The sequence below is a fragment of the Maribacter sp. 4G9 genome (assembly GCF_002742265.1).
GTDB lineage: Bacteria > Bacteroidota > Bacteroidia > Flavobacteriales > Flavobacteriaceae > Maribacter.
Genome location: NZ_MDGL01000149.1, coordinates 57,672 through 173,014 on the forward strand (window position 1 = coordinate 57,672; position 115,343 = coordinate 173,014).

97 protein-coding genes and 1 tRNA gene (2 of these 98 cut by a window edge) are annotated in these 115,343 nt (G+C 41.8%); 55 read left to right on the forward strand and 43 right to left on the reverse strand.

The features are described from left to right. Window positions 1-538, forward strand: partial view of a hypothetical protein gene (locus tag BFP75_RS14400; protein WP_099546064.1) — the 3' end only. The gene continues 890 nt to the left of window position 1, outside the view; the window shows 538 of its 1,428 coding nt (coding positions 891-1,428); the start codon falls outside the window, past its left edge; the stop codon is at window positions 536-538. Between the two features lie 28 nt (window positions 539-566). Continuing rightward, a complete protein-coding gene (locus BFP75_RS14405) occupies window positions 567-1,469 on the forward strand; it encodes a hypothetical protein (protein WP_099546065.1) in 903 nt (300 codons plus the stop codon). 372 nt (window positions 1,470-1,841) lie between these two features. On the opposite strand, the gene BFP75_RS14410 is transcribed toward BFP75_RS14405, so the two are convergent. Both BFP75_RS14410 and rseP read right to left on the reverse strand, forming a co-directional pair. Then, window positions 1,842-1,915, reverse strand: a tRNA-Asn gene (locus BFP75_RS14410). Between the two features lie 79 nt (window positions 1,916-1,994). Next, on the reverse strand, window positions 1,995-3,347 hold the full coding sequence (gene rseP, locus BFP75_RS14415) for an RIP metalloprotease RseP (RefSeq protein WP_099546066.1): 1,353 nt from the start codon (window positions 3,345-3,347) through the stop codon (window positions 1,995-1,997). 161 nt (window positions 3,348-3,508) lie between these two features. On the opposite strand from rseP, the gene BFP75_RS14420 reads away from it, so the two are divergent. The 5 genes from BFP75_RS14420 (at window position 3,509) to BFP75_RS14435 (ending at window position 8,630) form a co-directional block, all read left to right on the forward strand. Beyond that, window positions 3,509-4,177 carry an SCO family protein gene (locus BFP75_RS14420; protein WP_099546183.1) on the forward strand — a complete coding sequence of 223 codons (669 nt, stop codon included), beginning with the start codon at window positions 3,509-3,511 and terminating at the stop codon, window positions 4,175-4,177. Between the two features lie 105 nt (window positions 4,178-4,282). Beyond that, entirely contained in the window at window positions 4,283-4,528 is a 246-nt protein-coding gene (locus BFP75_RS14425) for a ferrous iron transport protein A (protein WP_099546067.1), read from the forward strand. Next, complete coding sequence (gene feoB, locus BFP75_RS14430) at window positions 4,525-6,744, forward strand: ferrous iron transport protein B (RefSeq protein WP_099546068.1); 2,220 nt, start codon at window positions 4,525-4,527, stop codon at window positions 6,742-6,744. Before BFP75_RS14425 ends, feoB begins: the two co-directional genes overlap by 4 nt. Next, entirely contained in the window at window positions 6,745-6,894 is a 150-nt protein-coding gene (locus tag BFP75_RS21910) for a hypothetical protein (RefSeq protein WP_165776610.1), read from the forward strand. A gap of 218 nt (window positions 6,895-7,112) precedes the next feature. Beyond that, the gene (locus BFP75_RS14435; RefSeq protein WP_099546069.1) at window positions 7,113-8,630 is read left to right on the forward strand and encodes a carboxypeptidase-like regulatory domain-containing protein; all 1,518 of its coding nucleotides are present in this window, start codon (window positions 7,113-7,115) and stop codon (window positions 8,628-8,630) included. A gap of 15 nt (window positions 8,631-8,645) precedes the next feature. Here the strand turns inward: BFP75_RS14435 and BFP75_RS14440 are convergent, their stop codons facing one another. The 5 genes from BFP75_RS14440 to BFP75_RS14460 form a co-directional block, all read right to left on the reverse strand. Beyond that, entirely contained in the window at window positions 8,646-9,032 is a 387-nt protein-coding gene (locus BFP75_RS14440; RefSeq protein ID WP_099546070.1) for a DUF423 domain-containing protein, read from the reverse strand. Between the two features lie 36 nt (window positions 9,033-9,068). Then, window positions 9,069-9,431: a nuclear transport factor 2 family protein gene (locus BFP75_RS14445; protein ID WP_099546071.1), complete on the reverse strand. Its 363-nt coding sequence runs from the start codon at window positions 9,429-9,431 to the stop codon at window positions 9,069-9,071. A 174-nt stretch (window positions 9,432-9,605) separates the two neighbouring features. Then, window positions 9,606-10,049 carry a hypothetical protein gene (locus tag BFP75_RS14450; RefSeq protein WP_099546072.1) on the reverse strand — a complete coding sequence of 148 codons (444 nt, stop codon included), beginning with the start codon at window positions 10,047-10,049 and terminating at the stop codon, window positions 9,606-9,608. 109 nt (window positions 10,050-10,158) lie between these two features. Then, a complete protein-coding gene (locus BFP75_RS14455; protein WP_099546073.1) occupies window positions 10,159-10,980 on the reverse strand; it encodes a ZIP family metal transporter in 822 nt (273 codons plus the stop codon). Between the two features lie 6 nt (window positions 10,981-10,986). Further along, on the reverse strand, window positions 10,987-11,649 hold the full coding sequence (locus BFP75_RS14460; protein WP_099546074.1) for a metal-dependent transcriptional regulator: 663 nt from the start codon (window positions 11,647-11,649) through the stop codon (window positions 10,987-10,989). Between the two features lie 102 nt (window positions 11,650-11,751). On the opposite strand from BFP75_RS14460, the gene BFP75_RS14465 reads away from it, so the two are divergent. Together BFP75_RS14465 and BFP75_RS14470 are read left to right on the forward strand one after the other, a co-directional pair. Next, window positions 11,752-14,031 carry a TonB-dependent receptor gene (locus tag BFP75_RS14465; protein ID WP_099546075.1) on the forward strand — a complete coding sequence of 760 codons (2,280 nt, stop codon included), beginning with the start codon at window positions 11,752-11,754 and terminating at the stop codon, window positions 14,029-14,031. 74 nt (window positions 14,032-14,105) lie between these two features. Next, a complete protein-coding gene (locus tag BFP75_RS14470) occupies window positions 14,106-15,248 on the forward strand; it encodes a lycopene cyclase family protein (RefSeq protein ID WP_099546076.1) in 1,143 nt (380 codons plus the stop codon). Here BFP75_RS14470 and BFP75_RS14475 read toward each other — a convergent pair. Then, entirely contained in the window at window positions 15,245-16,219 is a 975-nt protein-coding gene (locus BFP75_RS14475; RefSeq protein ID WP_099546077.1) for a polyprenyl synthetase family protein, read from the reverse strand. The genes BFP75_RS14470 and BFP75_RS14475 overlap by 4 nt on opposite strands. Before the next feature lie 259 nt (window positions 16,220-16,478). Between BFP75_RS14475 and BFP75_RS14480 the strand changes: the two genes are divergently transcribed. The 11 genes from BFP75_RS14480 (at window position 16,479) to BFP75_RS14530 (ending at window position 35,976) form a co-directional block, all read left to right on the forward strand. Next, window positions 16,479-19,694, forward strand: a complete 3,216-nt coding sequence (locus BFP75_RS14480; RefSeq protein ID WP_240531802.1) for a SusC/RagA family TonB-linked outer membrane protein — start codon at window positions 16,479-16,481, stop codon at window positions 19,692-19,694. Window positions 19,695-19,703: 9 nt separating this feature from the next. Further along, window positions 19,704-21,581, forward strand: coding sequence for a RagB/SusD family nutrient uptake outer membrane protein (locus BFP75_RS14485; RefSeq protein WP_099546078.1), 1,878 nt, complete (start codon window positions 19,704-19,706; stop codon window positions 21,579-21,581). A 69-nt stretch (window positions 21,582-21,650) separates the two neighbouring features. After that, window positions 21,651-24,992, forward strand: coding sequence for a VCBS repeat-containing protein (locus BFP75_RS14490; RefSeq protein WP_099546079.1), 3,342 nt, complete (start codon window positions 21,651-21,653; stop codon window positions 24,990-24,992). A gap of 138 nt (window positions 24,993-25,130) precedes the next feature. Then, window positions 25,131-26,351 (forward strand): phosphatase PAP2 family protein, encoded by a 1,221-nt coding sequence (locus tag BFP75_RS14495; protein WP_240531803.1) that lies wholly within the window; start codon window positions 25,131-25,133, stop codon window positions 26,349-26,351. A 52-nt stretch (window positions 26,352-26,403) separates the two neighbouring features. Beyond that, window positions 26,404-28,059, forward strand: a complete 1,656-nt coding sequence (locus tag BFP75_RS14500) for a CRTAC1 family protein (RefSeq protein WP_240531804.1) — start codon at window positions 26,404-26,406, stop codon at window positions 28,057-28,059. A gap of 254 nt (window positions 28,060-28,313) precedes the next feature. Continuing rightward, entirely contained in the window at window positions 28,314-28,772 is a 459-nt protein-coding gene (locus tag BFP75_RS14505) for an RNA polymerase sigma factor (RefSeq protein ID WP_240531805.1), read from the forward strand. An 11-nt stretch (window positions 28,773-28,783) separates the two neighbouring features. Beyond that, complete coding sequence (locus BFP75_RS14510) at window positions 28,784-29,194, forward strand: hypothetical protein (RefSeq protein WP_099546082.1); 411 nt, start codon at window positions 28,784-28,786, stop codon at window positions 29,192-29,194. A 171-nt stretch (window positions 29,195-29,365) separates the two neighbouring features. Beyond that, on the forward strand, window positions 29,366-29,971 hold the full coding sequence (locus BFP75_RS14515) for a TetR/AcrR family transcriptional regulator (protein WP_099546083.1): 606 nt from the start codon (window positions 29,366-29,368) through the stop codon (window positions 29,969-29,971). Next, complete coding sequence (locus BFP75_RS14520) at window positions 29,972-31,312, forward strand: TolC family protein (RefSeq protein ID WP_099546084.1); 1,341 nt, start codon at window positions 29,972-29,974, stop codon at window positions 31,310-31,312. A 26-nt stretch (window positions 31,313-31,338) separates the two neighbouring features. After that, window positions 31,339-32,502, forward strand: coding sequence for an efflux RND transporter periplasmic adaptor subunit (locus tag BFP75_RS14525; RefSeq protein ID WP_099546085.1), 1,164 nt, complete (start codon window positions 31,339-31,341; stop codon window positions 32,500-32,502). A 6-nt stretch (window positions 32,503-32,508) separates the two neighbouring features. Further along, window positions 32,509-35,976 carry an efflux RND transporter permease subunit gene (locus BFP75_RS14530; protein ID WP_099546086.1) on the forward strand — a complete coding sequence of 1,156 codons (3,468 nt, stop codon included), beginning with the start codon at window positions 32,509-32,511 and terminating at the stop codon, window positions 35,974-35,976. A gap of 34 nt (window positions 35,977-36,010) precedes the next feature. Here BFP75_RS14530 and BFP75_RS14535 read toward each other — a convergent pair whose 3' ends face one another. Together BFP75_RS14535 and BFP75_RS14540 are read right to left on the reverse strand one after the other, a co-directional pair. After that, window positions 36,011-36,766 (reverse strand): DUF4184 family protein, encoded by a 756-nt coding sequence (locus BFP75_RS14535; RefSeq protein WP_099546087.1) that lies wholly within the window; start codon window positions 36,764-36,766, stop codon window positions 36,011-36,013. 126 nt (window positions 36,767-36,892) lie between these two features. Further along, complete coding sequence (locus tag BFP75_RS14540) at window positions 36,893-37,240, reverse strand: toxin-antitoxin system YwqK family antitoxin (RefSeq protein ID WP_099546088.1); 348 nt, start codon at window positions 37,238-37,240, stop codon at window positions 36,893-36,895. 265 nt (window positions 37,241-37,505) lie between these two features. Between BFP75_RS14540 and aspS the strand changes: the two genes are divergently transcribed. From aspS to BFP75_RS14575, 6 genes are all read left to right on the forward strand, one after another. After that, entirely contained in the window at window positions 37,506-39,254 is a 1,749-nt protein-coding gene (aspS, locus tag BFP75_RS14550) for an aspartate--tRNA ligase (RefSeq protein ID WP_099546090.1), read from the forward strand. 406 nt (window positions 39,255-39,660) lie between these two features. Next, complete coding sequence (locus BFP75_RS14555) at window positions 39,661-41,448, forward strand: chloride channel protein (protein ID WP_099546091.1); 1,788 nt, start codon at window positions 39,661-39,663, stop codon at window positions 41,446-41,448. A gap of 111 nt (window positions 41,449-41,559) precedes the next feature. Continuing rightward, window positions 41,560-41,817, forward strand: a complete 258-nt coding sequence (locus tag BFP75_RS14560) for a hypothetical protein (RefSeq protein WP_099546092.1) — start codon at window positions 41,560-41,562, stop codon at window positions 41,815-41,817. A 115-nt stretch (window positions 41,818-41,932) separates the two neighbouring features. Then, complete coding sequence (locus tag BFP75_RS14565; protein WP_099546093.1) at window positions 41,933-43,357, forward strand: M20 family peptidase; 1,425 nt, start codon at window positions 41,933-41,935, stop codon at window positions 43,355-43,357. Window positions 43,358-43,479: 122 nt separating this feature from the next. Then, window positions 43,480-43,755, forward strand: a complete 276-nt coding sequence (locus tag BFP75_RS14570) for a hypothetical protein (RefSeq protein ID WP_099546094.1) — start codon at window positions 43,480-43,482, stop codon at window positions 43,753-43,755. Between the two features lie 62 nt (window positions 43,756-43,817). Next, window positions 43,818-44,009 (forward strand): cold-shock protein, encoded by a 192-nt coding sequence (locus tag BFP75_RS14575; protein ID WP_099546095.1) that lies wholly within the window; start codon window positions 43,818-43,820, stop codon window positions 44,007-44,009. Window positions 44,010-44,077: 68 nt separating this feature from the next. Here the strand turns inward: BFP75_RS14575 and BFP75_RS14580 are convergent, their stop codons facing one another. Then, entirely contained in the window at window positions 44,078-44,521 is a 444-nt protein-coding gene (locus BFP75_RS14580) for a nucleoside deaminase (RefSeq protein ID WP_099546096.1), read from the reverse strand. A gap of 96 nt (window positions 44,522-44,617) precedes the next feature. Here BFP75_RS14580 and BFP75_RS14585 point away from each other — a divergent pair, with 96 nt between their 5' ends. Together BFP75_RS14585 and BFP75_RS14590 are read left to right on the forward strand one after the other, a co-directional pair. Beyond that, window positions 44,618-46,384 carry a 1-deoxy-D-xylulose-5-phosphate synthase gene (locus BFP75_RS14585; protein WP_099546185.1) on the forward strand — a complete coding sequence of 589 codons (1,767 nt, stop codon included), beginning with the start codon at window positions 44,618-44,620 and terminating at the stop codon, window positions 46,382-46,384. Window positions 46,385-46,468: 84 nt separating this feature from the next. Beyond that, on the forward strand, window positions 46,469-47,596 hold the full coding sequence (locus BFP75_RS14590) for a DUF3078 domain-containing protein (RefSeq protein ID WP_099546097.1): 1,128 nt from the start codon (window positions 46,469-46,471) through the stop codon (window positions 47,594-47,596). Here BFP75_RS14590 and dgt read toward each other — a convergent pair. Continuing rightward, window positions 47,593-48,936, reverse strand: coding sequence for a dGTP triphosphohydrolase (gene dgt / locus BFP75_RS14595; RefSeq protein ID WP_099546098.1), 1,344 nt, complete (start codon window positions 48,934-48,936; stop codon window positions 47,593-47,595). The two genes, BFP75_RS14590 and dgt, sit on opposite strands and share 4 nt — an antisense overlap. Before the next feature lie 176 nt (window positions 48,937-49,112). Here dgt and BFP75_RS14600 point away from each other — a divergent pair, with 176 nt between their 5' ends. The 3 genes from BFP75_RS14600 (at window position 49,113) to BFP75_RS14610 (ending at window position 52,633) form a co-directional block, all read left to right on the forward strand. Then, complete coding sequence (locus BFP75_RS14600; protein ID WP_099546099.1) at window positions 49,113-49,496, forward strand: carboxypeptidase-like regulatory domain-containing protein; 384 nt, start codon at window positions 49,113-49,115, stop codon at window positions 49,494-49,496. Window positions 49,497-49,674: 178 nt separating this feature from the next. Beyond that, the gene (locus tag BFP75_RS14605; protein ID WP_099546100.1) at window positions 49,675-51,945 is read left to right on the forward strand and encodes an inorganic phosphate transporter; all 2,271 of its coding nucleotides are present in this window, start codon (window positions 49,675-49,677) and stop codon (window positions 51,943-51,945) included. Beyond that, the gene (locus BFP75_RS14610; protein ID WP_240531806.1) at window positions 51,896-52,633 is read left to right on the forward strand and encodes a DUF6503 family protein; all 738 of its coding nucleotides are present in this window, start codon (window positions 51,896-51,898) and stop codon (window positions 52,631-52,633) included. The genes BFP75_RS14605 and BFP75_RS14610 overlap by 50 nt, the downstream gene beginning before the upstream one ends. A gap of 1 nt (window position 52,634) precedes the next feature. On the opposite strand, the gene nadD is transcribed toward BFP75_RS14610, so the two are convergent. Genes nadD through BFP75_RS14640 form a run of 6 tightly spaced genes read right to left on the reverse strand, consistent with a single transcriptional unit; the run spans window position 52,635 to window position 57,424 of the window. Beyond that, window positions 52,635-53,219, reverse strand: a complete 585-nt coding sequence (gene nadD / locus BFP75_RS14615) for a nicotinate (nicotinamide) nucleotide adenylyltransferase (RefSeq protein ID WP_099546101.1) — start codon at window positions 53,217-53,219, stop codon at window positions 52,635-52,637. 52 nt (window positions 53,220-53,271) lie between these two features. Further along, a complete protein-coding gene (gmk, locus tag BFP75_RS14620; RefSeq protein ID WP_099546102.1) occupies window positions 53,272-53,856 on the reverse strand; it encodes a guanylate kinase in 585 nt (194 codons plus the stop codon). Further along, a complete protein-coding gene (locus BFP75_RS14625) occupies window positions 53,856-54,713 on the reverse strand; it encodes a YicC/YloC family endoribonuclease (RefSeq protein ID WP_099546103.1) in 858 nt (285 codons plus the stop codon). Before BFP75_RS14625 ends, gmk begins: the two co-directional genes overlap by 1 nt. Before the next feature lie 54 nt (window positions 54,714-54,767). After that, entirely contained in the window at window positions 54,768-55,589 is an 822-nt protein-coding gene (locus BFP75_RS14630; RefSeq protein WP_099546104.1) for a DUF1080 domain-containing protein, read from the reverse strand. A 17-nt stretch (window positions 55,590-55,606) separates the two neighbouring features. After that, a complete protein-coding gene (locus tag BFP75_RS14635; RefSeq protein ID WP_099546105.1) occupies window positions 55,607-56,356 on the reverse strand; it encodes a DUF1080 domain-containing protein in 750 nt (249 codons plus the stop codon). Window positions 56,357-56,371: 15 nt separating this feature from the next. Next, window positions 56,372-57,424 (reverse strand): sugar phosphate isomerase/epimerase family protein, encoded by a 1,053-nt coding sequence (locus BFP75_RS14640; RefSeq protein ID WP_099546106.1) that lies wholly within the window; start codon window positions 57,422-57,424, stop codon window positions 56,372-56,374. 243 nt (window positions 57,425-57,667) lie between these two features. Here BFP75_RS14640 and BFP75_RS14645 point away from each other — a divergent pair, with 243 nt between their 5' ends. Further along, a complete protein-coding gene (locus tag BFP75_RS14645) occupies window positions 57,668-59,371 on the forward strand; it encodes a GMC oxidoreductase (protein ID WP_099546107.1) in 1,704 nt (567 codons plus the stop codon). Window positions 59,372-59,480: 109 nt separating this feature from the next. Then, window positions 59,481-59,939, forward strand: coding sequence for an ASCH domain-containing protein (locus BFP75_RS14650; RefSeq protein WP_099546108.1), 459 nt, complete (start codon window positions 59,481-59,483; stop codon window positions 59,937-59,939). Between the two features lie 49 nt (window positions 59,940-59,988). On the opposite strand, the gene BFP75_RS14655 is transcribed toward BFP75_RS14650, so the two are convergent. From BFP75_RS14655 to BFP75_RS14670, 4 genes are read right to left on the reverse strand one after another with little or no spacing between them, the layout of a single operon-like run. Next, window positions 59,989-61,128 carry a Gfo/Idh/MocA family protein gene (locus BFP75_RS14655; RefSeq protein WP_099546109.1) on the reverse strand — a complete coding sequence of 380 codons (1,140 nt, stop codon included), beginning with the start codon at window positions 61,126-61,128 and terminating at the stop codon, window positions 59,989-59,991. A gap of 48 nt (window positions 61,129-61,176) precedes the next feature. After that, window positions 61,177-62,409 (reverse strand): nucleoside permease, encoded by a 1,233-nt coding sequence (locus BFP75_RS14660; protein WP_099546110.1) that lies wholly within the window; start codon window positions 62,407-62,409, stop codon window positions 61,177-61,179. Between the two features lie 6 nt (window positions 62,410-62,415). Beyond that, on the reverse strand, window positions 62,416-62,859 hold the full coding sequence (locus BFP75_RS14665; protein ID WP_099546111.1) for a DinB family protein: 444 nt from the start codon (window positions 62,857-62,859) through the stop codon (window positions 62,416-62,418). Window positions 62,860-62,876: 17 nt separating this feature from the next. Then, window positions 62,877-63,866, reverse strand: coding sequence for a sugar phosphate isomerase/epimerase family protein (locus BFP75_RS14670; protein WP_099546112.1), 990 nt, complete (start codon window positions 63,864-63,866; stop codon window positions 62,877-62,879). A gap of 173 nt (window positions 63,867-64,039) precedes the next feature. Here BFP75_RS14670 and BFP75_RS14675 point away from each other — a divergent pair, with 173 nt between their 5' ends. The 3 genes from BFP75_RS14675 (at window position 64,040) to BFP75_RS14685 (ending at window position 67,413) form a co-directional block, all read left to right on the forward strand. Beyond that, a complete protein-coding gene (locus BFP75_RS14675) occupies window positions 64,040-65,758 on the forward strand; it encodes a GMC oxidoreductase (protein WP_099546113.1) in 1,719 nt (572 codons plus the stop codon). Continuing rightward, the gene (locus BFP75_RS14680) at window positions 65,758-66,405 is read left to right on the forward strand and encodes a gluconate 2-dehydrogenase subunit 3 family protein (protein ID WP_099546114.1); all 648 of its coding nucleotides are present in this window, start codon (window positions 65,758-65,760) and stop codon (window positions 66,403-66,405) included. The genes BFP75_RS14675 and BFP75_RS14680 overlap by 1 nt, the downstream gene beginning before the upstream one ends. Before the next feature lie 90 nt (window positions 66,406-66,495). Continuing rightward, on the forward strand, window positions 66,496-67,413 hold the full coding sequence (locus BFP75_RS14685; RefSeq protein WP_099546115.1) for a hydroxypyruvate isomerase family protein: 918 nt from the start codon (window positions 66,496-66,498) through the stop codon (window positions 67,411-67,413). Between the two features lie 490 nt (window positions 67,414-67,903). Here BFP75_RS14685 and BFP75_RS14690 read toward each other — a convergent pair whose 3' ends face one another. Further along, on the reverse strand, window positions 67,904-68,407 hold the full coding sequence (locus tag BFP75_RS14690) for a hypothetical protein (RefSeq protein WP_099546116.1): 504 nt from the start codon (window positions 68,405-68,407) through the stop codon (window positions 67,904-67,906). Window positions 68,408-68,419: 12 nt separating this feature from the next. After that, the gene (locus BFP75_RS21915; protein ID WP_165776611.1) at window positions 68,420-68,569 is read right to left on the reverse strand and encodes a hypothetical protein; all 150 of its coding nucleotides are present in this window, start codon (window positions 68,567-68,569) and stop codon (window positions 68,420-68,422) included. A 307-nt stretch (window positions 68,570-68,876) separates the two neighbouring features. On the opposite strand from BFP75_RS21915, the gene BFP75_RS14695 reads away from it, so the two are divergent. Beyond that, on the forward strand, window positions 68,877-69,611 hold the full coding sequence (locus BFP75_RS14695) for a LytR/AlgR family response regulator transcription factor (protein ID WP_099546117.1): 735 nt from the start codon (window positions 68,877-68,879) through the stop codon (window positions 69,609-69,611). Window positions 69,612-69,617: 6 nt separating this feature from the next. Continuing rightward, the gene (locus BFP75_RS14700) at window positions 69,618-71,606 is read left to right on the forward strand and encodes a tetratricopeptide repeat protein (protein ID WP_099546118.1); all 1,989 of its coding nucleotides are present in this window, start codon (window positions 69,618-69,620) and stop codon (window positions 71,604-71,606) included. Here the strand turns inward: BFP75_RS14700 and BFP75_RS14705 are convergent. Next, window positions 71,599-72,168 (reverse strand): DUF3109 family protein, encoded by a 570-nt coding sequence (locus BFP75_RS14705; RefSeq protein ID WP_099546119.1) that lies wholly within the window; start codon window positions 72,166-72,168, stop codon window positions 71,599-71,601. The genes BFP75_RS14700 and BFP75_RS14705 overlap by 8 nt on opposite strands. A gap of 110 nt (window positions 72,169-72,278) precedes the next feature. Between BFP75_RS14705 and BFP75_RS14710 the strand changes: the two genes are divergently transcribed. Together BFP75_RS14710 and BFP75_RS14715 are read left to right on the forward strand one after the other, a co-directional pair. Continuing rightward, the gene (locus tag BFP75_RS14710) at window positions 72,279-72,863 is read left to right on the forward strand and encodes a MarC family protein (protein ID WP_099546120.1); all 585 of its coding nucleotides are present in this window, start codon (window positions 72,279-72,281) and stop codon (window positions 72,861-72,863) included. 35 nt (window positions 72,864-72,898) lie between these two features. Further along, on the forward strand, window positions 72,899-73,102 hold the full coding sequence (locus BFP75_RS14715) for a hypothetical protein (RefSeq protein WP_099546121.1): 204 nt from the start codon (window positions 72,899-72,901) through the stop codon (window positions 73,100-73,102). Here the strand turns inward: BFP75_RS14715 and BFP75_RS14720 are convergent. From BFP75_RS14720 to BFP75_RS14735, 4 genes are all read right to left on the reverse strand, one after another. Beyond that, window positions 73,099-74,724, reverse strand: coding sequence for a S41 family peptidase (locus BFP75_RS14720; RefSeq protein ID WP_099546122.1), 1,626 nt, complete (start codon window positions 74,722-74,724; stop codon window positions 73,099-73,101). The genes BFP75_RS14715 and BFP75_RS14720 overlap by 4 nt on opposite strands. Window positions 74,725-74,729: 5 nt before the next feature. Next, window positions 74,730-75,161, reverse strand: coding sequence for a deoxycytidylate deaminase (locus tag BFP75_RS14725; protein WP_099546123.1), 432 nt, complete (start codon window positions 75,159-75,161; stop codon window positions 74,730-74,732). A 91-nt stretch (window positions 75,162-75,252) separates the two neighbouring features. Next, a complete protein-coding gene (locus tag BFP75_RS14730; RefSeq protein WP_099546124.1) occupies window positions 75,253-75,837 on the reverse strand; it encodes a HupE/UreJ family protein in 585 nt (194 codons plus the stop codon). Between the two features lie 14 nt (window positions 75,838-75,851). Continuing rightward, the gene (locus BFP75_RS14735; RefSeq protein ID WP_099546125.1) at window positions 75,852-76,592 is read right to left on the reverse strand and encodes a TerB family tellurite resistance protein; all 741 of its coding nucleotides are present in this window, start codon (window positions 76,590-76,592) and stop codon (window positions 75,852-75,854) included. Window positions 76,593-76,726: 134 nt separating this feature from the next. Here BFP75_RS14735 and BFP75_RS14740 point away from each other — a divergent pair, with 134 nt between their 5' ends. The 3 genes from BFP75_RS14740 (at window position 76,727) to BFP75_RS14750 (ending at window position 78,623) form a co-directional block, all read left to right on the forward strand. After that, window positions 76,727-77,137: a BrxA/BrxB family bacilliredoxin gene (locus tag BFP75_RS14740; RefSeq protein ID WP_099546126.1), complete on the forward strand. Its 411-nt coding sequence runs from the start codon at window positions 76,727-76,729 to the stop codon at window positions 77,135-77,137. 74 nt (window positions 77,138-77,211) lie between these two features. Next, window positions 77,212-77,949, forward strand: a complete 738-nt coding sequence (locus BFP75_RS14745) for a lysophospholipid acyltransferase family protein (RefSeq protein ID WP_099546127.1) — start codon at window positions 77,212-77,214, stop codon at window positions 77,947-77,949. Further along, entirely contained in the window at window positions 77,946-78,623 is a 678-nt protein-coding gene (locus BFP75_RS14750) for an HD domain-containing protein (RefSeq protein ID WP_099546128.1), read from the forward strand. Before BFP75_RS14745 ends, BFP75_RS14750 begins: the two co-directional genes overlap by 4 nt. A 60-nt stretch (window positions 78,624-78,683) precedes the next feature. On the opposite strand, the gene BFP75_RS14755 is transcribed toward BFP75_RS14750, so the two are convergent. After that, window positions 78,684-80,096, reverse strand: a complete 1,413-nt coding sequence (locus BFP75_RS14755; protein WP_099546129.1) for a glycosyltransferase — start codon at window positions 80,094-80,096, stop codon at window positions 78,684-78,686. A 295-nt stretch (window positions 80,097-80,391) separates the two neighbouring features. Between BFP75_RS14755 and BFP75_RS14760 the strand changes: the two genes are divergently transcribed. Both BFP75_RS14760 and BFP75_RS14765 read left to right on the forward strand, forming a co-directional pair. After that, window positions 80,392-81,816 carry a Gfo/Idh/MocA family protein gene (locus BFP75_RS14760; RefSeq protein WP_099546130.1) on the forward strand — a complete coding sequence of 475 codons (1,425 nt, stop codon included), beginning with the start codon at window positions 80,392-80,394 and terminating at the stop codon, window positions 81,814-81,816. Between the two features lie 113 nt (window positions 81,817-81,929). Next, a complete protein-coding gene (locus BFP75_RS14765; RefSeq protein WP_099546187.1) occupies window positions 81,930-83,666 on the forward strand; it encodes an amidohydrolase in 1,737 nt (578 codons plus the stop codon). A 282-nt stretch (window positions 83,667-83,948) separates the two neighbouring features. On the opposite strand, the gene BFP75_RS14770 is transcribed toward BFP75_RS14765, so the two are convergent. From BFP75_RS14770 to hemH, 11 genes are all read right to left on the reverse strand, one after another. Then, window positions 83,949-85,019, reverse strand: a complete 1,071-nt coding sequence (locus tag BFP75_RS14770; RefSeq protein ID WP_099546131.1) for a PA0069 family radical SAM protein — start codon at window positions 85,017-85,019, stop codon at window positions 83,949-83,951. Between the two features lie 46 nt (window positions 85,020-85,065). Then, window positions 85,066-86,616 carry a hypothetical protein gene (locus BFP75_RS14775; protein ID WP_099546132.1) on the reverse strand — a complete coding sequence of 517 codons (1,551 nt, stop codon included), beginning with the start codon at window positions 86,614-86,616 and terminating at the stop codon, window positions 85,066-85,068. A 16-nt stretch (window positions 86,617-86,632) separates the two neighbouring features. Next, window positions 86,633-87,415, reverse strand: a complete 783-nt coding sequence (locus BFP75_RS14780; protein ID WP_099546133.1) for an enoyl-CoA hydratase/isomerase family protein — start codon at window positions 87,413-87,415, stop codon at window positions 86,633-86,635. Window positions 87,416-87,427: 12 nt separating this feature from the next. Continuing rightward, complete coding sequence (locus BFP75_RS14785) at window positions 87,428-88,858, reverse strand: sensor histidine kinase (RefSeq protein WP_099546134.1); 1,431 nt, start codon at window positions 88,856-88,858, stop codon at window positions 87,428-87,430. A gap of 222 nt (window positions 88,859-89,080) precedes the next feature. Further along, the gene (locus BFP75_RS14790; protein ID WP_099546135.1) at window positions 89,081-89,632 is read right to left on the reverse strand and encodes a CopD family protein; all 552 of its coding nucleotides are present in this window, start codon (window positions 89,630-89,632) and stop codon (window positions 89,081-89,083) included. Between the two features lie 162 nt (window positions 89,633-89,794). Further along, window positions 89,795-92,923 carry a WD40/YVTN/BNR-like repeat-containing protein gene (locus BFP75_RS14795; protein WP_099546136.1) on the reverse strand — a complete coding sequence of 1,043 codons (3,129 nt, stop codon included), beginning with the start codon at window positions 92,921-92,923 and terminating at the stop codon, window positions 89,795-89,797. 113 nt (window positions 92,924-93,036) lie between these two features. Continuing rightward, window positions 93,037-93,348: a GIY-YIG nuclease family protein gene (locus tag BFP75_RS14800; protein WP_165776612.1), complete on the reverse strand. Its 312-nt coding sequence runs from the start codon at window positions 93,346-93,348 to the stop codon at window positions 93,037-93,039. Window positions 93,349-93,446: 98 nt separating this feature from the next. Next, the gene (locus BFP75_RS14805; protein ID WP_410504089.1) at window positions 93,447-96,554 is read right to left on the reverse strand and encodes a WD40/YVTN/BNR-like repeat-containing protein; all 3,108 of its coding nucleotides are present in this window, start codon (window positions 96,552-96,554) and stop codon (window positions 93,447-93,449) included. A gap of 156 nt (window positions 96,555-96,710) precedes the next feature. After that, window positions 96,711-97,814 (reverse strand): lactonase family protein, encoded by a 1,104-nt coding sequence (locus BFP75_RS14810; protein WP_099546138.1) that lies wholly within the window; start codon window positions 97,812-97,814, stop codon window positions 96,711-96,713. Window positions 97,815-98,119: 305 nt separating this feature from the next. Further along, window positions 98,120-99,496: an MATE family efflux transporter gene (locus BFP75_RS14815; RefSeq protein ID WP_099546139.1), complete on the reverse strand. Its 1,377-nt coding sequence runs from the start codon at window positions 99,494-99,496 to the stop codon at window positions 98,120-98,122. 40 nt (window positions 99,497-99,536) lie between these two features. Then, the gene (gene hemH, locus BFP75_RS14820) at window positions 99,537-100,571 is read right to left on the reverse strand and encodes a ferrochelatase (protein ID WP_099546140.1); all 1,035 of its coding nucleotides are present in this window, start codon (window positions 100,569-100,571) and stop codon (window positions 99,537-99,539) included. Between the two features lie 161 nt (window positions 100,572-100,732). On the opposite strand from hemH, the gene BFP75_RS14825 reads away from it, so the two are divergent. Together BFP75_RS14825 and BFP75_RS14830 are read left to right on the forward strand one after the other, a co-directional pair. Further along, a complete protein-coding gene (locus BFP75_RS14825) occupies window positions 100,733-101,815 on the forward strand; it encodes a mechanosensitive ion channel family protein (protein WP_099546141.1) in 1,083 nt (360 codons plus the stop codon). Beyond that, on the forward strand, window positions 101,812-102,651 hold the full coding sequence (locus tag BFP75_RS14830; RefSeq protein ID WP_099546142.1) for an N-acetylmuramoyl-L-alanine amidase-like domain-containing protein: 840 nt from the start codon (window positions 101,812-101,814) through the stop codon (window positions 102,649-102,651). The genes BFP75_RS14825 and BFP75_RS14830 overlap by 4 nt, the downstream gene beginning before the upstream one ends. Before the next feature lie 164 nt (window positions 102,652-102,815). On the opposite strand, the gene BFP75_RS14835 is transcribed toward BFP75_RS14830, so the two are convergent. Next, window positions 102,816-103,709, reverse strand: a complete 894-nt coding sequence (locus BFP75_RS14835) for a helix-turn-helix transcriptional regulator (RefSeq protein WP_099546143.1) — start codon at window positions 103,707-103,709, stop codon at window positions 102,816-102,818. A 196-nt stretch (window positions 103,710-103,905) separates the two neighbouring features. Between BFP75_RS14835 and hemA the strand changes: the two genes are divergently transcribed. From hemA to BFP75_RS14865, 6 genes are all read left to right on the forward strand, one after another. Continuing rightward, entirely contained in the window at window positions 103,906-105,162 is a 1,257-nt protein-coding gene (gene hemA / locus BFP75_RS14840; protein WP_099546144.1) for a glutamyl-tRNA reductase, read from the forward strand. Further along, window positions 105,159-106,739, forward strand: coding sequence for a hydroxymethylbilane synthase (gene hemC / locus BFP75_RS14845; protein WP_099546145.1), 1,581 nt, complete (start codon window positions 105,159-105,161; stop codon window positions 106,737-106,739). Before hemA ends, hemC begins: the two co-directional genes overlap by 4 nt. 130 nt (window positions 106,740-106,869) lie before the next feature. Next, the gene (gene hemE / locus BFP75_RS14850) at window positions 106,870-107,892 is read left to right on the forward strand and encodes a uroporphyrinogen decarboxylase (RefSeq protein WP_099546189.1); all 1,023 of its coding nucleotides are present in this window, start codon (window positions 106,870-106,872) and stop codon (window positions 107,890-107,892) included. Window positions 107,893-107,968: 76 nt separating this feature from the next. Continuing rightward, the gene (locus BFP75_RS14855; protein ID WP_099546146.1) at window positions 107,969-108,511 is read left to right on the forward strand and encodes a GNAT family N-acetyltransferase; all 543 of its coding nucleotides are present in this window, start codon (window positions 107,969-107,971) and stop codon (window positions 108,509-108,511) included. After that, window positions 108,501-109,403, forward strand: a complete 903-nt coding sequence (gene hemF, locus BFP75_RS14860; protein WP_099546147.1) for an oxygen-dependent coproporphyrinogen oxidase — start codon at window positions 108,501-108,503, stop codon at window positions 109,401-109,403. Before BFP75_RS14855 ends, hemF begins: the two co-directional genes overlap by 11 nt. Before the next feature lie 3 nt (window positions 109,404-109,406). After that, window positions 109,407-110,195: a PhzF family phenazine biosynthesis protein gene (locus tag BFP75_RS14865; RefSeq protein ID WP_099546148.1), complete on the forward strand. Its 789-nt coding sequence runs from the start codon at window positions 109,407-109,409 to the stop codon at window positions 110,193-110,195. Here BFP75_RS14865 and BFP75_RS14870 read toward each other — a convergent pair whose 3' ends face one another. Then, complete coding sequence (locus BFP75_RS14870; protein ID WP_099546190.1) at window positions 110,196-112,826, reverse strand: DEAD/DEAH box helicase family protein; 2,631 nt, start codon at window positions 112,824-112,826, stop codon at window positions 110,196-110,198. It abuts the gene before it with no gap. 126 nt (window positions 112,827-112,952) lie between these two features. Between BFP75_RS14870 and hemB the strand changes: the two genes are divergently transcribed. Together hemB and BFP75_RS14880 are read left to right on the forward strand one after the other, a co-directional pair. Beyond that, entirely contained in the window at window positions 112,953-113,945 is a 993-nt protein-coding gene (hemB, locus tag BFP75_RS14875; protein ID WP_099546149.1) for a porphobilinogen synthase, read from the forward strand. 82 nt (window positions 113,946-114,027) lie between these two features. After that, window positions 114,028-115,343 carry the 5' portion of a serine hydrolase domain-containing protein gene (locus BFP75_RS14880; RefSeq protein WP_099546150.1) on the forward strand. Its footprint extends 265 nt past the window's final position, so 1,316 of the gene's 1,581 nt are visible here — the first part of the coding sequence; the start codon lies at window positions 114,028-114,030; the stop codon falls past the right edge of the window.

The window sequence follows — 115,343 nt, forward strand, 5'->3', positions numbered from 1 at the left end:
CTTTGGAAGTTGGCAAGCATCCGGTTCCGGCAATGATATCACCATGGTGATCGATATCCCAGGCTTGAATGATTTTAACGACTCCTGGACCGTACATGAAATACAAGGGACTACTACGGAAGGAAAGTTGGATTTAAGAAAAGGAGATGACAGGTTACGTTTTGAAAGCTCATGCTCCGGAGAAGGTTCAAGCGGTGGTGATATCCTTAGCGCTGTGCTTACGGCATCGTCAAGTATATGGCTGATAGATACTTATTTGGATGACGGTGTCGATTTTTCCTCAAATTATAATGCGTATGAATTCACGTTTAATACCAACGGAACAGTTTTGGCAATCAACGGGTCCTCAACGAATTCCGGAACTTGGTCTTCCCAAAACAACGCGACGGAGCTAATGTTGGATTTTAATTCCATTGTTACTCTGGACGAACTTAACGATAGCTGGGACGTAATTTCTGTAGTGGACAATAGAATAGAACTTTCGGATACCAGCGGAGGTGACGGAAGTACGGATACCTTGATTTTTATAAAAAAATAATAACCCTAATAACTTAAATACAATTACTATGAAAAAGAACATTTTTAATTTAGGCATGCTAACCGCATTATTACTTTTTATCGCTTCTTGCACAAAAGAGGACAGTGACCAGGAAATGCCAAACCTAGCTCAATTACAGGCCGATGCCGAAGAATTGAACAACACCGCATCGTCCAATGGTGTTTGGAGCATTACAAAGTTTATTGATTCTGGAAAAAATGAAACCAACGACTTCATAAACTATGGTTTTACCTTTAACCCAGACGGAAGTTTGGTTGCCAACAATGGCAGTACTACCGTAACGGGAACCTGGTCCGTCACCATAGACGACGACTCCAATGACGATAGTTCCAGCAGCGACGATAATTCCAGCAGTGATGACAACGTTGATGATTGCAACAACTGTACGGTAGATCAACTGACCCAAGTTATTACGTCGTGCTCGGATTGGTTTGTGGACAAACTGGAGTTGAACGATGACGACTTTGAAGACTCTTATTCCGGTTATAGATTCAATTTTACGGCAGACGGAGGCATTACCGTTACTGCAGGCTCCGACAGTTTTTTGGGAACATGGCAAGCTTCGGGTGCAGGTAATAACATCCAAGTCATAATCTCAGTACCTAATCTATCGAATTTTGAAGCCACTTGGACTCTGCACGAAATCGAACTCTACAACGGTGAATCCAAAGTAGACCTTAGAATCAACGGAGATGACAGGTTACGTTTTAAAAATTCATGTACTATCGGGGATTTTAATGGCGGAAGCTCCACCGGTGAAATTGATTTCAATATCTTTTTTGCCTCTCCTGCGAACTTTAACGAATTAACGGAAGATTGGAACGTCATTTCACATACACTAAACAAAATTGAATTGATCCACGTGAGTGGCGGAAATGGAGGGACGGACCTACTGACCTTTGAAAAATAAGGTAATGCCCATGACGACCTAAATACCTTTCAAAACTATGGAACCCCCCGCTATGAAAAAGAAGGGTTTGGTCAGACTGTCCTAGGCAATTAGCTTAGGGCAGTTTTTTTATCCCCAAAATCCAGAAACAATGGTCGTTCCATGAGGGCCAATTTCTTACCCTGAAAACTTTCCAAACAAAAAAACCTTGTCGTTGTAGACAAGGTTTCTCTATAATTTTGCCCCCCTCACTTCGTCTGGCTCAGTACAGGCTTGGGTTCCCTTTGGACTAGCTTTAAATTGAGCGAAGAAATACTCAGGATAAACTTCTCGCCTCGAATAGTAAAAAACAAGAAAGCCATTCAATCTCTTGAATGGCTTGCTGTCATTAAGCTCCTCCTCTTGGGCTCGAACCAAGGACCCTCTGATTAACAGTCAGATGCTCTAACCAACTGAGCTAAGGAGGAAAATACCGTATTTATCCTTTAAAGCGGGTGCAAATATAAATGTTTTTTAAACTTTGCCAAACAAAAAAAAGCGGTTTTTCTATTTAAATAACCATTTGTACAAATCGTTCCCATTAGCGAACAATAATAGGGCGATCAACAGAAAAAATCCTGTCATTTGGGCATATTCCAAAAACTTGTCGCTGGGCTTTCTGCCCGTAATCATTTCATATAACAAAAACATGACATGGCCCCCGTCCAAGGCTGGTATGGGAAGTATGTTCATAAAGGCCAGAATAATGGAAATAAAGGCTGTGGCGCTCCAAAAGGCAGGCCAGTCCCACCCATCTGGAAACAGGCCTCCTATAGCAGCAAATCCACCAACCCCTTTATAAGCTCCGGTAGATGGATTGAAAATCTTCTTCATCTGTTTTACATAGCCTCCTAGGGTATTGACACCCTTTTCTATACCCGCTGGTATGGATTCCAAAAACGAATACTTGACCTTCTCTATTTTAAAATAACCGTTTTCAGCATATTCCTCAAAACTATTATAACCGGCAAAGACTCCCAGCTTACCTTCATCACTTACCAGGGCTTTTAATGGAATTGTGCGGCCGTCCCTATTAACTGTCAATTCTACTTCCTGTCCTTTATTTTCCTCCAATATTGGAACAATTTCATCCTGATATTGGACGGATTTGCCGTTCACGGCTACCACGGCATCCTTTTCCATTAAACCGATATTTGCATTGGGAGAATCCTCAGGGACTTCACGGATAATGAAAGGGGTCCTATAACTTAAAAATCGAACTCTGTCCTCATCCTCCAAGAGGGTAGCGATGAAATCCACGGGAATTTCCTTATCGAAGGTCCTTCCATCCCTTTTAATGGTAATGGTATTGCCGTTGATGATTTCCAAAGGCAGGGAACCAAACTTTTCCACCTTTTTACCATCAACTGCCGTAATCAAATCGCCTGTTTTGATTCCCAGTTCATCACCAATATTTTTTTCGGTGACCAAAAAACCATCCTTTAAGCTATCCGCAGGAACATACTGCTCCCCATAGGTATAAGCCATACCAATATAGATGATCACTGCCAACACAAAATTTACCGTGACCCCGCCCAACATAATGATCAACCGTTGCCAGGCCGGTTTGCTACGAAATTCCCAAGGTTTGGGTTCTTCCTTCATAGCCTCGGTATCCATGCTCTCATCGATCATGCCTGCAATCTTCACATATCCACCTAGTGGGAGCCAACCAATTCCATATACGGTTTCCCCTATTTTCTTTTTAAAAAGGGAGAATTTTACATCAAAGAACAAATAGAACTTTTCTACACGGGTCTTGAATAATTTGGCGGGTATAAAATGTCCAAGCTCATGAAGTACGATCAACAAGGAAAGGCTTAAAAAAAATTGGATAGTCTTTATAGCGATGGGGCTCATTTACGTCTTCTAAAAATTAAATCGGACAAAAGTACAAGTTTACGAGGTCTAAAAAAAAGAAACTCGGTATACTCCAACTATTTTTAAGAATATTTTGGCTTTACAGGCCCATTATAATTTGAATGAAAACCCATGCTGGCGTACCTTTGCAAAAAAAGAAAATGCGCTCTTTCTTTGGTAGATTCAAGATTTTTGGATGGGTCATGCTGGGTATCTCCGCAGTGATCATATACCTCTTTTTTAATGCCCTCCAACCTAAGAAAACACTTCCTATATACAATCCGGCCATGGTAAACAGCGAATTGGTGGACCAGGAAATTCAACACATACGAAAGTACCATACCATAGCGGACTTCGCTTTGGTGAACCAAAATGGGGATACCATTACCCAAGAAGATTATAAGGACAAGATTTATATAGCTGATTTTTTCTTTACCACCTGCCCTACCATTTGCCCGATCATGACCAAAAACATGGCGTCCATCCAAGACAAGATCGGTGATGATGTATTGCTACTTTCCCACTCCGTCACGCCCCAGATAGATTCCGTGGCGCAATTGAAAAAATATGCGATTGAAAAAGGTGTGGATGACTCCAAATGGAATTTGGTTACGGGAGATAAAAAACAGATCTATGAACTGGCCCGCAAATCCTATTTGGCAGTAAAGACGGATGGCGATGGCGGCCCCTATGATATGATTCATACGGAGAACTTCATCTTGGTGGACAAAAAAAAGCGCATACGTGGGTTTTATGACGGCACCAATGAAGAAGAAGTCCAAAAACTCTTGGATGATTTGCAAGTGCTTAAATCGAGTTACGAGGAATAGATTTTAAACTATAAAAAAGTTCCAAGACCGATATATCTCGCCGAATACTTGCTTATGATAAAAATTGCGTTATTTTTGCTTACTTATATTGAATCTAAATAAGAATTGGAGACAACGGTTGCACACTTAAAGCGAGGTCAAAAGGGGATTATCAAGGAGTTTACGGAGGATCTACTGCCCATTAAGCTTTTGGAACTAGGTTGTTTACCGGGCAACGAAGTGGAACTGGTACAGGTTGCCCCCCTAAAGGACCCCATCTATATAAATGTAAATGGATCTCATATTGCCATTAGGCGCGTAATTGCGGAGCAAATAGCTTTGGACATCGTTGATGAAGACGTGAAACCATGAGCAAACAAATCAACGTAGCGCTTATAGGAAATCCCAATACCGGGAAAACTTCAGTGTTCAATCAATTGACAGGTCTCAACCAAAAGGTGGGGAACTACCCTGGTATCACCGTTGAAAAAAAGGAGGGCATCTGTAAACTTCCCAGGGGCGTAAGGGCCCACATAATTGACCTTCCCGGTACGTACAGCCTTAATACCACCTCTTTGGACGAGAGCGTTGCCGTTGAGCTGCTCCTGAACAAGAACGACAAGGACCACCCTGACGTGGCCCTCGTGATTTCCGATGTTGAAAACCTCAAGCGGAACCTTCTGCTCTTTACCCAGATAAAGGACCTAAAGATTCCGGCCATCTTAGTCATTAACATGGCCGATCGTATGACCCGAAAAGGTATAAGCATCGATATACCCCTTCTGGAAGAAAAACTCAATGCAAAGATAGCCCTGGTAAGTACCCGAAAAGGTATGGGCATAGAGCAGCTAAAGGAGCTTATTGCGGATTATAAAAGTCTTTCAAAAACACCAAATGTAGATACCACGGTAATCGACCCGGAATATTTTGAAAAGCTCAAAAAGACATTTCCCAAAGAGGACATCTATAAGCTATGGTTGGTCATCACACAGGATGTGAACTTTATGCCCATCGAAAAAAAACTGATCAAAGATGCCTCCTCGTTTAGCACCAAATCAAAATCCGAGTTAAAAAGACTTCAACAAAAGGAAACCATCCTTAGGTATCAGTTCATTAATGGCATTTTGAAGGAAACCTATAAGGTAGATATTAACGCCGCCAAGGGATTTAGGGCCACCCTGGACAAAGTACTGACGCACAAGCTTTTAGGGTATCTTATTTTCTTCATCATACTCCTCACCATTTTTCAGGCGATCTATGGGTGGAGCGAGTACCCTATGGATATGATAGACGGCTTTTTTGCGTCTGCTACGGAATGGGTAAAGGACACCTTGCCCCCAGGAGTATTCACAAATCTTATTGCCGAGGGTGTATTGGCCGGTATTGGTGGCATTGTCATCTTTATCCCCCAAATAGCCTTTCTTTTCCTATTCATCTCCCTTTTGGAAGAAACCGGATATATGAGCCGCGTAGTTTTCTTGATGGACCGTATCATGCGGCCTTTTGGTCTAAGCGGTAAAAGTGTGGTGCCCTTGATTTCGGGAACGGCCTGTGCGATACCGGCCGTAATGGCCACCAGGACCATTGAAAACTGGAAGGAGCGACTAATTACCATTTTGGTAACCCCGTTTACAACCTGTTCCGCAAGGTTGCCCGTGTACCTGATCATCATTGCATTAGTGATTCCCGAAGGTAGTTTTTTAGGACTGAGTTTTAAGGCTTTGACTCTCATGCTACTTTATCTTCTTGGATTTTTGGCAGCGATAGTTTCCGCCATGGTTTTGAACAAAATTCTTCAAATAAAGAGTAGGACTTTCTTTGTCATAGAGCTACCGAACTACAAATTACCCCTGCTAAAAAATGTGGGATACACGGTATTGGAAAAAACCAAAAGCTTTGTTTTTGGAGCTGGTAAAATCATCCTAGCTATTTCCATCATTCTTTGGTTCCTAGGGTCCAATGGGTTCTCGAATGATTTTGAAAATGCGGAATCGATTGTTGAAAAAAGAGTTAGGGAAGAGGGTTTTTCTACATATAGCGAAACCTACATCAAAAACAACCTAAATCAATACCGGGCGTCCTTGGAAGAAAACAGAATCGATTCTGGCGTAATACAGGACTCCGTTCAAACAATGCAATCAACCTTGGAAGGAAGGGCCCTTAATCAAGAAATAGCCAGTTATAAACTGGAACATTCCTACATGGGCTATATGGGCAAGGCCATTGAGCCAATTGTAGAACCCTTGGGATATGATTGGAAAATAGGAATTGCCGTCTTGACATCCTTCGCCGCCAGGGAGGTTTTTGTAGGAACCTTGGCAACCATCTATAGCGTGGGAAATGACGAAGAGGAAACCATTAAGAACCGTATGGCCGCAGAGGTAAACCCCGTAACGAAAGAACCCTTGTTCAATTTGGCCTCCGGTATTTCCTTATTGCTTTTCTATGCATTTGCCATGCAATGTATGAGTACCTTGGCCATCGTTAAAAGAGAGACCAATTCTTGGAAATGGCCAGCCTACCAACTTGTTTTTATGAGTCTATTTGCTTATATTATGGCGTTCATCGCTTATCAAACCCTAAAATAAATGGAACTGTTACAGCACATTCTGGTCTACATAACCTTGGTGATTTCCGTGGGGTACCTTGCCTATAAATTTATTTTGCCTAAACGATTGTTCTCCAGCGGAAAAAAAACCAATAAAGCTTGTGGACAGGACGATTGCGGTTGTCACTAATACTTGTACAACTTCACTTAACACCTTCTGATCGTTAACGGAACAAAAAAAATTTCACAATAATATCCAAAAGGGCATGGTTTTGTACGATCGGTTACTTTAGTTTGTATTTCTAGGAAACAAATCGGGGCAAACCCGAGAGTTATTCGAAGGAAAACATACTTAAATTTCGAGGTAAGCCTCGGAGCATTTAATCTCGATTATTGAGTAAAATTTTTATGAAGAGAACTCCCACCTTTGTTTTTTGGACCCTCTCCTTTTTATGTGGTCATTTTATGTTAGCCCAAAACCTAACGTCCACGGTGGTGGATAGTGCAACACGGCAGCCAGTACCCTACGCCACCATTATCCTTAAAAAAAAGGGTGTTATCACCAATGAGGAAGGTAAATTCAGTTTTCTGATGGAGGAAAACATCGACGCAACGGATTCCCTCTTTATTTCCTGTATTGGGTATGAATCCATCGGGAAGCCTTTGAACGAGTTTACGGGCAATACCATAGTGTTGAATCCAAAAGCTATTGAGCTGAGGGAGGTAATCGTTTCAAACAAAAATTATACACCGGAGGAAATTCTGGAATTGGTAGGAGAAAACATCGGGAAAAATTATAAGAACGGTTTTACAAAAAAACGCTTGTTCCTTAGGGAATCGTATAGGAATTACATTGAGAAATCCCACTATCAAATTAAAGAATCCACTATTCCTGCCTTGAACAGGCAATTTTTGGACAGTGTCCTAAAATCCATCCCATCCAACGATACTTATTACACGGAAGTTTTGGGAGACCTATATGGAACGGAAGACGAGGACGAGCAGAAATTGGACCTCATAAAAGCCTCTGAGCTTTATAACAAGAGTAGCCGTCTAGACCTAGAAAACCTGGAAGAAAGGTTCAATGATATCATCAAAAAAAATGTAAAGACGGATTCCTATTTCAAGGTGAAATCTGGGTTATTTGGAAACAAGGTGGACGCCGAGGAACTTTTTGAGCAGGAGGTCGATTCCAATGAGGTGGAATCGCTCAATAAAGAATTAGAGGAAGCTAAGGAGCGTAAGAAGTTCTTCTCCAACTATAAAAGAAGGACCCTTGCCAACTTGTATACCAACCTTCCCATCTTTGAGGATTCTGATTATAATATTCTGTGGAAATCCAACAGGTACGAACTTACCCTTGAAGCGTTTTCCTACATAGGCGACAAGCCATTATATGTCATTGATTTTAAACCAAAACGTTCTGAAGACTTTAAAGGAAAACTCTACATAGATGCCAATGACTTTGCCCTCGTGAAGATGGACTTCGAAAACGTGGAGCCCCTAAGGAAATTTAGCTTGTTGGGCATTTCCCTTAACGAATACCTCGCCAAGGGAAGCATTCTTTTTGGCAAGGATGCGGATGGCAGGTACAGCTTGCGCTATTATGAGATCACAAAAGGCAATAGGGTTGGGTTCAAAAGGCCCGTCAAGATCATCGAAAAGAACAAACATGTAAAGGGACGCAGAAAACAGAATGAACTTCATCTAAAAATTGATGCCGTTTTCAACGGAAGGAACAGATACGAGGTGGTAGTTTTTGAAACGGAGGCCATTACGGAATCCGCTTTCAATTCCTTTACCGAAAATAACGACATACTACCTCAGTATATACCCAATTACGACCCTGATTTCTGGAAAGGATATACCATCATGGAACCCAATATGGCCATAAAGGAGTTCACTTCACAGGTGGATCACGATTAAAGGCCCGGAGAGGCTTTAAAACAGCGTATCGATAAAGGAGTATAACAGCAATATCCAACCCAAAACAAGGAGTATGCCCCCAAGAGGGGTTATAGGACCTAAAAGCTTCAGTTTCTTCCCTTTCGATGCGCTAAGACACAATCCATAGATACTAAAGGAAAATAACATTGTCCCCAAAATAAAACTGAGGACCATGTACTGCTCGAACTTGGCTTCAAGGTTAAAATTAAACCCGATCATCAAAAGTACCAGGGCATGGTACATCTGATATTTCACCCCGGTCTCAAAACTGGCCATTTGATCTTGGGTAAAGGATTTCTTCAACCTATGGGCCCCAAAGGCTCCAAAGATTATTCCCAACAAGCCAAATAAGGCCCCTATTACTTGAGAAAGTAGTACCATGCAAGGAAATTTCTTAAAAGGATTATGGTTTGATTTTTATTCATCATAAAAAAATTGCTCTTTTACAATTTTACCATCCTCGATCTGATACACGGCGATTTCGGACATTCTAGAGCGCTGACCAGATGGCTTGTGGGTCGTATCCATTTCAAACCTTAGCGAAAACCAATTATCTGCTACTATAGGATCGGACACCTCAGTGCTATGGACCTCAAAATTCTCCTGCCACCATTCCCTCTTTTGCTGTATTCCTTCAAAACCTTCCACAAGGGCACCTTCTTTGGTACCATCATTTTCGATACTAATTATTTTAGGGCTGTAAAGTTCTTGATAAGGTTTTTCAAAATCCCCTTGTCTGCAAGAAGCTACTAGTTTGTCGGCAATTTCTTGGGTAGTCATAATCATGTATTTTACATTAATATATTATTCCTGTTTGTATAGGGAAATTTTTCCCAAATCAACAACATGCGGATATGAATAAAAATACGAAGAAAGTCGTAGCCTAGGAATATATGTCCAATAAGTTTTAGCATATTTCCAAAATGAAACTACGCTTAAACAAACAAGAGTCTATCAATTAGGCACCATTCCTGTTTTGACAATTTTCTGCTGAAGTTGGCTAAAAAGAATATTGGTCTCCAAGGAATCCTTTAGGTTGAAATAGAGTTTTATGGAATCTTTGTAGACCAACTTAATTTTAGGCTGGGAAATATTGTCCACAAAAACATGGATTTTCTTATCCGTCAAGGAATCCTTGAATTCCTGAAATATTCCCTTTTCCTTTTCCAAGGCGGAGAAGCCGTTCAAACGTATCATAGGTGGAATTCTTTCCACAAATACCACACTGTCCAAATCCGTGTACCGCACTTTCTCCATATAAAAACCTGATAGTAGCCTTATATGATCCGGAGCAGTTTTTATCCAGTTTCTATAATGCATGGTCAAAACAGAGATGCATATAATTATAGTGAGGACCAAAATCAAGTTCCAAAACCAATGTCTCTTTTGCGATGCCATATTGTATGTTGATCGAATCACGAACGTTCTGCTCTTCACAACGAAAGTTCACTAACTATAACTGCGTATTTCCGGAAAAATTATTTTGCCCCCTCCTTGAAAGATCGGTTTATCCCAATCCAACATCCAGGGTCATCATGATGATAAACCCGCCAATAAAGCCCATGGTCGCAATATCCGTGTACTTGTCCTGTTGTGTTTCGGGGATGACCTCTTCCACGACCACGAATATCATGGCCCCAGCGGCAAAGGAAAGTGCATAGGGTAAAATGGGTTGAAACGTAAGTACCGCCCAAGCTCCCAAAACACCGGCAATAGGTTCCACAATGGCCGAAGCCTGACCAAAAAGAAAGCTCTTTTTCCTACTAAGGCCATGTCTGCGCAAAGGCATGGCAACGGCAAAACCTTCGGGGAAGTTTTGAAGTCCTATGCCCAAAGCAAGGGCGACCGCCCCTCCAATGGAAGCTCCTTCAAAACCGGCCGCAACACCACCAAAAAGTACTCCTACCGCCAGACCTTCCGGAATGTTATGCAGGGTTATGGCCAGGGTCAACAGAGTTGTCCTATGCCATGGGGTATTTACCCCCTCGGCCTCACTTTCCTTAAAATTGATATGTAAATGAGGAAGGATCTTGTCCAGACCAAATATAAAACCTGCCCCTAGTAAAAAACCCACGGCCGCTGGTATCACCTTTACGAATCCCTCCCCTGGACTCATTTCGATTCCAGGTGCCAGCAGACTCCAAAAACTGGCAGCCACCATTACACCCCCGGTAAAACCGAGCATTCCGTCCAGAACCGCCCTATTCATGGTCTTAAATAAGAATACGAGAGCGGCTCCGGCTGCTGTGAGTCCCCATGTAAATAGGGTGGCATAAAATGCAGCCAATACCGGGTTTATTGATTCAAAATAGGCAATAACTGAATCCATGGTCGATTATTTATTTTCCAATACCTCCAAAAACAAATTGGAAGCTATTTGATCGGATATTCTCATTTCCTTTTCATTGATGGCAATACTTACCGAACCATCAAAATCCTCCTTTTCCAAAATTGTCAAAGTGTCACCCAAGGATATCCGGTTTTTATCTAAAAATTTTAAAAAGGCGGCAGAGGAATCATTGACACCAACACAAACGCCCTGGCAGCCAACAGGAAGTTCACTGATCAATTTTTTTACCGACTTTTTAAACGCTCCTTCCTTGGTGGGAATGGGATCACCATGTGGATCTACCCGGGGATTGCCCAAATAGTTGTCCAATTTGTCTATAAGCTTGTCGCTTTTTATATGCTCTAGCTGCTCCGCGACCTCATGGACCTCGTCCCAGGCAAAATCCAATTTATCCACTAAAAAGACTTCCCATAAACGGTGCTTTCGTACTATGGAAAGAGCCGTTATGGCTCCTTTTTCAGTCAAGGAAACCCCCTTGTACTTTTTATAGTTCACAAGGTTTTTATCGGATAACTTTTTGAGCATATCCGTAACGGATGACGGTTTGGTTTCCATTTGGTCCGCTATCGCATTGGTGGTTATGGAATGCCCCTCCCCTTTTGCCAAATGATAGATGGTCTTTATGTAATCCTCTTCTGAAAGCGTCATGTAAATTTAATATAAGGCTAATTTACATTTTTATATCCAAAAACAAATATTTAGTTTTGTCTAAATTTATTTTTAGTATATTATAAAATAATATTTTGATTTATGCCTATTAGAACGGTTTGCTGCATTCTGTGTATGCTTTACGGCCTTAAGACCTGGACCCAAGGGGCTTCCATAACGGGGAAGGTTTCTTCGGAAAAGCATTCCATACCCTTTGTGAACCTATATCTTAAAAACACTACGATAGGAAGCTCCACGGATGAGCTAGGCATGTATACCTTGAGAAATATAGTACCGGGTACCTATACCCTTGTAGCTACCGTGATGGGATATCTCCCGTTCGAACAGCGGATTTCCCTTTCGGAAAATCAACAATTAGTGCTAAACATAGAAATGGAAGCGGCCGCGGAACGTTTGGATGAAATGGTCGTAACGGGCACCCTTAAGGCCGTGAGCCGCTCAGAAAGTCCGGTTCCCGTAGAGGTCTATAGTCCTACTTTTCTAAAACAAAACCCAACGGCAAACATTTTTGAGGCCTTGCAAAATGTGAACGGCGTACGGCCCCAAATCAATTGTAACGTCTGCAATACCGGAGATATTCATATCAATGGCCTCGAAGGCCCGTATACCCTGGTAATGATAGACGGTATGCCAATCGTAAGTGGCTTGGGTACGGTGTATGGCCTATCTGGAATTCCAAATTCGCTCATAGAACAAATTGAAATCGTTAAAGGTCCAGCTTCCACCCTATATGGAAGCGAAGCCGTTGGGGGACTCATCAATATAATTACGAAAAATAACCTTACTGCTCCGGAGTTTTTTGGAGATACTTTCATGACAGATTGGGGGGAGTACAATCTTGATGTAGGCACCAAAGTAAACCTTGGTAAGAATACGAACTTGCTTTTGGGAATCAATTATTTTAAATACGATAATCCAATAGATAACAACGGGGATAATTTTACGGACCTTACCTTACAGGACCGTATTTCAATCTTTCAAAAATGGGATTTTAAAAGAAAGAATGCCCGAATTTTTTCCGTTGCGGGCCGCTATTTTTATGAAGACCGATGGGGCGGGGAATTGCAATGGACCCCAGCATTTAGGGGTGGTGATGAGATTTATGGAGAAAGTATCTATACCCGCAGATGGGAAATTCTTGGTAAATATCAATTACCGGTAGAAAAACAGCTAATGTTTTCCTTTTCCTATAACGACCATAGCCAAAACTCGGTATACGGGAACGTACCCTATTTGGCAGACCAGCGCATCGGTTTTTCGCAATTGACATGGGATAAATCCATAGGAAAACATAGTCTATTGGCGGGATTCGCGTTACGCTACAATTATTACGACGACAGCACCCCTGCAACTTCCAATAGTACCGGTAACAAACCAGACGAGGTACTTATTCCAAGCCTCTTTCTACAAGATGAAATTGCCTTCAATAAAAGGAACTCCTTTCTTGTAGGAGCCCGGTATGATTACGATAGTAGGCATGGAACTATATTTACGCCGAGAGCCGCCTATAGGTTCAAATTTACGGATACCGATATTCTGCGGCTTAATGCCGGTACGGGCTTTAGGGTAGTAAATTTATTCACTGAAGAACATGCCGCCCTAACGGGCGCTAGGGACGTAATCATTGCAGAGGAGTTGAAGCCGGAGCGTTCTTTCAACATGAACTTGAATTATCTTAAAAAAATATATGCCGACAATGGCACCTTCCTAGCTTTTGACGCATCCATTTTTTATACCAATTTTCAGAACAGCATCATCCCAGATTATGACACCAATCCCAACCAAATCATCTACGACAATCTCAATGGAAAATCCATCTCGCAAGGGCTAAGTGCCAGTTTGGACATCGCATTTCCCAACGGCCTAAAAGCAATGCTTGGTGGCACATTTCAAGACGTTGGCGTGACCGAAAATGATATAAAAAGACGGCAAATACTCACTGAAAGTTTTTCTGCTAATTGGAGTATCAGCTATACCGTATCGACTTGGAATTTGACCTTGGATTATACAGGAAATCTATATGGCCCCATGCGCTTACCATTGCTTGGAACTAATGACCCCCGTAGGGAGTTTTCCCCAACTTGGAGTATTCAAAACATTCAATTCTCGTACAACAAAATCAAGAATTTTGAATTCTATGGAGGCATAAAAAACCTCTTAAACTGGACCCCAAACAATGGCAATCCGTTTATTATCGCCCGTGCCAATGACCCCTTTGATAAGGAGGTAAGCTTTGACGCCAACGGCAACGCTATCCCCACACAGAACAACCCCAATGGCCTAACATTCGATCCCTCCTATGTATACGGTCCCAACCAAGGAATAAGGTCCTTTCTGGGTTTGCGTTATACCATCAATTAAAAGTTTAAAACCAATGGTATTTTGTATTTTTGATTCTTTCTAATGCATATTATTGCCGCATCCTTAAAGAATTGATGAACAATTACGATTATATTATTATTGGTGCCGGAGCATCAGGATTATTACTAGCGGATGCCATGGGTTCCGATCCGTTTTTCAGTACTAAGAAAATATTGGTAATCGATAAGGACGCGAAACAAACCAACGACCGCACATGGTGCTTTTGGGAAAAAGGAACGGGCCAGTTTGATGGGCTTATCCATAAAGCTTGGGATACCATTCACTTTGAGGGTAAAAAAATTTCAAAGAGAACGAAAATTTCGCCCTACCGTTATAAAATGATCCGTGGAATTGATTTTTACAATCACTTTTTAAACCGTTTACAAAAGTACAGCAACATTACCTTTATCCAAGAGGAAGTGGTAGAACTAAAAGAATCAGCTACAGAAGTTACCGTGCTAACCAATACCGCACAACACAAGGGCAACTATATTTTTAGCAGTCTTTTTAACTACAGTATGGTGACAGAACAGCAAAAGTTTCCTGTACTACAACAGCATTTTGTGGGTTGGGTGGTAAAAACCGAGAGGCCGGTGTTCGATGAGGCCCAGGTTACCTATATGGATTTTTCAGTTCCACAAAAGGGAAATACCCGTTTCATGTATGTACTACCCTATTCTCAAGATACGGCACTGATTGAATATACCCTTTTTTCTGAAAGCTTATTGGATAAAAGAGAATATGAGGAAGCACTAAAGACCTATATTCAGCAGACGTTTAAGTGTGAATCCTTTACCATTTTGGATACTGAACAAGGTAGTATTCCCATGACCTGTTACGACTTTAGGAAACACCATACGAAAAGAGTACGGTATATAGGAACCGCGGGCGGATGGGCAAAGCCGAGTACGGGATACACCTTAATGAGCACTACGAAAAAAATCCCCAAACTTATATCCCTCATTAAGAAAGGGAAACCGCTACAACCCTTGAAGTTAAAAAATAAGTTTTGGTATTACGATCTTCTGTTCTTGGATGTTCTGCATACCGAGAATGCAAGGGGGCATGAAATTTTCGAATCCCTGTTTAAGGCGAGAAGCCCCCAAGGTGTTTTTAAGTTTTTGGACGAGGAGACGAATATATGGGAAGATTTCACCTATATCAACGCCTGCCCCAAAACACCTTTTCTAAAGGCATTTTTTAAACGCCTTTTTTAAACCGTCCTGTTCATTAATTTCTCACCAAATTGGCGGAGCAGGCCTTTCTTAACGGCGCTGATTTCCATATCCTCTAAAACGGAGAAGGCCTTGGCCGTATAATCGGAAATGGCGTTTCGGGTTGCCGCATCTGCACCGGTCCTTTTAAAGATTTCCCTTACCGCATGTACCTTCGTATCTGTTTCCTTGGGTTGAATAGAATATAAATGCTCCAATTCTTTTTTCCCCATTTCAGATGCCGAAATCATAGCTTTCAAGTACAAATAGGTCTTTTTGTTTTCGATAATATCGCCTCCTACCTGTTTGCCAAAAGTTTCAGGATCCCCAAAAACATCCAAGTAATCGTCCTGCAGCTGAAAAGCGATTCCTAAATTCAAACCAAAATCGTACATTCTTTCCTGTGCCTTTATAGGTGCTTCAGCAACAATCGCCCCCATTTTAAGGGCAGCTGCGACCAGAACTGCTGTTTTATATTCGATCATCTTCAAATATTCTGGCAGCATTACATCATCGCGCGACTCAAAATCGACATCGTATTGTTGTCCTTCACACACTTCCAAGGCGGTCTTACTAAAGAGCATGGCCAATTGTCTAAAGACCGGCGGGTCATAATTTTCGAAAAGCTGGTAGGCCATAATCAGCATGGCATCCCCAGAGAGTATACCTGTATTAATGTCCCATTTTTCGTGTACGGTCGTCTGGCCCCTACGCACGGGGGCATTGTCCATAATATCATCATGGACCAACGAAAAATTATGGAATACCTCGATCGCAAATGCAGCATCCAAAGCTCGCTTATAATCGATATCGAAAACCTCGGTCGCCATTAGAACCAACACGGGCCGTAAACGCTTACCGCCAAGTCCAATTATGTAACTGATGGGTTCATATAGGTTCCTTGGTTCCTTATCAAGTTTTTTAGCGTCCAAATACGCAATGAACTCAGATCTATATTCATTTATGGAAAGCATACATGCAATTTTTTTCAAAAATAGGATAATCCAGTCAATTAAATATTCCTAATTACACTGCGCTTTTATTCATAAAACCTAAGGCATACTTGCGTTTATTTAGAATAGTGACTGCGATTAAAGAAGTAATAACTTGTAAATTTATAATTATCCAGAGCTAAAGCTATCAAATCCATGATTTTAGGTGCATTTTTTTTTATTTTATTGTTTTTAACATAATTTTTGAATAATTTAGCTAATCAACCTAAACAACACGCATATGAAAATTTTTTACCATCCATTGTCTTTTATGGAAAAATGTAGCAAAACCTATTGGGCAGTTCTTTTGTTTTTAGCAACTACAACGTTTTCGTTTGCCCAAACCACAGTTTCGGGTACGGTTACGTCAGCTGCCGATAACATGCCTTTACCTGGGGTTTCAGTGATTGATGTGAACAATCCTACAAGGGGCGTTCAGGCAGATTTTGATGGAAATTATTCCATCACCCTGGACAATGGCAATACAAGCTTACGATTTAGTTATATTGGATTTAAATCCGTTGTGGTGCCTGTCAACAATCAAAGTACTATTAATGTTTCTATGGAAGAAGATGTGGCCAACTTGGAAGAAGTGGTTGTTGTAGGATATGGAACACAAAAGAAAGCGACCGTAACCGGTGCGGTTACCGCCGTTCAGGGCCCGGTTCTTGAAAGTTCTCCAGCAATTAGCGTTTCCAATTCCCTGGCCGGAAGGTTGCCCGGGGTTGTAATAATACAAACGAGTGGCGAGCCCGGTAATGATCAGTCTTCGATTAGTATTCGTGGAACGAATACACTTGGGAACAATCAACCCTTGGTGGTCATTGATGGTATTCCCGATAGGGATGGTGGCGTTGGCCGTATAAATCCAGACGATATAGCCAACATTTCAGTTTTAAAGGATGCTTCGGCCGCCATATATGGTGCCAGAGCGGCAAATGGTGCCATTATCGTTACCACAAAAAAAGGGGACCCTGGAAAAATGAAAATTAATTACAGGGCTGATTTTGGGCTTACGAGACCAACCAGAGTTCCTGAAATGTCAAACGCTGTGGAATATCAAACCATCATGAATGAACTGGCGATTTACAACAGTAATATTCCTGCCAACCAATGGAGTGCTGCCAATACCGCCTTCCAAAATGCCGGAAACTATACCATTCCTGGAAGTGGTGAGACGGTAAACGCGGCTTTTAGTCCAGAAACTATAAACGGACATAGAACACAGGCCGATCCGTATTTATTTCCTGATACAGATTGGTTTGGCGCTGTTTTTCAGGATTGGGCCGAACAACAGCGACATAATCTTGCTGTAAGCGGAGGAAGTGAGGACCTGACTTATTATGCCTCCTTGGGATACGCGGACCAAGGTGCTATTTATAAAAATTCCTCAACGCGCTATCAACAGTATAACTTTAGGATCAATACGGATGCCAAAATCAATGATTACATATCCACTAAATTGATGATGGGTTATAGGAAAGAAGACAGGGCCCTTCCTACAGAAGGTGCCGGTGCCATTTTTAGAATGCTCATGCGCGGTAGACCAAATGAAACCGCCGTTTGGCCGAATGGACTACCAGGACCGGATATTGAGAATGGACAACAGCCCGTAGTTATAACGACCAATGCCACAGGTTACGATAGTCAGCCAACGGATTATTTACAGTTTACGGGATCGGTAGATATCAAAAATCCTTGGATAGATGGATTGACCTTAACTTTATTGGCGGGGGTAGATCAAAGTCAACAACGCAGAAAGTTGTGGCAAACACCTTGGACCCTCTATTCCTTGGACCGGGCAAATTATATTGCAACAGGCAACCCAGTGCTTAGCGGATCCATTCGGTCCAATTTCACAGACCCTAGGCTTACACAATCATCCTTAAATGTTTTAAACACCAACCTTACAGCGTTATTGAATTATGATAAAACTATAGCAGATGATCATTCCATCAATCTATTGGCTGGGGTCACCCGAGAGAATTTTCAAGGTGAATTCTTATCTGCTTTTAGAAGAAATTTCCTTTCCACTGCCGTAGACCAATTAGGGGTGGGTGGTGAAATAGGTCAAGAAACCGATGGTTTTGGATACAATAGGACACGATTAGGCTATTACGGTCGTGCTCAATACAATTTCAAGGAAAAATACCTTGCCGAATTTATTTGGAGGTATGACGGATCGTATATTTTTCCAGGAAACGATCGCTTCGGGTTTTTCCCCGGGTTCTTGGCAGGATGGAACATTTCTAACGAAGACTGGTTTAATGTAGAGGCTATCGACTATTTAAAGTTAAGGGGCTCTTACGGGCAAATGGGTAATGACCAGGTGTTCTTTCAAGGCAGTCTGCAGGAATATGCCTATTTATCAATTTACGATTTTGGAACCTATCCTATAGATGGTGTTGTACAGACTACGTTGACAGAACCATTGCTTGCCAACCCAAGTTTTACATGGGAAAGGGCAAACAATTACAATATTGGTCTGGATGGCATCACCTTGAACGGAAAATTGAGCTTCACCCTTGAGTATTTTCTTAACAAGAGGGACCAAATATTGATTCAGGAAACAGGATCAACACCCGGTTCTTCAGGTATCTCCAATTTGTTACCCCCTGTAAATGCCGGAAAGGTAAACAACGAGGGATTTGAATTTGCCCTGAACTATTATGGCGGCGATGCGGATGGATTTAAATGGGATGCAGGTATAAACGGTGGTTACGCACAAAACAGTGTTGAATTCTTAGATGAGATACCCGGTGCGCCAGCCTACCAATTACAAGAAGGGAAACCCATAGGTTCGTACTTGGTATACGAATATGATGGTGTGTTCAGGGATGAAGCTGCCATTTCGAGCAACACGCTGGATTATAGTGCCGTAAAACCAAACTTGGAACCAGGAGACATGAAATTTAGGGATATTAATGGAGATGGGGTTATTAATGATTTAGATCAGGTTAGGCTTAACAGTAGTATCGTCCCTAATTTCAATTTCGGGGTTACTTTTAATGCCTCCTATAAAAACTTTGATCTTGCAGTTTTATTTCAAGGTGCCACGGGTGCAGATTTATTTATTTCAACGGAATCAGGGGATATCGGAAATTATTTGAAATATAGTTTTGATAACCGATGGAGTCCAGAAAATCCTAGTAGTGTTGATCCACGACTGGCAAGTAGGGGGGACACCTATTATTCCTTTGGAGCGGCCTTTGGTAACAACACCTACAATTTATTCAGCAAGGATTATATTCGGCTTAAAAACGTACAATTAGCTTATAATTTTCCAAACAGACTAATTGAACAATTTGGGCTATCGGCTTTTAGGGTTTATATGAACGGATTAAATTTGGCGACTTGGGCCGCGCAAGATATCTATGATCCAGAATCAACCACCACTAATGGACAATTTTATCCACAACAAACGATTATTAATACAGGTTTTAGTTTAACATTTTAGAAATAAGTTATGAAAAAAAGAAAGTTAATACTGTTAGGCTTGTTATCGGTGGCGCTCATACCGCTATCCTGTAACGAGGATTTTTTAGAAACGCAACCCTTGGATTCAATTTCCGCAGACGCGGCATGGGCAGATGGTGCCTTGGCGCAGGCTTTTGTGTTCAATGTTTACTCTTCACTAGGCTATGGTGGGTTCGAAGAAGAGGGGTTGGCATCAATTACCGATGAGGCAATGTTTACCCACTCGGGTAGAAACATCAATGTAATCACAGAGGGTTCCTTATCTCCCGCCACAACGGGTAATGACCGCATTGTACCGCAATGGAACGAATTGTATTTAGCAATTCGTAAAGCTAATATTGCCATACAGGAATTACCAAACGCTACCTTTGATGATCAAGTTCTTAAGGATAGATTGCTGGGCGAATCATTGTTTCTTAGGGCGTATTATTATCATCAATTAATGCGCTTTTATGGTGGTGTACCTTTAATTGATAGACCCTATGTTCTTGACGAGGATTATTCAATTGCCCGGAATACTTACGAGGAAAACGTAAATTTTGTAGTAGCCGATTTAGATAAAGCAATTGCCCTATTGGATGGCAAGGAATTTACTGCAGGTAGAGCTTCAAAACTAAGCGCAATGGGATTAAAATCAAGGGTATTGCTCTACGCAGCTAGCGATCTACGCGATGGCCCAACCGCAAGTGCAAAATCATCCGTACTAGGAAGTTATTCGAACTTGGATTTGGTAGCTTACACTTCGGGCGATAGAGCTTCTCGTTGGAACGCCGCAAAGACAGCCGCTAAAGCGGTTTTAGATGAAACCACAGGTTATAAATTGGATTTAGCTGCACCGGTATCTGCCGATGAAGCTAAGCAGACCTATGTTTCCATAGCTATGGGAGGTGGAAGTGCTATTGGAGATCCTGCCGCTAGGGCGGAATTATTGTTCGAACGTACCCACACACCCTTGTTCACTGTAGAAAGCAATTGGCCCTTAGGTGGTATTCACCAAGGAATTAACAACGGTCCAAACGGATACCACAACTGGGCGGGAAATACGCCTATCCAGCAATTGGTCGACGATTACCAAATGATGGATGGATCTGATTTTGATTGGGACAACCCTGCTCATTCGGCAGCACCCTATGAAAACAGAGATCCTCGGTTCTATGCAACAATTCTATATGATGGCGCAAGTTGGAAACCACGCCCAGACGACGTTGCAAGTATAGATCCCTTCGATGAGATACAAACAGGAACTTATGCGGACGGTTCAGGCGGTATCATTCCTGGAGTGGATATGAGGGATTCCCCCATTGAAAATTGGAATGGCTCTAGAACCGGCTATTACGTTCGTAAATTTATAGATGCTGATCCGGCAGTAGTTGATAATCAATCCAGCGCACAAGTAGTGCCATGGCCATTCATAAGGTATACCGAAATAGTACTGAACTATATTGAAGCATCCATAGCCACCGGTGACGAGGGTGAAGCAAGGGCTTGGCTGAATAAAATTCGCTTTAGGGCAGGTATGCCGGCAATAGATGCTTCTGGTAGCGCACTATTGGAAGCATACATTAATGAAAGAAGGGTGGAACTGGCCTATGAAGAGCATCGATATCATGACGCCCGTAGGTGGATGATCGCTGATGAGACCTTAGGCCGTGGAATAAAGGTGATGAAAGTGTCAGCTACCTTAAAACCTGGAGCTACACCATTATCCCCATACAGACATGACACCTCTGTATACAATTACAGCTATAATGTAGTGGACAATACAGATAATGAAACTAGAAGATGGGAAGACAAAATGTATTTCATGCCTTTAAGTAGGGATGAAATGAATCGTAACGATCTTTTAATCCAGAATCCAGGATATTAACTGAATTTCTAATTGAGATAATATAAAAATCTATCCCCGAAAAGGGATAGATTTTTTACTTTTAAGCAAATGATTAAAAAAAGTATAGCCCTAATTTCTGTCTTCGTTTTAGTGTTCTATGGATGTAAAACAGATTCCAAGGAGGAACTGGGAGATAGCGCGGCAACTACGGTTGAAGGCCCTACCCTATTCACACTTTTGCCAAAAGATGAAACCAATGTAGACTTTGAAAACACATTAAAGGAGGGGCTAAATGCGAACGTACTTGTTTACGAGTACCTTTATAACGGTGGAGGTGTTGCCACGGGAGACTTTAATAATGACGGACTACAGGATTTATATTTTACTTCGAACATGGGTGAAAATAAATTTTACCTTAACATGGGTAATCTATCCTTTAAGGATGTAACCCGTATTTCTAAAGTAACCGGTAGGCCCGGTCCCTGGAAAACAGGAATAACTGCAGCTGACGTGAATGGCGATGGCAGACTTGATCTTTACCTATGCTATTCAGGAGCATTACCCGACCCTAAACGAAAAAACCAACTTTTCATCAATACAGGCAATGATGCCAACAAGGTGCCCATTTTTGAGGAGAAGGCAGAAGAATTTGGTTTGGACAGTGCGGCATACAGTAATCAAGGTTATTTTTTTGATTATGACAACGACGGAGATTTAGATATGCTATTGTTGAATCATAACCCTAAATCACTTCCCGTCCTCAATGAGGTAAGTACCAAGGAATTTTTAAAAAAGGATGATGCATTACAAGGAACCAGGTTATTTGAACAGAAAAATGGAAAATTCTTTGATGTTACCGTAGCATCGGGTATTAGTGGTTCTGCCCTAACCTATGGGTTAGGGTTGGGAATAAGCGATATAAATAATGATGGGTGGCAAGATTTTTATATTTCAAATGATTATACGGTACCGGACTACCTCTACATCAACAACAAAAATAAAACGTTTACCGATCAGTTGGGAAAACAAATGGGGCATATAAGCCATTTCTCAATGGGTAATACCATCGCAGACATAAACAATGATGGATGGCAGGATATTTTTACATTGGATATGCTGCCCGAGGATAACAAGCGTCAAAAACTTTTATTGGCCCCAGATAATTACGAAAAATTTGACTTGAATTTGCGCAGTGGTTTTCACCACCAATATATGAGAAATATGCTGCAGCTAAATAATGGTGACGATACCTTTAGCGAGATTGGTCAAATTTCAGGTATTTCCAAAACGGATTGGAGTTGGGCACCCTTGTTTGCAGATTTTGATAATGACGGGAACAAGGATTTATTCGTAACAAACGGATATTTTAGGGACTACACCAATTTGGATTTTATAAATTATATTGAAGATTTCGTTCAGTCCAAAGGGCGGCTGCAACGACAGGATGTTTTAGAACTTATTGAAAAAATGCCCTCATCAGATTTAACGAATTACTATTTCTCCAGTAAGGGCAATCTTATTTTTGAGAATACGACCAAAACCGCCGGTGTAAATCAACCTGCCAACAGTAACGGCGCAGTCTATGTGGATTTGGATAATGATGGCGATTTGGATTTGGTCGTCAACAATATTAATAAGCCCGCATTTATTTATAGGAATGATACGGATACGAAATCCAAAAACTACCTAAAGATCGCTTTGGAAGGTGCTCAAAAAAATACCCAAGGCATTGGTTCAAAAGTAACCTTGCACGCCCAAGGAGAACTTCAGGTACTTGAGCAAATGCCAACCCAAGGCTATTTATCCACCGTTTCCCACCAGCTCCATTTTGGCCTAGGCAATAAAACCATCATAGATTCACTAACCATAAAGTGGCCAACAGGAAAACTGCAAACGATTTATAATGTACAAACAAACCAGAAAATTATTCTTAAAGAGGAGGATGGAAGTAAAGAAACCCAAAACAAGGCAGTAGAAGAATCTATTTTCGAGCCAGCTAGTATTCTAATCAACTACGTACACCAAGCATCGCCTATAAATGATTTTAAAAGGCAGCCCCTGCTCTTAAAGCAATTATCCCATCAAGCAGCCTTCATAAAAAAAGCGGACTTAAACAATGACAATAGGCAAGATATCATTATAGCTGGTGGAATTGGCCAGGCAACGGCCGTCTACTTGCAAATGGCAGATGGTAGTTTTGAAAAAAAGGAGGTTGCAAGTTTTGAACTGGACAAAAATAGTTTCGACAGTGACATTGCCATTTTTGATGTGAACAATGATGGTAATCTTGATATTTACACGGCAAGTGGGGGTTATCATGAGTTTACCCCTAATGATACTTCATTGCAGGACAGACTCTATTTTGGGGACGGCAAAGGTAATTTTATTAAAAATCTGGATGCGCTGCCCGTTATGCATACGAGCACAGGAACTGTTGCCTTTTCGGATATAAATCAAGATTCCTTTGTGGATGTATTCGTTGGAGGCCAGGTCATTCCTGGCCGGTATCCAGAATCCCCTAGAAGTTATATCCTCATTAACGATGGCCAGGGAAATTTTAAAGATGAGACAGAAAACATTCAACCACAACTAAAACAACCGGGAATGGTTACAGATGCCAAGTGGGCCGACTTAAATGGCGATGAGCGAGACGATTTGATTATTTTGGGCCAATGGATGCCCATTTCAATTTATAGCAACAATGGCGGAAAACTGGTGAACCAAACCAGTTCCTATTTTGAAAACGAGCATTACGGACTTTGGAATTCCCTACATATCACCGACATCAATGATGATGGTATGCTGGATATTCTTGCAGGAAATATAGGTGAAAATTCGCCGCTTGGTATAAGTCCGGAAACACCCGCAGAGCTATACTATTCAGATTTTGATACTAACGGTGCGGTAGACCCTATTCTAAATTATTACGTCAACAACAAAAGTTATCCCGCTTTGACCCGGGCGGAGCTTTTAGGCCAGCTTACCTATCTACGACAAAAATTCAATAGCTACGAATCATATTCCGAAGCAACCCTTTCCGATATTTTTACCGAACAAAATTTAGCTACTGCAGAAAAGTTGCTGGCTACCGAAGAAAAAAGTATGTTATTTTTAGGCACAGCAAATAAAAAATTCAAAGAAATTGAACTTCCAAAGGAAGCTCAATTTGCTCCAGTGACCGATGCTGTTATTGAAGATTTTAATAAGGATGGCCATAAGGATATTCTTGTTGTTGGTAATGACGCTTTTTATAAACTAAGCCTTGGTAAATTTGATGCGAACTATGGTACGCTACTCTTAGGTAATGGAACTGGTCAATTTGATTACGTTCCTCAGGCAAAATCCGGTCTTTCTGTTCGAGGCAGTCTTACGAATGCACTATGGTTCAATAACAAATTAGTGATAACCACCTATGGTGAACCGCTCCAAGTTTATTCAATGGCTAATTAATAGTTGACTAGTATGGCTAACCCATTTTTAAACAAGACTCCCTACCTATTACTATTTTTAATAGGATTCTCTTTTAGTTGCCAAAACGCTACCAAACCAAATTTGACGGATAGGCAAGTTGCAACTAAATGGGCAAACATGGCATTGTACATCACCAGGTACACGCCTTCCAATTCACCAACATTTGCTTCCAGGGCCTTTGGTTACATTGGCCTCACCTTGTATGAATCTATAGTAGAAGGTTACCCCGAATACAATTCAATGAAGGGGCAGTTAAATGGCTTAGACTCCTTGCCAGCGTTCAGGGACCAAGAAAGTTTGGATTGGGTACTGGCGCTGAATGCCGGGCAATCGGAAATTATTAAGAAAATCTATTTACAGACATCGGATGAAAACAAAATCAAAATTGATTCTTTGGAAAAAGTGATTCATGATCAGTTTTCTGAAAATTTAGACAACGAAACCGTGACCCGATCCGTTTCCTATGGCAAAGCCATTGCAAATGCCATATTTGAATGGTCTAAGACGGATGGAGGACATCGCGGATATTTACAAAACTTTGACAAAAGCATGGTCCATCCAGAAAGACCTGGTTCATGGAAACCTCCACTTTTCGCCCAATCCTTCAGCCATCATCCGCTGCATCCCCATTGGGGTAAAAACCGTACGTTCGCCCCTGCGAATACAAGTTTGGAAGAACCAAAAGTAATCCCCTATGATACTACACCGGGATCCCCCTATTATAAACAGTTTGAAGCCGTTTACTTAAAAGATTTAGACCTGACACAACCAGAGAAAGAAGCTGCAATTTGGTGGGGAGATGATCCCGATGTATCCTTTACACCTCCCGGGCACTCCTATTATTTTGCAACTATCGCAGCAGAAAAAAACAATGAGAGCTTAATTGCCTCCGCCGCCCTTTATGCCAAAATGGGAATGGCGGTAGCGGATGCGTTTATAAAATGCTGGAAATGGAAATACCAATTCTTTACGGAAAGACCCAATACCTTCATTCCTAAATATATCGATGAGGAATGGGAGTCATTTTGGCCGGATCCCCCTTTCCCTTCATTTCCATCAGGTCATGCAATACAAGCGGCTGCAGCTGCAACCGTCTTGGAGGATACGTACGGTAAAGATTTTGTATTTACCGATAAGGCCCATGAAAATAGGGAACGTGATGAGTTCCGCGATACAGATTTTGTAATTAGAACCTTTAATTCATTCTGGGAAGCAGCGCAAGAAACGGCGGATTCTAGATTTTATGGCGGCATTCATACTCCATTGGATAATGAAGTAGGGCTTGATGAAGGCGTTAAAATAGCCCATAATATAAATTCACTGAACTGGAAGAAATGAGATGAAAAATAGTTGGATACGCTTAAAATTTATTTTCAAATACATCCCATTGTTGTCCCTTCTTCCAATCAATGGGCAGGAACTGTTTGTTGATATCACCCAACAAGCCGGTATTCAACATCAATACTACGTCTATGAAGGAACCTTTGGTGGCGGCGCTTGTGTTTTTGATTTGAATAATGATGGGTATGAAGATATATATATTACCAGTGGTACTTCCCAAGACGTGCTTTATCTCAACAATGGTAATGGCACATTCAAAAATATTATAAAGGGCTCAGGACTTGAAATTACGGATGGTTTTGTTACGCAAGGCGTGGTAAGTGCAGACGTGAATAAGGATGGCTATCGAGATTTATTTATCACCACGATTACAACAACAGATGGTGCAACTATAATCCCAAGGGCTAAGAACCTACTTTTCTTGAATAACGGTGATTCCACTTTCAAGGATGTAACCCAAGCTTATGGTCTGGAGGATTTAAATTCATTTAGTACCGGTCCTAGTTTTGGCGATTTTAATGCAGATGGTTACCCAGATTTATTTGTGGGTAATTATTTCCAAGAATTTACTGGCAAACTGGGCATTATCAAAGATGCAACCATCGTCAGTGCCAACCAAACCGCCAAAAGTTACCTCCTGGAAAACATCAATGGTAAAAAATTCGAAAACGTATACGAAGCATACGAACTAGGTCATAAGGGATTTGGGTTTGGTGGTGTATTTACCGACTTCGATAATGATCAAGATCAGGATTTGTTGGTCAATCAAGATTTTGGATATAAAGCAGTACCTAATTTTCTTTATGAAAACCAATACCCGAACGACGAATTTGAAGATGTGAGTAAGAAAACCCAAATGGACTTAAAAATTAATGCCATGGGGTCTGCTGTAGGTGATTATAATAACGATGGTTGGATGGATTATTATGTCACCAACATTAAGTTTAACATGTTGATGGAAAACCAAGGCACAAAATTGCCGTTTATAGACCGTGCCAAGGAATTGGGAACCTATAATCTATCTATAAGTTGGGGGGCGAATTTTGCAGACTTTGACCATGATGGCGATTTGGATTTATTTGTTTCCAATGGAGACCTGAACCCCAACTGTACCCCTATGGGTAATTTTTACTTTGAAAATAATCAGACACATTTTATAGACCGGGCACGGGCATTGAATATTGGTGATTATGGTGTAGGACGGGGTTCTATAACCTTTGACGTGGATAATGATGGCGATTTGGATTTATTGGTGGTCAATCAAAAACCTATACTAAACTATCCTATACCTTCCACGACCAAACTCTTTAGAAATGATTTATCCATGGGTAATTGGCTAAAAGTTGCACTACAGGGCATAGAGGCAGAGTTCAATGGAATTGGATCAAGAATTACCCTTATTGCCGGAGGCAAGAAACAAATACGCGAAATTGACGGTGGCGGGTCAAGTCACCTTTCACAGAACTCCGTAATAGCACATTTTGGCCTGGGAAAGATTGAAGCCATAGACTCCTTAATAATAGATTGGACAGGTGGAAAAAGACAAATACTTACTAAAATTAATGCAAACCAACTCCTAAAGGTCTCGGAAATCGAATCAGAAAAAAGACCGCTCAAACGTATTATACTTATAGTAATTTCAATCCTACTTGGCCTGTTAGCTTACTTGGTCCTTAAAAAGAGAAAATCTACTTCCAACCAATAATTCTTCTTAGATTTCAAGGTAACCCTTATTCATACCCCCTTAAGCGGCGCTGCTAATTTTCAGTTTATTCGTGACAAAATGTCGTTGTTCTAGTCACTATAGTATAAAAAATTGTAGTAATAATGCAATAGATTTTAAAACTTACGTCTCAACTAATGAGGACTTAAGAAAACCCTTTAATGGTTTCTAAAAAACAGCAACAATCCAACCTGACCAATTTTTTTTAAGTAGAATATAGTTCGCTCAAGAACTATGTGCGCTCAAAAATAAAGCAAACGGCAGATAGCGATGCTGAAGATACAATACAGGATGTTGCCTTAAGGATATTCTCTAGGCCCTTGGATGCATTACCAATACATAATATAGGCGGGTTTGTGTACAATGCCATTAGAAATAGAATTATCGATATAATGCGCGTAAAAAAGGAACGGGTCGGTGACGAAAGAACACTTGAGCGCTTATGGATCGACTTTGCCGGTTTATTGTATGAGAATGTGCCTGACTTTTATTCAGATAATCTTATGGAACAATTACAATTGGCGATAGACGAGCTTAAGCCCGTTTACAAAGAGATTATCATCGCCGTGGATTTCGAGGGATACACCTATAAGGAAATAGCGGAGGATACCGGAATTCCTTCTGGCACCTTAATGTCTCGTAGGCATAGGGCCATGGCTATTTTAACGCAAAAACTGGAATTGATTAAAGAATAAATTAAGAAATTATGGAAACAAGAAAAAATAGGGAAAGACACATAGAGCGAAAGATAGAAAGTAAAGTGAAGAAAGGCTTTAAGGTTTTTTTCTTCATACTACTAGGGATTGCTATCGCATTTCTGGTAGGCTACATTATGATGCACTTGTGGAATTGGTTGATGCCAGATTTATTTGGGTTACCGCAAATAGGGTACTGGAAAGCACTGGGCATTTTATTACTGGCTAAAAGTATATTTGGTTTTGGGGGTGGAGGAGGCCCAAACAAAAGTAAAAAAAGTAAAAAGGGAAGACGCTTTGGAGCAACTTGTGATGAAAGTCGTGATTTCTCTCAGTGGAAGTATTACGACGAATTTTGGAAAGAGGAAGGAGAACAGGCCTACATCAACTATGTGGAAAAAATTAATTCGGCGAAAAACTAGTTCAATGGAGATGGCCCTTTCCTTTTCCCTATAGACCCCTTGAATGCATGATTAGGGACCTTGGTAGAAACCAAATTGGAAAAAAGTCAAGAACCTCGAATATTAAATAATTGTAACACTTTAGAAACTTTTTTAGTTTTTTAAGTTTCCTACTGTATATTTGCCCCCACTATGAAAGAAAAAATTCGGGATACGGCGACACAGCTTTTCTTGGAACGTGGTTTCAAAAGCATAACGATGGATGATATTGCCAATGAAATTGGAATGTCAAAAAAAACCATTTATAACGAGTATAGTAACAAGACAGAGCTGATCGAAGATTGTGTCATGCATAAATTCTGTGGTTTAAGTGATGGTATCGACCTCATTATCGCCATGGACAAAAACCCCATTGAAGAGCTGTACGAGATAAAACGATACGTTCTTTCGCACCTTAACGATGAGAAGACCTCACCACAGTTCCAGCTCATGAAGTATTATCCAAAAATTTATAAAAACCTAAAAAACCTACATTTCAATAAAATGCAAAAGTGCGTAATGTCGAACGTAGAACGCGGGCTAGAGCAAGAAATATATAGAGATAATCTAAATGCGGAATTCATAGCAAGAATATACTATTCCGGTATGAATAGCATTAAAGATCAAAACTTGTTCCCATTGGACAAGTTTCCGGTATCAAAATTAATGGATGCCTTCTTGGAATATCACCTAAGGGGCATTGTGACCCCTAAGGGCAAAACTATTTTAAATACAATCATCAATTCAAATCAAGAATAAATGCGAAGTCGATTACTGCTTTTAACCATACTACTGTCTTTTAGCCTTGGGTATTCACAAGAACAGACGTATTCTTTTACACTTGAGGAAGCTGTACAGTTTGCCTTGGAAAACAATTATGCTGCCCTAAATGCCGATAGGGACATCATAGATGCCCAAAAACAAAAATGGGAAACCATTGCAACCGGTCTGCCACAAATATCCGGTGCCGTCAATTACCAAAATCAATTAATACAACAAGTGTTACAATTGCCCGGAGAAATTGCCGGTGGTGATCCCGGTACATTCGTTGAGGTCGTATTTGGGCAGCCCCAACAAGTTAGTGCCGCAGCTACGTTGAGCCAACAGATTTTTGATGGCTCTTATATTGTAGGAGTTCAAGCTACCAAAGCATTCCTTAGTTATAGTGCAAACAATAAGGAAAAAACGGCGCTGGAAGTGCGCAAACAGGTGGTAGAAGCTTATGGAAATGTCCTTTTGGCCCAAGAAAGCGTATCGATACTTGAAAAGAATAAAACTACGCTTGAAAAAAACGTGTACGAAACAAAAAAACTTTATGAAAATGGCCTGGGAGATGAAGAGAGTGTGGATCAGTTACAAATCACATTATCCTCTATTGAAAACCAATTAAAGAACGCTTTGCGGTTGAGTGAAATTACCGTACAAATGTTAAATATCAGTATGGGCTTGGATTTGAACGCCCCTACCCAATTACAGGAAGACCTTGAAGATTTGACCGTTTCAAAAATAGACTTGGGCATCCTATCTACTGCCTTCGACATTAGTGAAAATGTCGACTATAAATTAGCGGAAAATCTAAACCAACAACGCTATTACGAATGGAAATTGGCAAGAAGCAGGGCGTTACCTACCTTAAACGCGTTTGCATCTTACGGTGCGCTTTCCTTTGCTGAACAATTTTCGTTTTTTGACAATGGTCAGGATTGGTTTGAATTTTCTACCATTGGAGTAGACCTTAGTATCCCTATTTTTAGTTCCTTAAAACGAAGCGCTAGCACGCAACGTGCTAAAATTGCTTTGGAGAAGGCAAAGACCCAATTGACGGAAGCGGAACAACAGATCCGTTTACAATTGGAAAATGCCAAAAGCAATTATGTACTTGCCATCGAGCAGTACGAGACTTCCAAGGAGAACCTGGCACTTGCGGAACGCATTGAGAACAAAAACCAGATCAAATATACGGAAGGCCTTGCCAGTAGTTTTGAACTGAGACAGGCCCAGACACAATTGTATACGGCCCAACAGGAATACCTACAATTTATGGTGGAAGTCATCAATAAGAAAACGGAGTTGGAAATCATTTTAAACAAACAATCCTAAGCAATCAATCAATTAAATATACTATTATGAGAAAGTTATTATCCCTGGCCATTCCTTTGGTACTGCTATCCTGTGGAGGTGAAAATCAATCCGTTTCCGGGTTGTTAGAAAGTGGGAATCTAGAGGCCTTGAGAGCAAAGAAGAACGAAATAGTTGAACAACAGAAGGAACTTGAAAACCAGGTAGCACAGTTAGACTCTGTCATATCCCTATTGGGTACGGTAGAAAAGCTTCCCTTGGTGAATACTATAACCTTGGAATCCCAAATTTTCAACCACTATTTGGAACTTCAGGGCGATGTAAGCACCAAACAGAACGTGCTAATTTATCCGGAAATGGCAGGTACCTTGCAAAAGGTTTACGTAAAGGAAGGACAGCGCGTGAACAAAGGGCAGATATTGGCAACTATTGACGACGGTGGCATGGGAAGCCAGCTTTCCCAATTGAAGACCCAGGCAGAACTTGCCAAAACCACTTTTGAAAGGAGAAAAAGACTCTGGGAACAACAAATTGGTTCTGAAATTGAATTCCTATCCGCCAAAGCGGAATATGAAGCCAGACAGGATGCCGTAAAACAAGTCGAGAGCCAATTGGGAAAATCAAATATAAGGGCACCATTTTCAGGTATCATAGACGATGTTATCAAAGATCAAGGAACCGTGGTTTCACCGGGACCAGGTTCTGAAATGTTCAGGATCGTCAACCTATCGGATATGTATATAGAGGTAGATGTCCCTGAGACCTATCTAGGTTCCATCTCAAAAGGAAAGGAAGCTTTGGTTTATTTTCCTGTATTGGGCGATAGTATCCAAACAGAAATCAGGGAAACCGGCAATTTCATAAATCCATCGAACAGATCTTTTAGCGTGGAAATTCCCGTACCAAACAAGGAAGGGAAAATAAAACCCAACCTTACGGCAAAGGTAAATCTTAACGACTACACCAGTGAGGATGCAATCTTGATACCTTCAAGTATTATTTCCGAAAATGCGGACGGTGAACAATATGTATTCGTGGCCAGAGAACCCGATGCCGAAAATGAAGCGGTCGTAAAAAGGACCATTATTACCATTGGCAAAACCCAAGGCCCTCTGGTAGAGGTAGTATCCGGTCTGGAAGCGGGAGACCAAGTAATTAAGGAAGGTGCCCGAAGCGTAAAAGATGGTCAAAAAGTAAAAATTCAAAAGTAAGTTTCCATGAGCGATAAAGTAAAGAAAAACGCCGACAAGGAGTTTAAGCTATCCTCTTGGGCCATTGACAACCCATCGGTGATATATGTAATGATCGGCATATTTTTATGGTTGGGGTTTTCGGCCTATATGTCCATGCCAAGGGAGGATTTCCCGGAGATTGTGGAAACCAAGATATACATTAGCACTCCCTATCCAGGCAATACGGCAGAGGATATTGAACGATTGATCACGGACCCCTTGGAGGACCGACTCAAAAACGTTAGCAACGTAGTGGAAATCGTATCCACTTCCCAAGAGGACTATGCTATCATCACGGTGGAGTTTGATGAGGAGATTACCGTAGAACAGGCAAAGCAGAATGTAAAGGACGAAGTAGATTCAGAAAAGGCCAGTGAAGATTGGCCCACGTTCAACGGCGCCAAGGTAGAGCCCAATGTGTTCGACCTGAATTTTTCCGAGGAAGTACCCATAATGAACATCAATTTTACCGGGGATTATCCGGTAGAACGTTTAAAGGAATTTGCGGAGTACCTCCAGGACGAAATAGAGGACCTTCCCGAAATAAAAAAGGCAGACATTCGCGGTGCACAGGAGAAAGAAGTGGAAGTGGCCGTGGACATCTATAAAATGATGGCTGCCAAGATCAGCTTTCAAGATGTACTGAATGCCATAGGGAACGGTAACATGACCATTTCCGCCGGAAATTTAAAGACAAGCGGACAGCGAAGAACGATCCGGGTTTTGGGTGAGATCGAAAACCCTAGTGACCTGAACAACTTTGTGGTAAAGTCGGAAAACGGTGCGGTCTACCTTAAGGATATAGCAAAGGTAACGTTCGAGGAAAAGGACAAAACTACCTACGCCAGGGAATTTGGGGACAATGTGGTCATGCTCGATGTAAAAAAACGTGCGGGTAGGAATGCCATTTCCGCAGCGGACAAGATCAAGGAAATCGTAAAACAGGAGCAGGAAAATTACTTTCCGGCAGATTTGCATATTTCCATCGCCAACGATTCTTCTTCAAGGACCTTGAACCAAGTGGACGATTTGGTGAACAATATCATTTTTGGTATCATCTTGGTGGTAACGGTATTGATGTTTTTCCTTGGTTTTAGAAACGCCCTTTTCGTGGGGTTTGCCATTCCCATGTCCATGTTCATGTCCTTTATGATCCTTTCTTCCTTAGGGTATACCCTAAATACCATGATCCTTTTTGGAATGATCATGGGGCTGGGTATGTTGGTGGATAACGGTATTGTGGTGGTAGAGAACGTATACCGGCTCATGGACGAGGGCATGCCAAAAATTGAGGCGGCCAAAAAGGGTATCGGTGAAATTGCATTCCCCATTATCATCTCAACGGCAACTACGGTGGCGGCCTTTGTTCCCCTTGGCCTTTGGCCGGGTATCTTTGGGCAGTTCATGAAGTATTTCCCTATTACGCTTTCAGTCGTACTGGGTTCTTCCTTGGTGGTGGCCATCTTCATGAACTCCATGTTGGTTTCCCAGTTTATGAGTACTAGTGAAAAGGACCTTACCAAAAAACAGCTCATACGAATGAGTATTATTTTAGGCGGGCTTGGTGCCTTACTATTGATTTTTGGTGGGGCCATGCGCGGATTGGGCTCGGTGTTGATCCTTACCGGAATCATGTTCTGGGTATACAAATACCTCATTAAGGGTGCGGCCATGCGTTTTCAAAAGAAGACCATGTCCCGCTTTGAGGATTGGTACGAAAGACGTTTGGTACATGCCTTGAGAGGTAAAAACGTGTATTGGTATTTTGGTGTGACGTTTTTACTTCTTATTGTCATTTTCAGGCTATTTGGATGGTCATTGGAATCTGAAAGGACCAAGGTGGAATTCTTTCCGGACAATATTCCCAACGAGATTTATGTCTATATAGAATATCCGGAGGGTACAGCCATTGAAAAGACCAATGAGATTACCAAGGTGGTGGAAAAACAGGTATACGGACTCATGGACGATCCCGCCTATAAAAAGAACGGGGAGAACTTCATTGTTACCTCCGCAGTATCCGTAGTAGGCGAAGGAGCCGGTAACCCCTTAACGGATGGTGGCTCCTCCGCAGAAATGCCGCATAAGGGTAAAGTGACGGTGAACTTCGCGGAATTCAAATACCGCAATGGCATAAATACAGAGAACATACGTGCCAAAGTACAGGAGGCCGTAGCGGGCATTTATCCCGGGGTGGCCATATCCGTAGAAAAAGAGGCGAACGGACCACCGGCAGGTCCGCCAATCAATATTGAATTGGAAGGCAGGGATTACGACCAGCTCATCAATACGGCAGAGGACATCCGCAACTTTTTGAATACCAAGAACATTGAAGGTATCGAGGAATTGAAAATCGATGTCAACAAAAGTAAACCTGCCATGCGTGTAAATGTAGACCGAGAAAAAGCCGGGGAACTTGGCGTGGCCGCGGGGCAGGTGGGCAATCAATTGCGTCGGTCCCTATTTGGAGAAAAGGCGGGAGTTTATAAGGAAGATGGGGAAGACTACGACATCAATGTACGGTTCAACGAGGAATTGAGGTACAACAAAAGTGCCCTGTTCAACCAGAATATCATTTTTAGGGATCCCGCCAGTGGACAGATTAAGGAAGTTCCCATATCTGCCGTTGCCAAGGAAACCAATACCTCTGGATTCAGCGCCATAAAACACCGGGACGGAAATCGTGTGGTTACCGTGTATTCCGGATTAAAAGCAGGTGGTAACGCCGCAGCGATCGTTGCGCAGATCCAAGAGGAAATGAAGCAGTTCCAGGGGATGCCAAATAACATTAAAGTGGATTATACCGGGGAGATCGAGGAACAGAACAAGCAGCAAATGTTCCTGATAGGTGCGTTTTTCTCGGGTCTTGGCCTTATCCTATTGATACTGATTTTCCAATTTGGGGGTATTTCCAAACCCTTGATTATTATGATCGCTATTTTCCTAAGTTTTATTGGGGTATTTGGAGGTTTGATGATAACAGGATGGTCCTTTGTGATCATGATGACCATGATGGGAATCATTTCCCTGGCGGGTATCGTGGTGAACAACGGTGTGGTCCTGTTGGATTATACCCAGATTTTGGTAGACCGAAAAAAGGTGAAACTGGGAATGGACGACAAGGACCTATTGACCTTGCCCGAAGCTAACGAAGCCATTGTGCGTGGGGGAAAGGCACGTCTACGACCTGTACTCCTCACAGCTATCACCACGGTGCTAGGATTGATTCCCTTGGCGATCGGATTAAATATCGATTTCTTTGCCCTTTTTTCCGAGTTTAACCCACATATCTATATTGGTGGGGATAACGTGGTGTTCTGGGGGCCCTTGGCCTGGACGGTAATATTCGGTCTCTTGGTGGCCACGTTCCTGACCTTGATCATTGTACCGGTATTGTTTAACATCGTATACCGCATCAAGATAAAGCTGAGGAGTTTAAGAAGCAACAACTAGTTTCAGAACATTTTTAAAAGACTTTCCGGTTGGTTTATTCAGACTGACCGGGGAGTTTTTTTGTTTTTAGTCCGTAGGTGTTGAAAATTCTTACAGCGATACTTAGGGCTAACAAAGCCCATAGAAAACATCCGATAGCCGAAAAAACAAAAGAGCCCAGTTCCTGAAACCCGTAAATGCCTCGTATACCTAAAAAAGTGGCAGTGAGCAGACCAATAAAACCCCAGGCCATCAACCTATACTTTAGGGAAGGAAGTTGTGCTTTTTCCTCAGGTAGTTTCAGCACAAACAAAAAGACAAGGATGATACCCAAGACCGAACTTACGAACTGAAAAACATTGAACAAGGATATCCCCCAAAGCTTCCGGTAAAAAAAGTCATAATAGTAATTTACTATGTAACCGTCGTAATGGGTGAAGTCGTCCCATAGCAAATGGGTGAACACGCCCAAGAGGATGGATATGAGTACCCTGACCCAATGGTTCCAGAAATAAGGAACCCAATTAAAAGTTAAGGAAAAGACCAACCGAATGGCCAGGAAATAAGGTAAAATACGTAGAAATAGTTGCTTCACTAGGCCATGGTAGAGAAACAAGATACCAATGGCTACGGGTATGTTGAAGAGCAGGATCCCGGGCCATGAGTCGGCCCAGTTCCCATTGACTTCCATACGTAGGAATCCTTCGAAATCTGGAACCAGACTACCTACGATCAATCCAGAAGTGGAAAGAGGTCCATTTTTCCTCAAAAAGGGAAGTACGACTGCGGGATGTGCAAAGGTAAACGGCATAGATGAAATTGTATATCCTAAACGGCTTGTTAGCCATTTTCTTACAATTTAAATATCCGAATAACAGTATTGCATAAAAAAAACCCGATACCATAGTACCGGGCTTCAATTCTTTTATATGAGATGCTAGTTGGTCACTACGGACTCCTTTACATTCATTTTTTCTACACTAGCAATCCTGTTGTTTTCAAAACTGACTTCTTTAATACTTTCACCTTCCCAAAACAACCACTTACCTGTCTTGACACCTTTATCGTAGTTGCCCATGGCAATTTTTTCGCCTTTGGTATCGTACATGATCCATTCTCCCTGCAATTTTTCGTTTAGGAAAAAACCTTGTTGGGAAATTTCCCCATTGGCATGAAAATATGTAGCCTTAACTTTTTCCCCTACTTTTTCAAACTTAGGTGCTATTTCCTGTGCATTCACACCAAAGGAAAGTGCTAAAAGGGCGATTATTAGTAAACGTTTCATAATATATATTTTTTTTAATTAAGTACCTTCGACATAACATTAACGTTACAAATATAGAATTATTTTACTATAAATCAATATTTAGGTAACGTTTACTTAACATTAAATTTACATTGAAGTGGTAATCTTCTGTTTTATAACGTTTTACAATGTTAATTTTAACATCAATACCCTTCCTTACATTTTGAAAAAGGGATGGAATAAATAAATTTCTAATCAACCAAGACTTCTTAAATTTGCCTTTTCTTTTTATAAACCAATACTTATGTACAGAAGCCATACCTGCGGAGAATTAAGGGATTCACATATAAACACCGATGTTGTTTTGTCCGGATGGGTACACAAGACCCGAGATAAGGGATTTGTGGTCTGGGTGGACCTCCGCGACCGATACGGTATTACCCAATTGGTATTCGATGAGGACCGTACTTCCAAGGAACTTTTAGAAAGCGCCCGAAACTTGGGCAGGGAGTTCGTAATACAGGTGAATGGATCGGTAATCGAAAGGGCTTCTAAAAATGATAAGATACCCACAGGATCCATAGAGGTTTTGGTGAAGGAGCTCACCATACTCAATACGTCCAAAACACCCCCGTTTACCATTGAAAAAGACACGGACGGCGGCGAGGACCTACGAATGAAATACCGGTATTTGGACATCCGGCGTAACCCGGTAAAGAACAATCTCATCTTTAGGAGCAAGGTTGCCATGGAGGTGAGAAAATATCTTTCGCAGCAAGGATTCATAGAGGTTGAAACCCCTTATTTGATAAAATCGACCCCGGAAGGAGCTCGGGACTTTGTTGTTCCCAGTAGAATGAACGAAGGCCAGTTCTATGCCCTGCCCCAATCCCCACAGACTTTTAAACAACTGCTGATGGTGGGGGGAATGGACAAGTACTTCCAGATCGTAAAATGCTTTAGGGACGAAGATCTTCGGGCGGACAGACAACCGGAATTTACTCAGATCGATTGCGAAATGGCCTTTGTGGAACAGGAGGATATCCTAAACGTCTTCGAGGGACTCACGAGATATCTTCTGAAAGAAATCAATGGTATAGACGTAGATAAATTCCCAAGAATGACCTACGACGAAGCCATGAAAAAATACGGAAACGATAAACCGGATATCCGTTTTGGAATGGAATTTCGCGCCCTAACTCCCAAAGGGGGAACTTTTGGTTTTGATATTTTTGACAGTGCGGAATTGGTAGTGGGTATTTCCGTACCTGGTTGTGCCAACTATACCCGTAAGCAAATCGATGCCTTAACGGACTGGGTGAGACGTCCCCAGATTGGGGCCAAGGGTATGGTTTGGGTAAAATACAATGACGATGGAAGCCTTAATTCCTCCGTCAATAAATTTTTCGATGAGGCCGCCTTGTTGGATATGGCTACACAGATGGATGCAAACCCTGGGGATTTGATGCTCATTTTGGCCGGGGAAACACATAAAACACGTACACAATTAAGCGCCCTCCGTATGGAATTGGCGCAACAATTGGGCTTGCGAAAATCCAATGAATTTGCCCCATTATGGGTAGTGGATTTCCCTCTTTTGGAACTCGATGAGGAAACAGGACATTACCATGCCATGCACCATCCATTTACCTCCCCAAAACCGGGGCAAATGGAATTGTTGGACACCGATCCGGGAGCGGTTCGTGCCAACGCCTATGATCTGGTATTGAACGGCAACGAAATTGGCGGAGGCTCCATCCGTATCCATGACAAGGAAACCCAATCCATCATGTTCAAACATTTAGGGTTTACCCCAGAGGAGGCCAAGGCCCAATTTGGATTTTTGATGGATGCCTTTCAGTACGGTGCACCGCCGCATGGGGGAATCGCCTTTGGTCTGGACCGATTGGTGGCCATTTTAGGCGGACAGGAAACCATTCGCGACTTCATCGCCTTCCCCAAGAACAATAGCGGTAGGGACGTTATGATCGATGCTCCGGCACCTATCGATACCGCTCAGTTGGAGGAACTGCATTTGAAATTGGATATTTAGTGGTATCCTGTCATCCTGAGCAAAGCGAAGTATCTATTGAAATAACGGATTTCCGATAAATGCTAGGCGCTGTTTCGAGTACTGAACATGTAACAGATTCTTCGTTCCGCTACGCTTCACTCAGAATGACAAAAGACACCCATTTGTCTTAATGGGCAAATCGAGGTATCCGTTGTGGAAAAGACCGTCAAAAGTGAAACTATACAACGAAACGGGGAGGATCAGGTTTTGTTCCGATACTTTTTCCATAGCCGAAAAAGTATCCTAAAAGGCTCAGTTGAGAGCCATGGAACGCACAAAAGATTCTTAGTTCCGCTACGCTTCACTCAGATGACAAAAAAAGAACCATCGGAATTAAACACTATTTAAATACCTTTGAACGTTCCTTCAATTTAAGGTGCGTACTATGCCAACCCAAAACAAATCATTCTTAAAACGATTGCTCATTTGGAGGTACAAAAATATTTCCGAGAAAACCTTCATCTACATCCTCAGCGTGGTGGTAGGGCTTTTGGCGGGACTGGCATCGGTCACCCTTAAAAACGTCACCTATTTCATTGAGGCCTCTTTGGAACGCGGCATCATTTTCTCCCAGAACCAACTCTACTTTATCCTACCGATCATCGGGTTGACCCTCGTATACCTGTATGTAAAGTATGTTCACAAGGAACGGTTGAAACATGCTGTTTCCTCCATCCTGTTCTCCCTTTCCAAAAAGAAGGGCATCATTGACCGAAAACAGATTCTGACACAGTTGGTCGCCGCGCCTTTGACCGTTGGTTTTGGGGGGTCGGTAGGGCTTTTGGGTCCCGCAGTAGCATCAGGTGCGGCCATTAGTTCCAACTTGGGTAGGTTGTTCCATATCAATGCCAAGACCCGCTCTTTATTGATCGCATGTGCTTCGGCAGGTGCCATAGCCTCCATCTTTCAATCGCCCATTGCGGCCATCATATTTGCCGTGGAGGTTTTTAGCATGGACCTAACCATGCTTTCCATGCTTCCCTTATTGTTGGCATCTATTTCCGGGGTGCTTACCTCCTACTTCTTTCTGGGGAACGAGGTCCTGTTCAATTTTAGTATTTCCCGGGCCTTTGAGGTCAAGGACACCCTTTTTTATATCATTTTGGGACTAGGAACGGGAATAGCCTCTATTTACTTTACCAAAATGTACTTTGGCATCCTTCATTTGTTCAAACCGCTAAAAAGTCCCAAATACCGACTTCTAGTAGGCGGACTGGCCATTGGCATCATGTTGTATTTGATTCCTCCGCTGTATGGGGAAGGTTTTGGCTTTATAAACAACCTCCTTATTGGGGACCATATCCAGGCCCTGGGCAAAACCCCGTTCGATGCATTTTTGGATAATATATGGGTGGTCATCGCCCTGTTGTTCGGTATTACGATATTCAAGGCCGTGGCCATGACCACTACCCTAGCGGCCGGTGGAGCGGGGGGAATTTTCATTCCTACCATGGTGATGGGCAGTGCCCTGGGCAATGTGGTGGCCAAGGTCATCAACAACCTGGGGCTGGGATTCTCCGTATCCGAGAGTAATTTTACCCTGATAGGTATGGCCGGACTCATTGCCGGGGTGTTACACGCCCCCTTAACGGCTATATTCCTTATTGCCGAAATTACCGGTGGATATGGGCTTTTCGTACCTTTAATGATTACCGCTTCCATTTCCTATTTGATCACCAAAAATACGATCGACTACAATATTTATACCCGAGAACTGGCGGAGCGGGGCGACCTTATCACCCATAACAAGGACAAGGCCGTACTGACCCTTATGAGTCTGGACGACCTGATCGAAATGAACTTCAAAACGGTGAATCAACATATGACCCTCGGGGAAATGTTGCATGAGTCCGTAGCCAAATCTACCCGAAATATCTTCCCCGTGGTAGATAGTCATGAAGCATTAGTAGGTATTATCCTATTGGACGATATCCGGGAGTTCATGTTCGATACCACCCTGTACAAAAGCACCAAGGCCATCACTTTTATGCAAAAGCCACCGGAAATCATTTTTTACGGCCAGGACAACATGCAGGCCATCATGCAAAAGTTCCAGGATAGCGGGGCGTGGAACCTACCCGTGGTCAAAGACGGCAAGTATTTGGGCTTTGTCTCCAAATCAAAATTGTTGACTGCCTACCGTAGGGAACTCATCAACTTTACGGGGAATTAGATTATATTACACTTCTAAAAGGGGTATATTCAACTGTGTATGTCCGGTTGTTAGCGCAAATATCTAAACAAACTTTTATTAAATCGCTATAATAAAAATAAAGGAGAAAAAATGGCTGATGCATTTCTGAACAACGTGTTCAGAAATAATAAGGATAGGTTAGAGCAAAAAAAAGCAAGGACTTTAGGGATAATGATAATTGGAATACTTACCTGCATATTGATTGTATTAGCATACTTATATTTCCAAAAAACAAACGAATTAGAAAAGACAAAAAAGGTTACACATCAGGTTTTCACGGCACAAAAGGGTATTAGTGAAAAAATATTGGTGCTAATAAAGAACTGCATTAAAAATCAAGCTCTTTGAATTTAATTAAAGACATACTTCTTAGCCTTTGGCAATACACTTTTACGTATTTAGCCATCCCAGAATTTCATACCTTTAGAGGGACCAAACAAGTTATTCCTAAACAACCAACCCCATGAAAAAAATCCTTTTATTTTTACTGCTCATACTAGTCATCATTGCGGGTATTCTAGTTTTCAACACCGTACAATTGAGTTCTAAGCAAGTAGCTTCCCAACCAGTAGCGGAAGTAACGTTTCCAGATGATATATTTCAAAACCTATCCAAAGGCTTGCAATACAAAACCATCTCCTTTAGCGAAGATGCCATACCGGATTCTACGGCCTTTTTTGGCTTTCATCGTTTTTTGGAAGAAACCTTTCCTTTGGTGCATGCAAATCTGTCCCTCGAAAAAATTAATACCTATAGCCTCTTATATACATGGAAAGGGTCCGATGCTTCCAAGAAGCCCCTTATCCTAATGTCACACCAAGATGTAGTTCCTGTAGATCAGCCCACATTGGAAGATTGGGAAGCAGGTCCGTTCGAAGGTAAGATAACCGATACCCATATCATTGGCAGGGGAACCTTGGATGATAAGGGCACCTTGATAGGCTTACTGGAAGCCGTAGAAAAATTATTGGAAGAATCCTTTGTACCCTCACAAACCATTTACTTGGCCTTTGGACACGATGAGGAAGTTGGCGGCAGCAAAGGTGCCGCCGAAATTGCAAAACACTTAAAGTCGAAAGGCGTTACTGCGGCCATGGCCTTGGACGAAGGCGGATTTTTGGCAGAGAACTTAGTTCCTGGTATTGAAACTGTAGCCATGGTCAACCTAGCCGAAAAAGGGTTTGCGTCCTTTAGATTGATCGTGGAAACAAAAGGGGGACATAGCTCCCAACCTCCCAAGGAAAACACCATTGGAATGTTGGCAAAGGCCATTGTGGACCTTGAAAACAATCAGCTACCTTATAAACTGGTAAAACCTATAGACTATCAGTTAGAATATATGGGGGCGGAATTACCTTTCTTTAAAAAAATGGCGTTTGCCAATCCATGGTTATTTAAAACCCCTATCCTGGAAGCCCTAAATGCCCATACCACCACAGCCCCTACCATTGTAAGCGGCGGTGTCAAAAACAATGTGATACCTACCGTTGCGGAAGCAACGATCAATTTCAGGATACTTCCGGGAGAATCCATAGAGTCTGTACAGGAACATATAGAAAATACGGTTTCGGATAAAATAAAGGTGGAACCTGTGGGGTTTTTGACCAACCCATCAAAGGTATCCAGTATCGATTCCAAGGCCTATAAAACACTGGAACAGACCATACGCAACCAATTTTCAACTAGTGTAGTCGTCCCTGGTTTGGTGGGTGGCGGTACGGATGGGCGCTATTTTTACGAAATCGCGGACGATGTATTCCGTTTTTATCCCATACGTTTAGGTCCGGACAGCATGTCCCGTTTTCATGGCATTGACGAAAAAATAAGTAAGGAGAACTACAAGGAAATTGTGCAGTTCTCCTACCAACTCATTAAAAATTTTAAGTAGGACATTCTCTTGATCAATCTGCAGATGTGGAGCAAATTCGTGCAACGGGAATTGCAGTACTTCCAATTTCCAAGGATTGAACTTCCTAGAATGATTCGGGCCATTATTCCTAACTTTGTCCCATGAAATATCTTATCATATTTATCGTCCTGGCTTCCTTTGGATGCATTATCTACGGGTTCAATCTGGAGGATTCCCAGGAGGCAACCGCACATAAGTTCATAGGGGGCGGTACGGTAGGTCTTTTTTTAGTGGCCATGCCTTTGTTCCTGATCAGGGAAAGCAGGGGTAAAAAAATGAACGACTATATGTTGACCGAGGAGAACATTCGAAGAATGCAGGGGAAATCGACAAAAAACACTGAAAATCAAAGATTTCCAAAGGACAAAAAAGAATAATCCCCAACTACTTGACCTAAAATTTCTTATTTTAGGGTGTTAATTACCTAATTTTTATTTTAATGACTGGCACAGTAAAATTTTTTAATGAATCCAAAGGTTATGGATTCATTACAAACGACGACACGGGAAAGGACATTTTTGTCCATGCGACCGCCCTGAACGGAAAGGATATCAGGGAAGGAGACAAAGTAGAATACGTTGAACAAGAAGGCAGAAAAGGCATAGTAGCGGGACAGGTAACTGTTCTCTAGTTATAAGTATTTGATTTTGTAGGAACAGGAACCACGCAATGCGTGGTTTTTTTATGTTTACCGATTTGTTATCGCCGTTTTTTTTCAAAAAATCGCAGCAAAAGATCGGATGCCTCATGCTCCAGAATGCCCCCTACCACTTCTGTTTTTGGGTGTAAACGGGTTCCCATGGCCCTAATGCCCCTTTGGGGATCGGATGCCGCATAGACAATTTTGGAAATTTGGCTCCAGAAAAGCGCTCCACCACACATTTGACAAGGCTCCAAGGTGACGTACAGCGTACAATCCCTGAGGTATTTTCCGCCCAAAAAATTGGCCGCGGCAGTTATGGCCTGCATTTCGGCATGTGCCGTTACATCGTTCAATTTTTCCGTAAGGTTATGCGCCCTGGCAATGATCCGATCCTTGACAACAATAATGGCCCCTACGGGAATCTCATCCTGTTCAAAAGCATATTGGGCCTCTTGAAGGGCCTTCTTCATGAAATAAGAATCATCAAAGGGAGCTATCATACCGTAAAAATACAATAAGATGGAAAGGCCTACTAGATTTTAAAAACAATTGTTTTGGTGGGTAAAAGAAGTATTTTTGCCACGAATAAACGCCCAGTGGATCCACTTTTAGCACATATAGACTCGCCCAAGGACCTTAAAAAACTCTCGAAGGACCGGTTGGCCCAAGTAGCCAGGGAGTTAAGGGAGTTTATAATTGACATCGTGGCGACCAAGGAAGGGCATCTGGGAGCCAGCCTTGGTGTCGTGGAGCTTACGGTAGCGCTGCACTATGTATTTAATACGCCTTATGATAAATTAATATGGGATGTGGGCCATCAGGCCTATGGACATAAAATCCTTACGGGAAGAAAGGACCTATTCGAGACCAATAGACAACTTAATGGCATCAGTGGTTTTCCAAAAATGTCGGAAAGCGAGTACGATGCCTTTGGTACCGGACACAGTTCTACCTCCATTTCTGCCATCTTGGGCATGGCGATGGCCTCCAAATTAAAAGGAGAACACGATAGGCAACACATTGCTGTTATAGGGGATGCCTCCATAGCCAGCGGCATGGCCTTCGAAGGTCTTAACCATGCAGGTGTCACGGATACCAACATTCTTATCATTCTCAATGATAATGCCATAGGAATAGACCCCAGTGTGGGTGCCTTGAAAAAATATCTGACCAATGTAAAAAAGGGCACGGCTAAGGACGAAAACATTTTTGAATGCCTAAATTTCAATTATTCGGGTCCCTTGGATGGTCATGACCTTTATGGATTGATCAGAGAACTGGAACGCTTAAAATCGGTTTCAGGCCCCAAATTGTTGCATGTGATAACCACAAAGGGAAAGGGACTGCAAAAAGCAGAAGAAAACCAGGTAGCCTATCATGCTCCCGGCAAATTCGACAAAACTACCGGGGAACTTTTAAAAAAGAGCGATCGGCCTGAGCCATTGAAATATCAGGATGTTTTTGGGCATACCTTGGTGGAACTTGCAAAAAACAATGAAAGAATAGTAGGAATTACGCCAGCGATGCCCACGGGAAGTTCCTTAAAGTATTTGATGGAAGCCATCCCGGATCGTGCCTTTGACGTTGGGATCGCCGAACAACATGCCGTAACCATGGCCGCAAGTATGGCAACAGCAGGGCTGGTGCCCTTTTGCAACATTTACTCAACCTTTTTGCAACGTGCCTATGACCAAGTGATCCACGATGTCGCACTACAAAATATACCGGTCGTTTTTTGCTTGGACAGGGCGGGATTAGTGGGCCAGGACGGCCCCACCCATCACGGAGTATTTGACATTGCCCATTTACGTTGTATCCCCAATATGATACTCTGCGCCCCTTTGAACGAGGTTGAGCTAAGGAATATCATGTATACGGCCCAATTGGGACTCGAAAATCCAATTGCGATTCGCTATCCACGTGGCAGAGGGGTCCTATTGGATTGGCAGCTACCTTTTGAAAAAATAGCCATCGGCACAACTTTTGAGGTGAAAAAAGGAAGTAAAATTGCCATCCTCAGTACGGGAACCATTGGAAACAACATTACTGAATTGTTGGCAGCAATCAAAAACGACGAGGCCTTGGGGCATTACCACTTTCCCTTCATCAAACCTTTGGACAAATACCGTATACAACAGGTCCTGGAAAGTTATGACCACATTGTAACAGTGGAGGATGGATCGGCCATTGGGGGTTTTGGCAGTGGTATTCTAGAAGTGGCAAACGATTTAGGGCCCTACAAAAGTATTAAGGTATTTGGAATCCCCGATGTATTCATACCCCATGGCACCCAGGAAGAATTATACCGTTTGGCACAAATAGATATGCAATCCATTAAAAACTATCTAGAGACGCTTTTATGAAAAGTCCCATACTAAGTTCTAACACCCATCTAGATGGTTCTTGGCAAATTACATCTGACCAATTAAAAACAATAAGAAACACATATGAACTACGTTTTTTTCAATAGATCCAGGCTATTTTACTTTTTTACACTTTTTATTTCAATAGTGGCATATTCACAGGATACGATACCCTCACCCATCGTTCCGGATACGGTTATCATCGATACCACCGTGGTAGACACCATTGTAATACGAAAGACCCAGGAAAAAATCAAGCACGTTCCAAGGGGCGTGAATCTGACGAACCCCGTAATTTCCTTTAAACGTACAAAACCCTTAAAGGACAAGTACGACCCCTTTCGGGTGCCCTCCTTTTGGAACAAGGAAAATACGTTGGGAATCAATTTGAGCGAGGCCGCCTTTATCAACTGGAATGCCGGGGGTGACAATGCGGTCAGCGGACTGGGATTTTTAAAAATCATACGGGATTATAAGTTTCGATACTTTAAGTGGGACAATATCGTTGAACTCAGATATGGACTAAATGCCCAGGAAGGCAGGAAAATAAGAAAAACGGAAGACGTGATACGTTTAAGTTCCAACGTGGGGTATAGAAGGGACACGATCAGCAATTGGTACTATTCCGTCCAATTGAACTTCAACACCCAATTTTCAAATGGTTATAAATATCCGGATAGGGATAACCCCATTTCGAGGTTCATGGCTCCGGGATATCTCTTCTTTGGTGCGGGTACGTCCTATATCAGCAAAAATCAGAAATTCAACCTATACATGTCTCCATTGACCCAAAAATCGACTTTTGTATTGGATCAGGATTTGGCGGACAGAGGTTCCTTTGGTGTGGAAAAAGCCATCTTGGATGATAATGGAAACGTACTAACGCCGGGGGAAAACCATCGGTTGGAGCTTGGTATACTCATTACGCATAAATGGGAATTCAATATTGCCGAGAATATCGATGCCAATAGCCGATTAAACCTTTATACCGATTATCTCAGGAGCTTTGGAAACGTGGACGTTGATTGGGAACTGAACGTAAAAATGCGAGTCAACAAATACATCCTGACGACCCTGGGTACCCATGTAATCTATGACGACGACATCCTTTTTGATGAAGTACAAAATGATGCGGGGGTAGTTACAGATCGCGGCATTCCCAAAATACAGTTCAAACAGGTACTTGGCATAGGGGTCACCGTGGATTTTTAAAGTTGCTTACCCGTAATTTTATTATGGATGTGCACGGCGGAACTATCGGAGAGACTGGCCACATAGCAACAGGCATTCAATAAGATCTCATAGAGGGACACATCGGTTCTTCGGTAAAATTCGGGAAGGGTTTGCAATATTAAATGATGGTAATTGGTTGCGGTGTTATGCTTTTTTTGCACTAGGGCATCCGTATACACTTCCAAAATATCGGCAATTATCTTATACCCTGCAATCTCCTTTTCAATTACTTCATTGGCCTTATATACACGTTCCACGCTCAAGCTGATAATGTCCCGTATTTGGGCATCATATTTACTTTTATCCAGTAAGGAAACTTCAAATGTACCATTTAGTATATTTTCTTCGTTGTCCATAAAAATGGATACCGCATCCTGAATAAGTGTGTTGATGGCCAAGGCCCTTAGATAGCTGATACGATCTTCCCTGTACTCAAGGGTATTATACTTCTTGGTATTTATGGAATCCTTCACCAGTTTTATTAGGTATTCCAAGGCATAATCCTCTGAAATAAGGCCCAAATTTATACCGTCCTCAAAGTCTATTATGGTATAACATATATCATCTGCCGCCTCTACCAAATACGTGAGTGGATGCCTCGCAAAGGTTAAATCTTCGCCAGTACGGGTCCGTATCAATCCCAGATCTTGGGCAACGTCTGCAAAAGCCGCCTTTTCCGACTGGAAAAACCCAAATTTTTTATCGGAAATATGCTTGGTAGGCCTTTTTGGGAGGGATTCCTTGGGATATTTCATAAAGGCCCCCAAAGTGGCATAGCTCAGGCGCAATCCACCGGAAACACCTGCCCTATCCTGTGTCAGTAGCTTAAAGCCATTCGCATTGCCCTCAAAATCAATAATATCCTGATATTCCTTGGGCGTTAAGTGTTCCTTAAAAACAGCGCCCTTCCCATTTTTAAAATATTCTCCAATGGCCTTTTCTCCGCTATGACCAAACGGAGGGTTTCCAATATCGTGTGCCAAGGCTGCCGCGGCAACAATGGCTCCAAAGTCATTGAACTTATAGCCATGGATCTCTTTCAAATGGGGATGCCTCTCAAGAATTTTTTGACCTGCCAACCTTCCTAGGCTTCTTCCAACTACGGAAACTTCCAAGCTATGCGTGAGCCTGGTATGTACAAAATCGGTTTTTGATAGTGGAATTACCTGAGTTTTGTCCTGTAGACTTCTAAAGGCCGCGGAGAATATAATACGATCGTAGTCCACATCAAATCCCAAACGGGTTTCATTCTGTTCGTTCCTAATTCTTTTATTGACATCGCCCTTTCTGCGCAATGAAAGTAATTGCTCCCAATTCATGTTGCTTTTTTAATCCTTGCAAGATACATTTTTTGCGATGTAGAAAGACCATACCAAATCATTCTACGACCAAAAACTATCGATACCTTAACCTTAAGAAAATAAAGAGATAACCCGAACATAACCTTAAATTAACCTTGCATGTTTTTATTTGCAGCCAAATAAACTGTTCACAAATGAGAACATGCCTTTACGCAATCGTTACCCTTCTTACAACCATGGCCTATGCACAGGGAAGTGGCTCGATTCGTGGTAAAATCCTGGATAATGAAATGTTCAACGAGCCTTTGCTTATGGCAACCGTTTCCTTAAAAAATACCCATTGGAAGGATCAAACCAATTTTAACGGGAATTTTGAGATTACAGATGTGGAACCGGGTAACTACACCTTGGAAATCAGTTTTTTAGGTTACGAGTCTCGAGAAGTTGCTGTAGAAGTAAAGGAGGACCACCAACTTGAAATACTGGAATCACTAAACGCCAAAACCCTACCATTGCCTGTGCTGGCAGAAGGTTCTGAAAAAACGACCTCGGACCGGTCTTTGGAGCCGAATTATTGATTGTTGCATCTACCTAGGTTCAAATTTTTCAAAGTACCATCTTTTACGTATTTATTTCCTATTTTCATCGTCTTGAATTGAAGTATGGATATAAAGCTTAATACCCACTAACTTCATAACCTTATTTTAACCTGATTGACGAATTATAATATCATTTTTGCATTTATTTAATTTTTAGATGGGAGAAAACATGTACCTCTTCATGATCATTGCCCTGGCCGTATTGGCCATTACGGACTTGGTAGTTGGAGTAAGTAATGATGCGGTCAATTTTTTGAATTCGGCCATAGGTTCCAAGGCTATCTCCTTCCGGACCATCATGATCGTTGCAAGTGTTGGAATCGCCTTTGGTGCCATATCGTCCAGCGGTATGATGGAAGTGGCGAGAAAGGGAATTTTTAATCCAGGTGAATTCGTATTCTCTGAAATTATGATCGTTTTTATGGCCGTAATGATTACGGACATCCTGCTTTTGGATTTTTTCAACACCCTGGGCATGCCCACATCCACAACGGTCTCCATTGTATTTGAGCTTTTAGGGGCGGCTGTCGCTATATCCATTGTCAAAATTTATGCAGATGAAGGCAGTATTTCAGATTTGGCCAATTACATCAACACGGACAAGGCCACTGAAATCATCTTGGGAATCTTACTGTCCGTTGTAGTGGCATTTACCATAGGTGCCATTGTTCAATTTTTAAGCCGAATCCTTATTTCCTTTAAATTCAACGAAAAGCCCAAATGGTACGGAGCCATTTTTGGAGGATTGGCCATTACCGGTATCATCTATTTTATTTTGGTAAAAGGACTTAGTGGAACTTCCATATTACCGGAAGTAGTGAATGAATTCATAGCTACACAAGCGACTTTATTTATTGCAATTAACATTGCGTTTTGGACGCTGGTATCCTACATTGTATCCGCTTTCCTAAAATGGAACATCTACACACTTATAATTGTTTTGGGCACCTTTGCACTGGCCATGGCCTTTGCGGGTAACGATCTTGTCAATTTCATAGGTGTGCCCTTGGCAGCATTGGAGTCTTTTATAAGTTGGAAAAGTTCTGGAATCATGCCTACGGAATTCAATATGCAGGGGCTCTCGGCCGCGGTTCAAACCCCTACCTATCTCCTTCTTTTATCTGGAATAGTAATGATAATTACCCTATGGTTTTCCTCCAAGGCCAGGAGTGTCGTAAAGACCAGTGTAGACCTTTCCAGACAAGATGAAGGCGACGAGCGTTTTGAACCCAATTTTCTATCTCGCCAAATTGTAAAATATACCATTAGGGCATCAGAGAACTTGAGCGGGCTTATTCCAAAAGTCATTCAGGACAAAATCGACAAGCAATTCGAAAAACCCTATGTCTATATCCCCAAAAGCAAAGTAAAGGATTTACCTGCCTTTGATTTGGTGCGTGCATCCGTAAACCTAATGGTCGCAAGTGTATTGATTTCCTTGGCCACTTCCATGAAACTGCCTCTATCCACAACTTATGTGACCTTTATGGTCGCCATGGGATCTTCTTTGGCCGATAGGGCTTGGGGGCCAGAAAGTGCCGTCTACAGGGTTGCAGGTGTACTCAATGTGATTGGTGGTTGGTTTTTTACGGCCTTTAGTGCTTTTACAGCAGCGGCAATCATTGCCTATATCATACATCTTGGTGGCATTTTTGCCATTGGAGCGCTTTTGGTCCTGGCATTTCTTCTTATTGGCAAAAATTATCTTTCCCATACCAAAAAACTGAAGGAAACCAAGTTAGAAGAGAAATTACAACGTGCAGAAAGCAATACGATTATTGGGTTGATCGAAGAAAGTGCCTCAAACATTGCCCTTTCCATGAAAAGGGGAAACAAAATATATACACAAAGCATCGACGGACTTGCAAAGCACGATATAGAAACGCTTAAAAAAGGAAAAAAGGGTATAAGCAAACTTGATAAGGAAGTTGAGGATTTAAGAAACAACATCTTTTATTTTATTAAAAATTTGGATGAATCCAGCGTGGGTACCAGTAATTTCTACATCACCGCATTGAGCTATTTACAGGACATGACCCAATCGTTGGAATATATATCCAAAGCAGGATACAAACATGTTCATAACAACCATAAGAGGCTTCGTTTTAATCAAATTAAGGACTTAAAGGAAACAGAGTCCTATGTAGAGGAGCTTTTTAAAAGCATCCAAGAGATTTTTGAGAACAAAAGGTTTGAAAAATTGACCCCGCTTCTCATGAACAGGCAGGATTTGCTCAACAAACTCGACGCTAAAATCGCCAAGCAGGTAGAACGTACCCGGTCTGACGAATCGAGCCCAAAAAACACTGCCCTATACTTTAGTCTTTTGCTGGAGACAAAAGATTTATTGACGGCCATTATGAACCTAATAGAGATTTATGAAAAGTATTCAAATTCTAAAGTGGTTTCTACCAGTACTTTTCTTTAACGTTTTACCAAGTAATTCGCAAGTAGAATTAACCGGAACCCAACTTTTGGAGAAGGCGATTGCTTATCATGACCCAAACGGCCAGTGGAAGCAATTTCAAGGGAAAATGGCCATTATCATGACCACCCCAGATGCCAACACCCGTAGAACGCAGTTGGAACTAGATCTACCATCCAGGTATTTTAAATCCTCCGTTAGAAAGGGCAATCATACCGTAGAGTATATTATGAATCGTGGCGAATGCAAACTCCTTTTTAATAATAGCCCCGTGATAGCGGACAGCTACAGGGATAGCTTGCAAATTACTTGTGAACGGGCAAAAAAAATGAAGGATTACTACACCTATCTCTACGGACTTCCCATGAAATTAAAAGACCCCGGTACCTTAATTGATTCCAAAGTGCTTAGAAAAGATTTCAAAGGAATGGAGTATTTGGTATTAAAGGTGCGGTATGATGAAAACGTTGGGAGCGACACCTGGTACTTTTATTTTGACCCAACCAATTACAATATGGAGGTGTACCAATTCTACCACGATGAATCCAAAAATGATGGTGAGTATATCCTACTTTCAGAAGAAATGTTGGTCAGCGATATAAAAATGCCCAAGGTGAGGGCGTGGTACTACAATAAGGACGACAAATATTTAGGTACGGACGACCTTGTTAAGGCCAATACGCTTAAATAAGCTATCGATAAAAATTCATCTCGTCCATATACTTCCAAACGGCAGCGGGCAACATAGGTTTAATGTTTTTTCCTTTTTTATGCTCCCTTCTAATAAAAGTGGAAGAAATTTGCATAATTGGTGCACTAACCCTATGGATTTTGGGATGGTCCTTAAATTGATGCTCAATCGAACCTTCAGACACCCTTGGATATACATAGATCGAGTACCCGTCCAAAATTTCTTCATAGTTCTTCCATTTGTGGAAACTCTTCAGATTATCTTCTCCCATGATCAAGAAGAATTGATGTCCTACTGGATATTTTTCCGATAAATGGACCAAGGTGTTTACCGTGTAATTGGGCTGTGGGAGTTCAAACTCGATTTTGGAAGGTTTTAATTTTGGATAGTCTTCCGTAGCCTCCAATACCATTTGGTATCTGTGGTGATTGTCCAATAGCGATTTCTTCACTTTAAACGGACTTTGCGGCGTTACCACGAACCAAACCTCATCCAAGTTGGAAAACTCCACCATATGGTTCGCTATCACCATATGACCGATGTGTATTGGGTTGAAGGTGCCAAAGTACAGTCCTATCCTTTTCATGAAATTAATATGCTTTTGTTCCCCCAGATGGAAATAAGAATGCGAAAATTGACTACTCCTTTTTCTTTACACCCAGAAAATCCGCAACCAATTCCTCCGCTTCCTTTAGGGCTACTTTTAAATCGTAGTTTTTGATGATCTTATCAAATTGAGGTGCGGTCGCCAATTCTACCGATGCTTTGGCAATACGCATATTGATTTTATCGTCGCTCTCCGTACTGCGTTTTTTCAACCGGATTTTGAGCTCGTCCACGCTTGGGGGCTTTACGAAAACGGCTAAAGTACGTTCAGGAAATTTCTTTTTGATGCGCAGGCCCCCAACAACATCGATATCGAAAATTACATTCTTGCCTTGGGCCCATAAACGCTCCACCTCACTCTTTAAGGTTCCATAGAAATTATCCCTATACACTTCCTCCCACTCCAAAAAATCATCGTTCTTGATATGATTCTTGAACTCGGATACCGTCATAAAATAATAGTGCTCCTTATTTTTTTCCTTCCCCCTTCTAGGTCTGGAGGTAGCGGATACGGAAAATGCCAAATTGAGATCAGGACATTCCAGTAGATGACGGACAATAGTAGTCTTACCGCTTCCTGAAGGGGCAGAGAAAATGATTAGTTTTCCACCTTCCATTATAACACGTTTAGCATTTGTTCCTTTATTTTCTCCAACTCGTCCTTCATTTGGACCACCAATTGTTGCATTGGGGCGTAATTGGCCTTTGATCCGATGGTATTGATTTCCCGTCCCATTTCCTGTGAGATAAAGCCCAATTTCTTTCCGTTGCTATCACTGGATTTCAAAGTCCTCTCAAAATAGTCCAAGTGATTGGCCAAGCGGACCTTCTCCTCCGTAATATCGTATTTTTCCAAATAATAGATAAGCTCCTGCTCAAAGCGATTTTCATCTACTTCGGCCTTGATATCCTGTACGGCCTTTTCCAATCGTTCCCTTACTATGGACTGTCTTTCTGGATCCATGGCAACAATTTTCTCCAATAACACCTGTAATGTGCCAATCCTTTCCAAAAAGTCCTGTTCAAGTACACTACCTTCCTCGGACCTGAACGTGTTGATTTCAGCCAAGGCCTCATTCAATGCATCCAAAATGGCAGCATACTCCGTATCGTCTATGTCATCACGATCGGTACGCATGGCATCGGGTAACCTTAGGGCCATTTCCAATAGTTGGATATCCTCACCATTGGCAATGGATTTCAACTGTTTCATATATTGCTTGACGACACTTTCATTGACCTGACCGGAAGCCTCGTCCCCCGTTATTTCCACGTACAGGTTAAAATCGACCTTACCACGTTGCAAGGAGTTGGCAATCAATTTTCTAAGTTCCAATTCCTTTTCGCGATAGGCGGAGGGCATCCTAGCATTCAAATCAATGCTCTTACTGTTCAATGATTTGATTTCAACGGTAATTTTCTTTGTAGGGAGCTGTACCACATGCTTCCCGAATCCAGTCATGGATTGAATCATAGGCCTAATTTAATTTGCGGCAAAGGTAACTTTTTTGAATGGGTAATATACCCTCTACAGTTCCCTTACCCAAATATTCCGATAACTCACACGGCTATCGTCACCATGATCCTGTAAAATTAAAGGTCCTTTGCCGTGCACCGGATTTTTTGGCCATCCTATATATGGAGTAGTACCTTTAATCTCAATATGGTCTTGGACCAAGACCCCATTATGGATAACCGTCATGGTGCCTGATTTTATTTTTCCCCCTTCCCCATTGAATTCCGGAGCGTGGTAAATAATATCATAGGTATTCCATTCCCCCGTAGGTACGGATGCCATTGCCAAAGGTACATGCTGTTTGTATATTGAAGCTACTTGGCCATTCACATAGGTTGGGTTGTCATTATTGTCCAACACTTGAACCTCGTACAATCCATCCAGGAAAATACCACTATTACCCCTATTCTGACCCTCCCTTTGCACTGGCAAGGGAGATTTCCACTCAATATGGAGTTGAACGTCCCCAAAATTCTGTTTGGTTTGTATGTCGCCCGTTTTGTCGTTTACCGTCATACTGCCGTCATCGTTCAAATGCCACTTTGCGGCCGTACTGTCCTTGGCGGAAATCCAATTGTCCAAACTAGTTCCATCGAACAAAATTATGGCATCGCTTGGAGCCCCATTTTGTGAGGTAGGAAGTACAACAGGAACCTTGGGTTCATAAAACTCGGTTTCCTCTGGAGTGGTTGGCTCCGTTCCACTGTATTCCTCATGGACGATTACCTCATCCTTTACCGGTGTTTCAGGTTCCATCGTTTCCTCCTTGGCTTTCTCTTGACAAGCGACAAACAACAAGGAAAATAAAAGTCCGCTACTATAAATTCTCTTCATAATAAATTGTCCGTTTTTTAAAGTTCCTTAATCTTGATGTTTTTATAGGCCACGCCATCTCCATGGTCCTGTAGCGCTATTTTTCCAGTGGGATATTTGGCAAAATGTTCCCAATCAGCAAATTTGGATTTAGCCACCATTTCACTCCATTCCGGGTCGTTTACGGGAAATTCCACTACAGTTTCCCCGTTCAGTACTACCTTACCTTCATTGGTTTTGTGGTTGACGGTTATTACCATGGTGTTCCATTCACCTACAGGTTTGGTTACGTCCTTTGAGGGCGATACCATGTCGTACAAGGCCCCGGATTGATGGCTGGTACCGTTTTTCCCGTCTGGATGTCCCTCGTTATCCAAAACCTGTACTTCTGGGCCGGTCAGATAGGGTTGTCCCAAACTATCTATTTCCTTTACGCCCCACATAACACCGCTATTTCCTCCTTGAGATATTCTCCAGTCCATGGACAGGACAAAATCGGTATAATTGGTATCGCTTACCAAGTTAAATTGTTCCCCATTGCTACGAGCCTCCGGCGGATATAATACCATGGCCCCGTCCTCTATCTTCCAATTATCGGAGACATTGTCCTTTAAATATTCGTGCCAACCGGTAAAGGTTTCCCCATCAAATAAAGAGGTCCATTCATCGTCCATGGCCATTTCTGTGGTTTCCTCCATCTCTCCCACCACCTTGGTATTATCCTTTTTTTCTTCCTTACACCCTATAATCAATAAAGCAAGTACTGTTGTTCCAAATATGTTTTTCATGTGTATAATGTATGTTTAAAGTCCCAATATATTTTTAAGCATTTGTTCGTCCGTTTCGGCTCCTGCAAAATCATCAAATGTCTTTTCGGTAGCTTCAATAATGTGGTCCTTAATAAAAATGGCCCCTTCCCTTGCTCCTTGCTCCGGACTTTTAATGCAGCATTCCCATTCCATTACGGCCCAAACATCGCATCCGTATTGGGTCAACTTGGAAAAGATGGTCTTAAAATCGATTTGACCATCGCCCAAGGAACGGTATCTCCCCGCCCGGTTTCCCCAATCGTTATAACCGCCAAAGGCTCCTTTCTTTCCTGTGGGGTTGAACTCGGAATCCTTCACATGGAAGGATTTAATGAATTCGTGATAGAAATCTATGTATTCTATATAGTCCAACTGTTGTAATACAAAATGACTTGGGTCATACAGGATGTTTACTCTTTTGTGATTATTGGTGGCTTCCAAAAATCGCTCAAAAGTATCCCCATCATGGAGGTCCTCACCAGGATGGATTTCATAACATACATCCACACCCTCCTTATCAAAGTGATTTAAAATGGGCATCCATCGCTTGGCCAATTCCTCAAACCCCATCTCTACCAATCCGGCCGGTCTTTGGGGCCATGGGTGCATGGTATGCCAAAGAAGAGACCCTGAAAACGTGGCATGGGAGGTCAATCCCAACCTTCTACTGGCCGTAGCGGCCTTTTTTACCGTTTCCACTGCCCATTCCGTTCTTGCCTTTGGGTTATTATGTACGTTCTTGGGCGCAAAGGAATCGAACATTAAATCATATGCCGGATGCACGGCCACCAACTGCCCTTGTAAATGCGTGGAAAGCTCTGTAATCTCCAACCCGTAGGAATTTATTTTACCTTTTAATTCGTCACAATAGGTCTGACTCTCCGCGGCCTTGTCCAAATCGATAAGGAAACTTTCCCATGTAGGTATCTGGATTCCTTTATACCCTAAATCTGCCGCCCATTTACACATTCCGTCCAAGGTGTTGAACGGTGCCTTACTATCTACAAATTGTGCTAAAAATACTCCTGGCCCTTTAATTGTTTTCATTTGTTATTTTTTTTTAATTCGGACAAATGTAATTCGCCATTGAAATTCACGATATATATCAAGAATTGTTATGGCTCATTTCATACGTAATACTTGATTCTGTTGTTTAAATGGTTGTTAATCCAGCAAATAGAAATACGCGAATTAATACTATATTTAAGAATTCTTTGTGCATATCACCGTTTACCAATGGTCAATTTATAAATATAGGAAATACCAATAGAAAAAGATAAAAATATCAGAATGAATCAAGACGAAATATACGATGCGATCGTAGTCGGAACTGGAATAAGCGGTGGTTGGGCAGCTAAGGAACTTACAGAAAACGGATTAAAGACCTTGGTCTTGGAACGGGGGCGAAAGGTGGAACATATCAAAGACTATCCTACCATGAACAACGACCCATGGGATTTCCCATATAAAGGAGATCTCTCCGCGGACGACAAAAAAAAGTACCATGTGCAAAGTAGGGTGAATTGGGCCCCAAAGGATGACAACAAACATTTTTTCGTAAATGATTTAGAACACCCCTACGTGGAAACAAAACGTTTCGACTGGATCAGGGGTTATCAAGTGGGGGGCAGGTCCCTTACTTGGGGAAGACAGAGCTATCGTTGGAGCGATATTGATTTTGAGGCCAATAAAAAGGAAAGTATTGGAGTAGATTGGCCGGTACGATATAAGGATATTGCTCCCTGGTATGATAAAGTGGAACATTATATTGGTGTAAGTGGTCAAAATTTGGGTCTTGAGCAATTACCGGACGGAATATTTCAACCTGCCATGAAACTGAATTGTGTCGAGGAAGCATTTCAAGAAGCCACTGCTCAAAAATTCGATGATGGAAGACTTGTGACTATTGGCAGAACGGCTCACATAACAGACCCCGATGCCAAATTTGAAGGCCGGTCCACTTGTCAGAACAGAAATCGCTGTTCTAGGGGATGTCCTTTTGGCGGATACTTCAGTAGCAACTCATCTACATTGCCCGCAGCAGAAAGAACCGGCAATATGACCTTAAGGCCCAATTCCATTGTGTACGAGGTCATCTATGATGATACTAAAAAAATGGCGACCGGTGTTAGGGTAATCGATGCCGAAACCCATGAAAAATTTGAGTTTAAGGCCAAGGTCATCTTTTTATGTGCTTCGGCCATGGCGTCCGTAGGCATATTGCTCCAATCAAAATCAGAAAGGTTTCCAAACGGTTTAGGCAATGATTCAGATGCCTTGGGAAGGGGCATCATGGACCATCACTATAAACTAGGTGCAACGGCCCAAGTGGATGGCCATTTGGACAAATATTATAAGGGGAGGCAACCAACAGGCTTCTATATCCCTCGCTTTGTGAACCTTGATAAAAATTCCAAACCAAAGGATTATTTGCGGGGTTTTGGGTATCAAGGCAGGGCAAGTCGCGGAGATTGGACGGAAGCCATTGCAGAACTAAGCTATGGAAAAGGGCTAAAGGACCAGGTCCTAAAACCGGGCAAATGGTCGATAGGAGCTACCGGTTTTGGGGAATTTCTCCCTTATGACGATAATAGGGTAACCTTGAGCCCAACAGAAAAGGATAAATGGGGCCTGCCACAATTGGCTTTTGATGTAGAGTTCAAGGAAAACGAATACAAAATGAGGAAGGACATTAAAAAACAGATTGTGGACATGTTCAAGGCTGCTGGGTTTAAGGATGTAAGTGCTTATGATGAAGAAACAGGGCCGGGATTGGGCATACATGAAATGGGGGGTGCCAGAATGGGCCATAGTCCAAAGGATTCTATCTTGAACAAAAACAACCAAGTACATTTGGTGCCCAATGTCTATGTGACCGATGGCGCCTTTATGTCCTCCTCCAGTTGTGTAAATCCCTCCTTGACCTATATGGCTTTTACGGCAAGGGCGGCAAATCATGCAGCCAAGGAATTTGGGGCAGGTACATTTTTGTAACGGAAACCGTTATCGGGAAATCACGAAAATGTGTCGATTTAATTGGACTTTTAAATATTATACCTGTTCTTTAGCATTTGTTTTCTAACCAACCATTAACAGAATTATCATGGAAAATACCTCAGCCAGAAATATGTGGGGAGATTATTTGGACAAACATTTAGAGGATGCTTTCCATGAAGCTCCGCAGGTAATTCATTTTTGGGATAACAAAGAAGATGCCGACTACTCTGCCGAACTTGTTAAAAAAGGAGCAAAAAAGGCTGTTACAGATTCTCTTTTGGGTCTTCAATATAGAAACCAACCCTTGCCAAAAATGGGGGATTTTAAAGTAGTGACCAATTGGGAGGGAGAGGCACAATGTATCATAAAGCTCACCTCGGTAAAGCTAAAGCCTTATTTCAGTATTGATGGGGCGTACGCCCAACTGGAGGGAGAGGGAGATAAAAGCCTTGATAATTGGAAAAAGACACATTGGGATTATTACACTAGGGAGCTGGAACCGTTTGAACGTGTACCAAGGGAAAGTATGATCTTGGTATGCCAGGAGTTTGAGAGAATTTTTTAAATAAAAAGGACCGGTGAGTAGCCAGTCCTTTTTTAATTGGGCTTATTAATTAATCCTCTAAATTTACCCAAGTATTTCCATTCTTGTTGGATTCCACCGTTGAAATAATAAAATCCATACCTCTTACACCATCCATAATTGTTGGGAATTCGCCATCGTTATATTTTTCGCCACGGATGGCCCGTGCCGCTCCCAAGTAGATATTGGCCATGGAATCAAAAATTCCCTCTGGGTGTCCTGGTGGCAATTTGGTACCGTCCAAGGACAGCTCAGTATTATACGCATGACCTGGCTTGTAAATCTGTACAGGTTCCGTATCACTAAGTTTGTACAAAAAGTTTGGATTCTCCTGTTCCCAGACAAAGGCTCCTTTTTCACCATAAATGCGAATGGCCAAACCATTTTCTTCACCTGTAGCCACCTGACTTCCGCGAATGACACCCTTGACATGGTCTCCCATTCTAATGAGTACCGTACCGTCTACATCCATTTGGTTGTCATCGTATAAATAGTTGAAATCGCACAATACAGATTTTACCTTGAGTCCTGTTGTATACTCAACCATATTGAAGGCATGGACGCCAATATCACCCATACAAGAGCTGATACCTGCCTTTTTTGGATCTAAACGCCAGACTGAATTTCGTTTGTCCTTATCATGGATGATAGCATTGATCCAGCCTTGGTAATACCTTGCATCAACCTTATGAATTTTTCCCAAAACTCCCGCCTTGATCATTTCCCTCATTTGGCGTACCATAGGGTAACCAGTATAGGTATGTGTCAACGCGAATACCGCCCCAGATTTCTGTTGTGCCTCCAATAGTATTTTAGCCTCTTCAAGCGTCGTGGTCATTGGCTTTTCACAGATAACGTGAAATCCATTGTCCAACAACTTTTTGGCCATTGGAAAGTGTAGGAAGTTAGGGGTCAATATCGAACAAACCTGAATACGTTCATCTTCCGGTAGTTTCATTTCTTCCTCTACCAAGGTATCAAAGTCCATATAGATTCTATCCAAAGGAATATCTATTTCCTTGGCAAAAGCCATATTATCTTCATAATTAGGGTTAAAAACGGCTCCCGTTATCTGATAATTATCATTAATATGGGAAGCTACCCTATGCAATACTCCAATAAGAGAATCTCCTCCTCCTCCTAAAATTCCTAATCTAATTTTCTTTGGCATGTTGTAATCGTATTTTAAGTTTTAAGGCATTTAAATTATGTAAAAAATCTAAGATTGATAGTCGATTTTCTCTGTTTTAAACAAAAGAGCAAATAAAATGGACACAACTAAGGCAAAGCCTGCAGGGTAAAGCCAAATTGAATCCCAGATATGCTTTCCGTCACTTAGCAGGTAGTTGTTGGATATTTCGCCAGCTATCCAAAACCCTATCAACATGCCCACGCCGTAGGTGGCCAGGGTAATCAACCCTTGCGCGGAGCTTTTGTATTTAGGTCCTGCTTTACTATCAGTATATATTTGCCCGGAAACAAAGAAAAAATCATAACAAATTCCATGCAAGGCAATTCCGATCAACAGCATAAACTCCAGTTCGCCAACATCCCCATAGGCAAACAAAAGATACCGTACGAACCATGCCAACATTGCTACCATAATGGTCTTTTTAAACCCAAATCGGGAAAAGAAGTAGGGCAACAACAAAAGAAAAAGAATCTCCGAAAGTTGTCCTAGGGTCATTTTACCAGTGGGGCTCTCCATGCCCACTTCCACTAAAAAAGGATTCGCGTTTTGATAATAGAAAGCCAAGGGAATACATATAAGTATCGAAGAAATGAAGAAGATCAAAAAATTCCGGTCCTTAAAAAGTCCCAATGCATCCAGTCCCAAAATATCCCTTGTGGTCAGTTTTTCTCCGGCACTTTTTGCCTTTGGTGGCGTTTTGGGCAAGGTAAAACTGAAAATACCCAAAAAAATGGATGCTATGGATGTCATTAAAAATGTATTTTTTAACAAGCCCTCCATAATCCCGGAATTGGAGTCCCATCCAAAGAAGTAGCTGATCAATACTCCGGCAATGATCCATCCTAAGGTTCCAAAGACCCTTATCAAGGAGAATTCTTTGGCAGGATCAGTCATTTGGTTAAATGAAACCGAGTTGACCAAAGCAAGGGTAGGCATATATAGGATCATATATCCCAATACATAAGGATAAAAGACATCAAAGGAAGTAGTCTTATACATCAGGAACAACAGTCCCGCCCCAATTAAATGAAGCACCCCCAATATCCGTTCGACATTAAAATACCTATCGGCAATCAATCCTATTACAAAAGGAGCTATAATCGCACCCCAAGATTGTGTGGAGAACGCCAACGCAATCTCCCCATCCGTTGCGTTAATATTGTTTCCTAGAAAAGTGCCAAGAGTAACGAACCAGCCTCCCCATATAAAGAATTCAAGGAACATCATGAGACAAAGTTGTATTCTAACACCTAGGCCCATGGCAACTTACCTTTTATAGAATACATAATCCAACACAAGTGGTTCCAAGTTGTTGTTCCTAAAATCGACCGCAATTTGTCCCCTATGATTGGTGGAATGATTAATTATATGGAAGAGGATATCCTTTATGGTGTTGGTAAACAAACGGCCTTCTGAATTTTCATAATCGATTCGTTTTTCAAAGCCGTCCGCATTGGTAATGATTTCAAAGGAGCTTCTTTGGTTCTCATAATGGATATCGCTCCAGTTCTTAACATCGTGCAAATCCCAAGAACTCAAATCCGGGGTATTTCCAAGAATTCTGGAATTCCAGCCATGATGCGCATTTAGGATGTGGCTAAAAAGTTTTTGTGTCTTTTCAGGAACTTCCTGCATGGCAATACATTGTTCGATTATCCTCTTATTGCAATAATAATTGTAATCAAAAAGCTCATTAAAAAATGCCTTCATCTTTGAGAATCATAGAATTAAACAACTTTTTGAGCTGCCTTTAGCAGCAAATCCCTGGTCGCGATAATCCCTTCCTCCTCACTGAGTACGTTTCCTTCATATTCCACCCCTATATACCCGGTATAACCAGTGTCCTTTACCATTTGTAGCATCTTTACATAATCAATGTTTTCCTCATTACCATCTGCATCGAATACGTTTGATTTTGCACTTACAGCTTTGGCATACGGCATCAATTCCTTTACACCCTTATACTTGTCATAAGACACTTCGCACTCCCAGCTATCAGGTTTTCTGGTCATGCAAAAGTTGCCAAAATCAGGCAAGGTCCCCACATTTTCCATATTCACCTTTTCCATGACCTGGGCGTGCAGTTCTCCGTTCGAAGAGAGTCCACCGTGGTTTTCCACTAAAATATTAATGCCCTTATCTTTTGCATACGTGGCCAATTTCGTCAATCCGTCCACGGAGTTCTGCATCCATTCTTCTGGAACGTCACTTCCATTAAGATTAACCCGGATTGCGTGACATCCCATCGCGGCGGCCGCATCTACCCATTTCTTATGTTTTTCTACGGTTTCATTACGTTCAGCCTCGTCGCCTACCGCAAGATTTCCCTGACCATCTATCATTATGAGAACATTCTCCATACCATGTTTCTTAGCTTCGGCATTGCTCTTTTCTACAAAAGCGGCCATCGCTTCTTCCGAGTAACCGGCATCTGATAGTTCTGGATTGTATAACTGACTAACATATTCCAAACCTTTGAAACCCCAGTTTTTCGCTTTCTCGGCAAAGGTATATGGGTCCACTCCATTCTCTCTGATCATTCTATGGATAGACCATTGTGCCAAGGAAAGTTCGAAAAATGGTTCGCTAGGAGTTGTTTCCTCAACCTCCTGCGTTTTTTCAACTTCCTTTTTGGCTTCTTTACAGGCATAAGCCCCTAAGAAAGTGACTCCTACGCCGGCTACCGTGGTCTTGCTAATAAAATTTCTTCTTTTCATTAATCAGTGGATATTTTGTTGTTAAGTAATTGATTTCAATTTATTTTCAGGCAAATAGCACTTTAATATCTTTATATTCTACAAAGATATAGTATTGGATTCTCAGTAAGATTACGTTTTAAATGTATAGAATTAATTTAATATTTAATAAATTTAGGGAATAAACAATTTCTATGAGTAAATTTTATTACAACGAAGAACAGGAATCGTATGATGCGATTGTTGTAGGAACTGGTATTAGCGGTGGTTGGGCTGCTAAGGAGCTTTGTGAAAATGGGTTAAAAACCTTGGTGCTTGAAAGGGGTAGAATGGTAAAGCACATTGAGGATTATGAGACCGCGAACATGGATCCTTGGGATTTTCCGAATGGAGGCGTTGCCACCAAAGAAATTATTGCCCAACAACCAAAACAGCACAGAACGGGCTACACCACTAGCCAAGCAAGCCATATGTGGTTTGTAAACGACCTGGAACACCCTTACAATGAAACCAAGCGATTTGATTGGATGCGTGGTTATCACCTCGGAGGACGCTCCCTGCAATGGGGAAGACAAAGTTATCGCTGGAGCGATATCGATTTTACGGCCAATCAAAGGGAGGGTATTGCTGTAGACTGGCCCATTCGTTATAAGGATATAGCACCATGGTACTCCAAAGTAGAGAATTTTATTGGTGTGAGCGGAGAAGCTCTTAATCTTCCACAATTGCCTGATAGTGATTTCCTCCCCATGATGGAACTGAATTGTGTGGAACAACATGTTCGGGAAAAAGTAGCCGAAAATTTCGATGGACGCGTAATAACTGCAGGAAGGGTAGCGCATATTACAGGGACCAAAAATTTCGATGGACGGTCTAAATGCCAATTCAGAAATAGATGTATACGAGGTTGTCCTTTTGGAGCCTATTTCAGTAGCTTGTCGTCAACCTTGCCAGCGGCCGAGGCAACTGGAAACCTGACCTTACGACCAGATTCCATCGTGCATGAAATAATGTACGACCCAGATACTAAAAGGGCAACAGGGGTTAAGGTTATAGATAGGGTAACCAAAGAGACCTATGAATTTAAGGCGAAGGTAATCTTCCTTTGCGCTTCGGCCATTGCTTCGACCTCTATTCTAATGCAATCCAAATCCGATCGCTTCCCCAACGGTATGGGCAATGACTCGGATCAATTGGGCAGAAATATAATGGATCACCACCTTGGTGTAGGTGCTTCTGGTAAATTCGATGGTTTTGAGGATAAATATTATAAAGGTAGGAAGCCCAACGGTGTATATATTCCAAGATTTAGAAATCTAGGTGGCGATTCAAATAGGACCGACTATAAACGTGGCTTTGGATACCAAGGTGGTGCCAGCCGTGGAAACTGGGAAGACGTAATCGCTGAAGTTTCCCATGGAAAGAATTTAAAGGATGCCATTACAAAACCAGGTGGATGGACTTTTGGCATTGGAGGATTTGGCGAGATATTACCTTATGAAGAAAATAGATTCACCTTGGATTACGACAAAAAAGATCAATGGGGACTACCAACGGTAACCTTTAATGCCGAGTTCCAGGAAAACGAATATAATATGCGGAAGGACATGCAAGCCTCTGCAGTGGAAATGCTTGAAAAGGCGGGGCTTAGAGATGTTGTAGGACATGATAATAAAGAATCCCATGCCATTGGACTCGGTATCCATGAAATGGGAACAGCAAGAATGGGCAGGGATCCAAAAACCTCCGTACTGAACGGAAACAATGCAATTCATTCCGTACCCAATGTTTATGTTACAGATGGATCCTTTATGACATCCGCAAGTTGTGTAAACCCATCGTTGACATATATGGCGTTTTCAGCAAGGGCCGCAAACCACGCCGCAGAAGAACTTAAAAAAGGAAATATATAATGGATAGAAGGAAAGCACTTAAAAATATGGGATTGGCTATGGGATATACCGTGGCTACACCTACCCTTATCAGCATAATGCAAAGTTGCAAGGGGGAGACTGTTGCAACATGGACGCCCGAGTTTTTTTCGCCCTCCGAAGGAGCCGTGCTTACAAAACTGGTAGATTTAATTCTGCCAAAGACGGATACCCCATCAGCTTCTGAAGTTCAGGTCGACATCTTTATTGACAAGTTTGCCAAGGATGTTATGGAAAAGGAAGAACAGGAATTTTCAAAAATGGCCATGGCCAAATTTACAGACAAGGCGCTGCAGGATTCAGGAAAAACACAGATTGAAGACCTCACAGCTGAAGACTTGGAACCGGTATTGGCGAGTTCATTGAAATACAGCAGGGAAGACGAGGCCAAAATGTTCGAGTCCATAACATCTTATACGGAGGCGGTAGCCGAAGGAAAAGAGGCGACCTTGGACGATGAAACGACTAGATTCGCCTTTGCCAACAACTTGCGAGGTCTTGTTATTTGGGGTTACAAGACTTCTGAATATGTTGGGGAGGAAGTATTGGCTTACCTTCCTGTTCCCGGGGAATATATCGCTTGTGGCGATGCCCAAGAATTGACAGGAGGAAAAGCTTGGTCCCTATAATATGAAATGAGCCAAAAGAAATCTCTGTAACTAACTAGAAATTGATTGGCGAATTGCATCTGACCTTTTAAAATCAATAAATACCAACGGATGAAAAGAAGGGATTTTGTTAAAAATACGGCCCTTTCCAGCGGAGTTATTTCACTGGGCGGGGCCTTTTCCTATGCATCCATAACAAACAAAATGGTAACAGCAAATAGTTTCAATCTTAAATACGCACCGCACTTTGGTATGTTCAAACACCACGCGGGCGAAAATCCTATCGATCAATTAAACTTTATGGCCGATCAAGGATTCACTGCTTTTGAAGATAATGGCCTTATGAACAGGGATATTTCCATGCAAACAAGCATTGGCGAAACCCTGGCCAAAAGGGGAATGACCATGGGCGTGTTTGTAGTGGATAAAGGAGGTAATATGGCAAATACCTTGGCTGCCGGAAAACAGGAACATTTGGATATCTTTTTGGACGGTTGCAGACGTGCCGTAGAGGTCGCCAAAAGGGTAAACGCAAAATGGATGACCGTTGTTCCGGGAGGTTTTGAAAGAAAACTACCTATAGGTGTGCAGGATGCCAACGTTATAGAGGCTTTAAAACGGGCTGCGGAAATTTTTGAGCCCCATGGGCTTGTGATGGTCCTTGAGCCATTATCGGATTCACCCGACCTTTATTTGCAGAACTCAGACCAAACCTATATGATTTGCAAAGCGGTAGATAGTCCCTCCTGTAAAATTCTCTTCGACATTTACCACATGCAAAAAACGGAAGGGAACCTAATACATAATATGGGCCTTACTTGGGACGAAATCGCCTACATACAAATTGGGGACAATCCAGGTAGAAACGAACCCACAACAGGTGAAATCAACTATAAAAACGTATTCAAGTTCATACATGAAAAGGGATTTGAGGGTGTTTTAGGTATGGAACACGGAAATTCGAGAGAAGGCAAAGAAGGGGAAACGGCTGTTATTGAAGCATACAAGAAGGTAGACCAATTTCTATAGTACCCAACAAAGGATACTTCACTCAATTATACCTTCCATTATTGGAATTAAGTTTAAAAATTTGACTTTTCGATGAAACACCATAACGATATGTAAGTTTTTTACTACAATATCGTTATGGTTATTATGTATTCCTATATTTATCTACTCGTTGTATATAGTGCCTTGTTGGGTATTTCCAAAATAACTCGGTCATACATGAAAAAAAGGTACAAGCCTTGATCCGAAAAATCTTTGTTTTGAGCATGTTTGTCAAGGCTTAAAAATAAAAAACCAAGGAAAAAAATTCCTCGGTTTTCTTAAATAAAGGTTTAAATCTAAAAATACGACCCTCAATGCTTCATTTAACGAAAATAGCCACCAAATGCTAATCTAGGTAGTTCCCCCGAAACCTAATATCAGACTAGTAATACAATACAAAGTTGCATTGTCATTCCTATTGGCGCCCAAAACATTGACCGGAATAGAACATTCCTAGGGTCGTATATTGCTAATAATTTCGGAATGAATCCGAAATTCTAATGGTTCTTCCATAGTCGTTTACCAAGGTTACGTCCATAAATCCTTCAATACGCTTATGATCCAACCTAAATATCCTAACGATTCCACTATCCGCAAAAAATGGTTTCTCGCCAAAATCCTTATGGGTAAAATAGCCAAAAATTCCTTCGAAACCATTTAAGAAACCATCTACCTTGTGCACTTCAAAAGCCCCTTCATTTAATTCACTCCCGGTATTTTTGACCCTCATTACCAACTCAACTTTGCTTTGGTCCTCCTCATCGCTAAAAACGAGTGTCCATTTATTAAATAAAGTACCCGCATCCGATTCTTCTACTGCCAAACCAAAATCAAGTTGGGATGGAAGCAAATTTTCATTCGTGGGTTGACCGAATACAAAATCCATTTTATCATCAGAATTGGAAATCAACAAAAAGGGCATTATCCCTAAAAAAACATACTTGGTAATTTTAATGCCAAAACGACTTATCATCACTTCAAAAATTTAGTTATTTGGGACAACCATGGTTTTTGGCTCATTCTGGCCCATGGCCAATTTTTCCGGTATGGCATTTTCAGAGCGCTTGTGTTCGAGTATAGATGCCACAATTACCACTACCAACAAAATCCCGAACATTAGTAAACATCTTTTCATAATCAAAAACATTTTTTCTTTAAACATGTAACCACAACGAAATTAAGACAAGTTTAACGCCGCTAAGGGCAACTTGTATAAACTGCATTCTTTTTTGTATAATTGGGAATCGGGTTTTGGAGAAATCCTGATAAACTAAAAAACTGTACTACTTTTCTTATAAGATTAAGTTTTTCAAATGCTGAAACAACCCATTTTATAATTTATACCAGTTATACTCAAATAAACCCCATTGATACAAATTACTTATGTCTTTATCTTCGTAGTACTAATTTTGATTAACTTTCCCTTAGTGTAAATACTACATATGTTAGAAGCTGTAATCGTCGATGATGAAATAAAGGCGCTCCAAAGTCTCACTTGGGAGCTCACCAATTTCAGTGAAGAAATTCATGTGATGGCGTCCTTTACCAACCCTTTTGAAGCTCTGGAATATTTGGAAAAAAATACGCCGGACTGTCTGTTCCTGGATATAGAAATGCCCACCATGGATGGTTTTCAATTCATCCAAAAACTGACCAACAAAAACTTTCCCGTGGTCATTACGACGGCCTATAACCAATATGCCATTAAAGCCCTAAAGAACGAGGCCATAGATTATCTGTTGAAGCCTATCGATTCAGATGATTTGGAAGACACCATTTCCAAAATCAAAAAGTTCAACTCCAAGAATTTAACGGCGGAAAAACTGGAACAGATATTGCTAAATTTCAACTCTAGGTCTTCCAATAAACGAATTACCTTGAACACGGACGGCAAATTGCTTTTTTTGGACAGTGATGAAATACTATATGCGGAGTCCGATGGCAATTACAGCACCCTATTTTTAACGGACGGCCAAAAAATAGTCCTTACAAAAAAATTGAAGGAAGTAAATCAGTTGTTGCCGGAAGATTGCTTTTTTAGAATTCACAATTCCTATATCATTAATTTAAACAAAATAAAGGAATTCCTTAAAACCGATGGATATGTGGTCTTAAAGTCCAATCATAAGATCCCTGTTTCCAGACAAAAGAAGTCGGACTTTCTTGATTTATTATGAGATTACATGATTCTGTTACCATTTAAAAATCATTGGAATCCCTTATCCCTCAAACCTTCTTATCTAATAAGAAGGTTTATCCTTTTTTATGGAATTATTCTTTCATTCCAGTCTACCCGATCACAAAATATTTCAGATGATTTCAAAGGCCAAGTAAATGAGTTGATCATCAATGCGCCAAGAACATATTCCGATATAGATAGCATTCTAAGGAATTACCGTAAAGATACGCTCTCCATGAGGTTCGTGATACAGGCCTCCAAGAAGAATAGTTATCCAGACGGGGAATTGTATGCCCTTAATCAACTAGGTAGGGTATACAGGGATATTTCCAACTATCCAAAAGCGCTTGAACTTTTTCAACAAGCATTAAAACTTTCCATTGAATCTGACAATCTAGAATTCAGGATCTATAGTCTTAATATGATCAGTGTGGTCTATAGGCGTACGGAAGCCATCAAATCCGCATTGGATTATAGCCAAGAAGCCCTTGAACTTGCAGAAACTATAAAACCGGAAGACCGCTCCACCGGTATAAAAAGAAGTATCAACGTGTCCTTAAACTCCATTGGCAATATCTATCAATTGTTGGAACAATACGACCTGGCCATCCAAAAGTTTAAGGAATCCATGCAATTAGAGAAGGAACTGGATAATAAATTAGGGCTTGCCATAAACCATCAAAACGTTGGAGAATGTTATGAAGCCCAGGGAAAGTTGGAGCCGGCCTTGGATAATTTTCAAAAATCGCTCTCCTACAACGAAGAAATAAGCTCAGAAAAGGGAAAAATCATCTGCAACTACAGCATTGCCCATATCTATGTTCATATGAAAAAAATGGATGAGGCACTGGCACTGCTTACATCCTCTTTGGAACGGGCCAAAATATTGGGTAATCAGGAAATCATTGCCACTATTCTAAACAATCTTGGTTGGGCCAATTTGAACATCGGGGATTATACACAAGCGGAACTCTATTTAAAAGAAGGACTCAAAATAGCCAAAACCTATAATTATCCATCAGAAGTTGCGGAAGCTAACAAATTTCTATCGGAATTGTGGATGAAAAAGGATGACTTTAAAAAGGCGATGGACTTTTATAAAGAATCCAAAAAATACGAAGAACTGGTAACCAATAATCTGAATGTTAGGTATGTAAACGATATGATCGTAAGGTATGAGGCAGAAAAGCAAAATGATCAGCTCAAGTCTTTGGAAGAAGAGGTAAAGAACCAGGCCATAACCTTGAGAAAAAATAAGACCATGTTGCTAGTGACCTTCATTGGATTGGCATTGGCGGCCGGAATTCTTTACATCCTATACAGACAATATCAATTAAGCAGCGAAAAGAAACTACTTACCTTGGAACAGACCATGTTGCGTAGCCAAATGAATCCCCATTTCCTATTCAATTCATTGAATTCCATCAAACTATATATAATAAACAACGAAAAGAAAAACGCCGTCCATTACCTAAATAAATTCTCCAAATTGGTTCGAAAGATTTTGGAAGCCTCCTCGCAACGTGAAATTTCTTTGGCCGAGGAATTGGAAACGGTCGAACTTTATATGAACATTGAAAACATTCGGTTTTCAAACGAGATTATTTTCAAAATAAATATTGCCGACGATATCGATGTCCATGGCGTAAAGATTCCATCCTTAATACTCCAACCATTTTTGGAAAATGCCCTTTGGCATGGACTCTCCTCCAAGGAAGGCGAAAAAAATATACAGCTCGATGTAATGAAAGGCCGGGAGGGTTTTATAAAGATTGCCATTACCGATGATGGGGTAGGGCGCGATGCGGCAGAAAAAATCAAGGAACGCAAAGTCCTTAAAGGAAAATCAGTGGGTATTGATATTACAAAAGAGCGCCTTGCGAATTTTTCCAAGGATTATCAAAACTCCTTTCAGGTAGAGATCATAGATATCTACGACGATGACAATAAACCATCGGGCACCAGAATCATGCTGCACATTCCAACTATTTAAGGTAATCTGCGGCCACTTGCTCCAATTCGTCGTACCAATCCTTTCCAAATTTTCGTATCAACGCGTCCTTGACAAATTTGTAAATGGGTACTTTCAATTCTTCCCCTAAGCTACAGGCGGGGTCACAGATATGCCATTTATGATAGTTTACCGCGGTTAGCGCTGTATACTCCTTAATCCTTACGGGATACAGGTGACAGGAAACAGGTTTTTTCCATTTGATCTTTCCCTGGTTATAGGCTTCCTCGATTCCGCATTTGGCAATACTCCTTTCATCAAAGGTTACATAGGCACATTCGCTTCCATCTATAAGCGGGGTTTCCCATTCTCCGTCCTCACCTTTCACAAAGGCACCTTCACTTTCGATTACGGCGATACCTTCGGGCCTTAAAAAAGGTTTTACCTTGGCATAAATATCCACTAAGATCTCCGTTTCCTTTTCTTCCAAAGGTGCACCGGCATCACCGTCCACACAGCATGCTCCCTTGCAGGCATTTAGGTTGCAAACAAAGTCGTTTTCAATAATATCTTCGGATACAATGGTTTTTCCTAATTGGAACATGTGAAAATTTTAGTGCCGAAAGATAAGGCATTTACTTTGTCCCTTTAATTATTATCCATTTAATAACATCCAAAGAGGTTTTATAAACGTAAATTTGCAAAAAATTTAGAATGACGTTCCATTTTAATTTAAGGGAAATTGCAACGGCGAGCATGGTATTATTCGCCGTAATCGATATACTTGGAAGTATTCCGATCATCATAGGCCTACGTAAAAAAGTAGGGCATATCCAATCTGAAAAAGCATCGATCGTAGCGGCATGTATCATGGTCGCCTTTTTATTTTTGGGTGAAGAAATCTTAAACCTTATCGGTATCGATGTAAACTCGTTTGCAGTGGCGGGTTCGTTCATTATTTTCTTTCTTGCTATTGAAATGATCCTAGGCATCACCATCTATAAGGACGACGAACCGGAAAGTGCCTCCATTGTGCCTATAGCCTTTCCTTTGATCGCTGGTGCGGGTACTCTAACATCATTGCTCTCCTTAAGAGCGGAGTATTATGTTGAGAATATCATTATATCCATCATAATTAATTTAATCTTTGTATATCTCGTACTAAAATCCTCCGTCAAGCTTGAAAAAATCTTGGGCAAAGGAGGGGTCAACATAATTAGAAAAGTCTTTGGTGTCATATTAATGGCCATTGCAGTTAAACTCTTCGCCGCGAATATTAACGAACTTTTCAGTCAATAAAAAAGATTGTATTTTTAAAGCATTAAGCGACTAAAATGAATAGGACTTTAACGATTATACTGGTTGTTTGTGCGGTTGCCCTTATCGCCTATAATGTAACCTTAATTGACTTTGAAAATCCTTTTGAAGGTAACAGTATCGTGGCCATAATTGGAGTCATGGCCTCCTTATGCGCCATTGTTTTGATACTTATATTCTATACCAGTAAAAAAATACAGAAAAACCTGGATGAGGATTAATTTTGCGACTCGATAGCGGCCGCATCCGCTTGTTTAATGGTGGGATTGTCCAATTCCAATACCTTTAACAGCATAGGGTCCTTTACACTCTTTATTTTAGCATGCATATTGGCATCGAACAGTTGTTCCGCCAAAGAAGCTTTAAGATATAATTTTATGCTATCCTCAAAATCGTAAAAATTCATTTTCAGGTTTCTGGCCAAGGAATAATCCACAAACTTTTCAAATAGGATGTCGTCCACCCTAAAATACCTGAAATACTCTTCCGCCGTATAATCCTTGTACAAGCCTCTGTTCCCATCAAGATGTTCGAATACAAAAAAGGATAAAAATCCCAAGCTATCCATACTCTCAACGGCCTCCTCCTCATTGGAGCCAATAGGTACGAATTCATCAGGTATAATACCTCCTCCACCGTAAACAACTTTTCCCTTTGGAGTTGTGAACTTTAAGGAGTCGGCCACTTTTATACTATCCACGGATACCATCTCGCCATTGTGGTATCTATCCGTAAATCGTTCATAATAGTCCTTGTTGCCATTGGCATAGCTTTTCTGAATGCTTCTACCGGTGGGGGTATAGTATCTGGAAACGGTCAATCGAACGGCCGATCCATCGCCCAAGGCCATTTCACGCTGTACCAAGCCCTTTCCAAAAGATCTTCTGCCCACAATAGTACCTATGTCATTATCCTGAAGCGCACCTGCCACAATTTCACTAGCGGAGGCGGAACGCTCATTGATAAGAACATATATAGGTTTATCCTCAAAACTTCCCCTACCTGTGGCATACGTCTTGTCTATTTTCCCTTTTTTGTTCTTGGTGAACAATATAAGTTTGTTGTCCTCCAAGAATTCGTCCGCCATTTGCTCGGCAATGTTCAAATAGCCCCCGGGATTGTCACGAAGGTCTAATACCAATTTTTGGGCACCTTCGTTTCGAAGTTCTTCCAAGGCTGATTTAAATTCATCGTAGGTGGACTCTGCAAATCTGTTCACTTTTATATAACCTATATCATCGGAGAGCATATAGTAGGATTCCACACTTTTAATGGGTACTACCCCCCTGGTCACCGTTACGTCGAATATCCTATCCTCTGATTTTCGATACACCCTAAGGTTGACAGGGGTACCTTCTTTTCCCTTTAGTTTCTGAACGATCAAATCGCTGGGCATGTTCTTACCGTAAAGTGTATCATTATCGGCCATTAGGATTCGGTCTCCCGGCTTTATCCCCTTTGCAAAACTGGGTCCATCCTTTATCGCGCGAATAACGGATATGGTATCCCTGTACGGATAGAAGTTTATACCTATGCCTACAAAATCACCCTTCATGTTCTCAGCAACGCGGGTCATCTCCTTTTCGGGAATATAAACGGAATGGGGGTCTAGTTTTTCAAGAATACTGTTTACCGTAACATCAACGATGCTATCCGTGTTTACATCATCCACGTACTCATAGTCGATATAATCGATCAACCTATTGAGCTTGTCCTTTTTGGAATTGGTGGTGAATAATTTTTCTGGGCTGTCATTGAAGTTAAGCTTACCGCCTACAAAAATGCCTATGGCCAATGCCAAGGCGATTATGGTGGGCAAAAGATATGTATACTTGTTCTTCATTACAATCAATCATCTATTTGCGGCATAAATTCAAGCTCCACCCCGGCCCTTTTCAAAAATTTGAGCCCTGAATCATCCTTATACGTTATCTGATATACAACACGTTTTATGCCAGATTGGTGAATCAACTTGCTACATTCCCTGCAAGGTGACAGGGTAATGTATAAAGTGGCACCCTGACAGCTTTGTGTGGAGGAAGCCACTTTTAAAATGGCATTCGCCTCCGCATGGAGTACATACCACTTGGTGTACCCTTCCTCATCCTCACAAAAATTCTCAAAACCGGTAGGTGTACCGTTATAGCCATCTGAAATGATCATACGATCTTTAACGATGATGGCCCCTACTTGCCTACGTTTACAATATGAGAGTTTTCCCCACTCCTTAGCCATCCTTAAATAGGCCCTGTCGTATTTTTCCTGTTTCGATTTGTTCATGTAAACGGAAGCACAATTCTTGGTTTGTCTAAGATACCTGCTTTAAAAACCTTCGCAAAAGTATAGGGACAATTTTAACTTTTAAGATGCCTTACCAAGGAAACGTTTGATATAACATAGGTATTGTGATTAATAAAACAATAATACTCGCTACCAAAACAAAAATGGATTGTTTAATCCTACCCATGTTTTGGACGGCGTAAGCCAACAACAGTACGGCCATCACAATAATTAATTGGGAGATTTCGATTCCGGTCGCGAATCCCAGTAACGGTGTTACTTTCTCATCCTCTCCTGAAATCAGCATCTTAAAATAATTTGAAAATCCAAAACCGTGGATGAGACCAAAAAAAGCGGTTGCCAGTGCATGCAACAAAATATTGCTCTGCCCTTGTAACCTCTTTAAGTAAACTATGTTGAAGATTGCCGTCAAAAATATGGTTACGGGTATTAAAAATTCAATTAAACCAACATCCATAACCACTATTTCAAAAACCGAAAGCATCAAGGAAAGACAATGGGTAATCGTAAAGACCGTTGCCAGGACCAAGACCTTTTTCCAACTCTTGAAGGTAAAAGGAATTGCCAATGCCGATAAAAACAGGATATGGTCATAAGCACTAAAATCCAACACATGGTTTAGCCCCATTTTTATGTAAAACCAAAAATTCTCCATAACTAGTCATTTTTTTAACTGATTCCCCTTTCCTTTTGTATGGTTTCATAGGCAAGCTGCACCTGCTTGAATTTTTCCTCCGCACCTCTTTTTATGGCCTCGTCCTGTGTATTCACCCTATCCGGATGGTATTTTTTAGCCATGGTACGGTAGGCTTTTTTTACCTCTTCATTAGTAGCGGATTTTTCTATCTCCAATATTTTATAGGAATTATCGGCCGATTTTATGAACATGGCCATAATACTTTCAAAATCTACTTGGGATACCCGCAGATAACCGGCAATTTCCCTGATTTTATGTATCTCTGGAGTGCTGACATTCCCATCGGCCTGAGCGATACCGAACAAAAAATGAAGTAATTGGAGCCGTACTTCATACCGTGTCCTTTGTGCCAAAAAACTACTTATCCGCTGTGCGGAAATTTCCCTTTTTTTATTGATATCGTTAAAGGTCCTAAAAATGGCGTTCGCCTTTTCCTTTCCATAAGTGCCTACAAAATACTGCCGTACGTAGTCCATTTCCTGTTGGCTTACCTGCCCATCTGCCTTGATTACAATGGAACATAAGGAAAGTAAGTTCAGTTCAAAGTCCGCAGGAGATACATTGGGTCTTGTAAAATCACCAAAAACGGTCTGCGCCCTACCATTTCCCGACCCAAAAAGACTGTCCAAGGCACTTCCAACGAAAAAACCTAGAACAGCGCCCGCAAATCCCCTAATAAAAAAGCCAACTAAAGCCCCAATCCATTTAATCATTGCTATCTTTTGATAATTGCCAAAGATATAATATTAGGTAGAAAACCTACGACTAAGGAAACGTTAAGGTCTCCCTTAAAATAGTTCAAATTATTTATCTTTGTGTCTCAGATTTTTTAATAAAAAAATAAACTATGTATCCAGCAGAATTAGTAAAACCTATGAGAGACGACTTGGCTTCTGCCGGGTTTGAAGAATTATATACGGCAGAAGCAGTTGAAAATGCCATCAAACAGCAAGGGACCACACTGGTAGTGGTCAATTCCGTTTGTGGATGTGCGGCTGCCAACGCTAGACCAGCGGCAAAAATGAGCTTACGGAACGAAAAAACTCCAGATCATACGGTCACCGTATTCGCAGGAGTGGATACGGAAGCCGTCAACGCTGCAAGAAATTTGATGGTTCCCTTTCCACCGTCTTCACCTTCCATGGCCCTATTCAAGGATGGCGAACTGGTCCACATGATAGAGCGCCATCATATTGAGGGAAGGCCTGCTGAAATGATTGCTGAGAACCTTGTACTAGCCTACAACGATTTCTGCTAGGCAGTATCCTTTTTTCAACCTTATTTTAGATATTTTACACCGCTCTTAATAGAGCGGTTTTTTATTTTTGTAACATGCAAAAGATACTATCCTACATTGTTACCCCTTTTTTTTTCATTGCCTTTGGGATGACCCTGTTGGTTTTCCATCCTATACTTTGGCTGAGCTTAAAACTATTTGGTTATCCGGGTATTAAGAAAACTGTTAGCCTCCTCAATCTTAGCTTAATGCGCTCAACTAATATTCTAGGAACTACGTACAGGTTTACAAATCCCCACGAAATACCAACTGATAGACCACTAATAGTAGTGACCAATCACCAAAGTATGTACGACATTCCCCCCATAATTTGGTACATGAGGAAACACCACCCAAAGTTTGTGAGCAAAAAGGAATTGGGGAAAGGAATTCCAAGCGTCTCGTATAATTTGAGGCATGGTGGTTCAGTTTTGATAGACAGAAAGGATGCCAAAGCTTCAATCATGGAAATTGGAAAATTGGGTACATACATAGAAAAATATAACCGGACCGCCGTTATTTTCCCCGAAGGAACAAGAAGTAGGGATGGACATCCAAAACCCTTTAAACCTATGGGATTAAAGATGCTGATGAAGAAAGCCCCATCTGCTTTGATAGTTCCTATAAGCATCAATAATTCCTGGAAATTGGTCCAATATGGTAAATTCCCCATGGGATTAGGGGCGAAAGTTTCCTTTGATGTCCACGAACCATTTGAAAATGATGGAGACTTTGATGGATTGCTTGCCAAAGCCGAAGCTGCCGTAGTTTCCGGAATAAATTCATTTAAATGAGCAATACCCAAATCGTTGAGGAAACCATCGCCTTTGTAAAGGAAACACTACAGAATGCCGAAGGTGGGCATGATTGGTTTCATATAAAAAGGGTATTTCAAAACAGTATGCTCATTGCAAAGGACGAAAAAGTGGATATTCTTGTGGTAAGCCTCGCAGCCTTATTGCACGATATAGCCGATGCAAAATTTCATAATGGCGATGAAACTGTAGGACCTCAAATGGCCTCAGACTTCCTTAACTCTCTTAAGGTCAAGAAAAAAATAGTCCGGCATGTCATAAAAATTATTGAACACATATCCTTTAAAAACAGTCTAGATAAGTCCAAAAAGAAGTCTTTCAGCTCCAAGGAACTTGAAGTTGTTCAGGATGCCGATCGTTTGGATGCCATTGGTGCTATTGGTATTGCCCGGGCATTCAATTATGGCGGCTTCAAAAACAGGGAAATCTACAATCCTGATATTGCCCCAAATCTAAAACTGAGCAAGGAAGCCTATAAAAATTCTACTGCCCCAACCATCAACCATTTCTACGAAAAATTGCTCCTCCTAAAGGATAAAATGAATACTCCTACAGGGAAAAAGCTTGCGGAATCAAGGCACCAATTTATGTTGGATTACTTGGAACAGTTTTATGCCGAATGGAATCCATTGATTGCTAAACCAAAGCAATAAAAAAGGGAAATCCAAATAGATTCCCCTTTCAACGAAAATTAATAATCTCGATTTTTTTGACTATCCCCTGGTCAACCAACCTCTTCTATTGGCGGTCGCAATGGCATAAGGAGTTATCCAGAACAGTCCGAATGTATACATTACGCTATAGGAATAAGCCCAGAATGATTCTATAAAGTTATATCTATTCGCATAAAAAATAACTGGAAAAGTAGATAGTACCAGAATACTCAAGAACGTTGAGCTAACAAATAAGATTGGATGTGTTAGAACAAAATACAGCATAAACAAAAGGAATGGGTAACTCATGACAATCTTAGTTGCCTGACTAAAGAACAATAGTCGTGTGCCCGCCTTGTTTCCTTTCCTAAAGTTTGTAAATACATACTTGGACATTTCAATATTCTCCCTAACGTTGCTCCTGCCCCATCTAATGAACATTTTATAAAGGCCTTTGTATTTTTCAGGAACATTGGTATAAGCATAGGCATTTCTTTGAAATAGCACATGATATCCTTGCTTCAAAATCATATTGGTCATGGCACGGTCCTCTCCAATATCGGATGGTTGCCCCATAAAGGTTTGGTTTATCCATGCATCCAAACAGGCAAATACGGCAGTTCTGCGATATGCCGCCAAGGCCCCCGGGGTACAAAGAACTGAATTGAGGCTACTTTCGGCTGATCTTACAAATTCAAAACTCAAAACAAAGCTCACGTCCAACATTTTAGGAATCAAGGCCTCCTTATTGTTCAATACCCTAATGTTACCTGCAACGGCACCGCAGTTTTCGTTTGTCACAAAAGGACTTACCAAATTCCTTAAGGTATCCTTCTTTACAATGGAATCACTATCCACAGTTACAAAAACCTCCCCAATCCCCTCATTAAAACCACGGTATAAGGCATGTCTTTTTCCCATATTCTTCGGTTGTTGGCAAATGGAAACCCGATCACCCAAAACCTTTTTGGCCTCTTGCATCCAATGCCAGGTATCGTCCTTGCTCCCATCATCAATAGAAAGCAATTGTAGTTTTTCTACGGGATAATCGCTTTCCGCCAAACTCATCAAAGTGGCATATACCTGTTTCCCTTCGTTGTATGCGGGAACGATAACGGTACATGTAGGAAGCTCCTCGTCTGAAACCGATGCTATTGCCCTGTAGCGAAAATATCTGTATAAGGTGTAGACAAAAAAACCAGCTTTGAATAGAAAAAGCCCGGTCGCAATAACCATAAATATTAAACCGAAAGTAGTACTCATTCGGTCTTGATTGAACTGGTCATAATCTGCCTGCAAGACATACATTATATAGATGGACGCGATCATTAGTACAAACGTGCTGCCCATAACAAAAACGCCCCGCGCATTTGCGTTTTGAATAAAAGATTGGAACCTTGATTTCAATAAAAAACCGTTCGCTATACTTGGTTTGGTATCGGAGCGGTCAACATCATTTAATCTTGGTGTCATTGTGTTTTCAGATTTCAATTGTGTCCTTGATTTGTTCTAGTGGTTATACGGCTACAATGCCACTCTGGATTTTTATTTATGATATATTTATGTAAAAAGCGATTCTTTAACTTTTTGGTAAGAATTTGCGATGGATTAGGCCTATAAATTCATCAAATTCAAAATGAAGGTGACATCATTTTTTTATGAATACCAAAAAATACACCTCATCATTTTATAAGTTTAATAATAACTACAAGGCAGAAATAAAAAGTCAATTTTTTGTACCTTACTAGCCCAGACAAATTATTTAACCATGCAAAGAAGAAAGTTTATTAAAAATACCGCCGCCGCGTCCGCGGCCTTTTCAATTGTACCCAGTTTTGTTATGGGCAAATCACATGTTCCTCCCAGTGATACGCTATATGTTGGTGCCTTTGGGGTTGGGGGAAGGGGTGCCGGTGTGATCCAGGGCCTTAACGAAACCCAAAAAGTAAAATTCGTTTCCTTTTGCGATGTCGATGATAGAAGGGCCGCCGAAACCTATGCCAATTTTCCCGATGTAAAAAGGTACAAGGATTTTAGAACGGTCTATGACAAACATTTGAACGATATGGACGCCATAATGGTGGCCACGCCCGATCACATGCATGCATCCATAGCTTTGCCTTTTATGCGGGCAAAAAAACATGCCTATGTTGAAAAACCGTTGACGCATAATATCAATGAAGCCCGCTTGATGACACAGGTCGCCAAGGAAAACGGCATTGTCACCCAAATGGGGAACCAAGGTGCCTCAAGTGACGGCAGTAGGGAAGCCAAGGAATGGATAGATTCTGGCATTATTGGAAAGGTTTATAAGGTAGATTGTTGGACGAACAGACCCGTATGGCCCCAAGGTGTTCCCGTACCTCAAGGCAAGGACCGAATTCCCAAGGGACTGGACTGGGACCTTTGGTTGGGAACTGCCGAAATGAGGGATTATAATGACGCGTATCTTCCTTTTAAATGGAGAGGCTTTTGGGACTTTGGTACAGGGGCTTTGGGTGATATGGGTTGCCATATTATGGAAACTCCTTTTAGTGTTTTGGGGCTAGGCTATCCAACAGAGGCAGAGGCGAGTTGCACCACCAACTGGGTTGGGGACTTCGTAGAGGCGGACTACAGCGAATCGTGCCCAGCATCTTCCATCGTCCGATTAAAATTCAATACTCTTGAGCATGGTGACATCGCACTTAACTGGTACGATGGCGGATTGCTCCCAGATTTACCGGATGAACTGAAGGATGGCGAAACCATTGGCGATTCTGGCGGAGGAAGCATTTTCTACGGTACCCGAGGGATTTTGGTCTGTGATACCTATTCCAGAAACGCGCGATTATTGCCCTCAACGACCATGGAATTGTTGACACCCCCAAAACCCTATTTAAAACGGATTGAAGGTGATACTGGCGGACACCAGCGCAACTTTGTGGAAGGATGTCTACAAGGCGCTGAAACTTCCTCCAATTTTGAACGCTCCGGACCTTTGACCGAAGCCGTTTTAATGGGTAATTTGGCCATTAAGGCCTTTCAATATAAAAAATTGAAAGAAGGCAAAAAATTGGGTGATTGGGATCCCTTTGAATATCCCGGTAGAAGAAAAATCCTTTGGGATGGTGACAATATGCGCGTAACCAATTGGGACAAGGCCAACGAATGGGTAAAAGGAAGTTACCGAAAAGGCTGGGAATTAAGCTAAACTGATCCAATTTAAGCAATAGAAGGCCGTCTAAAACGTAATTTGATTTAGACGGTTTTTTTTGTGATAAAAAAGATATACTTTCATTGAATTCAAAAATCAAACCATATCATATGTCCCTAAATCAATTCGCTTCGCGTTCCCTTCTGTTAATTTGCATCGCATTCCTTATACAATCCTGTTCAACCGAAAAGAAACAGACAGGCACCTTGCTGATCCACGGTGGCCCAATTTACACCATGGATTCCCTGAATCCCAAGGTTGAGGCCGTTGTGACCCTTGACAACAAAATACTGTTTTCCGGTAGTTTGGAGGATGCCGAAAAACTAAAAGGCCCAGAGACCCAAGAAATAAATCTTGAAGGCAAAACCATGACACCCGGACTGATCGAAGGGCATGGGCATTTTATGGGTCTCGGTTACAATGAACTCAATCTCGACCTCATCAATACCAAAAGCTTCCAGGAAATTATCGATGCCGTTGCCGATGCGGTCCAGAAAGCAAAGCCAGGAGAATGGATTACGGGACGGGGCTGGCACCAGAGCAAATGGGACCAACTCCCTGAAAACAGCGTTTTGGGTTTCCCAACCCATGAAGCACTTAGTGCCATATCACCGGACAACCCCGTGTATTTAAGACATGCCAGTGGCCATGCCGGTTTTGCCAATGCCAAGGCCATGGAATTGGCCGGTCTTCAAGTGATGGGAACGGAAAATATGGACGCGCTCTCCGTGGAAGGCGGTGAGGTCATCGTGGATGACCTGGGGCTTCCAACAGGCGTCTTTAATGAGCGCGCCATGACCCTTATTACCAAACACATCCCAGAAAACACCCCGGAAAAGGACATTCAAGCCTTCGAACTTGCCGTAGCGGCCTGCCACAGGAACGGTATCACAGGATTCCACGATGCAGGCATCGGGAGGGAGACCATTGCACTTTACAATAACATGAAGGCCGAAGGCAAAATGGGGATACGTATGTACGCCATGTTAACGGGATGGGACAAAGAGCTCCTCAATGAATGGTACGAAAAGGGTCCCAACGTAGACCCTGAGCACCTTTTTACAATACGGTCCATTAAATTGAATTGTGACGGGGCGCTTGGGTCTAGAGGTGCCTGGTTATTGGAATCCTATTCCGATAGACAAGATCACTTCGGCCATGAGACCCTGCCCATGGAATTTGTCAAGGAAACGTCCCTGAACGGTTTGGAACATGGTTTCCAAGTGTGTTCCCATGCCATTGGAGATCGTGCCAACCGGGAAATCCTGGACCGCTATGAAGCGGCTTTTATGGAAAAACCACAGATGGTCAATGACAACAGGTTTCGTATTGAACATGCCCAACATTTACACCCGGACGACATTCCAAGGTTTGCGGAGCTTGGGGTCATACCCGCCATGCAGGCCGTGCATTTATCCTCTGATCGTCCTTGGGCGATAGACCGATTGGGCGAAAAGCGTATCAAGGAAGGTGCCTATATGTGGCAGGCCCTATTAAAAAGTGGGATTCCCGTGGTGAACGGTACGGACGTTCCCGTGGAACCATTGAACCCCATAGCCAGTTTTTATGCAAGCGTCACACGGAAAACACTTGAAGGAAGTCCAGAAGGTGGCTATGAACCCGATCAGAAAATGACCCGGCAACAGGCATTGAGATCCTATACGCTCGATGCAGCCTATGGCGCCTTTGAAGAAGGTATTAAAGGTTCCATTACCGAAGGTAAGCTGGCCGACTTTACCATTTATGACCAAGACCTAATGACGGTACCGGAGGATACATTATTGGACACTCAAGTGGCCATGACCATTTTTAATGGGCAGGTAGTTTACGCTAAGAATATGAATTGATGCCAGCAAAAGCATGGATGCTTACGTTAGGGGGTTCGTACCGACCAGACGAACGCTTAGCTATTAGTTGTAGTTGTTTTTCAGTCCAAGTTTAACCAATAGGTTTCTAAAGCCATTCCAAGCGCAACTTTCCCCCGCTGGCGCGAGCGTTACGCTCGTGCCTAAACCTATTACAAAAATGTGACCAAGCCAATAAATTGCTTTATGATCGTTTAGTTCCATCATATTGCCTTCTATGCAAAGTTTAAAACTTCCCTCAACTTAATGAAAATATCCAAAACTTTAAAAAAGGCTTAATTGTCCCGTCTTATATTGCGCATGCAGTTCCGTATTCAAGGCAGGGAATTTTTTGTCCTTAAAGTATTTCTGTTTGGCGAGCCTTACCATATCATGGATTTGGGTGGCTATTTTGCCCTCTCCCCTGCTTCGGATTCCGTAGCGGCTATCGTTTAGGGTACCTCCATGGCATTCCTTGATTTGGTTCAGCACTTTGTCGGCTTTGTCCGGTAGGGTCTTGCGAATCCAATCGGTAAAAATACCGCCAATGGCACCGTTCAATCGCACCACGGTAAAAGCAAAGGATACTGCCCCATTTTCCGATACCGCTTTGGCCAAATCCATGATCTCATGGCTATTGATCCCCGGAATGATGGGTGCCAGCATCGCGTTGACAGGTATCCCGTTATCGGACAGTACTTTTATCGCCTTCAACCTTTTGGGGATGGATGCGGTTCTTGGTTCCAATATCCTTCTTGTTTCCTCCCTTAATGAGGTTAAAGAGACATTCACCCCAATCAGTCCGTATGCGTTCAATTCCTTTAAAAGGTCCAAATCCCTTAATATCAAGGCATTTTTAGTGATGATGCCTACCGGATGTCGGTATTTCAAAAAGACCTCCAAACAAGCCCGTGTTAATTTGAATTCCTGTTCCGCAGGCTGATAGCAATCTGTATTGCCGGAAAGCACAATGGTATTCGCCTTCCAGGATGAACTTTTAAGCTTGGACTCCAACAATTTAGGGGCATCTTTCTTGACGAGAATCTTACGCTCAAAATCCAATCCAGCACTGTAACCCCAGTATTCGTGGGTGTTTCGGGCATAGCAATAAATACAGCCATGTTCACAGCCTTGATAGGGGTTCATGGAATACATCATTCCAACATCGGGACTCGTTACTTCATTGACTATCGTCTTCGGAAAAATAGGAATGTACTGGGTTTTGTTTTTATCGGCCTCCTCACCTTCCAATCGGCAAAACTCCAGAAAATCGTCCCGAGTTTCATAACTATGTTGAAGGAATTTGTTAGGTGTATTTTCCTGCGCACCCCTTCCTTTAATTGGAGAATTGTTCATGTATTGGATTTATTCCAAAAATATGGAATAAATCCAATACATGAAATTATTTAACCGCTACTTGGACCAATTGTTTTTTTGTTCCCCTTTTGGCGTAGAACATGAGCTCGTCATGCAATTTGTCTATATAGGGTTTGGAAACCATTAGGGGTAAGCGGGCATCGGTATCATCGATAACCTTTTCATAGTTCATGCGGCCATTTTCATCCAACTTGATCAAAAACACGTTCCTATTCCTGCTCAATCCCTGCTTGAACATGATGCGTTCGTCACTTAACTGCTGTGGGTTTTCGGCCGAGGTACTGATAAAAAAGTAGGTAGTATCATCCTTGGTGAGGGAACTATACGAGGCGTAGGCCCCATCGCCTTGGGTGACTTCGGTTTTGTTTATATTTCTTGCCCAAATCAAGTCGCCCTCCCCGCTCAGTTTGGCACTTACAATGTCATTGTGGTGATATCTGGTGACCAATACCCTACCGCCACTACTGTTTGCCTGTGTACTGGTGCTGGTAAAATACTCTTCGGCATTGAATAGAATATGTCCCTTGGACGTAATATTCATTCCCTTAAATACCAAGTTTTTTAGTGTCTTGTCCTCTTCCCTACCAAATTTGTCCATCATGAACTGTTCCGAAAATGGGTTGAACTTTTGACTTTCGATTTCCAATGTCCTCGGATTCAATTTAAAGTAGGAGATACCGTTGTAACGGTTATCTTTTCTATCGGCATAGAAACCGAGACACAACAATTCCTTGCCCTTAAAAATTGGTTTCAGGGCCTCTGGAAACTTGCCTGGCGTGTAAAACGACTGTGTTGTGCCACCCGTACTGGAAACCCGTACCATTTCATATTGAAACTTGCGATCCGTAGCATTGAACCTCTTTTTCTTGAAATAGGCTTTCCCTACCAAGTATACATTGCTCAAGTCTTCCGAGAAGGTTATCGTCTCAAAGGCATAATTTTTTTCCTCAACTTCTGCGGAAAAATCATGCTCCATCAATTTGTTCAGTCCCGCATCAAAAACATGGATATAATGCTGGTTGTTCTTACCCTTTTTAAAGTGGGTAGTTATGGCAAAGGCTGATTTCTCATCGTTAAATAGGACCGATGTAGTGAACCCCGACGAAAAATTCCTGTTGTAGTAATTGCGGTCCAGCGGCTCAGCAACGGGATCCGATGGAATGCTCAAAATAGTCTCCTTGGTGAACTGGTAATCCGTGTACGGGCTTCTATGGATTTGATATTCGTAGGCCATGCTTTGGTAATTGTATTCCAGGAAAAGCAAATAGGCCTGCCCGTTCTTGATATACGCATCCACGAAATTGGCATTTTTCAGCTTGTAATTGAATTCGGACAACAATTCCAAATCCTTGTTGTAATGCTCTATGAAATAGCCCTTGGGTTTAAGCACGATTCCCGTGTAGTAGGCCCTAACGATGACCGTTCCGCCTTGGCCGTCATCCGCAATGGCCAAAAGATTGGAATACTTGTACTTGTCATTGTATTTTTCGCCGATGTTATAGGCGACATCGGCCTGTTGGGCAACGGAAAGGTTTACAGCTGCCAAAAACAGTACTAGGAAAATTTTTTTAAACATGGTAGGTTCGCTTTATCTACGAACCCGGAAAATCAGCTTTTCTTTTTTCTAAAAATGCCGTGGTGCCTTCAGCAAAATCGTCCGTTCCAAAACACGTCCCAAAAGCCTCAATTTCCTGCTCGTAGCCGTTTACAGTATTCATAAAACCCGCATTTACCGCTTTTATTGCATGGGATATGGCTACAGGTGAGTTATTGCAGATTTTTTCGGCAATTTTATGACATAATGGAAGCAGTTCTTCCTGTGTTGCGACATGGTTTACCAAGCCATAATTTTTTGCTTGTTCGGCAGAAATCATGCCAGCCGTCATGATCATTTCCATGGCTCTTCCCTTACCAACCAGTTGTGGAAGTCGCTGTGTCCCCCCATATCCCGGAATCACGCCCAGGGAAACCTCTGGAAGGCCCATTTTGGCGTTATCACTTGCCACCCTAAAATGACAGGCCATGGCCAGTTCCAACCCGCCACCCAAGGCAAAACCGTTAACGGCCGCTATCACCGGCTTGGATAGGTTTTCAATAAAATCGAACAACAATTCCTGACCTTTGGCGGCCAGTTTCTTGCCTTTTTTTACGGAGAAATCCGCAAACTCAGAAATATCGGCCCCGGCCACAAAGGCCTTTTCACCACTCCCGGTGATTATGATGACCTTTACATCAGCATCCTGTTCCAGTTCTGAAAGGGCTTCATGCAATTCTTGAATGGTCTCCCGGTTCAAAGCATTTAACTTTTTTGGTCTATTTATGGTGATGGTTGCAACAGCTTCTCCCAATGCTACCTGTATTGTTTCGTAAGACATGTTCTTTCGCTTTTATTTTATAGTTTTCATTCTTCCAACCCTTGGGAATTTAACACAAAAAACAGTGCCCTTCCCTGGCTGGGACGTGAAATTAATGCTCCCTTTGTAAGTTTCTACGATATTCTTTACCATTCCCAGACCAAGACCCATCCCACTGGTCTTTGTGGTGAACTTGGGTTCAAAAATCTTGTCCTCAAAATCCTTTTCAATACCAATACCGTTGTCCGCGACGGAAATTTTGACCATATCCCCGTCAATGGCCACGGAAACCAAAATCCTAGGGGAATCATGTTCATCCGGTATAGCCTGGATGGCGTTTTTTACCAAATTGGTAACGACGCGTATCAATTGGGTCCGATCCAATTTTGCAATAATTTCCTCTTCTTCGGCGATAAAATGGATGTAATCCTCATTGAAAATATCCAAAGCGAGTTTTACGATTTTTACAACATTGAGGGTCTCGTTCTGCTGTGCCGGCATTTCGGCAAAACTTGAAAATGCCGAGGCAATGCTGCTCATGGTATCGATCTGCTGGATAAGCGTTTTGGAGTATTCAGCAACTTTTTCGGTAATATTGGGATCCTTGGGGTCAAATTTAAGTTGAAAGCTTTGAACGCTCAATCGCATAGGGGTCAATGGATTTTTGATTTCATGGGCCACCTGTTTGGCCATTTCCCTCCAAGCCTGTTCCCTTTCGCTTTTGGCCAATTTCGCCGCACTTATACTTAGTTCATCAATCATGGCATTGTAGGAGGAAATCAATTTTTCTATTTCCTCACCGGGCTTTTCCAAATGGATTTTCTCGTTCCTGCGGGTAAGGTCCGTACGTTCCATCATATCGCTTATTGCCTCCAAGGACCGCGTTATGTATTTTGATATGAAATAAGCCAACCCAATGGCCAATAGGAACATGAGAAAATAGACGCCGCCCAAGCGCGCCAGAAACTCGTTCAACTCCTTGTCGTTGAACGAATTATCTTCAAAATAGGGCAGGTTCAGTATGCCTATGGGCTTAAAGTGACGGTCCGCTATGTAAGTGTACGAAGCCTGATACTGGTCGCCCGCTGCCTTATTTCTCTCAACATATCTCTTGTCCACACTTGTTTCCAATTGGTTGAGAATTTCAGGGTCAAGACATAAGGAAATAGGGTCATTTTCAATTTTGGGCCTTGAGCTTTTGATCAACTCACCTTCCAAACTATAAATATTAAAATTCATGTTTTGCACCACGGCAATCTCATAAATTTCCTCCTTAAAAATAAGCCCAAGGTATTGCGTAGTAACGGGATAGGTCGTTTTTTGAATGGTCAAATCAATGCTCTGCCTGATTTGCTCCTCCTTGCGTTCCATCCTGTTTTCATGATAATCCCTATTGATTTCCCTAAACTGATAGATGGTAACGCCCAATATAAGTACCGATGCGATGAGCACCAATAAAATCATGGATACGAATATGCGCGACCGTAAAGAGAATTTTCTTAGCAAAGGACTTGTTGTTTTCCCAAAGTTAGCAAATATCGCACCAAAGCGCGTTCAAATTCAGGTTCAAGCGCAAATGTCAAGTTTCCAGTTTCCAGTTTCCAGTTTCCAGTTTCCAGTTTCCAGTTTCCAGTTTCTAGTTTCTAGTTTCTAGTTAAATTATAAAAAGGGAATAGCATAAAATTATTATGCATCGGGATTTTTGTTTCGAATGCGTTTGTAAAGCTTGATTCCCAGCATCAAAAGGATTCCCAAAACAATGATACCTACTACGCCAAAAATCCAATTGAAGGCGCTTTTTAATATGACCAGAAAAACCACCGCAAATAGGATCAGCGTGGCACCCTCGTTCCAAACACGCATATAATTGGAGGAATAGCGTATCTCATCTCTTTGGAATTTCTTAAAGATTAGATGATTCTTTATATGATAGGCAATGAGCAAAACCACAAAACCCAATTTCACATGCATCCAAGGTTGTTGCAACCACTGGGGCATTAAGAGCAATAACCAGATAGCAAATATAGTCGCCAAAATAGCGGAGGGCCAGGTAATGATATACCATAGCCTTTTTTCCATTAACTTAAACTGGGTACTCAATATCTCCCTTTCATTATCAGGTTTCTGTTGTGCTTCTATATGGTAAATAAACAACCTTGGGATGTAAAAAAGCCCTGCAAACCAAGTGATCACAAAAATCAGGTGCAAGGCTTTTATATAATTGTAATATTCGGTCATATTCTCATAACATCAAACTCAAATACAATAATCAAATACAAGTATCAAGTTCAAGTTCAAACACTTATTATTTCTACAACTATTTCACTATTCCACTAACAAACTTATAAAACGGTTACAAAACAAAACCAGAAACGTTCAAAAGAAAGAACTGTTTATGAACTACTTCGGATTTAAAGCCCCAATACCCGCTTCCCAAAGTGCTTTGTTATATGCCGGAATATCGGTATTGAACAAGGCTTCGCCCCTAGCTTTTAATGGTATCCATTGCTGGTCCAATTCCTGCTTCCTGTCCAAATTCGACTTGTTTACCCGTGGAATACTACCACTGGTCTGGTTCAACAAGAACAGATATTCCGCCGTAAACTTGTTGGGGAAATTCTCCACATCGTCATAGGCCTGAGATTTACGCTGTACCATATCGGCGTCCCACACCTTCATTTTTTCCAAAAGAGCTTCACCTTTTGATTTTAAAGCTTCATCGTCCAAATCCGTCAATACTGCTTTCAATTTGTTTTGGACCTTGAAAAGGGAATTGACCATGGTATGCATTTCCGTTATTTTTTGCTCCATGTCAGTCATAAAAGCGTCATACTCCTCAAATTGTCCCGGTTTCATTTCAATGGTAGGTATAGCTTTGATCTCTCCTTTGGTACTCACCATTTCATCGTCAACTTTAAGCGCAATGGTATATGTTCCAGGAATTGCATCATGACCTCTAAAATTTGCCTCAATATACACACCTGGAATGCCAGGTACAATGGTATGGCCCATATCCCACACAAAACGGTTCAAACCTTCATTTTTGGGCAATACAGGTGACGGAGGTGCTCCCCCACCGTTATGTGGTATATAGTCTTTGTCTTTTTCCGAACTAAAACTCCGTATTAATTTCCCTTTTGAATCCCTGATTTCCATGGAAATCTTGGTGGAATCCTTCAATTTTGGCAATTCATAATACAGCACCATACCTTTCGCCGGATTGACCCCGTCAAAGGCATCTGTAGCAGTAAGCTCCTTGGAATTACTGCTCATGGGGCTTCCCCAAGAACCGGCGTAGGCCGCACTTGGCTTCAATAATTTCAACCCCTTTTTGGCTGGTTCATACTGGCTAATGGCATTGATATTGTCCAAAATCCAGAAAGATCGGCCCGAGGTAGCCACAATTAGATCCCCTCTATGGACCTTTAAATCCAACACAGGGGTTACCGGTAAATTCAACTGAAAAGGCTCCCATGCTTTGCCACCGTTCCAAGAAATGTACATACCGAGTTCCGTACCCGCATACAATAAATCTTTCTTATTTTCATCTTCCCGAACCACTCTTGTAAAGGCCCCGTAAGGGATACCAGCACTGATATTGGTCCAGGTTTTCCCATAATCCGTTGTTTTGTAAAGGGCCGGTGTGTAGTCGTTGAACTTGTATCGGGTGGTGGCGATATAGGCAGTTGCAGGGTCGTGAGGTGATACCTCTATAGCATTGATCAAGCATTCGCTCAGTCCCTTTGGGGTTACATTTTCCCAGGTTTCACCACCATTTTTGGTAATATGTACAAGACCATCATCGCTCCCGGTCCAAAAAACACCTTTTTCGTGCGGGGATTCTATCAAATAGGCCAAGGTTCCGTAGTTTTCTGCCCCAACAGCTTCATTGGTGTAAGGTCCGCCACCGTTTCCTTGCTTTGCATCGATATCTCTTGTCAAATCCGGGGAAATCTCCTCCCAACTAACACCCATGTCGCGGGTTCTCAGCACCAATTGTGCGCCATGGTAGTACGTTCCCGGTTCGTGGATGGAACCTATGATCGGGGCATTCCAGTTGTACAGATATTTCATGTTCCTGGCTTCCCTTCCCAAATACTGTATGGGGGCCGCCATAATGTTGGTAGAACTTTTAGTTTCCGTATCAAGCACTTCGATAGTTCCCAAATAACTTCCGCCCAATACATACCTTGGATTATCTGGGTCAAAGGCCAAAAAGGCACTTTCACCACCGGCAGAATAGGTCCAGTCCTCCTTCGTTATACCGCCCCTTCCCAAGGATAAGCTGGCGATTCGAACCGAAGTGTTGTCCTGCTGACCGCCATAAATATTGTATGGAAACAGGTTGTCAACACTTATTCTATAAAACTGTGCCGTTGGCATATTATCCTGCGCCGACCAAGTTTCTCCATAATCAAAGGTAATGGTAGCGCCTCCGTCATCGGCCATCACCATGTTTTTGGAATTATCCGGGTTTATCCACAAATCGTGTGTATCCCCATGCGGTACATCAATGGTTTCCCAAGTCTTCCCGCCGTCTTCGGAACGGAACATATTGGCGCTTAGCACATAGACGGTATCCTCATCATTTGGGTCGGTAAAAACCTCAATATAGTACCAAGCCCGCTGTACCAATCTGTTGTCTCCGCTCACCATGGTCCAGGATTCCCCCGCATCGTTGGATACGAAAAGTCCCCCTTTGTCCGCATTGGAATCACTTTCTATCAATGCGTACACTTTATTTGAATTAACAGGGCTTACCGATATGGCCATTTTTCCTTTTTCCTCTGGAAGACCCTCATGGATTTTTTTCCATGTCTCTCCGGCATCGGTGGATTTGTACAGGCCACTTCCTTCCCCGCCACTGATTACAATATTCGGTTTTCTCTGATGCTCCCACATGGCAGCATACATAATTTCAGGATAGTTGGCATCCATAGAAAGTTCTACCGCACCGGTCAAATTATTTACGAACAAGGTGTTCTTCCAAGTCTTGCCTCCATCAACGGATTTGTAGATACCTCTTTCGGGATTGCCTTCAAAAAGTGCTCCTTGGGCAGCTACATAAACAATATCGGGATTTGTTGGGTGAATGATGATCCTGGAAATATGCTGGGTCTTTTCCAATCCTAAATGTTGCCATGTCTTCCCTGCATCGGTGGACTTATATACCCCATCACCGTAAGACGTCATCACTCCTCTGGGGGCATGCTCGCCCATGCCGCAGTATAGAATGTTGGGATTCGATTTTGATACCGCTATGGCTCCTACGGAACCGGTTTTGAAATATCCGTCGGATATATTTACCCATTTCTGACCGGCGGTCTCGGTCTTCCAAAGTCCGCCTCCAGTTGTACCCATATAATAGGTCATGGGATCATTCACCACGCCGGAGGCCGTAACCGAACGCCCACCTCTAAAAGGTCCTATATTGCGGTATTTCATGGGTTTGAAATACTCATTTGCCGATTGGGCAAAAGTGGCACTGCACGCGAGCAGCGTCAATAATACTAGATATTTGCTTTTCATTTTACGTAATTGGTTTACTCCTTTTTCGAGTTCTATTTTTATCGACTTGTGTTAGTTTAAGATCCGTGAACCAAAGCTTCTCGACTCCGCTCGAAGTGACAGTTGTAGTTCAGTTAGTCCTTATTCTTAAAATTGGTTTCATTTTTACATACTGAGAATAACCTTAATAAATCATAGTCCCCATTTGCTAATGCCATTTTCTTCGCCCTACTCCATTTCTTTATTCTCTTTTCAAATTTTTCCGCTTGTTCAAATTGCATAAATTCTTGATGCCATATGATAACAACAGGTCGGCGTCTAGAAGTGTATGAATTATCGTTCAAACCGTAGTTGTGTTCTCTTGTTCGTCTTTCTAAATCATTGGTTAAACCTATGTAAATGCTTTGATCAGCACATTGCGCCATATAAACATAATAATATCGCATTTAACCTATTTAAAACTAAAAGACTGTCAGGTCGAGCGTAGTCGAGACCCATGTTCCGGGGCTTCTCGACTCCGCTCGAAGAGACAGGTGCCTTTTATTTAGTCCTCTAAAAACAAATAATTCAATTTTAAGTCATTGAAAGCGGCATTGAACGCTTTGAGCTCATCAGACATCACCGCATCAAACTTGTCCAATTCCTTGTTGATAGCAGCTGTGAGCTCATTCTTAACGGCAATGTCCTGTTCCGTGGGAGGAAAGTCGTCAATGGCGACCAGACTGTTCAAATGTCCCAATTTGTTGGTCAACTTAATGGGGAAATTCAATGGATCTTGCCTACTCCTATTCTTGGTCTGGTACAAAGCCTTCTCGACCTCGCCCAAGCTTTCCTTCATTTTTTTGGCCTTTTCGATAAGCTCTTTGGTAGACTCGTTATCCGCATATTGCTTGCTAAAAGCATCCAACTGTGCGGTGACATTCCTAATCTTTTCTATGGATTTATGGGCCTTATCTATGGTCGTGTTGATATCGGTAATAAAATCATATTGCTTTTGCATATCGGCCACCGATGCCTCGGCTCTTGGGTCTGGAACTATCTTGAAATCCTGCGTGCTAGTTGAACCGTTTACGTTCAAATGAACCTTGTAGTTTCCGGGAACCGCCTTGGGACCATCCAAATTGGCCCACCAGAGTATCATGCCGTCCAATAATTTGGCTCCTTTGCCCCGAGTGTCCCAAACAAAGGTATTGCCCCCCTTTTTTACCTCTAGTTTTTGGTCCTTTTCCTTCGTAAAGTTATTATAGGTGGCCAAGGTATCCCCGGCCATGGAGGTATAGGTTAGATGTACACTATCCTTTTCGCTGAGATTCTTTAAATAAAAATGAGTCACCACACCGTTAGGGTGGTTTTGTCCCGACGTCTTGGAAGGTCTGCTAGATGCCCTCCCTTTAGTACGATAGGAATCTTTTGGCTTGTAAAGAATTTGTTCAGAGGATTTTTTACCTTCCTCCAATTGATGCAATACGGTTAGATCATCGATCATCCAAAGACTTCTCCCTTGGGTGGCCACGATTAGATTATCGTCCTTGATGGTCAAATCCGTAATGGGCACAATTGGTAGGTTCATTTGGAAGGAATTCCAGTTGGCACCATCATCAAAGGAAATATACATTCCTGTTTCCGTTCCTGCATATAACAACCCTTTTCTTTTGGGGTCTTCCCGAACCACCCGGGTAAAATGTTCTTCATTTATCCCATTGGTAATTTTAGTCCAAGTCTGGCCATAATCCGTTGTTTTATATAAATAGGGCTGGAAATCACCCAGTTTATAACGGGTTGCTGCTACATAACAAGTACCCTCATCAAAAGCGGAAGGTTCAATGCTATTGATCATGTTCCACTCCGGCATATTGGATGGGGTAACATTTTCCCAAGTTTCGCCCCCGTTCTTAGAAATGTGGATCAGTCCGTCATCGCTACCCACCCAAAGCAAGCCTTCCTTTAACGGACTTTCATTGGCGGTAAAGATGGTACAGTAGTATTCAACACTTGTATTATCTTGGGTAATGGGCCCACCACTAGAACCTAACTTGGTAGGGTCGTTTCTGGTAAGATCCCCACTCAACACCTCCCAACTCTGACCTTCATTGGTGGTCATGTGCACTTGATTGGAAAAGGTGTATAATTTGTTGGGGTTATGCCTACTGAATAAAATTGGGAAATTCCACTGAAAACGATATTTCATTGCCTCGGCACCAGCACCCATGGGGTTGTCGGGCCATACGTTGATGCCCCTAACGGTACCTTTTTCATGGTTCACGCGGGTAAGGAAGCCATCGTAACTACCACCGTAAACGATATCATCATTCTCCGGGTCTACGGCGATCCAAGCGGATTCCCCTCCTGCGGTTTCCTCCCAATCGTCCTCCGTGATGGCGGAACCATCGCTTCTGTGATTGACACGAAGTGTGGAATTATCCTGTTGCGCCACATAAATTCGGTATGGAAAATGATTGTCCGTAGTCACCCTGTAGTACTGTGCCGTAGGTTGGTTGTAATAGGTACTCCAGGTCTCCCCGCCGTCATAGGAAATTTGCGCACCCCCGTCATCACCAATGATCATTCGCTGACCGTTCTCAGGCGATATCCAAAGATCATGATGGTCGCCATGCGGGGCGTTAAAGGACTTAAAAGTCTTACCTCCGTCCATGGATTTGTGATAGCTTACGTTCAAAACATAGACGACATCGGCATCCTGGGTATCTGCATACACACGGGTATAATACCATGCCCTTTGTCTCAAATTACGATCACTATTGACCAAGGACCATTTTTTACCACCGTCTTCGGAACGATACAAACCGCCCTTTTCCTTATTTTCGACAATGGCCCAAACCCTCTCCGAATTCTTGGGTGATACAGCTACCCCTATGATTCCCAAGGTATCTTGTGGAAAACCTTCGTTCTTGGATATCTCAGTCCACGTTTCACCACTGTCCGTACTTTTCCAAAGAGCGGAACCTTCCCCTCCACTGCTTAAACTGTATGGGGTTCTTTGGGCTCTCCAAGTGGAAGCATACAAAATCCTTGGGTTGTTTGGATCAAAGGTCAAATCGACCGCACCCGCCTGTTCGTTTACGAAAAGGACTTGTTTCCAGGAGGCACCACCATCGGTACTTTTATAGATACCTCTTTCTTTTGTCGGCTTATAAATATCTCCCAATACCGCTGCGTATACGGTGTTATAATCGGTTGGATGCACCCTTATTCTTGGTACATGCCTGCTTTTTTCCAAACCGGCCTTTTCCCAAGTTTTACCGCCATTTACGGTTTTCCAAATGCCATACCCTGAAGAAACGTTACCTCTTAGGGTCTTTTCGCCACCGCCCACATAGATTACATTCGGGTCGCTTTTCGCCACCTCCACTGCACCGATACTTCCACCAAAATAACCATCGGATATGTTTTCCCAGGTACGGCCGCCATCCAAGGTCTTCCAGACTCCGCCACCGGTAGCCCCAAAATAAAATAGATTGGGCTCTCCCGGCACGCCTGTGACCGCAGCCGATCTTCCCCCACGATAAGGACCTATGCTACGATATTCAAGGCTGGAATACAATTCCTGCGGATATGAAACTTCAACACTTTTTGATTTGTTTCTACGCTGTCCTTCCGTTGTAATGGGCAGCAATAATAGGAAAAGGGCCATGAGGCCCGTAAAGGAGTAATTGGATTTCATTTTCAGTTCTTTGAATTAGTCGACTCTAAATTTAAGAAAAGCTTTTAATTCAACTTAGGATAAAATGTAAAAAGAACTGGAATTTAATGAGCATCCTATTCTAATGCAAAATCATCAGAAACATATTCAATCCAAAAACTCCAGGCAAACCGGATTGGGCAAAGCCATTTCTTCCAGAAATTCTAAGGCGCCTTGCTCTTGATTTCTTTTGAAAACAACAATATTGCTGCTTTTTTGGTTCGCCACCAATAAAAATCTACCACTTGGGTCTATAACAAAATTACGGGGCCAATCCCCTCTAACGGATTCCCTGCCCACCAGACTCAAGGAACCTGTTGCTTTGTCCACTTTAAAAATGACGATGGTCTGTTCGCCACGGTTGGAGCCATACAGGAATTTACCATCGGGGGACAAATGAATATCGGCAGAGTAACTCTCCCCCGAAAAATCTTGGGATAGTGTAGCATGTACTTCTTTTTCCACATAGCTCGAACCTTCCCTTTCAAATACGGTAATGGAGGAATTCAGTTCATTGATGACATACAGATACTTGCCATTTTGACCAAAAGTAAAATGCCTTGGCCCGGCTCCATCGGGTAGGTCAATGGAAGCTCGTTCGTGTGGAACATACATACCATTTGCCAATTTGTATCGCTTAACCGCAACCAATCCCAAATCGGCAATAAATAATCCATCTTTGATAAATTCAGCGGAATGAACATGAGAAACCTTAACTGTGTCTAGACTTTTATGATCAATGATTTGTGGATTGCCTTGTAAACTTCCAGAATCGTCCAAATCAAAAATAGTGGCACTACCACCGGTATAACTGGAAACAGCCAAATTTTTACCATCATCTGAAACAGCAATATGACATGGATGGGCACCCACGGTAGCCACACCCCCTTTTTGAACAAGCTTACCATTTATGAGCTCATAGGCCGTGACGCCTCCTGAATTATTTTCAAAGGAATCCGTTTCAAGCACGGAGTAGAGGATAGAATTATCCGGGGCGAATTTTATGTAGGATGGATTTTCAATGGTTGCCGCCAATTGTTTGTCCGTAAGGGCTCCCGTATTGACATTGAACGTAAATTTATAGATCCCTTTACTCTCACCATTCGTATAAGTCCCTACATATAAATTGTACATAGCTTGTTCTGTATTGGTATTACATCCCATCAAAGAAAGCATGCTTAAGCATAGCATGATAATTCTCAATTTTTTCATTTGCACAAAAAATTTACCTAAATGTAGTCACTTCTTGTGAAATCGACATAGCCCTAGAAACTAAGTATCGATTTTGGAATGCGTTTCTCGTTTCTTGTACGCGCGATATTCTTTGGACGATTTTTTCAAATCGATGATGGCAAGCACCATGAGAATTAACAACACTAATGAAACTACGACTAAAACTATGTACAACATGGGGGATGTATTTCCTTTTTAGACCCCAAATGATGTGAAATGTCACTATTTAATTCAAATTAAATAGGACATAAGTCCCCTAAGAATAGAAGACAATTATTCCCGCCTTACACCAATGTTGTCTTAATTTCCCGTCTCAAAAAATAGCCTGTGACGATTGTTGCCAACACATCGGCAATAGGAAAGGAAATCCAAACACCCAGTTCCCCATAAACTTTGGGTAAAATCAGGATTAATGGGATAAAGAAAAAACCTTGTCTGGAAAGGGTGAGCAACAGTGCGGGTATGGCCTTCCCTATAGCTTGAAAATAGGCCGCCCCTATTAACTGTAATGCTATTATTGGGGTTGCCGCAAAAACCCAACGCATGGCATTTGGGGCATTTTCCATGACAAAGGCATTTGTTTCCAAATCATGGGCAGACATGCCAGGTTTATCGCTAAGGAAGAGTGCGGTAATGGCCTCTGGGAATATCATAAGACCTATGAAAACCACGGTGGCCAAAACAGAGGCATAGGTAATGGCCGTATTAATCGATTTTCGTACCCTTTGGTATTTTTTAGCCCCATAATTGAATCCGGCTATGGGCAAAAATGCTTGGGTTACCCCAAATACAGGGAAAAGGGCAAACATCAACATTCTACCGATGATAGCATATACCGCCACCATGGCTTCGCCACCAAGGGTGAAAAGAATGTTGTTCATGATCAAATAGATAATACTTACTACCGCCTGCCTTGCCAGTGTCACAAAACCAAGAGAACCTATTTCCCCTACAACAGGAACATTCAATCCTAAATGCTTCCATTGGACTTTCATTTCTGAGTATTGCGAGAAGAAAAAGTATCCTACGTATAAAAAACACAAAACATAGCCTATTGTAGTGGCCCAAGCGGCACCGGCCATCCCCCAATCAAAAACATAAATAAACACATAGTCCATGAGTAGGTTTCCTACAGAGGGTATGATCATGGCTATCATGGCGAATTTTGGTTTGCCCTCCGCCCTTATAACGGTATTCCCCATCATACAAAGTGCCAAAAAAGGTACTCCGTACAGCACAATGGTATAGTAGACCTTGGCCGGATCGTATATTGCTCCTTTACCCCCAAAAGCGGGAATGATGGACTCCAACAAGGAAAGCCCCATAACTACCATCGTTATGGTGATACCCAACGTAAGGGTGATTTGGTTCCCAAAAGTGGTAAAGGCCTTTTCCTTATCATCAGCCCCAAGAGCTCTTGAGATGATACTCGATCCACCTACACCAATGGCCATACCCAGAGCTCCTATAAAAAATGATACCGGCAGTACCACGTTTATGGCCGCTATGGCAATGGAACCGATCCAGTTTCCCACAAAAATGGAATCGACCAATACGTTCAATGACATCACAAGAATTCCAATACTGGCAGGCACTGCCTGGGCTACCAAGAGTTTTCCTATGGGCTGTTTACCCAATTCTTCCGATGTGAATTTGGCCATAGGCCTGATTTATTGAATTTTAATAAAAGTGTGGTCAACCTTAGTGGTGAGGTAAAACCCCTACCTTTTGCCATTCCTCGATCCATTGCGCCATCAAGGAGACCCAAGCATCATTGTCATTTAAACAAGGTATGTGTTTGTAGGCTTCTCCCCCAGCTTCCATAAACTGGTGTTTCCCTTCCATGGCGATTTCCTCCAAAGTTTCCAGACAATCCGCCACAAAAGCCGGGGTAACCACCGCCAATTTCTTCTTACCTTCTTTTGGAAATCTTTCAAACTCAAAATCCGTGTAGGGTTTTAACCAAGGATCGTTGGGCAAACGTGATTGAAAGGACACGCTTACTTTATCTTCCGGTAGGTTCATCTGGTTACGGACCAGTTCGGTCATTTTATAACATTGGTGGCGATAACAGGTATGGTGCGCTACGGAATTTGTATGGCAACAGGAACCATCAATTTTACAATGGAACTTGGTTGGGTCTGATTTTCGGATGTGCCGTTCCGGAATTCCGTGATAGGAAAACAGAATATGGTCATATTCAAAATCCTTCAAGCCCTCTTTTATGGAATCTGAAAGAACCCTAATATAATCGGTGTTTTTATAAAAAGCAGGTAATGTCGTGATTTTCATTTCAGGAAAAGATGCATCCTGCACTTCCAGGACCTTGACCACAACAGTTTCATAAGAGGACATGGCATAATGCGGATAAAGCGGTACCAATAAAACCTGATCTACACCTTTATCCTTTAACTCCTGAAGGGCACCTTTAATGGTCATGCTCCCATATCGCATGCCCAGAGCCACTGGAAGTTCCGTTTGTTGGCGGAGCTTATCCGTAAACCGTTCTGAAAGGACAATCAAAGGGGAACCTTCTTCCCACCAAATCTTGGAATAGGCCTCGGCCGATTTTTTAGGTCGGGTTTGCAAAATGATACCCCGCACGATGATATTCCGCAACACTTTTGGAACATCTATAACGCGTTCGTCCATAAGAAACTCGTCCAAATATGGTTTTACGTCCTTTGCGGTGGGACTATCAGGGGATCCCAAATTAACCAGTAAAACTCCTTTCATTACCTAAAATTGAATTATGAACTGCAAAAATAACACTTGATATGCGATGATATTTTAATTTAGGGCATTAGTTTTCTATACCACCATAAAGTCCGTCGATTTATTTCACTATTATTTTGTGGGCTACCAAATTTTAGTATGTTGTACCCAAACTTGGAGCTATGGATACAGTTTTCGAAGATATTCCCAGGGAATCGTTGATTTATTTAGGTATTTCGTTCGCGGTTTTCCTCGTAATCTATTGGGTTACGCTATTTGTATTGCGAAAATTTGGTAAAGACCCCAGGTATTTGGTTCCCGAGGGGGTCATGAAAAGAGTGGCCTTTCCCATTTTTCTCCTATTTGTTTCCATTGTGGTCCGCATGACTTCCTTTAGACAATTATTGGGTATGGAAAACGAGGAATACTGGTTCAAAAAGGCCAGTGCCCTTCTTTTCATATTCGCTATGACTTGGCTTATCATTGGAATCCTAAAAGTGGTCAAGCAACTCATCATCCACAATTATGATGTAAACACGGAGGACAATCTTAAGGCCCGAAAAATTTATACACAATTCAATATTTTGGAACGAATCATCATATTTATTGTTGTAATTCTGGCCATTGGGGCAGTCCTTATGAGTTTTCAGGAAATCAGGGAGGTAGGGGTGAGTATTTTTGCATCGGCCGGGGTGGCAGGTATCATCATTGGTTTTTCGGCCCAAAAACTTATCGGAACCGTATTGGCGGGCATACAGATTGCCATTGCCCAGCCCATAAAGTTGGATGACGTAGTTATCGTAGAAGGGGAATGGGGCCGCATCGAGGAAATCACTTTAACCTACGTGGTGGTAAAAATTTGGGACAAACGCCGTCTCATTGTACCTACGCCTTATTTTATTGAAAAACCTTTTCAAAACTGGACCAAAACTTCCTCCGACATTTTGGGCACCGTTTTTTTATATACCGATTACAAGGTTCCTTTTGATGCTTTACGTGAGGAACTGACCCGGATTTTGGAAAATACCGATTTATGGGACAAGGAAGTAAATGTGCTACAAGTGACCGATAGCAAGGCCAATTATGTAGAGATAAGGGCTTTGATGAGCGCCAAGGATTCGCCAACGGCATGGGATTTGAGGGTACATATACGAGAAAAATTGATATCTTTCCTTCAAGAGAATTATCCGGAAAGTATTGTTCATAATAGGATTTTGATGGATAAACTTAATGAGGATAATTCAAACGAAAAAAATCAACAATGAAACACCTCTTAATCTTCACCCTTCTATTTTTATCCTGTGCGATAGAGGCTCAAACTATCACCTGCTCTCCGTTGGACAGGCAGGCCGTACAGACTAAAATTGATGAGACCCAAGGTTTGGAACAACCTGATTTTGGACAAACCTTAGTCGCCGTAGGCAAAACCTTTCTAAAGACGCCATACGTGGCCAAAACGCTAGAAATTGGGGATACGGAAACCTTGGTAGTCAACTTACAGGGCTTGGACTGTACCACGTTTGTGGAAAACGTTCTTGCATTTTCATTGATGCTGAAAGAGGGTAAAACCTCATTTGATGATTTTACAAAGAATTTAGAAACCATTCGGTATAAAGATGGAAACCTTGAAGGTTATACTTCACGACTACACTATTTTTCTGAGTGGATTGCCAACAATGCCGAAAAAGGCTTATTGAAGGACATAACGGGAGAGATTGGTGGAAAAGAAATCACCAAGGATATCAACTTTATGAGCGAACACAGGGACCTCTATCCTTTTTTGGCTGACGATACCAATTTCGAAAAGATAAAGGCTTCCGAAAAGTATTTGAACAGTCAGCCCATTTGTGTCCTGGCCCAAGACCAGATTGCCGAAAACGAGCATTTGATCCAATCCGGCGATATCATTGCCCTTGCAACCTCCATCAATGGACTGGATGTCACCCATACAGGAATTGCCACCAGGGAAGCCGATGGCAGAATTCATCTATTACATGCGTCCACCGGATCCATGGAGGTGGAAGTTTCGGAAAAACCGCTAGCAGAATACTTGATAAAAATAAAAGGGAATACAGGTATTATGGTGGCAAGGCCACTATAAGAATAAAAAATAAAAACCAACCATTGGGTTTGTTCCCGCAATTAGAAAAGGCAGAAGTCTTTTTGAATATACCGGAAACTAACTAGGTTTTATCGATGAACAGCAAAAATACCTCTAAAACTCATTGTCCTTATTTCGAATACAAACTACTTAGTTTGTTAAATTCAAGTACTACTCGCCAACGCCATCACATATTTCTTGGGCGTTGTCCCATACTTTTTCTTAAAAGCGGCGATAAAATGGCTTGAGGTACTATACCCAATTTTCAACCCGATCTCGTTCACGTTGTATTGTCCGGATTCCAGTAATTTCCTGGCATGTTCCATTTTATAATCGAAGAGAAAGCTGTAAACGGAATCGCCATAGATTTGCTTAAATCCCTCTTTTAAACGCTTTAAGCTCAGGCCTATTTCTTTGGAAAGCTCGGTCAAGGTCGGTGGTTCGGCCATATTGGAAATAATGATTTCCTTGGCCCTTCGGATCCGTTTCACGTTATCCTCGTCTACTAGAAACGGACACTGTTCTACATCGGCATCCGTATTTTTATTAAAATAAAGAGCGATCAATTCATATATCTTGCCTTTTAAATAAAGTCCTTTTATCGTTGGATGCAGATTGTAGTTAATGATCTGACTCAAAACCACAGCGATTGGGGGCGATACCGGTTCCTGTGCATAATACTTCTTTTCCTGGTTCTCTTCACTAAGAAAGGGAATATAACCGGCCTCATCTGAAAACAAGGAATGAAATTTACGGATACTCATTACCACGGTAACCATCCATGAATTTGGGGCCAACATAAGGTTCAAAGGCAAATCCAATTGCGTATTATAAAGCAACAACGAATTCTCCTCGGATACCTCCAAGGCATAGGTTCCTTGGTTAAAAACAAACTTCCCACCTCCTTTTAAACAGAAGTGGAATTGGATATAACTGCGGTTGATCTCGCGTGTGACGTTCTTTGTTTCTGAAGTATTGTTCTGAATTTTAAGTACATAAAATCCATTTTCTATTAGTAGTTCCTCGAAGGAACCTTGGGCGATGTTTTTGCTTTCCATACTTTCGCAACTTAAATGTTATTATTTAGAATCTATCTAAACAATAACGATAGAAGATTTTCGTTAGACGTTGTAAAAATAGGGGTTTTGAGCCGATTTATATTGTATTTTTATCTAAAATCACTTCTACCGACGCTTATAGTTCCTCTAGCGTTATTTTTATTAAATCGATGCGTTTATTTTTGTCGCCGCAACTATGAAGGACTATCACATTTCTAAACACAACTCCTTTTATACGATTGGCCTCAATTATAAAAAGGCCGATGCGGAGGTAAGAGGAAAATTCAGTTTGGACGAGGCATCCATGACGGCACTCCTGGCAAAAGCAAAGGAACAGGGTATCGATGGGTTATTGGCCACCTCCACCTGTAATAGAACTGAACTTCATGGTTTTGCCCAGCATCCCTTTCAATTGATCAAATTATTGTGCGACTTTTCCCTTGGCAGTGTGGAGGAGTTTCAAGAAGTGGCCTATGTCTATAAAAACAAGGAAGCTATTTCGCACCTATTTCGGGTTGGAACGGGACTGGATAGTCAGATTTTAGGTGATTTTGAAATCATCAGTCAGTTAAAGCAGAGTTTTTTCCGTTCCAAAAAACAGGATATTGCCAATCCGTTCATAGAGCGTTTGGTCAATGCGGTCATCCAGGCCAGCAAACGCATAAAAAATGAAACCGAGATATCTTCGGGTGCAACTTCGGTGGCATTTGCATCGGTTCAATATATATTAAACAACGTTGAGAATATTTTCGAAAAGAACATTCTTCTCTTCGGTACGGGGAAAATTGGACGAAACACCTGTGAAAATCTTATCAAGCATACCAAAAATCCACATATTACCTTAATAAACCGAACAAAGGAGAAAGCGGATAAAGTGGGTGGCAAGTTTAATCTTACCGTTAAGGATTATGGTGACCTGCAAGCGGAAATACGCAAAACAGATGTTCTGGTAGTAGCCACAGGGGCGCAAAAGCCTACGGTTTGCAAAGAACTCATTTACACAAAGAACCCTTTATTAATTTTAGATCTTTCAATTCCTAAAAATGTGGACGACAACGTTTTGGAACTGGATAACGTATCCCTCCTACATTTGGACCATTTATCCCAAATGACGGACGAAACCCTGGAGAAACGGAAGCTTTTCATCCCAAGAGCGGAAGCTATCATTGAAGAAGTCAAGGAGGATTTCATACAATGGCTGGAGACGCGTAAATTTGCTCCCGTTATCAAGGCACTTAAAATGAAGCTAAAGACCATGAAGGATGAAGAGTTGGACTATCAATCCAAAAAAACCTCGAATTTTGACGCCGAACAGGCCGAAATCATATCCAACAGGATCATCCAGAAAATCACCAAGCAATTTGCCAACCATCTTAAGGACGACACTATTGATTCTGATTCTAGCCTAGAGCTTATCCAAAAAGTGTTTCAATTAGAGCTAGAGACTAAATGAGTAAAAGTATTCGCATAGGCACGCGCGATAGTGAATTGGCACTATGGCAGGCCAATACCGTTAAAGAGCAACTTGAGGCATTAGGCCATTCCGTAACATTGGTTCCGGTAAAATCAACCGGCGACCTGGTCTTGGACAAACCACTGTATGAACTTGGGATAACAGGTATTTTTACCAAAACCTTGGACGTGGCCATGCTCCATGGTGATATCGATATAGCGGTGCACTCCATGAAGGATGTTCCTACCCAACTCCCAAAAGGCATTGTTCAAGCTGCGGTTCTCAAAAGGGCCAACTATATGGATATTCTGGCCTTTAAGAACAATGAGGAGTTTTTGGGTTCTCCGGATGGTATTGTGGCTACCGGCAGTTTAAGACGTAAAGCACAATGGCTCAACCGATATCCTTCCCATACGGTAGTAGATCTTAGGGGGAACGTGAACAGCCGTTTACAAAAGTTGAAGGACAACGACTGGAACGGGGCCATATTTGCGGCCGCCGGATTGGAACGCATAGGACTGGAACCAGAAAATACCATAGGGCTCACTTGGATGGTTCCCGCACCTGCACAAGGGGCTATCATGGTAGTAGCTATGGAAAACGATACGGAAATTCGTGAAATCTGTGCAGAACTCAACCATGGGGAAACCGAAATCTGCACAAAAGTGGAACGTGATTTCCTAAGGGAATTGGAAGGTGGGTGTTCGGCCCCTATTGGCGCATTGGCCTATATAGATAAAGAGAACGTTGTAAACCTCAAAGGGGTCCTTCTGACCGTTGACGGATCAAAAAAGCTTGAAGCTTCCTTAACGGCACCCTTGGGCAAACATAAAAACCTAGGGATTGATGCCGCACGAAGTATTTTAAGCCGCGGGGGAAGACGCCTTATGAACCAATTACAAGGTGCTGACCTCAAGACCAATATATTTTCCACAAAAAAACTGACCGAGGCCCAATTACAAAGATTCAAGGGCTCCATAAAAGTTGATTCCGAGGATTTTATAAAGATTAGCCCTAACAGGATTTCTCCAGTAGTGTTAAAAAAAGAACATAAAAATGTAGTTTTTACCAGTAAGAATGCTGTAGAAAGCCTATTGACGAACATAAGTCCGGAAGAACTTCAATTTAAGAATATTTACTGCGTAGGCAGGAAAACAAGGAGACTTATTCGGAAAAAGATTGGAAAAGTGACCCATTTTGAAAACAGTGCTACAGATTTGGCGAAGTATCTGGTGGAATATATAGAGGGTACAGAAGTCACCTATTTCCATGGAAACCTGAGTTTGGAACATCTGCCCAGCATTTTGGAGGATAACCAGATTACCGTAAACAAAATTGAGGCCTACAGGACCAAACTTTCCGGCAAATCCATAACGGAATCGGTTGAAGGTATTTTGTTTTATAGCCCTTCTGCTGTAGAAAGTTATTTGTTAAAAAACAAGCCACATCCAATTGCATATTGCATTGGGGAAACCACGGCAACAGAAGCCCGGAAACATTTCAGGGAAGTGAAAGTTGCGAAAATTCCCGATACAGAAAGTGTTATTGATTTGGTAAATGGGGATTATGGTAGTTAGAAATTACAAGTTCAAGAGCAAGAATCAAGCTCAAAAAAAATGTTTGGCAATAACGAACAACCATCAGCCATCAAACATCAACCAAAAACCAAAAACCAACAACGAGCAACGAGCAACGAGCAATAAACATATGATAAAGAACGATTTATTCCTTAGGGCCCTAAAAGGTGAAACAGTAGAGAGACCTCCGGTTTGGATGATGCGACAGGCAGGCAGATACCTTCCAGAATTCATGGAAATCAAGGAGAAATACGACTTTTTTACCCGATGTCAAACCCCAGAACTGGCTTCGGAAATAACGGTACAGCCCATCAGAAGGTTTGGTATGGATGCTGCCATTCTCTTCAGCGATATCTTGGTGATTCCACAGGCAATGAACATTGAGGTTCAAATGAAACCTAATTTTGGACCTTATCTACCAAACCCTATAAGAAGCCAAAAGGACGTTGATGAAGTTATCGTTCCTGATGTAGCAGAGGCATTGGATTATGTGATGCAGGCCATTACCGCTACCAAAGAGAAATTAAATGATGAAGTGCCGTTGATAGGTTTTGCGGGATCTCCATGGACCATTCTTTGCTATTGTATACAAGGACAAGGCAGTAAGACTTTTGACAAAGCCAAGGAATTCTGTTTTACACAACCGGTGGCAGCCCATGAATTGTTGCAAAAAATCACGGATACCACCATTGCCTATTTGAAAGCTAAGGTAAAGGCGGGCGTCAACGCCGTACAGGTATTCGATTCTTGGGGAGGAATGTTGTCACCTACGGATTATCAAGAGTTTTCATGGCAATACATACAACAAATCGTAGACGCCCTTAAGGAAGATGCCCCAGTAATCGTCTTTGGTAAAGGATGCTGGTTTGCACTCAAGGAAATGTCCCAATCAGGGGCCTCGGCCCTTGGTGTGGATTGGACCTGTTCCGCACAAAATGCACGCTACCTTACCGGTGGAAAAATAACCTTACAAGGCAATTTTGATCCGGCCAGGTTATTGTCACCTCCATCTGAAATCAAGAAAATGGTCACTCAAATGATCCACGAATTTGGAAAGGATAGATATGTGGTGAATTTGGGCCATGGAATTCTTCCCAACGTTCCCGTTGAGAATGCCAAGGCCTTTATTGATGCCGTTAAGGAGTTTAGGTAAGTCCTTTGGAATTAATATTTCCTTAAAACGTGCAATTTACCTTTCCAGAGGTATCAAGACTTCGTATTTTTAAGGAATGATTTCCATAGCGAACGGTACTTTTGAAATAACGCCCATTCATGAAAAATACGCATGGAGAATCTGCGATTTTGTAACGGTCAATACCTCTAGACTAAAGACCTATTTCCCACGGACCTTGACCGAGAACCTAACTCCGGATCTATCCCAGCTCTTTGTAGATAGAAAGATCAAGGACTTTAAAAGTAAAAACGAGTTTTTATTCGTCATAAAGAACACGATAGACAGAACGGTTGCGGGATTGTTGTTTGTAAAAAATCTGGATTACACCCAAAAAGAGGCAGAGCTTGCTTACTGTATTGGGTACCAGCATGAAGGAATTGGCATAACGACCATGGCAGTGAAGGAAATAACCAATTGGTCTTTTAAGGAATTGAACTTAAAAACATTACGGATTATTGTACATAGGACAAATCCAGCGAGTATACGTATTGCGGAGAAATGTGGCTATGTCTGGAAGGAGACCTTGCCTAAGGAACACCAACCTCCGGAAATGGCACCTATGGATATGGAACTCTATATTAAAACCAATGAAGGATAAATTCTATAAGTATATACATACACTTCAAGATACCATCACCAAAAAACTTGAATCCATTGATGGCAAGACAAAATTTCAAGAAGATCTTTGGGAACGGCCCGAAGGTGGAGGTGGACGAACACGGGTCATTGAAAATGGGGATGTATTCGAAAAAGGAGGCGTAAATATTTCGGGGGTGCATGGAGCTTTGCCCGAAAGTATGCAGGCTTATTTTGGGGTAAAAGATGCCGATTTTTTTGCGTGCGGACTAAGTTTGGTCCTACACCCAAAAAACCCTATGGTGCCCACCGTACATGCTAATTGGCGCTATTTTGAAATGTATGATAACGATGGAAACGTCGTGGATCAGTGGTTTGGTGGAGGGCAGGATTTGACCCCCTATTATTTATTCGAGGAAGACGCCAAACATTTTCATGAAATTTGCAAAGCGGCATGTGACAAACACGACCCCAGTTTTTATCCCACCTATAAGAGAAAATGCGACGAATACTTTTGGAATACGCATCGGAACGAGGCTAGAGGCGTCGGCGGTCTATTTTTTGATTATTGCAAGGCGACGGATAAAATGTCCATGGAAGACTGGTACAAGTTTGTTACCGAGATAGGAAACAGTTTTTTAGATGGTTATATACCAATTGTTATAAAACGTAAAGACCTTCCCTATACCCAAGAACAAAGGGATTGGCAGGAAATCAGAAGGGGCCGATATGTGGAATTCAATCTGGTTCATGATAAGGGCACACTTTTCGGTTTAAAAACCAACGGTCGTATTGAAAGTATATTAATGAGCCTTCCACCCCATGTGCAATGGCGATATGACCATCATCCTGAAGCAGGTAGTGCCGAAGAAAAACTGATTAACGTACTGCAAAAACCAAAAGCCTGGATTTAAACTATGAAACAAAAAATATATCAAATCGATGCTTTTACGAACAAGCTTTTTGGTGGTAACCCGGCAGCCGTATGCATATTGGAAACCTGGTTGCCCGATGATATCATGCAAAAAATAGCCGCGGAAAATAATTTGGCGGAAACAGCTTTTGCCGTTCCTCGTGGCAATGATTATGAACTACGCTGGTTTACACCAGAAGTAGAGGTCGACCTGTGCGGGCACGCTACCTTGGCCACTGCCTACGTTATCTTAAATTATTACGATTACAAAGAACATACCATTAGGTTTATTTCGCCCAGAAGCGGTGAACTTCTGGTAAAAAGTGATGAAACCGGACAAATGACCATGGATTTTCCAACGGACTACCTAGTTCCCTTTGAAAGTATAAACGAAATCAACGAAGCCATTGGAAAGCAACCCTTGGAAACTTTTAAAGGGAAAACAGATTACTTGTTGATTTACGAAGACCAGCAAGATATTGAAAATATTAGGCCGAATTTTCACTTATTGGACCAAGTGGATTGCAGGGGTGTCATCGTTTCGGCTAAAGGAGATGCAGTTGATTTTGTGTCCCGTGCCTTTTTCCCAAAGTGCGGCATCCCCGAGGACCCGGTTACAGGTTCGGCACACACGACCCTTACGCCCTATTGGTCAAAAAAGTTGAACAAAACTTTGATGAGTGCCCAACAATTATCGCAGCGTGGAGGAAGCTTGACCTGTGAATATTTGGGAAAAAGGGTGAAAATATCAGGGCAGGCGGTTTGTTATCTTGAGGGGTTCATAATAATTTAATCAATGCCAAATCAAGGCTTTTTCTATATTCTCACCTTCATTATTGGAGATGTGGAACATCCTTGCCTTTAATAATATTTTTCGTCCCTTTATGTGCCTAGTATAAATCAGTCGGGAACTACCTACATTTCTCTCCCAATGGTAAAGAAACTTCTCTGATTTTTCTTTTTTCTCCCCTAAGACCCTTGGCACTACATAAAAACGCTTAAACCCTAGTAAATTCCTAAACCATTCCTTTCGCTGTAAAAGGTACCTAGGATTGTCAATAGGAGCTATAATCTCACCCAATGTATTTATGAATAATGTGCTTTCATAATTTGTCATACCAACCGGTATACAACTTACGGTACCTTTAGGACCTAAATCTACTTGAAGCCCTATATCTTTGGAAGTACTTTCAATATATCCTAATTCTTGTAGCGTTTTCAGGGTTGCCATACCCATCTTATAGATTTCCTTGTGTAAATTTCCGTGTCTCACAAATAAAAGAATTGCCTTATAGAACTTTAATCCATATCCCAAAACTAACGCCGATAATAAGATATAAATAAATTTTATCCATCCTCCACTTAAAATAACATTGATATTTTTAAGTGCTAGCTCAGGGATGAAAAATGCCAAGCCTAACATTATTTCGATAAATGAGGCAATCACAACATCCTTAAAATAAAGTTGATTTTGACGTTGATAGCTAGTATTTCCATCGTAATATTTTTTCAATTCACGAGAAATCACACTTCCAGTACCAATTGCACTGTTCCAATGTGCTGTAATCAAGTCGGTATTTTTTGAATTTTCTATACTTTTCGAATTGATAAATCTTATGTCTTCCTCTGTTTTAGGTAAATGAATATCCAAACGGTCCACTCCATTCTCAATCCTTAGTGGCTCATCATTCGAAATTCCCATAAAAGCAGAAAACCGTCTACTTAAAGTGACCCAATCGGCTCCACCGAACTCATCCATTGGGTCTAAGCAGACCAAATGCCAAATAACCGCTGTTTTATTGGGGATTTTATCATAGGTCCTTATAGCCCTACCACGCATTTGATTTGATGACACAAAAGAACCAACAGAGGATGCCAGAATCAAGGTATTTATGGCGGGTGCATCCCAACCTTCACCTAACAAGGATTTTGTTCCTATCAGTATATTAATAGAACCTTCTTGGAACAACTGGGTGATACTCTCTACAAGAGAAACACCAATACTTCTGACTATTTTATGAATATATACAAAGTTGTCATTTTTATCCATGGGTGTAAATGAGACTACGTCAGCACCAAATCTTTCAATAATTTCATTATAAACCTCAACACTTACGATGACCAGACTACCGGTCAAAACGGCAATCTTAGAGATATTCCCTACCTCTCCTATAAGATTATTAAAAATAGGTACAGCACCCATTTTCACCGTCTCAGTGGAGTCGTTGTTGACATAAAGAAATTCCTTTCTTATATAATCTGTCAACACCACCATTCTTAAGTCAGAATTAAGCTCCTTTTGAGCAGCCTTGGTAATTTCAACTATACTCCTCAATTTACTCGGACTTGAGGCAAGTACTTTGTAAAAAGTATCAGAGCCTATTAAATCTACACGATTTGTTTTTAGAACACCCATTCGCTTCAATCTCTTTTCCAAAGACAGCAAATACGAATTATTTCCATAATTTTTTATGTCATCAAAAAACAAATGATTTAGAACAACTTCCGCCCATTCTATATTAAATTTAGGATAATCGATTTGGTTATTCCCCCTAAAACCTAAAACCATTAGTTTTTCCTTAGAAATATGATGTCCCACAGAATTCAGAAAAATTAAATGACCAGAAAAAACCGCAGGGTTTTTATAAATTTCATCAAGATTTTTTAAGGTAGCTGTAAAGAACCGATGCCCTTTGATATGCTCTATAAATTGTTGGTCTTTCTTTAAATTTTCAAGCATACGAGCAACGCCCATCCTAAAATCTACGATATGGTCGATGGTCAGTTTTTCTGGTAGAGAAAAATGAATGAAATCCTGATGGGGACACAAATCACCCTCTTTTACTAAATTGGGTACTGCAATTTCGTCATCCACCTGCCCACATAATTCAAAATACCTCTCAATTTCCGCCTGTGAACTGTCAAAAGGCGGAGTAGCTGTTAAGGCGACAATGGTCAAATCCTGTAGCTGTTTTAAAGAAAACAGGCATTTCCACCATTCATTCTTCAAATGATGCGCTTCATCCAAAATAACGGCTTTTATTCCGGCACTTTTAAAATAGTCTAGAAAAGCCTTTTCATCTTTACTTCTTTTATATAATGCATGTAAACTTTGATAGGTTGAAAAAGTAATATCTCCTAAATCGTTTAAATCAAAGGAAGCACCTTCATAATATCTTTTATCGGTAAAAAACTCTTGAAGCCGTTCTTCCCATTGATTACGAATGGTAAGAGTAGGCGAAAGCACTATTGTCCGTTTTCCAATCCGTCTTACTATCTCTAAACCCAGCAAGGTCTTTCCTGATCCCGGAGGAGCAATCACATGTAAATGGTTGTCTTTAATGTGTTCTTGGAAATGATTTAAAAAAACCTCTTGGTATTTTCTCCAGGAATATTTGAAATTTAATGATTTGAAACTTGTCAATTTGTGCTTATTTGGAAAACCAATACTAGGTAAAAACGCTTCAGGTTCCAATTATATTGGGCAAACAATCAATACTAAAATTCATTTTCTTTACTTTGTATACTATAAACTAAGAGACTATAGTTAATGTACCCACTCATAAGAAATAGAAGATTACGCGCATCCGAATCCATACGAAGATTGGTCAGGGAGACTATCATCAGTCCGGATGATTTTTTAGTACCCCTTTTCATCGTAGAAGGTAAAGGAATAAAGGAAGAGATTGCCTCCATGCCAAATTATTTCAGGTTGAGTTTGGACAATTTGGAAAAAGAGGTCAAGGAACTCTGGAATATGGGCCTCTGTTCCGTGCTTCTTTTTGCGAAAGTGGAAGATGGAATGAAGGATAACAAAGGTACCGAAGCCCTGAATCCAGATGGATTGATGCAACGTGCCGTGAAAACCGTAAAAAATGCGTGCCCACAAATGCTGGTCATGACCGATGTCGCCTTGGACCCCTACTCCTCTTACGGGCATGATGGTATTGTGGCCGACGGACAAATCCTAAATGACGAAACCGTTGAAATTCTTTCTGAAATGAGCGTTTCGCATGCCAAGGCCGGTGCCGATTTTGTGGCTCCCAGTGATATGATGGATGGCAGGATCCTAAGCATTCGCGAAGCTTTGGAGGATGAAGGTTATAGCAACACTGGAATCATGAGCTATAGTGCCAAATACGCCAGTGCCTTTTATGGTCCGTTTCGAGATGCGCTGGATTCTGCGCCCGTGGATATTAAGAACGTTCCCAAGGACAAAAAGACCTATCAGATGGATTATGCCAATCGGTATGAAGCTATCCGGGAAACCCAAATGGACATTGACGAAGGTGCCGATATAGTCATGGTAAAACCCGGACTTTGTTATTTGGATATTGTCCGTGAAATTAGGAACGAAGTGGACGTGCCTGTTGCCGTGTACCAGGTCTCTGGCGAATACGCCATGGTAAAAGCTGCTGCCGAAAAAGGCTGGCTGGACCATGATGCCGTAATGATGGAACAATTGACCGCAATCAAACGCGCCGGGGCCAACATCATCGCTTCTTATTTCGCTAAAGATGTTGTCAAACTGCTTAATACCTAAAATTACTCCGCCTTCAACATCCACATACAATGTAAAATTCCACCAAAGGCATTATCTTTAAAGGGAACCAAACCTCCCTTTTATGAAAAATGTCTTTTTCTACGCTTCCCTGTCCTGCTTTATTATACTGGGTGCCTGTAAACATCAGACCCAAGAGCAAGTTACTCCCGGCCCTACGGAAAAAGCACAGCGGTTCTCCAGCAATTATATCCCTCCAAAATTTGAAAATGATCAGCGGACCGGTAAAATTACTGGGGCACAGGATAAAATCCAGGGGATTTTTGAAACCAATGCAAAAGCCAGACATATTCCGGGCATCAGCTACGGCATTGTAGTGGACGATTCACTGGTACTTACCGGAAGTTATGGTGTTATTGATCTTGAAACACAAATCGAAGCCAGCCCTACAAAAGCCTTCCGGATTGCGAGCATGACCAAGAGTTTTACGGCCATGGCCATTTTAAAATTGCGGGACGAAGGCAAGCTTGATTTGGACGACCCTGTATCAAACTACTTTCCTCAGTTGGACACCTTGGTATACCTAACCCAAGATTCCCCCGCAATCACCATAAAGAACCTGCTAACGATGACCGCAGGCTTTCCGGAGGACAACCCTTGGGGCGATCGCCATTTGAACGATGCTACGGAAATGTTGGAAAATATGTTGGCCGAGGGACTTTCCCTCTCCAAAGTTCCTTCCTACCAATACGAATATAGCAATACAGGATATGGCATGTTGGGCCAGATTGTGGCAAAAGTGTCCGGAAACACCTATCAGGAGTACATTACCCAAAATATCCTACGACCATTGGCTATGGAGCATACTTACTGGGAATATGAAAAAGTACCCGAAGACATGCTAGTGCACGGATACCGATATGAGGACGACACTTGGAAGCCCGAACCCATATTGCACGATGGCGTCTTCGGTTCCATGGGTGGGCTGATTACCACGATTGCCGATTTTTCAAAATATGTGAGCTTTCACCTCTCCGCATGGCCACCCAGAAGCGAAAGAGACAATGGGCCCGTAAAACGGAGTACCCTCCGGGAAATGCATACGCCCCAATATCCGTACCTATCCTCTTGGGCAACCGATTGGAATAACGAGCCCTGTGCAAGGGTCTCCGGCTATGGATATGGGCTGGGAATATCGGAAGATTGCAAAGGAATCATAAAGGTTTCCCATGGTGGGGCTTTGCCCGGTTATGGTAGTAACTATTCCTTTTTTCCGGAATATGGTATAGGAATTATGGCCTTTGGCAATTTAACCTATACCGGACCTTTGCCCTTGGATGAAATCTCTAAATTACTGTTTGAGGAACTGGAATTGCAACCTAGAAAAAAGGTAGCTTCCCAAATCCTTAAAAACAAGAAAGACCAATTGGTATCCGCTTT

Coding starts and splice junctions, on each gene's coding strand:
- BFP75_RS14405 (WP_099546065.1), top strand. CDS start 567: ATGAAAAAGAACATTTTTAATTTAGGCATGCTAACCGCATTATTACTT.
- rseP (WP_099546066.1), bottom strand. CDS start 3,347: ATGAGCCCCATCGCTATAAAGACTATCCAATTTTTTTTAAGCCTTTCC.
- BFP75_RS14420 (WP_099546183.1), top strand. CDS start 3,509: ATGCGCTCTTTCTTTGGTAGATTCAAGATTTTTGGATGGGTCATGCTG.
- feoB (WP_099546068.1), top strand. CDS start 4,525: ATGAGCAAACAAATCAACGTAGCGCTTATAGGAAATCCCAATACCGGG.
- BFP75_RS21910 (WP_165776610.1), top strand. CDS start 6,745: ATGGAACTGTTACAGCACATTCTGGTCTACATAACCTTGGTGATTTCC.
- BFP75_RS14435 (WP_099546069.1), top strand. CDS start 7,113: ATGAAGAGAACTCCCACCTTTGTTTTTTGGACCCTCTCCTTTTTATGT.
- BFP75_RS14440 (WP_099546070.1), bottom strand. CDS start 9,032: ATGGTACTACTTTCTCAAGTAATAGGGGCCTTATTTGGCTTGTTGGGA.
- BFP75_RS14445 (WP_099546071.1), bottom strand. CDS start 9,431: ATGACTACCCAAGAAATTGCCGACAAACTAGTAGCTTCTTGCAGACAA.
- BFP75_RS14450 (WP_099546072.1), bottom strand. CDS start 10,049: ATGGCATCGCAAAAGAGACATTGGTTTTGGAACTTGATTTTGGTCCTC.
- BFP75_RS14455 (WP_099546073.1), bottom strand. CDS start 10,980: ATGGATTCAGTTATTGCCTATTTTGAATCAATAAACCCGGTATTGGCT.
- BFP75_RS14460 (WP_099546074.1), bottom strand. CDS start 11,649: ATGACGCTTTCAGAAGAGGATTACATAAAGACCATCTATCATTTGGCA.
- BFP75_RS14465 (WP_099546075.1), top strand. CDS start 11,752: ATGCCTATTAGAACGGTTTGCTGCATTCTGTGTATGCTTTACGGCCTT.
- BFP75_RS14470 (WP_099546076.1), top strand. CDS start 14,106: ATGAACAATTACGATTATATTATTATTGGTGCCGGAGCATCAGGATTA.
- BFP75_RS14475 (WP_099546077.1), bottom strand. CDS start 16,219: ATGCTTTCCATAAATGAATATAGATCTGAGTTCATTGCGTATTTGGAC.
- BFP75_RS14480 (WP_240531802.1), top strand. CDS start 16,479: ATGAAAATTTTTTACCATCCATTGTCTTTTATGGAAAAATGTAGCAAA.
- BFP75_RS14485 (WP_099546078.1), top strand. CDS start 19,704: ATGAAAAAAAGAAAGTTAATACTGTTAGGCTTGTTATCGGTGGCGCTC.
- BFP75_RS14490 (WP_099546079.1), top strand. CDS start 21,651: ATGATTAAAAAAAGTATAGCCCTAATTTCTGTCTTCGTTTTAGTGTTC.
- BFP75_RS14495 (WP_240531803.1), top strand. CDS start 25,131: ATGGCATTGTACATCACCAGGTACACGCCTTCCAATTCACCAACATTT.
- BFP75_RS14510 (WP_099546082.1), top strand. CDS start 28,784: ATGGAAACAAGAAAAAATAGGGAAAGACACATAGAGCGAAAGATAGAA.
- BFP75_RS14515 (WP_099546083.1), top strand. CDS start 29,366: ATGAAAGAAAAAATTCGGGATACGGCGACACAGCTTTTCTTGGAACGT.
- BFP75_RS14520 (WP_099546084.1), top strand. CDS start 29,972: ATGCGAAGTCGATTACTGCTTTTAACCATACTACTGTCTTTTAGCCTT.
- BFP75_RS14525 (WP_099546085.1), top strand. CDS start 31,339: ATGAGAAAGTTATTATCCCTGGCCATTCCTTTGGTACTGCTATCCTGT.
- BFP75_RS14530 (WP_099546086.1), top strand. CDS start 32,509: ATGAGCGATAAAGTAAAGAAAAACGCCGACAAGGAGTTTAAGCTATCC.
- BFP75_RS14535 (WP_099546087.1), bottom strand. CDS start 36,766: ATGCCGTTTACCTTTGCACATCCCGCAGTCGTACTTCCCTTTTTGAGG.
- BFP75_RS14540 (WP_099546088.1), bottom strand. CDS start 37,240: ATGAAACGTTTACTAATAATCGCCCTTTTAGCACTTTCCTTTGGTGTG.
- aspS (WP_099546090.1), top strand. CDS start 37,506: ATGTACAGAAGCCATACCTGCGGAGAATTAAGGGATTCACATATAAAC.
- BFP75_RS14555 (WP_099546091.1), top strand. CDS start 39,661: ATGCCAACCCAAAACAAATCATTCTTAAAACGATTGCTCATTTGGAGG.
- BFP75_RS14560 (WP_099546092.1), top strand. CDS start 41,560: ATGGCTGATGCATTTCTGAACAACGTGTTCAGAAATAATAAGGATAGG.
- BFP75_RS14565 (WP_099546093.1), top strand. CDS start 41,933: ATGAAAAAAATCCTTTTATTTTTACTGCTCATACTAGTCATCATTGCG.
- BFP75_RS14570 (WP_099546094.1), top strand. CDS start 43,480: ATGAAATATCTTATCATATTTATCGTCCTGGCTTCCTTTGGATGCATT.
- BFP75_RS14575 (WP_099546095.1), top strand. CDS start 43,818: ATGACTGGCACAGTAAAATTTTTTAATGAATCCAAAGGTTATGGATTC.
- BFP75_RS14580 (WP_099546096.1), bottom strand. CDS start 44,521: ATGATAGCTCCCTTTGATGATTCTTATTTCATGAAGAAGGCCCTTCAA.
- BFP75_RS14590 (WP_099546097.1), top strand. CDS start 46,469: ATGAACTACGTTTTTTTCAATAGATCCAGGCTATTTTACTTTTTTACA.
- dgt (WP_099546098.1), bottom strand. CDS start 48,936: ATGAATTGGGAGCAATTACTTTCATTGCGCAGAAAGGGCGATGTCAAT.
- BFP75_RS14600 (WP_099546099.1), top strand. CDS start 49,113: ATGAGAACATGCCTTTACGCAATCGTTACCCTTCTTACAACCATGGCC.
- BFP75_RS14605 (WP_099546100.1), top strand. CDS start 49,675: ATGGGAGAAAACATGTACCTCTTCATGATCATTGCCCTGGCCGTATTG.
- BFP75_RS14610 (WP_240531806.1), top strand. CDS start 51,896: ATGAAAAGTATTCAAATTCTAAAGTGGTTTCTACCAGTACTTTTCTTT.
- nadD (WP_099546101.1), bottom strand. CDS start 53,219: ATGAAAAGGATAGGACTGTACTTTGGCACCTTCAACCCAATACACATC.
- gmk (WP_099546102.1), bottom strand. CDS start 53,856: ATGGAAGGTGGAAAACTAATCATTTTCTCTGCCCCTTCAGGAAGCGGT.
- BFP75_RS14625 (WP_099546103.1), bottom strand. CDS start 54,713: ATGATTCAATCCATGACTGGATTCGGGAAGCATGTGGTACAGCTCCCT.
- BFP75_RS14630 (WP_099546104.1), bottom strand. CDS start 55,589: ATGAAGAGAATTTATAGTAGCGGACTTTTATTTTCCTTGTTGTTTGTC.
- BFP75_RS14635 (WP_099546105.1), bottom strand. CDS start 56,356: ATGAAAAACATATTTGGAACAACAGTACTTGCTTTATTGATTATAGGG.
- BFP75_RS14640 (WP_099546106.1), bottom strand. CDS start 57,424: ATGAAAACAATTAAAGGGCCAGGAGTATTTTTAGCACAATTTGTAGAT.
- BFP75_RS14645 (WP_099546107.1), top strand. CDS start 57,668: ATGAATCAAGACGAAATATACGATGCGATCGTAGTCGGAACTGGAATA.
- BFP75_RS14650 (WP_099546108.1), top strand. CDS start 59,481: ATGGAAAATACCTCAGCCAGAAATATGTGGGGAGATTATTTGGACAAA.
- BFP75_RS14655 (WP_099546109.1), bottom strand. CDS start 61,128: ATGCCAAAGAAAATTAGATTAGGAATTTTAGGAGGAGGAGGAGATTCT.
- BFP75_RS14660 (WP_099546110.1), bottom strand. CDS start 62,409: ATGGGCCTAGGTGTTAGAATACAACTTTGTCTCATGATGTTCCTTGAA.
- BFP75_RS14665 (WP_099546111.1), bottom strand. CDS start 62,859: ATGAAGGCATTTTTTAATGAGCTTTTTGATTACAATTATTATTGCAAT.
- BFP75_RS14670 (WP_099546112.1), bottom strand. CDS start 63,866: ATGAAAAGAAGAAATTTTATTAGCAAGACCACGGTAGCCGGCGTAGGA.
- BFP75_RS14675 (WP_099546113.1), top strand. CDS start 64,040: ATGAGTAAATTTTATTACAACGAAGAACAGGAATCGTATGATGCGATT.
- BFP75_RS14680 (WP_099546114.1), top strand. CDS start 65,758: ATGGATAGAAGGAAAGCACTTAAAAATATGGGATTGGCTATGGGATAT.
- BFP75_RS14685 (WP_099546115.1), top strand. CDS start 66,496: ATGAAAAGAAGGGATTTTGTTAAAAATACGGCCCTTTCCAGCGGAGTT.
- BFP75_RS14690 (WP_099546116.1), bottom strand. CDS start 68,407: ATGATAAGTCGTTTTGGCATTAAAATTACCAAGTATGTTTTTTTAGGG.
- BFP75_RS21915 (WP_165776611.1), bottom strand. CDS start 68,569: ATGAAAAGATGTTTACTAATGTTCGGGATTTTGTTGGTAGTGGTAATT.
- BFP75_RS14695 (WP_099546117.1), top strand. CDS start 68,877: ATGTTAGAAGCTGTAATCGTCGATGATGAAATAAAGGCGCTCCAAAGT.
- BFP75_RS14700 (WP_099546118.1), top strand. CDS start 69,618: ATGATTCTGTTACCATTTAAAAATCATTGGAATCCCTTATCCCTCAAA.
- BFP75_RS14705 (WP_099546119.1), bottom strand. CDS start 72,168: ATGTTCCAATTAGGAAAAACCATTGTATCCGAAGATATTATTGAAAAC.
- BFP75_RS14710 (WP_099546120.1), top strand. CDS start 72,279: ATGACGTTCCATTTTAATTTAAGGGAAATTGCAACGGCGAGCATGGTA.
- BFP75_RS14715 (WP_099546121.1), top strand. CDS start 72,899: ATGAATAGGACTTTAACGATTATACTGGTTGTTTGTGCGGTTGCCCTT.
- BFP75_RS14720 (WP_099546122.1), bottom strand. CDS start 74,724: ATGAAGAACAAGTATACATATCTTTTGCCCACCATAATCGCCTTGGCA.
- BFP75_RS14725 (WP_099546123.1), bottom strand. CDS start 75,161: ATGAACAAATCGAAACAGGAAAAATACGACAGGGCCTATTTAAGGATG.
- BFP75_RS14730 (WP_099546124.1), bottom strand. CDS start 75,837: ATGGAGAATTTTTGGTTTTACATAAAAATGGGGCTAAACCATGTGTTG.
- BFP75_RS14735 (WP_099546125.1), bottom strand. CDS start 76,592: ATGATTAAATGGATTGGGGCTTTAGTTGGCTTTTTTATTAGGGGATTT.
- BFP75_RS14740 (WP_099546126.1), top strand. CDS start 76,727: ATGTATCCAGCAGAATTAGTAAAACCTATGAGAGACGACTTGGCTTCT.
- BFP75_RS14745 (WP_099546127.1), top strand. CDS start 77,212: ATGCAAAAGATACTATCCTACATTGTTACCCCTTTTTTTTTCATTGCC.
- BFP75_RS14750 (WP_099546128.1), top strand. CDS start 77,946: ATGAGCAATACCCAAATCGTTGAGGAAACCATCGCCTTTGTAAAGGAA.
- BFP75_RS14755 (WP_099546129.1), bottom strand. CDS start 80,096: ATGACACCAAGATTAAATGATGTTGACCGCTCCGATACCAAACCAAGT.
- BFP75_RS14760 (WP_099546130.1), top strand. CDS start 80,392: ATGCAAAGAAGAAAGTTTATTAAAAATACCGCCGCCGCGTCCGCGGCC.
- BFP75_RS14765 (WP_099546187.1), top strand. CDS start 81,930: ATGTCCCTAAATCAATTCGCTTCGCGTTCCCTTCTGTTAATTTGCATC.
- BFP75_RS14770 (WP_099546131.1), bottom strand. CDS start 85,019: ATGAACAATTCTCCAATTAAAGGAAGGGGTGCGCAGGAAAATACACCT.
- BFP75_RS14775 (WP_099546132.1), bottom strand. CDS start 86,616: ATGTTTAAAAAAATTTTCCTAGTACTGTTTTTGGCAGCTGTAAACCTT.
- BFP75_RS14780 (WP_099546133.1), bottom strand. CDS start 87,415: ATGTCTTACGAAACAATACAGGTAGCATTGGGAGAAGCTGTTGCAACC.
- BFP75_RS14785 (WP_099546134.1), bottom strand. CDS start 88,858: ATGATTTTATTGGTGCTCATCGCATCGGTACTTATATTGGGCGTTACC.
- BFP75_RS14790 (WP_099546135.1), bottom strand. CDS start 89,632: ATGACCGAATATTACAATTATATAAAAGCCTTGCACCTGATTTTTGTG.
- BFP75_RS14795 (WP_099546136.1), bottom strand. CDS start 92,923: ATGAAAAGCAAATATCTAGTATTATTGACGCTGCTCGCGTGCAGTGCC.
- BFP75_RS14800 (WP_165776612.1), bottom strand. CDS start 93,348: ATGCGATATTATTATGTTTATATGGCGCAATGTGCTGATCAAAGCATT.
- BFP75_RS14805 (WP_410504089.1), bottom strand. CDS start 96,554: ATGGCCCTTTTCCTATTATTGCTGCCCATTACAACGGAAGGACAGCGT.
- BFP75_RS14810 (WP_099546138.1), bottom strand. CDS start 97,814: ATGAAAAAATTGAGAATTATCATGCTATGCTTAAGCATGCTTTCTTTG.
- BFP75_RS14815 (WP_099546139.1), bottom strand. CDS start 99,496: ATGGCCAAATTCACATCGGAAGAATTGGGTAAACAGCCCATAGGAAAA.
- hemH (WP_099546140.1), bottom strand. CDS start 100,571: ATGAAAGGAGTTTTACTGGTTAATTTGGGATCCCCTGATAGTCCCACC.
- BFP75_RS14825 (WP_099546141.1), top strand. CDS start 100,733: ATGGATACAGTTTTCGAAGATATTCCCAGGGAATCGTTGATTTATTTA.
- BFP75_RS14830 (WP_099546142.1), top strand. CDS start 101,812: ATGAAACACCTCTTAATCTTCACCCTTCTATTTTTATCCTGTGCGATA.
- BFP75_RS14835 (WP_099546143.1), bottom strand. CDS start 103,709: ATGGAAAGCAAAAACATCGCCCAAGGTTCCTTCGAGGAACTACTAATA.
- hemA (WP_099546144.1), top strand. CDS start 103,906: ATGAAGGACTATCACATTTCTAAACACAACTCCTTTTATACGATTGGC.
- hemC (WP_099546145.1), top strand. CDS start 105,159: ATGAGTAAAAGTATTCGCATAGGCACGCGCGATAGTGAATTGGCACTA.
- hemE (WP_099546189.1), top strand. CDS start 106,870: ATGATAAAGAACGATTTATTCCTTAGGGCCCTAAAAGGTGAAACAGTA.
- BFP75_RS14855 (WP_099546146.1), top strand. CDS start 107,969: ATGATTTCCATAGCGAACGGTACTTTTGAAATAACGCCCATTCATGAA.
- hemF (WP_099546147.1), top strand. CDS start 108,501: ATGAAGGATAAATTCTATAAGTATATACATACACTTCAAGATACCATC.
- BFP75_RS14865 (WP_099546148.1), top strand. CDS start 109,407: ATGAAACAAAAAATATATCAAATCGATGCTTTTACGAACAAGCTTTTT.
- hemB (WP_099546149.1), top strand. CDS start 112,953: ATGTACCCACTCATAAGAAATAGAAGATTACGCGCATCCGAATCCATA.